The following is a 114,778-nucleotide window of genomic DNA, read 5'->3' as shown; positions in this document are numbered from 1 at the left end:
ACACCCCCGTCATGAGCAGCAGGATCGGCAGCACCGGGATCCGGGAGTCGTTCATGGACGAACTCAAACGCGGCCGCCGCGGCCACCGCCTCACCGCCCTCGAACGAGTCCGCCGTCCCGCCCTCGCCGAGATCGTGGCCATGCCACAGGCCCCCGCGCCGGCGGACGTCGTGACCATCGGGACGTAACACAGGACATGGCACGGGTCATAGCCGCTGTGCGGAATCCCTTGATCGCGCCGCACGTCCTCATGGGTTCTCGATCAGGTGAATGCGGCTGTTCCCCACTCGCCCGGGGCCGGGTTCGGCCTGATCTTTGAGGTTGAGGTGGGCCGCCGCACGGGCGGCCCCGGACAGTTGGAGGACACCTTGAGCGACGACATGATTCACATCGTCCCCGCCGAGGAACAGAGCGCCGAGGAGGTCGCCGAAATCCTCACCACGGTCGCGGCGGCCCAGGGACTGGAGGACGAGGTCCACGTCGAAGGAGGCGAGGTCGTCGTGCCGCGGTCGCTCAAGGTCATGTTTCAAGGGAACATCAGCACTTTCCCGCCCGTGAACCAGACGTACACGCTGCAAGAGCCGGTCGCGCTGTACGCACCCGGTGACAGCGCCGGACAGGGCTCGTCCGAAAGCGGCACCCTGGAGGGTTTCGCCGTGGTCGTCAACCAGTCGGCGTAAGAACCGGCGGTCGGCGGGTGCGGTCATCGTGCTGATCTCCTTCGATGACCTGGTCGTCTCGGAAGATCAGCCGGTGGCCGTTCTCCGCCGCGGGCATCAGCCGGAAGCCGGAGCGACTTCCTGGCCCTGGATCAGGGCGACTCCGTACACCCCTTCCATTTCCATGGGCGCAACCGCTCTGGGAGACGCGCACGGAGTGAGGCCTGGCCGGGCGCGGCGGCGAGCGATCGGCCGCGCCTCTCCGGCGTGGCTTCTCGCGGCAGGAGCAGGCCCATGCGCCGGGTGGTCGGTGGTGAAGACAGGCACGCCTACCGGGTCCTGAACTGCACGAAAGCACATCCGAGCCACCTCCCCGTCTCCCCGCCGCGGTCTGTCATTCGTAGAGCAGAGCCACCGAGGCAGTCGTGGCAGTGCGCAGGCCGGGTGTGGTGTAGGCAAGGTCGAGGACGACGCGCTGGACGCCGGGTTGACGAGTATCCCTTCGCGACCACCCACGAAGGCACGTTCCAGAACCCGGACTTCTCCTGGCACACGATCGACGCAGACCGGAACGTCGCGAAGGGCCGGGACTACCGCAGGCCCTGGTACAACGACAACCGCCTGCTGGAGGACGACCGAGGCATCGCCATGCCTCCAGGGCGCGACGCTGGAGCCAGTGCCGGACTATCGATGCACTCGTCGTCACGGGGCATGTGGCCTGCCCAGCACCAGCGTCTTTCGACGCGGTGCCATTGCGCCGAACCGGCGAATTTCGCAGGGGATCCAACACCCACCTGCCTAATGGGCCGTTGTGGATCAAGTCTGCCCGTCACCGCGGTGGCCGGCCACCTCTTGCCGACTTTCCACTTTAAGGAGCATGGCCGGCGTGACAGAGAACAGGGTCCTGTCCTGGATCCCGCGAGCGGTCGTCTTCGACTGCGACGGCGTCTTGATGAGCACGGAGGAGTACTGCCTGCTGAGCAAAGTGCTTGTTCTGCGTGACCACGGCGTCGAGCCGGACGCCGACGTGCTCGCCTCGCTGAAAGGACTGCACTACAGCGCGGCCGGAGCCACTCTGGCACGGTCGCTCGGCACATCGGCGAGCGCCGAGGAGTGCAGCGCGCAAGCCCTTGCCAAGCAGCGGGAGCTGTACCGGACCCAGCCGTCGCACGCGTTGCCCGGCGCGCTGGATCTGGTGAAGCGGACCAGCGCGGTGATGCCGGTGGCCTGCGCCACCAGCTCTCCGCAAGATGCCGTGGAAGCTGTGCTGGCCAGGGCGGGGATCCTCCCGTATCTGGTGTGCGTGACCTCCCCGACCATGGGCTTCGCTCCCAAGCCGGCCCCCGACGCGTATCTGGCCGCAGCCGAGGCCTGCGCGGTCGAACCGGCCGACATCCTCGCTGTGGAGGACTCCACCAGCGGGATCCGTTCCGCGGTGGCCGCCGGCATGCGGGTACTGGGCGTCGGCCCCGAGCCGTCTGCGGAGCAGCTCGCCCTCGTCGACCATTGGGTTGCCTCATTGGACGACCCGGTGCTGACCGACTGGGCACAGCGCCTGGTCCTTCCGAACAGTGATGAGGCATCGGCATGCGTGTAGCACTGGTGGCGCAGGACGGCAAGAAGGAAGCGTTGCGTGCTTGGGCTTCCAAGCACGAGGCGAAGTTGGCCGGCCACGACCTGGTCGCGACCGGCGGGACCGCCCAGGTGTTGACCGAGTGCGGGCTCACCGCTCGTGCGCTGGCCTCCGGACCGCTCGGCGGCGATCTGCACGCGGCCCACCTGGTTGCCACCGGCGAAGTCGATTTCTGCGTCTTCTTCCGCGACCCAGCCGTCCACCCCGCGCACGAGGCGGACGTGGCCGCGCTGGTCCGCCTGGCGCTGGTGCATGACGTGCCACTCGCGCAGAACGAATCCACGGCCAACGCCGTACTCGCTGCATTGCTCTAGGTGTGCTGTCCGACTGGTCCCTCGCGTCCGCCCGCGCTGCTGGTCTGGTCACCCTCGCAGTCCCCACCCTGCCCGGAACCGCCTCCCCAGCCGAGTTCCCTTCAAGCCTCCGCGCTCACCCCCTGAGCCACCGCCTGGAGCGGCTGACAGAGCGGGAACGACGGGCTTCACGCTGCTTCGGCTGCCGCGGCCCGGCACGACCTATCTGTTCGTATCAACCAGAAAGCACAGACATGGGACTGGCATACCTGCGCTCGGACGCAGACCGGGCGATGGGAGTCGGCATGGGCCGCGTCCTGGTGCGGGAGGCGGCCGGCTGCGGACGGGACATGGCCCTCGCGCTGCGCACCGCGCAGGGGACGAGCAGGATGACCGCGCCCTACTGGATGGGCCGCCGCTTCCTCGGAGCGGCGGGCCGCCCGCTCGCCGACGACACCCCGCTCTCGCTGAGCTTCCTCACCCCGCGACAGGCGGCCCGCGTTCGCATCCGCAGGAACCAGAGCGATCTGCTCATCCTGTGGCAGGTCTTCCTGAAGCGTTTCTACGAACTCGGCGTCCACTACCGGCTCGACGAAGACATCGACACCCTCGACACGATCGTCGACCTCGGCGGCAACACCGGCCTCGCCGCGTCCTACTTCACCGCCCGCTACCGGCCCCGCACCCTGCTGAGCGTGGAGCCGATCCCGCAGAACCTGGCCGTCCTGCGGCACAACGCCACCCTGTCCGGCCTCGACTGGAAGATCGAGCCGGCGGCCGTGGCCGGGGAGTCCGGGACGGCGGAGTTCACCGTCAGCGCGTTCTGGGACACCTGCACCGCCGTGCCCGCGGTGGCCGACCTGCGCCGTACCCGCCCCTACCGGCTGGAGAATGTGTTGGCCCGGCCGGGCGTGCGGGTGCCCGCGATCACTGTTGGCGAGGTGCTCGCCAAGCACGGCATCGACCACGTCGACCTGCTCAAGGTCGACGTCGAGGGCAGCGAGGCCGAGGTGTTCAGCGAGGTCCAGCCGTGGATGGAGCAGGTCGAGCGGATCGTCCTGGAAGTCCATGACAAGTACATCGACGGCGAAGCCGTCCGGGCCACGATGCGCGCGGCCGGATTCAGTCAGGTACCGCCACGCGTCTCGGAACCGGCCGGTTTCAACCCGGTCGAGCTGTATGTGAAGTCATGAGCGGCCACGGTACGAGGGCACGCACGGCCGACCTGACGGCGCTGGAGAAAGTCACCCCTCCCGCCGCCGTGGTGTTCGACTGCGACGGCACGCTCATGGACACCGAACCGTGTGCCGACGCCGCGCGCCGGGCTGTCTTCGCCCGCCGGGGGCATGTCTATGACGACGCGGCCCGCGAGGCCCTCGTCGGTCTCTCCGTGGCCCAGGGCGGGGAGGTGATGGCCGGACTGTTCGGGGGCAGCGCGTCGCGGTTGGCTGAGGAACTCGCGCAGGAGCTCCTGGCCGCAGTCTCCGACAGGGCGCAACCAATGCCCGGTGCGGCGGACTTGGTCGCACGGCTCGCCGCCAGGGTGCCGGTCGCGGTGGCCAGCAACGGACCGCGCGAGCTCCTCGACACGTCGCTGGTGCACGGTGGTCTGTCCCGATGGCTGCCCATCACCGTCTCGGGCGACGACGTCGTCTCGCCCAAGCCGCACCCCGCCTGCTACCTCGCCGCTTGCGCGGCACTCGGTGTCGAGCCCGGTAGGTCCCTGGCTGTCGAGGACTCCCCGGTCGGCGCCCGTGCGGCCCATGCCGCCGGGATGACCGTGCTCGGCGTGGGCGCCCTGACCCGCGGGCCGTACGTGCACGCTCACGTACCGGCCCTTGATGATGCTGCGCTTGGGCACTGGCTCGCCGCCGGATGGTGACCAGCGGCGACCGTCCGGCACAGCGACCTCCCACCGAGCGCCGAGTCCGGTCCAGGACCCGCTCGATGAACCGGAGCACGTCGATGCGGCGGATCTCGGTCATCAGCCGAGCCGGTAGCCCGCCCCCCAGGTGCCTCCGGCGCGCACGACGGCCCCGGTCTGATCGAGGCGGAGCAGTTGGTACAGCCCGGAGGAAGGGCTGAGCAGACCGACGGCGGCGCCGATCTCCCGCACGCCGGGAGGAAGGCGCAGTGGGTGGAGCGCAGAGGTCATCGAGTGACAAGGCGCTCGTCTGGGTGATGTGGATGGCCTACGCCTCGCTTCTGCCGGGCCCCGATCACAAGCTGGACGGATGTCGTTGATTCCGGATTTTCCATTCGACTATGCCGCCTACGTGTCGCGGGGGCGGGCCGTCGGGCGGCTGCCCGAGGACCTCGTGGGCAGGGTACGGGTCGCTGTGATCGGTGCGGGCGCCGCCGGTCTGTGCGCCGCGTACGAGTTGATGCGCATCGGCGTCGTCCCTGTGATCTATGAGGCCGAGCGTGATCCTGCCGGGCCTGGCGGGTACCGGCTGGGTGGCCGGCTGCGGTCGGTGTCATGGGGTGGCGGGCCCGCGGTCGCGGAGCTGGGTGCGATGCGGTTTTCCAGCGGGGGACGCCTGATGCGCCATTACGTACGGTCCTTCGGGCTGACCTACCGTCCGTTTCCTGATCCGTTCACCACGGGCGCCCCGCGCACGGTCCTCGACCTCGACGGGCGGCAGTACCAGGCCGGTACGCAGGCGGAACTGTTCGAGCAGAAGCCGGAGTTCGGGGACGTACAGCAGGCGTGGGAGAAACTTCTGCACAACGTCGGGGTCCACGCCGTCCGCGAGCAGCTGGCCGATGGTGATCTCGTCGGCGCCAAGGAGCACTGGAACCGTGTGCTGGACCTGTGCGAGGGGTGGAGCTTCCGCCGCCTGCTCACCGACCCGCAGACCGGCACGATGACACCGCAACAGGTGGATCTCTTCGGTGTCATGGGGTTTGGCACCGGCGGCTGGGACGCGTTCTACGCCATGGCTGCCCCGGAAATCCTCCGGATCATGATCAGCGGCATGGAGCAGGACCAGCAGCTGATCGTGGAAGGCGCGAGCGAGCTGCCACGCCGGTTCTGGACCACACCGGTACGACGGGCCGACGGCAGCGAGGTCAGCCTGGCCTCGCTGAACGATCAGCGACTGCGCGGCCCGGTCACCCGGCTGGCGGCCCATGCGTCGACCCGTTCGGTGACCGTGGACGACGGGCAGGAGGCGGTGACCTACCCGGCGGTGGTGCTCACCCCGCAACCGCACGCGGTGGAGGCCGGCATCGAACTGGGCGGGCACACCGCACTGTTCGGCCCCCGCCTGCGCCGCGCCCTGCGCAGGACCACCTCCTGGGCCTCCGCCAAGACAGTCAGCCTGGTGGATGAGCCGTTCTGGCGCGGCACCAGCCTGGACGGCGTCACCCTCAGCGACTCCCTCATCCGCGACACCTACGCACTGGACTACGCCCAATACCACCCGGGCAGCGACACGGCCGGACACCGTGCCGCCCTAGTGCTCAGTTACACCTGGGGCGAGCACGCTCTCAACCTGAGCAGCTCATCGCTCGCCGAACGGGTCGCGCTGGGCGTCAGCGAGCTCAGCCGCATCCATCCCGAGGTCGCCGACGAACTGCGCCGCCAGATCCGTGTGGACAACACCGTCACCGCGTCATGGGAACTCGAGCTCAACTTTCGCGGACTGTGCAACTTCAACACGCCCGGCGAGTACGGGCCTCAGCGGGACCGCTTCAGCCACTTCATGAAGGACTACCTGGGCGAGCCGGCCGTGCCGGGGGAACCCATGAACAACCTGTTCCTGGCCGGCGACGCCATCTGCTGGTCAGGCGCCTGGGTCGAACACGCCCTCGGCTCCGGACTCAATGCGGCCTGGGGCGTCCTACGTGCCCTCGGTGGCAGCACGGCGCCGGACAATCCCGGCCCCGGCGATGTGTGGGCGGACCCCCGCTACACACCCTGCGCCCTCGACTGAAACCCCCTCCGCAGCTGGCCCACGACGGCCCGCGCGGCTGGTGACCGCCCTGGCATCGCGGAAGCATCCCCGACCCCACTCCAGTCGAGAACCCCCTGTACGGAAGCTGGCGTAGCCACCACGGAAGGCGGCCGCGGCCGCATGGCTGACCGATCACACACGCATGCCCGAGGTACGACGATGCAGGCGATATACCCCGCCTTAATCTCCCGCCATCTGTGCGTACCGCGGCCGCCCTCACGGATGCAGCTCCGTGCTCATGAGTGACTGCGCCCTCTGCTCACGCGCGCCCCATCCACCGTGTCCGAAATCCGGCCGGTCCGACGCCAACGCGCCAGCACGGCCCGCCCGTAGTTGTTCGTACCCGCCACCCGATCCAGCTCCGCGCCACTGGCCGCACGACCGGCAGCCAGCTCCTTCCGGAAGTGCTCCCACATCACCTCCTCCGCCGTCACCCCAGCCGCAGACCGCGACGGACCATCACTCACGGACCGAGCCTCTGCTTGCCCTGGCGCATCCCCGCCTCTCGGCTCTCGGCTGCTGCGACCCGTCTCTCGTCGCACAGCCTCGGTCTCGTCTTGCTCCGCCAGGTCTCCCCCACGACCATCCACTCCCCTCATCTCTCGGTCCCACCGTGAGGCACCCTCTCGCCGAGCCTCGTCGCACAGCTCCGACGGACCTTCCGGACTCTCGCCGTGGTCACGATCGGCGGGACGGTGCACCAGCAACTCCACCGACAACAACAAGGCGACCGGAGGCCAACCCGCCACCAACACCGGCCGCCACGTCAGCGCAGGAGCGGCCGCCACATTCGCCGCCAGCGACACAGCGATCCCGAGGAGAAAGGCCAGCCACACCACAGTCCGCGCCCGACGCCCCACATTCCGGGACGAGTTCAGCAACCCCACCGTCGCCAACAGCAAGAGACCGTCCACCGACAACGGCCACAGCGTGGCGCTCACCGCATCCGCCCCGCCCTGCAGGGCGAACTCCCGCTGATGCACGTACGAGGCATACGCGGCCACCGACGCCACCACCAACGCGCAGCCACGCCGCACCCACACCTCAACGCCAACACCCCTACCCGCGCCGCCCGAAGGAGCGTCACGGACACCCGCAGACACACCGCGCGGCGTTTCGTTCGGAGCGCTCACCGGGAACCACCCCTACGACGGCGCGGCCGTACCCGCGGCACCGCGACCGTGCCGGAAAGAGCCAGCTCACGGCGGCTACGGGCCCGTACAGATGCTGTCGGCGCCCCGCCGAGGGCTCGAACCTGCGCAGTGCGGATCGAACAGAGCGGTGCGCTCACCGCGTCAGCCCACCGCGCGTTCTCGGGAGATGTGCCGACGTCGTCACGACGAACGCACTCCGCAGTTCACAGTGGGCGTGGCACGACCGGCCTTTGCCGGCGGCTCTGGCCACCAAGCCGCTGCGGCAAGTCATACGTCGCCGCCGCAAGGTTGTGCCCGCCAGGCGACAACGACGCCGGGAAACGCAGGCAGCCTCGCCTCACAAGTCGCCGCGATCGCCAGGGCTCAATCCGAATGTCGTCTCTTCTGTCCGTCCACCCGATCGCGGAGCACCTCGGCACCGTCGCTGCCACTCCGGCTCCCCCGTACGAGGGCGGTCAACTGCCTCGATCGTCTCGCGCCGACGCGCAGCTCTTTCCGCAGGGTCTCTGCCGACGCGGGACGGTGGTGCAACTCCCGATGCCGGGCATCAAGCATCCGAGCCCGCCCCAGCAACGGATCCTCCCTCCGCTGCCGTCGCTTGCCCTTCGCACGTCTGCTGCTGTCTCCCTCCTGGGCCACCGTGTCATCCAGCCGGTCAACCGGCCGGTGCACCAGAAGCTCCACCGACAGCAGCAACGCGACCGGAGGCCACCCCGCGACGAGCACCGGCTTCCACTCCAGGGCGGGGGCTGCCGCGATGTTGGCAGCCAGCGAGACCGCGATCCCCAGCAGAAACGCGGACCACACGGCACCGCGCGCCCGGCGTGTGCCGGCCCCCGACGGCTTCAGCAGACCAACCGTGGCCAGCAGCAAGAGGCCGTCCACGGACAGCGGCCACAACGAAGCACTCACCTCATCGGCTCCACCCTGCAGTGCGAACTCCCGCTGGTGAACATACGAGGCATACGCGGCGACCCCGGCCACCACCAGAGCACACAGAGATCGAACCCACGCGTCGAGGTCGACTCCCCGGCCCCCGCCAGTCCCCTCCGGCGACTCGGTGACATCGCTCATCGAACCCACCGCCCGGCACCGTGCCCCAGTGCACAACGCGTGCACACTTGCGCGGGAACTCCCGGGAACTCGCAGGTAGAAGCGGGATGCGCCCAGACACGACAAAAGGCCCCGACCAGGCCATAAGACCAGGTCAGAGCCCTAATGACAGACGAGTCGGGCTGTACGCCGGGCACTCAACCTCGAAGGCTGCCGTTACGGCTCGCCCGCACCAAGGCCACCAACTGCCTCGACCGGTCAGCACCGATCCGCAGTTCCTTACGCAACGACTCGGCCGAGACCGGGCGGCGCTGATGCAGTTCCCAATGCCGGGCATCCAACCGCCGGGCACGCTCCAGCAACGGATCAACCTGGGCCCGATCACGGCCGACATCGCCGTCGCGATCCTCCCCATCGCCGAGTTCCGCCTTCGCCCGGCCCGTCGGCCGGTGCGCCAACAGCTCCACCGACAGCAGCAGCGCGACCGGCGGCCACCCGGCCACCAGCACCGGCTTCCAGGCCAGCGACGGCGCAGCCGCAATATTCGCCGCCAAAGACACCACGATCCCCAGCACAAAAGCCAGCCACACCACGGACCGCGCCCGACGCCCACCACTCCCCGACGGCTTCAGCAGGCCAACCGTCGCCAGCAGCAGCAAACCGTCCACCGAAAGCGGCCACAACGACGCACTCACCTCATCCGCGCCACCCTGCAGAGCGAAATCCCGCTGATGAACGTACGACGCATACGCCGCCACCGCCGCGACCACCAACGCACAGCCACACCGCAGCCAGGCATCACGATCAGACGATTCGCCCCTCGCCCTCCGGCGCGGCCCTTCCCTCGGGACAGAGCCCACGTCTGAGTCGCCCATCACACCGACCCATCCCACGCCGCAGGACGGAACCGACCCTCCACCACCAGCCGCCCAACAAGAAACCGCTGGTCAGCCTTGCGACCTTCTGCATGTGGCCCCGCCGGGGTCACCGTGCCCAGAGCGGGGACTGTCCGGTCCAGCTGACTACGAGGACGATGTCGTCGAGTTCACCGGAGGCGAACAGGGCAGCGGCGTCGCTGCCGAAGGTGATCTGCCAGTCGCCGACGGGGCTGGGGCCGCACAGCGGGACCCAGGCGGCGGCGTTGCCACGCCTGGTGCCGGCGATGCCGTTGGTGGCGGTGGCCGCGCCCGCGGCCGTGCCGCGGGTGAGGGTGACCGTCGTGTCGGTCACCGGTGCGCCACTGGAGAGCCGGACGGCGACGGCGTCGGTGGACATGGCCTCGACCTTGAGCGGGAAGTCGACGTCACGCAACGGGACGGTGACCGAACGGGCCCTGGGATCGGCGGGGTTGTTCAGGTCGTACCACTGGTCGGGGAAGTCGCGCGCCAGGCTGAACACGCAGTCCGCGCCGCGGTCTCGGTTGGCGTTGAGTCGGGTGACCACCTGGCTGCGGTAGGTGTCGTCGTATGCGGCGGTGTAGTCGATGGTGAGCAGTACGTCGGCGATGCTGGAGAAGTCGAACGGGTTGGCCGCGGGTGGGAGTTGGAACTCCCAGGTGGTGTCCACGCCGCTGGACTCGAAGGGCAGCAGCAGGTCCGACTGGACATCGAACTCGAACACCCCACCGGCGCCGACCGGTGACGTCAGGGCGACAACTCCCGGATCGGAGCGCACCGTCACGTCCTGGAAGGTGCCGTCCCCTCCGGTGGTCACCCGGGAGATGCCGTTGGAGTACAGGGTGGCGCGGATGCCCCGGTCGGGCGGCACGAGTGCGACGAGACTGGTACGCACCTGGCGGATCAGCCGCAGGTAGTGGCCGGGGAAGTCGGCGTCGAACAGGGACATCGGCGTGGCGAAGGCGAGCGTTCCGGTGCGGCGGAACTCCAGGAACTCCACCGGCATCAGCCGGGCCAGCGAGAACGTCTGGGACAGGTTCAGACGCCGCCGTGCCGAGTTGAAGGAGTAGTCGTCGAGGCGGGCCAGGTCGGCGGTGAGCTGTTCCGCGCCGGTCAGGCCCTGGCGGTTGGCCTGGACGGTGTTCGCCGTCAGCTCCGCGGGTGACTGCCAGTAGTCGTGGCGGATCACGGTCTGTGCCGGTTCCGCCCGTTCGAAGGCCAGTTGGGCCTGGGCCAGCCGGGCGGTGGCGGTGGCCTGCTGAAGGAAGTACCGGTACACGCCGCCCAGGGTGTTGCTCATCCACAGGTACAGGTCGGCGTTGGTGAACTGATCGTTGAGGAACTTCAGCGTGGCCACGGCCTGGCCGTGCTGCAGCGTGGCGACGGCCTGTTCCCGGGTGGCGATCGTGAACTGGTCGTTGGCCGTGATGACCTGGGCGGCGGCGACCAGTGACTCCTGCTGCGCGGCGACCTCCTGCATGCGCCATTCGGCCTTGCGCTGCTCGATGCCGGCCCGCAGCTGGTTGGCCTGCATCTGGGCTTCGAGGGAGTTCTGCTGCAGCGAGAAGGCGCCCTTGACGAGCGTCGCCGCCTGGATACCGATGGCGAGGGCCGCCTTGGCGCCCCCGCTCTCGATGATCCCCCAGAGGCTGGCCCCGGTGGAGGCCGCCTGGGCCACTCCGATCGCGGTTTCGGCCGCCGCCATGTGGTCCCTGATGTCACGCAGATCGGAATAGTTGTCGAGCAGGTTCTCCTCGTACCGGCTGGGGGGTGCGTCGATGGCGGCGGCGTAGGACGTGACCATCGTGTCCGCCTTGGCCTGCTGCGCGGTGGCGGCGGTGACCGCGTCGTTGGCCTGCCGCAACCGGCTCGTCGCCACGCCGACCTGCGCGGTGGTGAGGTCGATGCCCTTGACCGCGTCGTAGAGGCGCAGGCTCCTGTCGTCGTACTTCTCCAGGGCGGCGAGGAATCCGGCCTCCATCTGGGCGGCCTGGGCGGCGAGTTGCCCGGCCCGTTCGAGCAGGATCCTGAACCGGTAGGGGGTGGGCTGGACGACCGTCGCGGCCGCGATCCCCTGGGTGCGGGGCATGCCCGCGATGTTCCGCCCCTGCCTGATCTTGGCGAGCTGCACCTCCGCCCGGGTGCGCAGCACGTCCAGGTCCGGGATCGCCAGGGCGGGCTCGCCGGAGGTCAACGGCTCCTGCGGTTGCAGCGCGGCCTTCTTGAGCAGTCGCCGCGCGGTGACGTAGAGGGTGCGGGCGTGGGCGACCGACTCGTCGGTCTCCCGGGTGAACTGGGCGTCGGCGTAGTCGAGATGGCACCTGATGACGGACAGCAGGGTGTACCGGGTGTAGGGGGCGGGGCGCTTGGCCACGAGTGCGAAGGGATCCAGCGCGGTCGTCCATCCGGGCGGGAAGCTGAGGTCGGGGCGGAACACCTTCTCGGTGTTGATCCCGCTGAAGATGGAGACCGGCTTCGAGACGTCGTAGCTGTCGTACGCGTACACGAGCCGGTACCAGTCGAGCGAGGCCTGGTAGTCGCCGGCCGCCTGCAGCCGCTGCGCCAGCAGGAGGGGAACGGTCCAGAAGATCTCCTTGTTGGCCGCTTCCTCCAGGGGCGGCAGGGTGCTGAGGTTCGGGTCGAAGTAGCCGAAGGTCTTTCCCAGCACGTGCAGGTAGCCGGTCGCCGCCTTCGCGGCCGCCGCGGCGTCGAAGCGGCCCGCACCGCGAACGGTCTCGAAGAGATCGCGCAGCGGCCCGCTGCCCGGGACGATCAGGGCCGGGTCGAGATGGCGCTCGGGGAACAGGAACGCCAGGGTGGCTGCCTGCCAGCTTCCCAGCTCGCCCATCCAGGTCCAGGCCCTGGTGAACGCGGGGCCGTTGAGCATCCAGGCCGCCGCGGGGTGATCCGCCGGCAGTTCGCCCGACCTCCTGGCCGACAGCAGCGACTGGACGCTCTCGATGGCCTGCCGGACACGGGTGGTACGCAGCGTGCCCCCGGCGAGGACGTCGATGAGGAATCTGGCCGACATCTCCTCGCCGATGTTGCCCGTGGTGGTCGGGGCGAGGTCGGCCAGGAGGGCGTCGCGCAGGACGGGCAGGGCGGCCTGCTCGGTCGACGCGACGGCCTGCGCGTTGGCGTCGGTCAGGTCCTGGCGCTGGGCGATCCGGTTGCGCAGCGTGGACTGCCAGTCCGCGCGGGCACGGCTGTCGACGCGATAGGAGCTGACCGTGGGGCCGGTGCCGGCGAGGACGAAGAAGTCGGGGGAGAGCACGAAGTTGGACTCCTGCGCCCGCCATGCCGGGTACAGCCTCTCCTTGCGCGCACGGATGAGCACCGCCAGGGCGTCGCCCCACTCGGCCACCGTGACGGTCCCGGTGGCCGCGAGCCTGCTCAGCTTCCTGAGGAGGAGGAACCCGCCGCGGGTGAGCCCCGCCGACGTGAGGTCGGCGCTGATGTCGCCGCCCTGTCCGTCCCTGGTCTCCAGGGCGGCGAGGTCGACGCCGGGCAGCACCAGGTTCTGCATGGCCGCCAGCCCGGCCGTCGCGTCGGCGGCCTTTGTCCTCGCGGTGTTGACCGCTGCGGCGAAGGCGGTGAGCAGCTGGGACCGGGCGGTCAGCAGCGCGCGAACGCGGTTGCCGTTCGGGCCGGGAACGACGTCGGCGGCGCCGATCACGTCGGGGTCGGCGAGTACCCGGTACGCCGGCGGCACGGTCGGGTGCTGGTCCTGTTCGGCCCACGTCAGCGCGAGGGCGGATCGTTGCCAGGTGAGCAGCCGGGGTGTCGACGGCACCCGCAGGGGATCGGCCGCGATGGTCGACGGCAGGCCGAAGACGGCCTCCAGCACCGACTCGGCCGGCCCGGTGGCGTCCAGCAGCAACAGGTCGAGCTCATCGGGTGAGGTCACCGACAGCCTGATGCCCAGCCGGGCGGCGAGTGCCTGACGGACGGCGGAATCGGCTCCCCGGGCCATCCGCAGTTCGGCGTACGAGGTCCCGACGGCGGCGAGCAGCGCCGTGTACGCCGCGCTGCGATAGGCCCGTTCCCCGTTCGCGCCCGGGGCGGTGGAGGTGCCGGTGGCGGCGATGTGGGCCCGGAGCACCTCGACGGGCACGCGAAGCTGGTTGATTTCGCGGTTTCCCTGGTCGACGGCCGCCGACAACGGCTGGCTCAGCCGGTCGACCGGCTGGCCGAGAGCGCCGACCAGTGTGCGGGTGTCCAAGGGCGGCGACGGTGTCCCCGGCAGCTTCACCTGCTCCTGGGCGAACGACAGCAGCGTGGCGAGGTACGCGCGTTCGTTGAGGCGCTCGTCCAGCGTCTTGGGGGTGTACGAGCTGATCACCGTGACCGGGACGGTTTGCGGGGCCGTCATCGCGGTGCCCGTCGAGTCGGTCGCCCACACGTGGATCGTGTGGGCGCCGAAGCCGGCCGGCAGCAGCGGCACAGCGGCGGTCCAGCTCCTGAAGTCTCCGGCGGCCACCGGGGTCGCCGTCGTTCTGGTGCCCCCTGGCGTCAGGGCCCAGGCCACCGACGCGCTGCCGCCGACCATGCCGCTCTGGGGGTCGGTCGCCGTGCCGTGCATGGGCACGGTCGCCGCCCCCGTGTCGTCGCCCATGATGTTGCCGTTCTGGGGCGGATAGCCGACCTGCACCTGTGGCGGTGAGACGTCGCGGCAGGTCACCGAGCGGGTCTGGGTCGAGCCGACCACGTCGGGATCGGTGATCGTCACCGAGATGGTCCGCGCCCCCAGCGGCATCGGGTCGAGGTGGATCGCTGTCTGGTACTGGGTGGCGCCGGCCCGTATCTCCCCGGTCGTCACCCGGCCGTCCCACGCGATGGTGACCGTGAGCGGGAAGTACTGATCGCTCGTCGTGTTCACCTGGACGGTGATGTCCTTGCCCCCTTCGTCCAGGTCGACCGTGGTGCCGTTGGCGGGCGCCGGCACCGTGAACACAGGGGGCCCGGCCGCGAAGACCCGGACGCTCGTCGGGGCCGACGAGATGACGGTCCCGGTCGTGGTCACCGCGGACGCCACGAGCGTATGCGTCCCGGCCTTCGGGAAGGTCACGGACTGGGTCCCGCCGCCCCGGTGGCCGGTGAGTACGTGGACGCCGTCGATGCTGATCCTGGTCTCCGTGTAGGTGACCTTGGGCTCGGAGTTCCAGCTGAGGTCCCCGGGGAGCCACACCCAGTGTGTTCCCTCGTCGGCGTGGACCGTGACCGTGGTCGCGACTCCGGCCACCACACGGGCGGTCACCGCCGCGATGCTCACCGACGGCTGGACTTCCGGGGGTGCCTTCGGAATCGTCTGGGACACGATGGAGCCGTTCACTTGTGGATCACTCATGAGTTCCGCTCTCCCGATATCGGCTGTTCTTCCGGAAGGAGTGGCCCCAGGGGGATACGGCGGCCCACCGTCAGAAGCCGCCGTACCCGCCGTAAATACTGGAGATTCCCGAGTAGAAATTCTTTCCGGCTTCCTCTGTTTTCTCCGCGGCTGTCGTCACGCTGGCGACACCGATGACAACGACCGCCGCGCCGATGGCACCCTTGAGGCACAACGGACCGGCGAAATAGCACATGATGGGGAGCGCTGTTTCGCCGTGGTTCTTCGCCTCGGCGATCCCGACGATCGGGAATCTCGCCTCGATTCCGACCTGGACCGCGTCCTTTGTCGAGGGCAGCTCACCCGAGACCAGGGTCTGCAGGATCAGCACGGCTCCGATCGCGGCGACACCCGCCATGAGCTTCGGGCTCACGAAGCCGCCCTCGCCGCGCCGCCCGCTTGTGCCGGTCCGGGACACCCGGCTGACACCGATCATCTCCTCCGTGAGATTCCCACCGGCTTGGAGCTTGTACAGAGGCTTGTCGATCTCACGGAAGAACTCGCGCTGGTGCGCCGCGAATCTGGCATCGCCGGTCTTGTAGTCGATCCCGGCCGCCAGCACGTCCTTGGCCTGGCGGCCGACGATCCCATCCGTGTTCGAAATGCCCTTCTTGAGAATCCCGATATCGACCGTGACCGATCCTTTCGGGGAACCGCCCGGCTTGCCCCCGAATTTGATGATCTGGCCGGACTGGTCAATGATCACTTCCGTGAGGATGCGTTTGGCGGGCGCGTCCGGGGCATTCAAAGGGGCGCTTTCCACAACCCCCTGCAGAATGTCGTGCATACGCGTCCCGAAAACGTTGGGAGCTTCGTTGGGCAGGTGCCGCACCGACGTTTCCAGGAAATCGTCCGCCACCGTCTGGAGGAAGTCGCCGATCGCCTCGACCTGCTTGTCGCCACCACCGGTCGGGTCCACGAACCGCAAGGGCGCGTTCGCGGCGAAGCGGTAGAGGTTCGGATGCGCCTCGGGACCGCAGGGGTCGCAGGAGGTCCAACGCCCGAGGGCGAGGTGCAGGTACCGGGCCGAGTGGTAGTTCAGCCCGCTCTCCTCGTCGCGTTCCTGGCCGGTGTAGCGGTAACGCTTCCGGGTGTGGCTGCCGAAGCTGGTTTCGCCGTACGGGGTGTACTCCTCGCGGTTGGTGAGGGTGCCCGCGGCATCGAGGACGCAGGTGCTGCTGCCGAGATGGTCGGGAAGGTGGTAGGCGGTGGCGGGGCCGCGATCGCCGGGGTGGGCGGGACCGAACCGGACCAGGGCGATGCGCTGTCGGTCGTCCATGAGGTGGACGTGGTTGTTCTCGCCGGTGGCCCAGCGGTGGTGTTCGAACGTCTCGTTGAGGTAGTGGGTGACCTCTACGGCGCCGCCTTGCCTGCGGACCAGTTTCTTGACCCGCCGGCCGGCCGAGTCGTAGAGGTACTGGGCATGCACGGAGGGTTCGGAGCCCGCGGTCTGGGTGGCGAACGCCGTCAACCGGTCGGCGTGGTTCCAGACGAAGTGCCGCGACGTGGTCTCGGCCACCATGTTGCCGTTGGGGTCGAAGGCGTAGTCGTACGGCGTGTTCCCCACGGTCATGCGCTGCGGCCTGTTGCTGCCCGCAGCGAGGGTGAGGGTGCGGCGGAAGCCTCCGGTGGCAGCGTGGTCCAGCGTCAACAGGTTCCCGGCCCGGTCGTAGCCGTACGTCTCGGTGTACGCCTGGGTCTTCGTCACGTCGGTTCCCCGTGGCGCGTCGAGCCACGGGGCGCCGGCCGGGGGCGTCTGGTGCTCGCGTCCGGTGGCGGACAGCAGCCGGTAGACCGGGTCGTAACCGAACCGCCGGTCGAGTGCGTCGCCGCTGCCGAGCAGCGTGCGCAGGGCCGGGCCGGTCACGCCGAGCGCGGCGGGGTTGCCGGAGATGCCGCTACCCGGTGCGCGGTCGCGGACGGCCAGGAGGTTCCCCGCGAGGTCGTAGTCGTAGCCGCGGTCCTGCACCACCGCTCCGGCCGGACGGTAGGTCGGGCCACCGGCCAGTGTGTAGGGCTCGCTGCGCATCCTGGCCAGCCGGAACGTATGCGGGTCGTACGCGTACCTGGTCATGATGCCGTTGCCGTACGCGACGAGGGCCCGTTGGCCCTTGGCGTCGTAGGCGAGCCGCTGCACGTAGGTCCCGCCGTCGAGGGTGAGGGCCTCGAGCGCCCCTGCCCGGTTGTAGGCAAGGCGCAGTTCCCCGCGGTGGCCCGTGGTGTCCACGGGGAGCAGACGGCCGGTGACACGGTTGAGCGCGTCGTAACGGGTCGTCGTCACATAACGGGCGGCCTCCAGCAGCGTGCCGTCGTGCTGGTCCCGGGTCCGGCCCGGCGCCGGGGTCCAGTCCGCCTGGAAGGGTTTCACCCGCCAGCCGTTGTCCCGCGCGGCGGCATACGTCGCGAGAATCGGCGCGTCGGCGATCAACCGCCGGGCGGACTCCAGCACGTTGCCTTTGAAGTCGACCGCGTCGACGCTCGCCAGCCCGGCCTCGTCGTGGTGACGTACCCAGCGGCCGAGCAGGTTGTGTGCGCGGGCGGTGTCACGGTCGGACGACGGCTGGTCCGGTGTGCCGCCGTCGCCGTACCGGACCACCTGACGCAGTGTCACCACTCCCGTCGCGTCGTCCCGGGCCCAGACCCGAACGGGCCGGTGCAGCGGGTCGAAGGCACCGAGCGTCAACGCCCCCTTGCCGTCCCGCGCTTCGACCGGGCTCCCGAGCACGTCGAGGACACTGTCCCGCCGCCCCGCGTCGATGCTGTCCATCCTCCAGCGCCGCTTCGCCAGGTCGTAGGAGTAGGTGAACGCCACCCGCCCGAGCGGGTCGGTGAGGGAGACGAGGTTGCCCTGGATGTCGTACGTCGACCTGGTCGTAAGCCAGTCGGCGACGGTGGCGCCGTTGCGGGCGACGGTGCGTACCACGCGCCCCAAAGCGTCGCGCTCGCTGCTGGCCGGGGTGTTCCAGTGGGCGCGGTACCCCCCGGCGCCGTCGCCCTGGGTGCGGCCCGCGTTGTCGTTCGCGTCGTAGGCGTAGGACTCCCACGGCGTCGGCACGCAACTGTCGGGCTGGGCCAGGTCGGCCGGGATTCCGAGAACGAGGCGCTGCTCGCTGCCGTCAGGACTCACCGTTCTGACGGGCTGCCCCCGGGGGTCGTAGAACGTCACCGTCCGCTGCCCGAGCCGGGACTCGGAGGGCCGCGCGTAGTCGTATCCGGTGGAGAAGAACGGTTCGTGTTTCTGGACCACCTGGCCCTTGTTGTCGTAGGTCTTCCAACCGGAGACGACGACGTTGTCCGGGGCCGACGCGGCGCGCGTACGCCCGGTCGTGTCGCCGACCGCCGCGAGGTCCTCCGCCGGGATCACCCCACCGCCGAACGCGGGGTCGCCGAACAGGGTGTCCTCGGCCTGCGAGCGGGACTGCAGTACCCGTCCGAATCCGTCGGAGAACTCGACCGACACGATCACCTCGTCGCGTCGGGCGGCCGGGACGTCGGTGTCCGTGTCGTGGTGCACCCGTTTGACACTTCGCACGGACGCGGGCTCGCCGCGAGCCGCGAACGCTAACAGGTCGTACGTCAGCCGGGTGCTCGGTGCGCCGAGGTCCCCGGCGCCGTTCTTGTCCCGCACGTAGTGGGCGATGACCAACCCGGCGGGAGAGAAGGCCACGCCGGCGATGTTGCCGTTGGCGTCGGTCGTCTCGACGGGTCGCAGCAGGCGGTAGTCGTGCACGGCGGTGGTCTCGAGACCGACCGGGTCGACCGCGCGAACGGGCAGCAAGTCGTGTACGTCGTAGTCGATGACGCTCTGTGCGCCCAGCGGGTCGAGGGAGGCGACCGGCAGACCGCGCGGCACCCGGCCCGGGACGTGGACGTCGTACCGATGCCGTGCGGTGGTCACGTAGTACCCGCCGGGCGATCCGGGCACGTCCGCGTCCGTGCGGTGCGCATAGCCGGCCAGCGGCGGCAGCAGGCCCCGGAACTCCCGCGGGTACTCGGCCGGCCAGGACGTCACCCCGCCCGGCGCGAGGTACGGGGGGCGCGGGCCGAGGGCGAGCGGGTCGCCCGCGGTGTGGAGGGAGTCGAGGAAGGTGTCGGTGAACGCGAGCGATTCCGCGCGGGTCGCCAGGCCGTGGGCGCCGAGTGTGCCCAGCGGAAGCCCCACGAAGGCGTCGCCGTCGTAGAACGTGCGGGCATGGCCGATCACCCGCAGGGACACGCCGCCCCCGGCGGCCTGTGGTCGTCCGGCGAGGACGGTGGTGCGCAGGTCGGCCACGGACAGCCGGCCGTCGTTGACGACCTCGTAGGCGGTCGTCCGCGCGACGCGGTCGAGCAGGTAGTGGTCGGTGTCGTCGCGGCGGGCGTACTCGGTGGTCGTGTACGTGCCCAGGTACGGCTCGGACGAGGCCTCCCGCGGGGCCGCGGCCAGTGGGTCCCGCCCGCGCGGCACCGCGACGGCGAGCTGCCCGGTCGCGAACCCGTACGCGTCGTAGCCCGTGGGGAAGGCGAACTGCGTCATGGGTTCGGCCCCGCGTTCCCACTGTGTGGTCCGGCTGCCGAGGGCGAACGGAAAGAAGATCCGCTCCCGGTCGGCGTCCTCGGTAGCGGCAGAGGCCGCGGCGGACTCTTCCCGTACACCGGAGACCGTCTCGGTCACCGTGTACGGGCGGGCCTTGAGGACGGTGCCGTCGAGCGCGTACAACTCCGTACGCAACACCGAGCCGCGCAGCGTCCGCAGCGCCGCCCGGCGTGCGCCGCGCGGGAGGGCGGCCAGGAACGCCGTCTGCGCGGCCGGGCGGGGCAGCATCGGCGGGTCGCCGGCCCAGTACTCGTGCCGCAGGTCGAGTTCGGTCCAGTCGCCGGCTTCGGCAGCGGCGACCGGCCCGGGATGGAACCAGCTCTTGGTCAGCGTAGGCGGCGAGTAGTGCTCGCGCGGTACCGAGCCGGGCCCGGCCGGCGCGGCGCCGAACGTCTCCGTGCCGAGGTGCTCGACCATCGCGAAGCCGCGGAACTCCCGCTCCACGCCGTCCCAGTAGCCATGGTGATACCGGTACTCGGTACTCAGCCTGCCGCCCGAGATCTGGTCGGTGACCTCGACCTTCGCGACCACCTGCACGGGGAACGGCAGCGTGGTCCGCCAGCGGGTCGCGGGATCGGCCTGGTCGCGCAGGTAGTCCCGGGTCGAGGGCGCGTACGTCACCTGAGTGAGCGCCCCAAGGCTGTTGTCCATGCCGGTCAGCAGGTACGGCTTTGTGCCGCCGGTGAAGTCGAGGAACCGCAGGTTCGCCCTGCCCCGCCCCGGGCCGCCCGCCGCGCGGCTGAACAGCAACCCGGCCGTTCCGCTGCCGTACAGGTCGGACAGCTGGACCGAGTCCGAGTCGACGATGCCCGGCGTGCCGTCGACCGTGACCGGCCGAGCCGTCCAGGCGTTGCCCGACCGGTTGCCCCACAACGACACCCGGCCGCGGTCGACGTACACCAGGTCGGCGGCGCCGTCACCGTCCACATCGCCGAGCAGCATCCGGCGGGGGTCGAACCCGTCGGGCAGCCGCGGCGAGTCGCGCATCGTGACCTTCGCGCCCCACCGGTTGTGGCCGAGGTTCGGCCAGTAGGAGATGTTCCCGTTGCGGAGCAGTACGAGGTCCTGGAGGCCGTCGCCGGTCATGTCCGCCAGCCGTACCCGTGGATCGCTCAGGTCGACCCCGGGCCCCGTGCCATCGCTCACCGCGGTGCGCTGCCAGGCCAGCCGCGGATTGCGGTCGTTGAACCAGGCTTCGAGACGGCTGCCCGAACGCAGCACGTCCGTCAGCCCGTCACCGTCGAGATCGACCAGCTTCACGCTCGGATCGGCCAGGCACACGCTCGGCGCCTGCCGGTACGGCTGGAACGCGTGCCGCGACCACCCGCCCGCGAACGTCATCGGGAAGTACCCCGTCGGCCCGCCGCCCCTGGCCGTGCGAGCGCCCGACGAGGCCGACGCTGTGGACGAGGCCGACGAGGCGGCCTGCGAGACGATCAGGTCGGGACGCCCGTCGCCGTTCGCGTCCACGAACGAGACACCTGGCGCGCCGAGCGAGACCAGTGGTGCCTCGGCCAGTGTCCTCGGCAGCTCGAACCGGCCACTCCCGGCGTTGCGCCAGACCCGTCGCACGGCGCCGAGTTCCACCACGTCGGGCAGACCGATCCCGCGCAGGTCGACGAGCGCGTGCGTCGGACTGCTCAGTGCCGCGGTCGGCAGGCCGGGTCCCGTCACGGGCTCGAACCTGCGTGTCGCGGGGGCGAAGTCCGAGTACCGGAACGTCAGCGGCGGCAGCGACTCGACGGCCGTCCCGACCGCTGCTTCCACGGCCGACCGGCCAACGGAAACGGCGGCCGGCACGATCGTCCGCTCGGCGGGTCCTTCACCTGATGCCGATCCGCCGGGACCGCTACCTGCCCCGGTGCCTGTGGCGGGAGCGGACTCGTCGATGCCGACGCAGGTCACGCCGGCCAGCAGGGACGCGCCGTTGAAGGCAGCCTGCTCGTAGCCGAGCCGGTACTCGCGGGCCACCCGCGCCGAGCCGTCGGCGGCGTGCGTGGTCACCCGGACCGTGTCGCAGCGCAGCGATGTCCTGATCTCGAAGCCGGCCCGATAGTCGGAGAACGGGTCGGGACGCGTGGAATAGCCGAAGTCCACCGTGACCAGGAACGCCGGGTCGGCCCGGTGGCCGTAGTCCGCGTAGGAGATCCGGGCGAGCAGCGGCTGGTCCCAGGTGTGGCCCGGCTCCTGGCCTCGGTCGCGCAGGTAGGAGTACCTGACCAGGTTGCCGAGGGAGTCGGCGGTCTCGGTGATCCGCCAGCCGAACACATGGCCGGGCCGCAGAGGGGCGGCGGCCACGGCCGGATCCCGCCATCCGTCCGGCGCGCCGGACGGCCGTGGGGTGCCGTATCGGGTGCGGGAGCCGTCCTTGGCGCGGACCTCCCAGAAGTCGCCGGTGGCGTCCTTCACGTGCTCAATCCGGGCGAACATGCCCTCGGTTCTCGGGCGATACCGCACCCGTCCCGGGTAGGTGCCTTCGACGGGCACCAGGTCCTCCGCCCCCGACAGCACGAACACGTCGGCACGTTCACCGGCGGCGCCCGCAGCGCGCGCGGTACCCGCGGCATCGACGTAACGGGGCAGCCCCCGCGACGTTTTCCGCGATACCCCCGGCCCGCTGAGCTGCCAGCCGAGCCCGAAGGGCCCGTTCCCGCTCCCCGTGCTGTACGCGAGCGACAACTGCGGCTGCACGCCGTGCCGACCCGCAGGCACCGCGATCGGTACGGAGAAGTTCCCGGTCCCGGTGAACAGGTTGGGCGAGAATTTCTCCCCCAGGCCGCCCACCGCGCCGCCCCCCTTGGGTAAGGAGATCACCGACCCGGCCGCGGCAGGGTCGGTTGTGCCCTCAGCGCTCATTTACCTGTCCCCCGGTTTTCAAAGATCACTGGACCGCGCCGCCCGTCCCGACCTGGCGCCGGCACTCACCCCGCTCCCCGCCCTCGCGGGGGTGGTCCGGAGATCGCTGGTGCCCCGGCGGGCGACGTTCGCCCCGTCACGACGCCCGGCACGCCGAGAGCACGCCCCGGTCGCCACTCCTCGCGGGCAAACGTTGCCTGCCGGCCACGTCGGTTACCGGCACATACTGCTGCCCCCGCACCCGCGGGGATAGGCCCCCGGTCCAACTGCTGTGCCAGGGGTCGGCTTCCGGCCCTTCGTGTACCGGACCGCCGAGGCGCTCGGCCTGTCCGGCTGGGTGGCCAACGTGAACGGGCACGTGGAGGGTGAGGTGACGGGGCCGTCCGGCGTGATCGAGGAGTTCGCGTCCCGGTTGCGAGCCGAGGCCTCGGTCCTCGCACGGGTCCGGCGGGTCGAACTGGCCCGGAGCGAGGGGCGTTCGGCACGCCACAGGGGTTTCCGCGTGTGGCGCAGCGCGCCCAGCCGTGCGTCGGCGGCGCCGCGGGAGATCCCTCCCGACGCGGCGATCTGCGACGCCTGTCTGCGAGAGCTGTCCGATCCCGCCGACCGGCGCCACCGCTACCCCTTCATCAACTGCACGGACTGCGGACCGCGCGCCACGATCATCGAGGATCTGCCGTACGACCGCGTCCGTACGACCATGCGCCGCTTCCCGCTGTGCGCGGACTGCGCGGCCGAGTACGCCGATCCCGGCGACCGCCGCTTCCACGCCGAACCCGCCGCCTGCCCCGCCTGCGGTCCGCAGCCGGCCTGGGACGAACTGCGGGGCGAGGAGGCGCTGCGGGCAGCGGTGAAGACCGTCGCCGACGGCGGGATCATCGCGCTGAAAGGGCTCGGCGGCTACCAACTGGTGTGCGACGCGGGCGATCCGATGGCGGTGGCGGAACTCCGGCGCCGTAAGCGCCGCCCGATGAAACCGTTCGCCGTCATGGTGCCCGACATCGAGGCGGCGGCCCGCCTGGCTCGTATCAGCGGCACCGAGCGGGACACGCTGACGTCTCCGGCACGTCCCGTGGTACTGCTCGCGGCACGCCCGGTGCGCGGCGAAAGCCCCATCGCGGACGAGGTCCACCCGGGCCTCCCCCGCATCGGCCTGTTCCTGCCCACCACCGGCCTGCACCGCCTCCTGCTGGACGACCTGGCGCGACCACTCATGGTCACCAGCGGCAATGTCAGCGACGCGCCCATCTCCATCGACGACGCCGAGGCCCGGCGCGCCCTGTCCGCCGTCACCGACGGCTTCCTGACCCACGACCGGCCGATCCGGGCCCGGCCCCTGCCCGGCGGTGACGCGGCGGTACGCCATCCCTCCCGTACGGTCCTCGGCCGGTTGCTGGGCAGTGAGCCGCTGGGCACACCGCGACCGTACCCGTGGCTGACACGGCCCTTCACGGACCGCCTGGATCCGGCGGAAGTGGCCGCAGTGCGCGCCATGGTGGCTCGCGACGTCAACTGCCCGCGCGCCTCCAGCGCGGGCCGGCTCTTCGACACGGTGGCCTCGCTGCTCGGCCTCGTGGACACGGTCGGGTACGAGGGCGAGGCCGCCGTCCTCCTGGAAGCGGCGGCCGGAACCGAGCACGCCGTGCCATTCGCCCACCGGATCGTGCGCGCGAACGGCCTGTGGGTGTACGACCCCGCGCCGACCCTGACCGACCTGCTGGTGCGGCAGTCGAGCGGGGAGCCCGTGCCGCGACTGGCCTCGGCCTTCCATCCCACGCTCGCGCTCGTCACCGCCGAACTGTTCGCGCGGGCCGTGGCGGACGGCGCGCCGCGCACGGTGTGCCTGGGCGGCGGCTGCTTCGTAAACCGCCGCCTGCTGACCGAGGTACGGCCCCGGCTCCGCGCCCAGGGGCTGCGGGTGCTGGTCGGCGGTCAGGTCCCGGTGGGGGACGGCGGCATCAGCTACGGCCAGGCGGCGGTCGCGGCCGCGCGGCTGGCGCAGGAGAGGTGAGCTCGCATGTGCCTGGGCATCCCCGGACGCGTTCTGGAGATCCACGACGACGCGGGACTGCGTATGGCCACCGTCGACTTCGGCGGGGTGCGGCGCGAGGTCTGCCTCAGCTGCACACCCCGGGCGGAGGTCGGAACGTATGTCATCGTGCACGTCGGCTTCGCGATCACCGAGGTCGACGAGGCGGAGGCCGAGCGGACCCTCGATGTGCTGCCCTGAAGGCCGGTCGGCCGTCGCGGCTGCCCGACCGGTCTCCCGCGAGGTCCGCACGGCCCCTGCCGAGCAACGGTCGCCCGCTCGATCCTTGGAGTGGACAGGACGGGCCCGAGGACGCACCGGCGACCGGGGCTCGACGGCCGCGTGTGAGGAGGCAGGATCATGTCGGATTCCCCGTACACGGTGAGCGACGTGATGACGCACACCGTCGTCGCCGTGGGCCGTGACGCCTCGTTCAAGGAGATCGTCGAGTTGATCGACCAGTGGAAGGTCAGCGCCCTGCCGGTTTTGGAGGGCGAGGGCCGGGTCGTGGGCGTGGTCTCGGAGGCCGATCTGCTGCCCAAGGAGGAATTCCGCGGCCGCGTTCCGGCGGACCAGGACCAGTATCAGGCCCGGGACCGGCACGGCCGGCTCTCGGACCTGGCCAAGGCGGCCGCGGTGACCGCGGGCGAGCTCATGAGCAGCCCCGCCGTCACCGTGCACGCCGACGCCTCGCTCGCCGAGGCGGCACGCATCATGGCACGTCGCCGTGTCAAGCGTCTGCCTGTCGTCGATGCCATCGGCCTGCTCCAGGGCGTGGTCAGCCGCAGCGACCTGTTGAAGGTGTTTCTCCGCTCCGCCGAGGAGATCGCCGACGAGGTCAGGCGGACCGTGATCGCCCAACTCCCGCCCGCCCAGGCTGTGACGGTGACCGTGGCCGACGGCGTGGTCACGTTGGGCGGCGCGCTTCACGACACCGCTCTGGTACCCGTCCTGGCCCGCGCCGTACGTGCCGTGGAGGGCGTCGTCGACATCCGCCTCGCCCTCGTACGTCCGTGAGGCACCCCGCCGATCACCGCGATCCCGCGCCCGACCGTGTAGGTGCACGGCGGGGGCAGGGGCCAAGGGCCATCACCAGGCCGGCGGCTCGCTGTGCCCGCAGGCAGCCGCGGGCACAGCCTCCGCAGGTTCAGCAATTTCGCATCTCCTCCGAGATCCTGAGAGCCCACTCCTCGATCCGCTCGAAGTCTCGGAAGTCCCCGCCCTTGCCGTTGCGGACGATCATCTGGGCGATGCGTCCCTTCGCTCCCTCTTCGAGGCAGCCTCCGAAGGTGATGTGCTCCTTGGCGTGGAGCCGCGTCATGGCCCGGCGGACGCCGGGCACCGGCGGGATGTCCCGCTCCGACGCCGAAGCGTCGAGCGGACCGCTGCTGAAGAACCACAGCGGACGCCCTGCCAGCGCGCGGCCGTGGCGGCGGACGAAGCGTCGCGCGCCGCGGTGCCACCGTCCCGCATAGAGTCCGCCACCGACCACGACCGCGTCGTACGCCTCCACGCTCCCGACGGACCGGGCGGGCAGCGCCTCGGCCGTCAGCCCTTCCTTGTTCAGGACGTCGGCGACGGCCTCGGCGATCCGGGCGGTTGATCCGTTCGTCGTTCCGTAGGCGACCAGTACCTTGCCGAGCATGGTGGTCCGCCTCCTCTCAGATTCGTCGCAGCCAGTCCTCTGTGACGCCGTGCAGTGCCTGCTCGTCCGGCCTGATGCGTGCGTCGTCGAGCCGGTAGGTGAGCTTGCCGACCACCGCGACGACGCCGTCGATCTGCTTCGTCATCGATACGGCGATCTCCGTCTCGCTCTTGCGCTCCATGTGGCCGTCGAGCGTGACCACGCCCTCGGTCACGGTGATCGTCACGGTCCGGGGCGCCAGCCACAGGGTGCGGACGAGTACCTCGTCGATCACCTCCTGGCGGATGTCGGAGTCCGGCCGCAGGAAGACCTGGAGCAGGTCGCGACGGGTAACGATGCCGACGAGCCGGTCCTCCTCGTCCACGACCGGCAGCCGCTCCACCCGATGCCGCGCCATGGTCCGCGCGGCCTCGGCGATGGTGTCCTCGGCGTGTGCGGTGACGGGCGGCTCGGACATCAGCCGGCCGGCGGTTCGGGCGTGTGCCTTCACCGTCCGCCGCCGGGCTCCGGGCGTCAGAGCCGCGAGCCAGGAGCGGCGCCGCGGCTCGGGGGACGGCTGTGCCTGCCGGACCATCAGGTCGGTCTCGGAGATCACCCCGACGACCTTCTCGTCGTCGACCACGGGCAGTCCGCTGATGCGGTGCTCGGCGAGCAGCCGGGCCACCTCCTTGACCGGGGTGCCGTACTCGGCGCGGACGACGTCGGCCGTCATGACGGTGCCGATCTTGCTGTGCTTCATGTCTGTTCCTCTCAGCGCAGTCGGCGCAGATACGGGTCCTGGGCGCTGCGCGGCAACAGGCGTATCCGCGCGTCGAGCACGGTGACGCGGCCGCGCGTCGCGAGGACGGGGTTGAAGTCGGCCTCGGCGAGCTGTGGCAGGTCGCTCGCCATGCGGGACAGCCGCAGCAGCACCTGCCCCAGGCCTTCGAGGTCGACGGGGCCGCTGCCGTGCGCGCCGAACAGCAGCGGCGCGCAGCGCGGCGCGGTGATCAGGTCGTGCACGTCATGGTCGGTCAGCGGGGCGAGTCGGGCGGCGTGATCGGCCAGTACCTCGGTCGCCGTGCCGCCGAGCCCGAACAGCACCAGCGGACCGAAGACCTCGTCCTGCACCACGCCTGCGAACAGTTCGGTGCCGCGCGAGGCGAGCGGCTGGACGACCACTCCGGTCATGAGTCCCGCGAAGCGCGTCTCCAAGTCCCGGAAGGCTGCCCGCACTTGGGAGTCGCCTTCAAGGTCGAGGTGGAGTGCGTACTGTTCGCTCTTGTGCAGCAGTCCTGGCCAGTGGGCCTTCATGACCACGCGTCCGTCGGGGCCGCGCAGCCTCTCGGCGGCGATGACCGCGTCGTTCTCGGTCTCGGCCCAGGCCCACGGCAGTTGCGGGATGTCGTAGCAGGCGAGGAGTTCGGCGCAGGTGCGCGGGTCGAGCCAGCCGCCGTCTGCGTGTGCGGCGAGGTAGGTCTCGGCGACCGCGTGCGCGCGGGATGTCTCGACCCGTGCGGGATCGGGGATCGTTCCGGGCGGCCGGCTCAGCCAGGCCGAGCGCCGGGCCGCGTGGGCGAGCGCCCGCGCGGCCGCTCCGGGTTCGGCGTACGAGGGGATCGCGCCGCCGTCCGCGGCGGGCAGCAGCCTGACGGGAAGGTCCTGCTCCAGGCGTACGACGACAACCGTGCGCGGGCGGCGTCCTGGGCCGTCGGTGAGGGCCCGGACGAGATCGTCGCCGGTCGCTGCGGCGACGGCCGTGGGCACGAGGGCCACCAGGACGGCATCGATGCCCGGGTGCCGCATCACCCGCTCCACACAGTCCTTGAGCTGATCCTCCGTCACGGCCGCCGTGACGTCGACGGGATTGCCGACGGACGCGCCGTCAGGCAGGACGGCGAGGAGGTCACCGACCACTTCGGGGGTGAGCCGGGGCAGGGACAGTCCGGCCTCCGCGCAGGCGTCGGCCGCCAGGACGCCCGCGCCACCCGCGTTCGTGACGACGACCACCCGACTTCCGGCCGGCAGCGGCTGGGAGTGCAACAGGGCGGCGGTTTCGAGGAGTTCACCGACGGATCCGGTGGCGGTGATGCCCGCCTGCGTGAACAGGGCCTGGCGTGTCATGGTCCGGGTCGCGGCGGCCGCGGTGTGCGAGGCGGCGGCGGCGCGCCGACCAGCGTCGGTGCGGCCCGCGTCGACCGTGAGGACGGGCATACGGCGGGTCACGCGCCTGGCCGTACGGGAGAACGCCCGCGGGTTACCGAATGACTCCAGGTGCAGCAGGGCGAGGTCGGTGCGGCCGTCGCTCTCCCACCACTGGAGCATGTCGTTGCCGCTGACGTCGTACTTGTCGCCGAGCGAGGCGAAGGACGAGACGCCGATGCCGAGCCGGGCCAGCCCGTCGAGCAGGGCGATGCCGACACCGCCGGACTGCACGGCGACGCCCGCCGTGCCCAGTCGCGGATGACCGGCGGCGAAGGTCGCGTCGACGGAGAGGTCCGGGTCGGTGTTGGAGATGCCCAGGCAGTTGGGCCCGACGAGCCGCATGCCGTACGTCCGGCACGCCGCCAGCAGCGCTTTCGCCTGGTCATTGTCGAGCCCCGCCGACACGACGAGCAGCGCCCGCACGCCGGTCTTGCCGCACTCCTCCGCGGTGTCCGGTACCGCCGCCGCGGGCACCGCGATGACCGCGAGGTCCGGGACCTTGGGCAATGCGCCGACCGACGGATACGACCGCACGCCGAGCAGGGAGGTGACGCTCGGGTTCACCGCGAACAGGCGCCTCGTGAAACCGCCCGTGCGCAGCTGGTGGAGGACGGCCCGGCCCACCGACCCCGGCCTGCGTCCGGCGCCGACCACGACGATCGAGTCCGGCCTCAGCAGCGGTTCCAGGCTGGCCACGTCGGCGGACCGGCCGCGCGCCTCCACCGCCGACAGATAGGCCTCGTCCTCTTCGAGTTCGATGGTGCAGCGCACCTCCGGACCCTCGAAGTGGCGGGCCGTGCGCAGGCCGAGGTCGGCGAAGAGCCGGAGTACCTCGTGGTTCACCGAGAGCGCGTCGGCCGTGAAGGCGGTGATGCCGTCGGCGCGGGCGGCCGAGACGAGGTGCTCGACGAGAAGCGCGCCGACGCCCCGGTGGTGCAGTCCGTCGGCCACCGCGATCGAGATCTCGGCCCGGCCCGGGGCGTCGCCGGTCTCGTACTCGGCCAAGCCGATCACCTGGTGCCGGGTCTCAGCGAGGAGGGCACGGTATCCGGGGCGCGGCGGTGCGCACGCGCGGTCGGCCGCCATCGCGGCGGACCGGCGGCCTGCGGAGAAGAACCGCAGTCGGAGGTTCTCCGGAGACATCTCCTCGTACAGCCCCTGCAGGGGTTCGTGGTCGCCGGGCCGCACGGGGCGTATGCACACCGTGGTCCCGTCCGCGAGCAGTGCGTGGACCATGCGCGGGCCGCGCTCGTCGACCGTCATCTCGGACCTCCTCCAAGCCTCTTGACGGTTCGAGCATCCACCGGGCCGGGGGTTCGCCCCATGGGCTGTCCGGGGTCGGCATCGGGGCCGGTCGGCCCCTGTGTGCCGGGCGGTCTCCTGGCGGACCGTGGACACCCGGAGCCGTATGTCTGGAGGGTGAACCGCCATGGTGGGAACGATCGTTGTCGGGGTCGACAGCTCCGCGCGCAGTCGCGTCGCGGTCGACTGGGCGGTGCGCGAGGCGCGGTTGCGGGGACTGCTGCTGCGGCTCGCGCACGTCTCGTCGCTGCCCGACGAGGACGCGCTCGCGATATGGCCGTACCGCCGTGAACCCACCGCGGACGCCTTGGTGAAGGTATTGGCAGCACAGCACCCGGAGCTTCGGATCGAAGGCGTCGGTCTCTCCGGAGCGACCGTGCCGGCCCTGCTGTCCCTGGGCACGCGGGCCGAACTCGTGGTCCTCGGCATGCGCGGCGCCGGGGGTTTCGCGGGACTCGCCGTCGGCTCCGTGGCGCACGGTGTGGCCGCGCTCGGGAACCGGCCTGTGGTGCTCGTGCCGAGCCGTCCGGCCCGTACGACCTGTTGGCGCAGGCCTGCCGCCGTGACGGTCGGAGTCGACGCGCGTGATCCCAGCGGTGCCGTCCTGGATTTCGCGTTCGACACCGCGCGGCGACGCGGGGTCGGCCTGCACGCCGTCCACGCCTGGCGGCTGCCCTCCCCCGCCGGGCAGTGGATGCCGTTCGCCGTGCCCGAAGAGGACCGGGGCGCCTGGGAGGACCAGGAGGTCCAGCTGCTGGCGGACGCACTGCGGCCGTGGCGGGAGAAGTACCCGCAGGTGAGCGTCCTGGAAGATGTGCTGCTCAAGAGTCCGTCGGCCGCCTTGGTCCAGGCGTCGGCCGCCGCCGCGCTGCTGGTCGTGGGGCGGACCGGCACGGCGCTCGGCGCCACGCTCCATGCCGTGCTGGATCACACCGAGTGCCCGGTGGCCGTGGTTCCCTCCTGAGGGAGACTGTCGTCATCGAGCGGAGGAGACGCCATGGCCGGCGAGAAGGCGGCGACCCTGCCGCGCAAGCCGTACGAGCGGGAACTGCTGCGCCTGCAGACGGAGCTGGTGAAGCTTCAGGAGTGGGTGCGGACGGAGGGCGCCCGCCTCGTCGTGGTCTTCGAGGGCCGGGACGCGGCGGGCAAGGGCGGCACCATCAAACGGGTCGCCGAACACCTCAACCCGCGCGTCGCGCGGATCGTGGCGCTGCCCAAGCCGACCGAGCGCGAGCGCACCCAGTGGTACTTCCAGCGGTACGTCGAGCATCTGCCCGCCGCCGGGGAGATCGTGCTGTTCGACCGCAGTTGGTACAACCGCGCCGGTGTCGAGCAGGTGATGGGCTTCTGCACGAAGGAGGAGCACCAGCTGTTCCTGCGCCAGTGCCCCATCTTCGAGCGGATGCTGGTGGAGGAGGGGATCCTGCTGCGCAAGTACTGGTTCTCGGTGAGCGACGCCGTGCAGCAGGAGCGGTTCCGGCGCCGGATGGAGGATCCGACTCGGCGCTGGAAGCTCTCACCGATGGACCTGGAGTCGATCACCCGCTGGGAGGCGTACTCCCGGGCCAAGGACGAGATGCTGGTGCACACGGACATCTCGGAGGCGCCGTGGTTCGTCGTGGAGAGCGACGACAAGCGCCGGGCGCGGCTGAACACGATCGCCCATCTGCTGGGGTCCGTGCCGTACCACGAGGTGCCGCCACCGGTTCTCGAACTCCCCGAGCGGCCGCCGTCGACCGGCTACCAGCGCCCGCCACGTGATCTGCAGACCTACGTCCCGGACCACGCGGCAAGCCTCCTCTGAGTGAGCGTCTGAGCGCGCCGTGAGCGGGCCGCGCGCGGCGGTCAGACCCGCTGCGGTACGACGGCGACCGGGCACGCGGCGTGGTGCAATGCCGCGTGCGCGACCCGGCCGAGCTGGAGCCCGAAGTGCCCCTGCCGCCGCTGGGCTCCGACGACGAGCAGGTCGGCCTCGGCCGAGGCGTCGAGGAGCACCGTGCGGGCGGGGCCTTCGACGACGCGCCGGCGCAGTTCGACGGACGGGTGGTCCGCCGCCGCGTCGCGCAGCGCCGCCTCCAGGATCTGCGTGGCCCGCTGCTCGTGGAGGTGGGCGGGCTCTCCGGCGAGCAGCGGGTGGTCGGTGGTCTCGTGTGCGGGGCAGCGCCAGGCCCGTACGGCCTCCAGGGGGACCCGGCGTTCCTCGGCCTCCTGGAAGGCGAAGCGCACGGCCGCCGAGTGCTCCGGCCGCTCACCGACGCCGATCACGATGCGCCGCCGCATCCCCGACGACCGCGACTGGTCTTCGGGGCTGCCACGCATCACGATCACCGCGCAGTCGGCGCGCGCGGCGACCGCGAGGCTGACCGAACCGAGCAGCAGCTCCGCGATGCCGCTGCGGCCGCGTGAGCCCATGACCAGCGCGGAGGCGTTGCGTGCCTCGCGCAGCAGCGCGGGCACGGGTTCTTCGGCCAGCACATCGGTGGAGATCTTCAGGTCCACCTCGCGGCGGTGGGCACGTTTCGCGGCAGCCTCCACGATCTTGTCGGCAAGCACCTGTTCCGAGGTCCTGCCAAGGTCCTGGGCGAGCGCGGCCCCTTCGTAGCGCTCCCACAGCGAGGCGTACACCAGCCGCAGCGGCACTCCGCGCAGGGCGGCCTCGTCCGCCGCCCAGTCCACGGCGCGCAGACTGGGTTCGGATCCGTCTACGCCCACGACCAGGGGGAGTTCCATCGTCCTCACCTTCCTTGCCTTCCTTTTCCTGCGGGGAACTCGAAGACGATGCGGGCGTCTACCTGGCCGCGCAGGACGTCCTCGAAAGACTCGTTGACCGAGGCCAGGGGCCGGGGAACGGAGATCACCCGGGTGCGGCCGGCCGCGTGCAGCCGGAACACCTCGTCCAGATCCTGCCGGGTCCCGACGATGGAGCCGATGACGCTGACGCCCTTGAGGACGGTGTCGAAGATCGGCAGCTGGACGGTGCCGCCCGCCGGGAGCGCGACCATGACGAGTTTCCCGCCGCGTCGCAGTCCGCCGTACGCGGCCGCGAATGCGGCCTCGTTGACGGCGCAGGCCAGCGCGGTGTGCGCGCCGCCGTGCCGCTGGAGCACCTCGGCCGGGTCCTCCTTGCGGGCGTCGATCAGAATGTCCGCGCCGAGTTCGCGGGCGAGCTCCAGCTTGGCGTCCGTGACGTCGATGGCGGCGACGGTCGCGCCGGCGATCTTCGCGTACTGCACGGCGAGATGCCCGAGCCCGCCGACGCCGGAGATCGCCACGAGCTGGGCGGGACGGACCTGGGCGACCTTGAGTGCCTTGTACGTGGTGACGCCGGCGCAGGTCAGCGGGGCGGCGTCGGCCGCGGTGATGCCGTCGGGCACCGGCTGGGCGAAGTCGGCCCAGGCGAGCATCTTCTCGGCGTAGCCGCCGTCACACCCGTAGCCGGTGTTGATCTGCTGCTCGCACAACGTCTCCCAGCCGGACAGGCAGTGCTCGCAGCGTCCGCAGGCCTTGCCGAGCCAGGGCACGGCGACCCGCTGCCCGACGCTCAGGTGGGTGACCCCGTCGCCCAGTGCCTCGACGCGTCCGACGCCCTCGTGGCCGGGGACGAACGGCGGGTTCGGTTTGACCGGCCAGTCGCCCTGTGCGGCGTGGATGTCGGTGTGGCAGAGCCCGGAGGCCTCGACCCGGATGCGGACCTGACCCGGGCCGGGCTGGGGGTCGGGGCGCTCCTCGATGACCAGGGGCTCGCCGAAGGCTCGTACGACTGCTGCCTTCATCTCTGTCTTCTCCTCCGGTGGTCGGTCGTTCAGTCGTGCGGGACGACGGCGACGGGGGCGGTGGCGTGGTGGAGCACGGCGTGCGCGACCGGCCCGATGTGGGCGCCGATCGGCGAGCGGCGGATCTTGCGTCCGACGACGACCAGGGAGGCGTCGGCGGAGGCGTCCACCAGATGGTTGGCGGCCCGCCCGGAGCGGGACTCCTCGACGACTTCCACGGCCGGGAACTTCTCCCGCCAGGGCCGCAGCGCCGCGGTCAGCTCGGCGGCGTCCTGCTTGGCCAGCTCGGCGTTGAACGCGGGGTCCGGGGGCAGTCCGTACGCGAAGTAGGGCGGCACACTCCAGCTGTGCAGGACCCGCAGGGCGGTGCCGCGGCGGGCGGCGGCCTCGAAGGCGAACCCGAGCACCGCCTCGTCGGGGTGCTCGATGTCGAGCCCGAGGACGACGGGCCGGTACGGGGCGGCGGACGAAGGGATGCCTGACGGGTCCGCTGCGTGTTCGTCGGCAGCCTGCTCCCCGGCCCGTACGAGGACGACGGGGAGCTCGGCGCGGGCGGCGACGGCCAGGCCGACGGAACCGACGATGAATCCGGCGATCCCGCTCAGGCCCCGGGACCCGAGGACCAGAAGTTCGGAGTCCTTCGCAGCGTTCAGCAGCACCTCTGCGGGCGGGCCGGGGAGCTGCTCCACGGTGACGTCCACTCCGGGGTGGCGCAGGCGGATGCCGTCGGCTGCCTCGTGGGGAATCCTCTCGCTCCAGTGCCGCTGCGTCTCGGCGCCGAGGAGCGGGGCCTGGGCCATCGGGTCGGGTCCCGGCTCCCAGACGTTGACGAGCTTCAGGTGCAGTCCGAGGAGCTTCGCCTCGCGGGCCGCCCACTCGGCGGCGGCGCGGCTCTCGGGGGAACCGTCGAGACCTACGGTCACGGTGCGGGACATGGTGTGTACCTCCTGGAAAGGGGATCCGGTTTCAGCGTCGTGGCCGGGAGCGGTCGCGCTGTAGGGGCCGCAAGTCCTCGACGAGGGCCGGTCGGCCCCTGCGCGAGTGGGCTGGACGGGGCCGCGCGGAGTGCCGTACAGCCCCGTCCGCGGTCAGCGCAGCCAGCCGTTGCCGCGTACGAACGGCAGCCGGGCCCAGAGCTTCCCGAAGCCCCAGGTGTCGCCGGCCGAGGCCAGGACGAGGGCGATCAGGACGACGGCGTAGATGACGTGGTATTCGACGAACGGGTTCGTCGACATGCTGGGCGTTCCGTCGGAGAGGTGCTTGGCGGGCGGCCACTCGGCGATCCACATCAGCGCCATCATCGCGGTGCCGGCGACGGCCGCCAGCCGCAGGGCGATGCCCGCGGTGAGGGCGAGGCCGACGCCGAGCAGGCCGAGCATGAACAGCCAGTCGGCCCAGGCGTCCCCGGCCCAGGAGTGGAAGGTGGACTCCATCGGCCCGGCTGCGACACCGCTCAGGAAGCCCATGGTCGGCGAGCCGCCGTCGATCCAGCCCTTGCCGGACGGGGTGGCGTAGCCGAAGCCGAAGGTCTTGTCCAGGAACGCCCACAGGAAGGCGAACCCGGTCAGCAGGCGCAGCGACGCGAAGGCGTAGGCCCGCAGGGTGGCCGTGTCGGTGCTCGCCGACACGGCGGACTCGGAAGTGGACGTGGTCCGGTGCCCGCCCAAGGAGGGCAGGTGGAACCCCGGTCGCCGGTGAGGGTGCTCGTGCACGGCCATGGTGGTGATCCCTTCGGGAATCGGAGGATGTCGGGTCGGTTCCTGACACCACTGACTCTGGTGGTGCCGGAGAGGTCTCGCCGGATGCCGAAGGTCCGGGACCATGGGGCTGAACGGCCCCTTCGACAGGGCCGGTTGGATGTCGAGGGCGCGGCAGCCGCTCAGTGGGCCGCCAGGCCGTGCGCCCTGAACTGTTCGCGGACCCGCTCGGTCGTCGCCGGTTCGGGGACGGGGTTGTCGCGCAGGGGGAACGGGATCCCGAGGGCGTCGTACTTCGAGGCGCCGAGCTTGTGGAAGGGCAGGACGTCCACGCGGTCGACGTTGCCCAGCCCGGCCAGGAAGGCGCCGAGGCCGTCAACGGCGGCTGGGTCGTCCGTCCAACCGGGGACCAGCACGTAGCGGATCCAAACAGGGATGCCGAGCCGGTCCAGGCGGGTGGCGAAGGTGAGGCTGGGAGCGAGGGCCCCGCCGGTCAGCTTCCGGTACGTGGCGATGTCGAAGGCCTTGATGTCCAGGAGCACCAGGTCGGTGTCTGCGAGGAGTTCGTCGGTGGCGCGGGCGCCGAGAAGGCCGGAGGTGTCGAGCGCGGTGTGCAGTCCGGCTTCCTTGCAGCGGCGCAGGAGCGCACCCGTGAAGGCGGATTGGAGCAGTGGCTCGCCGCCGGTGAGGGTGACCCCGCCGCCGGCCACGCTCACGAACCGCCGGTACTTCTCGATCTCCGTCATCACCTCGTCGACCGTGGCCTGCCGTCCGTCGCGCAGGTGCCAGGTGTCGGGGTTGGCGCAGTACAGGCAGCGCAGCGGGCAGCCGCTGACGAACAGCACGAACCGGGTCCCGGGACCGTCCACGCCGGTGGACAGGTCCCAGGAGTGGATCCGGCCGGTGGTCGCCGTCTCCATGGTGCTCACAGCGCTCCGTGGAAGGTACGGCTGATCACGTCGAGCTGCTGCTCGCGCGTGAGCCGGACGAAGTTGACGGCGTACCCGGACACCCGGATGGTCAACTCCGGGTACTTCTCAGGGTGTTCCATGGCGTCCTCCAGCGTCGCCCGGTCCAGGACGTTGACGTTCATGTGGAAGCCGCCTGAAGCCGTGTACGCGTCGAGGATGCCCACCAGCTGGGCCGCGCGCTCGGCGGGCACGTGCCCCAGCCCCTCCGGGGTGATCGTCGTGGTCAGCGAGATGCCGTCGCGGGCCTGCTCGTAGGGCAGTTTGGCGACCGACAGCGCGGAGGCGGCCACGCCGTGCCGGTCGCGGCCGTTCATGGGGTTGGCGCCGGGCGCGAAGGGCTGTCCGGCGCGGCGGCCGTCCGGGGTGTTGCCGGTGTGCTTGCCGTACACCACGTTGGAGGTGATGGTCAGCACGGACTGGGTGTGCTCGGCGTCCCGGTAAGCGGGGTGCTCGCGCACCTTCGCCATGAAGGACTCCACCAGGCCGACCGCGATGGCGTCGACGCGGTCGTCGTTGTTGCCGTACGCCGGGTGGTCGCCCTCGATCCGGTAGTCCACGGCCAGTCCGGTGTCGTCCCGCTCCACCTTCACCCGGGCGTACTTGACGGCGGACAGGCTGTCGGCCGCGACGGACAATCCGGCGATGCCGCAGGCCATGAAGCGGTGCACCGGGTGGTCGTGGAGGGCCATCTCGATGCGCTCGTAGGCGTACTTGTCATGCATGAAGTGGATGACGTTGAGCGTGTTCACATAGGTGGCGGCCAGCCAGTCGAGCATGCGGTCGTACGCGGCTGACAGTTCCTCGTACTCCAGGAACTCGCCGGTCAGCGCGGGCGCCTCCGGACCGATCTGCTCGCCGGTCATCTCGTCCCGGCCACCGTTGATCGCGTACAGCAGGGCCTTGGCCATATTGACCCGGGCGCCGAAGAACTGCATCTGCCGCCCGACCGCCATCGCCGAGACGCAGCAGGCGATCGCGGTGTCGTCGCCGGTGTGCGGGCGCAGCAACTCGTCGGACTCGTACTGGACCGCGCTGGTGTCGATGGAAACCTGGGCGCAGAACCGCTTGAAGCCGTCCGGTAGTCGGGGCGCCCAGAGAACGGTGAGGTTCGGCTCGGGCGCGGGGCCGAGGTTGTAGAGCGTCCGCAGGAAGCGGAAGGAGGTACGGGTGACCAGCGGGCGCCCGTCGTCGCCGATGCCGCCGATGGACTCGGTCACCCAGGTCGGGTCGCCGGAGAACAGCGCGTCGTATTCGGGTGTGCGCAGGAACCGTACGATCCGCAGCTTGATCACGAAGTCGTCGATCAGTTCCTGGGCGCGGCTCTCGTCGATCAGGCCCTCGTCGATGTCGCGCTGGAGGTAGATGTCCAGGAAGGTCGAGGCGCGGCCGAGTGACATGGCGGCGCCGTTCTGCTCCTTCACGGCGGCCAGATAGCCGAGGTAGAGCCATTGGACCGCTTCGCGGGCGGTGGTGGCGGGGCGGGAGACGTCGCAGCCGTACGAGGCGGCCATCTCGGTCAGCTCGTCCAACGCCCTTAGCTGCTCGGCCAGTTCCTCCCGGTCGCGGATCACCTCCGGGGTGGAGGGCCTGGCGTCGAGCAGGGCGCGTTCGGCCCGCTTGGCCGCCGTGAGGCGGACGGTTCCGTAGAGGGCCACCCGCCGGTAGTCGCCGATGATCCGGCCGCGGCCGTAGGCGTCCGGCAGCCCGGTGATGATTCCGGCCTTGCGGGCGGCCCGCATCTCGGCGGTGTACGCGTCGAAGACACCGTCGTTGTGGGTCTTGCGGTAGGTCCCGAAGACGCGCGTGACGAAGGGGTCGGCCTGGTAGCCGTACGCCTTCAGGCCGTTCTCCACCATCCGCAGGCCACCGTTCGGCATGATCGCCCGCTTCAGCGGTGCGTCGGTCTGGAGGCCGACGATCAACTCCCGCTCCCGGTCGATGTATCCGGGTGCGTGCGAGGTGATCGTCGACGGGGTCTTGGTGTCGACGTCGAGGACTCCCTTGCGCCGTTCCTCCGGGAACAGGGCGCTGACCGTCTCCCACACGGTGCGGGTGCGCTCGGTGGGGCCGGCCAGAAAGGCCGAATCGCCCTCGTACGGGGTGTAGTTGGCCTGGATGAAGTCGCGTACGTCGACGTGGTCGCGCCACCGCCCACCCGTGAAGCCGCGCCATGCCGGCGCGGGTGCCTGCACGCTTGTCGTGGCCACCGTCGTCATCACTGCCTCCGCATACCTGAGCGATGGCGTCCGCGGGGTCCCGTGGACGTCTCCGCTGTCGATGCTCGTCCGCGGCGACGGATGAGGACAGGGCCGTCCAGAGCCCGGTTCGGTGCCGGCCGGCCCAGGTCGGAGGGGGTCCCCGGGGCCGATGTGCCCGGGTCGGCGGGGTTGTTCGGCCCCACCGCATCCAAGGGCTGGACGACGCCGAGCCTCGGGCCGGTGGCGGTGGCACTGCGGATCAAGGCCGCCCGCCGCCCAGGCGCCGACACCGCCTACGAGAGAGCCCCGGGGATGCGGTGTCCGGCGACACACACGTCCGGGTCGCGGGTGAGCGCCTCGGGGTGTTCAGGCGTGCGGAGCGAGCGCCGCCGCGGCCGGGAACAATCCCGGATGCGAGCACGCTGCACGTGATGCGCCTGTGGGTATGCGGACGAAGCGACCCCGGGGAGCAGACCGACGGAAACGTTCCGAGGAAGGGTGTGGCGGCGATGACGACGTCAGGGCAAGGACGGCTCCGCCCGGTCGGCGAGGCGCCGTTGGTGACCTCCTGCGGCCGGCGGATCGCGGTGAAGTACCTGCGGCTGGCGCCTCAGGACCGGCCGATCAGCAGAGTCACCCTGGACGTGGGCCCCGACCGGGGCGGTGCGCACGGAGTGTGGGCCTCGCTGACCCCGGAAGAGGCACGGGAACTGGCCCGTCGGCTCCTCGATCACGCCGCGCTGGCCGAGCCCACGACCCCGGCATACGCCAGGACACCCCGGCACGGTATCCCCTCCTGATCACCAGCGTCTTCCGGGTACCACGACGTGCCCCGAAGCGCTCGCTGCCGCACCGGCACCGCCTTGGGGCGCCGGAGTGCCACAAGCCCGCTCGGGGCCCCGCCGAACAGGCCGGGTGCGCGGGGTCGGCCGGCCACCCCGCGCGGTTGCGGTCGTGGCCGCCTCTCACCTCCGCGCGAGGCCGGCGGCGACGTACTCGGTGAGGTCCAGAAGCCGGTTGGTGTAGCCCCACTCGTTGTCGTACCAGCCGAAGACCTTCACCAGGTCGCCGTGCGCCTGGGTCAGTGGGGCGTCGAACACGCACGAGGCGGGGTCGCCGATGATGTCGCGGGAGACGATCGGGGCGTCGGACACCCGCAGGATGCCCTTCAGCGGCCCGTCGGCCGCCTCGCGGAATGCGGCGTTGACCTCGTCCGCGGTCACGGGGCGTTCCAGCACCACGCTCAGGTCGGTGAGGGAGCCGTCCTCGACCGGTACGCGCACGGCGATGCCGTCGAGCGTGCCCGCCAGTTCGGGCAGGACGAGGCCGACGGCGCGGGCGGCTCCGGTGCTGGTCGGAATGATGTTCACGGCTGCGGTGCGCCCGCGGCGCGGGTCCTTGTGCGGGCCGTCCAGGACCACCTGGTCGTTGGTGTAGCCGTGGATGGTGGTCATCAGGCCCTTGACGAGGCCGAAGTGGTCGTCCAGCACCTTCACCATCGGCGCCACGCAGTTGGTGGTGCAGGAGGCGTTGGAGATCACGTGGTCCCGCTCCGGGTCGTAGGAGCCCTCGTTGACGCCCATCACGACGGTGGCGTCGACTCCCTTGCCCGGCACGGACAGCAGCACCTGCGTGCTCCTGCCTTCAGGTGCTGCCCAGCTTCCTCACGGGTGCGGAACCGGCCGGTCGACTCGACGACCACGTCCACGCCCAGCTCGCCCCACGACAGTGCGCCGGGATCGCGCTCGGCGGTCACCGCGATGCGGTGGCTGTCGACTGTCAGTGACGTGTCGTCGTGTTCGACGGTGCGGCGCAGCCGACCGTAGGTCGAGTCGTACTCCAGCAGGTGGGCCAGCGCCGCCGGCGACGTGATGTCGTTGACCGCCACCACCTCGACGGTGGTACCGGTCCCGGCCTCCGCGCGTTCCAGCGCAGAGCGCAGGTAGTTGCGTCCGATACGGCCGAAGCCGTTGATTCCCACGCGCACGGTCATGTCCTCGTCCTCCCTGGGCGGATGTCTGGTGTGCGCTGCCAGCCTGTGCCGTCCGCGTCGGACGGGGCATGGGCCGTACGGGGGCGGGACGGGGGGTCGTTCGGGCCCTGCGTCCGGGGTCGGGCGGCCGGGTTCGGGGCCTGTGCACCGCCCCGGCGTCGTCGGCCCGGAAGGTCCCGCGAAGAGGAGCGGTTCGGCCCCGGTCCCGGTGACAGTCGGCTCCTGCCCCGGCGGGCGGTAGGGCGAGAGGGTGAAGGGACACCAGGGGCCGAGTCCACGAGACGGCCCGCAGAGACGCCTACAGCGGTCCCGGCCGCACGGGCCCGCCCTTCCGGTCCGAGGAGGAAATGCCGTGAAGACCCGCACCGTCGGCGAGGTGATGACCAGTGAGGTCGTCGAAGCCCGCCGCGAGACGTCGTTCAAGGACGTGGCACGGCTGCTGGACGGCCACCGCATCAGTGGGCTGCCGGTCGTGGACCATGACGACAAGGTCCTGGGGGTGATCTCCGAGACCGACCTGCTGTACCGGCAGGCGATGCGCGCCGAGACCGGCGGAGAACGCCGCTTCCGGATGCGGCCACTGCGTCGCGGGGCCCGGGCCGCGGCGGCCAAGGCGGCCGCCCTGACCGCGGGGGAGCTGATGTCGACGCCCGCGATCACCGTGCACCCGCAACAGCGCGTCGCGGACGCCGCCCGCGTGATGGAGCGCCACCACATCGAACGGCTCCCGGTGGTGGACGAAGAGGACCGCCTCATCGGTATCGCCACCCGCCGCGACCTCCTGCGCGTCTTCCTGCGAACGGACGACGAGATCCGGCGGGAGGTGATCGACGAGGTCCTGACCCGCGCCATGTGCCTGCCGCTCCAGACCGTGTTCGTCGCGGTCAACGACGGGATGGTCACGTTGGAGGGCCGGCTGGAGCGCCGCAGCGACATTCCGCTCACGATCCGGCTGACCTGGCGGGTGGACGGAGTCGTCGGCGTGATGAACAGCCTGACCTTCCGCCTCGACGACACCCACCCGCCCGAGAAGCACCCCTCGCACCGGATCGCCCACCACTGGCTTCCGGAGCGGTGACTTCCGGTACCCACGGGCGGGACCACCCGCGCTCGGCCAGGACGCACCCGCCCACCGGTCCGCATGCGAACTCCGGGGCCAGTGGCCCCTCCTCGAATCAGGGCCGGTCAGGCCCTCGCCCAGGACCATCGGCATCTGGGTCACCTGACGGGGCCCGGGAGACCGTGGTGATGGGAGCGGTACCGACCCCCGAGGTACCGCTCCCACCCCGGCTCGCGCCACAGACCTCTACGACGCTTCTACAACGGAGGCAGATCCCATGACCCGGCATGACGACAACCGGCCCCGCACCGCCGCGCCCGCCGACGCGCCGTCGGACACCGCCATCGCCGTGGACCGGTTGGTCGCCCACGGGCTCAAGGCGCTCGCCGACTACGAGTCCCTGGACCAGGAGCAGATCGACCACATCGTCAAGAAGGCCTCGGTCGCCGCCCTGGACCAGCACACCGAACTGGCCCGCCTCGCGGTCGAGGAGACCGGCCGGGGCGTCTTCGAGGACAAGGCCGCCAAGAACATGTTCGCGTGCGAGCACGTCACGCACAGCATGGGCCGGATGAAGACCGTCGGCGTCATCGCCCGCGACGACATCGACGACATGATCGAGATGGCGGAGCCCGTCGGCGTCCTGTGCGCGGTCACCCCCGTGACCAATCCGACCTCCACCACCCTCTTCAAAGCCCTCATCGCGCTGAAGACCCGCAACCCGATCGTCTTCGCCTTCCACCCCTCCGCCCAGCGCTGCAGTGCGCAGGCGGCCCGGGTCGTCCGGGACGCGGCCGTCGCCGCGGGCGCGCCGGAGCACTGCGTGCAGTGGATCGAGAGTCCCTCCATCGAGGCGACCGGCGCACTCATGCACCACCCGGACGTCTCGCTGATCCTGGCGACCGGCGGCAACGCGATGGTGAAGGCCGCCTACTCGGCCGGGAAGCCCGCTCTCGGAGTGGGCGCCGGCAACGTTCCCGCCTACGTCCACAAGAGCGCCCGCCTGCGCCGCGCCGTCAATGACCTCGTCCTGTCCAAAGCGTTCGACAACGGCATGATCTGCGCCTCCGAACAGGCCGTCATCCTGGACACGGAGATCTACGACGCGGCCCTGGCCGAGTTCCGCGCCCTGCACGCCCACCTGGCCACCGCCGAGGAGAAGCGGAAGCTGGAGGCGTACCTCTTCCCCGGGGACGCCACGAACAGGGGCTGCGAGCCCAAGGTCAACTCCGCGGCCGTCGGACAGAGTTCGGCATGGATCGCGAAACAGGCCGGCTTCACCGTGCCCGTCGGCACGTCACTCATCCTGGCCGAGGCGGACCGGGTGGGCCCGGACGAGCCACTGACCCGCGAGAAGCTGTGCCCGGTGCTGACCGTGCTGCGCGCCGGCTCACAGCGCCACGGCTTCGACCTGGCCGCCGACATGGTCGCCTTCCACGGCCAGGGACACAGCGCCGTCATCCACACCGAGGATGCGGCACTGGCCGAGGCGTACGGAAAGCGCATGAAGACGGTCCGGGTCATCGTCAACTCCCCGTCCTCCCAGGGAGCGATCGGCGGCATCTACAACAGCCTGCTCCCCTCGCTCACCCTGGGCTGCGGCTCCTGGGGCAGCACCTCGGTGTCCAACAACGTGTCGGCCGCGAACCTGTTGAACATCAAGCGGGTCAGCACCCGCCACAACAACCTCCAGTGGTTCAAGGTCCCACCGAAGATCTACTTCGAGCCGCAGTCCATCCGCTACCTGGCTTCCATGCCCGACGTGCACCGCGTCACGATCGTCACCGACGCGACCATGACCCGCCTGGGCTTCGTGGACCGTGTCGGCCGCGTCCTGCAGCTCCGTCCCCAGCCCGTGACGGTGCAGATCATCGACAACGTCGAGCCGGAGCCGAGCATCGACTCCGTGCGACGCGGCGCCCGCCTCATGCGCGACTTCCGCCCGGACACCATCATCGCGCTGGGCGGCGGCTCCCCCATGGACGCCGCCAAGGTGATGTGGCTGCTGTACGAGCAGCAGGCCGCCGGCAAAGAGATCTACTTCGCCGACATGAGGCAGAAGTTCTCCGACATCCGCAAGCGGGCCTTCCGCTTCCCTGTCCCGGGCAAGCTCGCCCGTCTGGTGTGCATCCCCACCACCTCGGGCACCGGCGCCGAGATCACCCCGTTCGCCGTCATCTCCGACCCCGCCACCGGCAAGAAGTACCCGCTGGCCGACTACGCGCTCACGCCGAGCGTGGCCATCGTCGACCCGCTGCTCACCGCCGACCTGCCCCCGGCCCTCGCGGCCGACAGCGGCTTCGACGCCCTCACCCACGCCATCGAGGCGTACGTGTCCGTCTACGCCAACGACTTCACCGACGGCCCCGCCCTGCACGCCATCCGCCTCATCTTCGACCACCTCGAACCGGCCGTGAACGACCGGGACGCCCGGCCCGAAGCGCGGGAGAAGATGCACAACGCGGGCACCATCGCCGGCATGGCGTTCGGCAACGCCTTCCTCGGCATCGTTCACGCCATGTCCCACACCCTCGGCGCCACCTTCCACATCGCCCACGGCCGCACCAACGCCGTCCTGCTGCCGCATGTCATCCGCTACAACGGCACCGTGCCGGCCAAGCTCACCGGCTGGCCCAAGTACGAGCACTACCGCGCCCCCGAGCGCTTCCAGGACATCGCCCGCACTCTCGGTCTGCCCTCCGAGACCGCGGCCGAGGGCGTCGAGTCCCTGGCCGCCGCCGTGGAGCGGCTACGCGACGCCGTCGGCATCGAACCGTCCTTCCACGCCCTCGGCATCGACGAGCAGGCATTCCTCGCCGCCCTGCCCCAACAGGCTCTCAACGCCTACGAGGACCAGTGCGCGCCCGCGAACCCGCGCATGCCCATGCTCGACGACATGCAGCACCTCATGCGCACGGCCTACTACGGCAGGGCGGACGCCCCCGGTGAAGGTGAACAGGGAGGGGCCACCGGTTGGCGCGGCATGGACCGAACGGCCCTAGCGCGGTTCGGCCGCTCCCCGTTCCATTGAGGTCTGGACATTCAGTGAGCGACGAATCCGTACGGAAGTTCATCATGGCACCCGAGAACGGCCGGCCGCCCGCGGTCGCACCGCGGCAGAGCGTCGAGCTCGACAGCGCCGAAGCCCTGAAACTGCTGGGCAGCGTGTCGCTGGGCAGGGTCGTCTTCACCCGGCACGCGCTGCCGACCGTCCGTCCGGTCAACCACGTCCTGGACGACGGCGACATCATCATCCGCACGCACGAGGGCACGGCGCTGACCGCGCACACCCGGCACGCCGGTGGTGAGGGTGTCGTCGTCGCCTACGAGGCCGACACCATCGACCCGGACACCCACCTCGGCTGGAGCGTCGTGGCCACCGGCTACGCACAGCTGGTCACCGACGCCGACGAGGTGGCCCGCTACCGGCAGCTGCTGCGGCCCTGGATGACCCGGGCCATGGACTACGCGGTCCGCATCCGCCCCGACCTGGTCACCGGCATCCGTCTCACGTCCGTGCCCCCGCCGGAGGGCACCGATGGTCCCGTCCTCGGGCTCCCGCCGACGCCGGACAGTTGACCCGGGCACAGCAGCGGACGAGTCCACGTGGCCGACCGGGACAGCCCCACACAGCCCTCGCGAGCGTACGACCCTCAACGGAACCGGCTGAATCGGACCCACTGACGGACGGTGCGGGCAGCCGTCAGGCACAGGGACGGCAGGCGTCACAGCACCAGGGTGAACCACGTGGTCTTGCCCTCGTCGGTGGGGCGGACGCCCCAGGTGTCGGCGAGGGCGCGGACAAGGATCAGACCCCGGCCTGATTCCTCGTCCTCGGCCGCGGGCCGGGGCTGGGGCTGGGGCAGATGGGGGCTGTGGTCGCTGACCTCCACGGTGAGTTCCGTGGCGGTGCGGCATACGTGCAGGCCGAGAGGGCCCTCGGCGTGCTGGACGGCGTTGGTCAGGATCTCGGAGAGCAGCAGCCGTGCGTCGTCCGCGGTCGTCGTGCACTCCCAGGAGGTGAGGACCTTGCTGAGGAAGGCACGGCCCTCGGGTACGGAGTCGGGCACGGCGGGCAGGTCGGTGGAGACAGCGGCCAGCGGCCCGTCGGGCAGCTGCGTCAGCAGCAGGGTGACGTCGTCGTTGTGGCCCTCGGCGTCGGGCAGCAAAGTGGCCAGGACGTGATCGGCGGCGGCTTCCAGGTCGGGGGCGGTGGCGAAGAGATCACTCAAGGTGGCGACGAGCTGCGCGAGTTGGTCCTCGATGTCGCTGCCGGGAGTTTCGATCAGACCGTCGGTGTAGAGGACCAGGGTGGCCCCGAGTGGAATGACCGCGCTGGACTGCTCGTAGAGGACGTCACCGACGCCGAGGGGCGCGTTCACCGGCGTGTCGAGCGCGCGGGCTCCTTCGCCGGGGAGGGCGATGAGCGTGGGCAGATGCCCGGCCGAGCAGACCGTCACCTCTCCCGCGTCGGCGGCGATCACCAGATAGCAGCAGGTGACCAGCTGGTCGGGCACGTCCAGGTCGGCGACGACCACCTCCAGCGCCTGCATGAGCTGTCGGGGCTGCATGCCGGTCTTGGCCAGGGCGTGCGCGGCGGAGCGCAACTGGCCCATCACCGCGGCGGCTTCCAGGCCGCGGCCCATCACGTCGCCGATCAGAACGCCCACCCGGCCGGCGCCGAGCGGGATGAGATCGAACCAGTCACCGCCCACCCCGGCCCCCTGGGTGGCGGGCCGGTAGCGGCTGGCGGTGGCCAGTCCCGGAATCGCGGACGGGGTGCCCATCAGGCTGCGCTGCAGAGTGAGGGCGATGTGCCGCTGCTGCTCGTACAGGACGGTCAGCTCCGCCTCGGCCCGCTTGCGGTCGCTGATGTCACGGACGATCGCGCACGCCCCGATGACCGTACCGTCCGGCGCGCGCGTCGGCCACAGGGTGATGTCGACGTCTAGCAGTCCACCGGAACGAGTCTGCCGCAGCGTCTCGAAGTGCTCGATCCGTTCCCCGGCGCGCAGCCGCTCGAGCAGTGCGTCAATGGCGTCCCGGTGCTCGGGCGGAGCGAGCACGGACACATGCCGTCCCATGACCTCGGCCCGGGTGTAGCCGTACAGCCGCTGGGCGGCGACGTTCCAGTACGTGATACGGCCGTCGAGGGTCTTGGCGAGGATCGCGTCCTGGGAGGACTCGACGAGCGCGGCGAGCTCGTTGATGCGCTCTTCGGCGGCTTTGCGGTCGCTGACGTCACGGACAGCCGCGGAGACCAGCAGCCCGTCGGCGGTCTCCAACGGACTGAGACTGATCTCCACCGGGAACTCCGTCCCGTCCTTGCGCAACCCGTGCAACTCCAGCCCCGCACCCATCGGTCGCACCTGACGGTTGGCGACATAACCGTCCCGATGCGGAGTGTGATGACCGCGGAAACGTCCAGGAACCAACAACTCGACAGGATGACCCAGCAGTTCCTCCCGCCGATAGCCGAAGAGCGCCTCGGTCTGCGCGTTCACCAACTTGATCACCCCGGCGTCGTCCACGATGACCATCGCGTCCGGCGCCGCCTCCAACAACCCCCGAAACCGCTCTTCGGCGGCTTTGCGGTCGCTGACGTCACGGACAGCCGCGGAGACCAGCAGCCCGTCGGCGGTCTCCAACGGACTGAGACTGATCTCCACCGGGAACTCCGTCCCGTCCTTGCGCAACCCGTGCAACTCCAGCCCCGCACCCATCGGTCGCACCTGACGGTTGGCGACATAACCGTCCCGATGCGGAGTGTGATGACCGCGGAAACGTCCAGGAACCAACAACTCGACAGGATGACCCAGCAGTTCCTCCCGCCGATAGCCGAAGAGCGCCTCGGTCTGCGCGTTCACCAACTTGATCACCCCGGCGTCGTCCACGATGACCATCGCGTCCGGCGCCGCCTCCAACAACCCCCGAAACCGCTCCTCCGCGCTTCCTGTTCCGGTCTCAAGGGTTCCCGCGCAGCACTCGTGCTCTTCGCGGCACGCCGTTGGGGCTGTCGAGGCCGCCGCCGATCCGGTCCTGTTGCCCATGTCCGCCCCCAACAACCCGCCACTCGTGATCAGTCGGGCCATCTCAGCGCACTTCGGCCATGGCGACTCCGACATGTTCCTTACTGGTCACACAACGGCCAAACCTGTCCTCCGTCGGAACAGTCCGAACAGGCGGTGACCGTCTGCCGACACCCACCATCCGTGGACCACGCGCAGGTTCGCCGCACTGCGGGAGGCGGCATCGAACGCGAACTCGATCGTGGTGTCGCCGGGGGGCGCACGGGGGGTGACGGGAGGCTCACTCCGGCCGGCGGTGCGTGGTGGGGACCGTTGGTCCCGGCATCACGTAAGAGGGCGCCGCCACATCGTCGCGGCGGCGCCTCGGGACGGGCGGTCCGAGCCCGGTCAGCCGCTCCAGGTCCAGTCGGCGACCTCAGGCAGGTCGGTGCCGTGTTCACGGATCCAGTCGTGGTGGCGCAGCCGGGTGTCCTCCATCAACTGCCGTACGGGGGCGGCACGTACGGCCAGTCCCGGGACGCGGTCGATGACGTCCATGACCAGGCGGTAGCGGTCGAGATCGTTGCGGACGACCATGTCGAAGGGCGTGGTCGTGGTGCCGATCTCCTTGTAGCCGCGGACGTGGAGGTTGGCGTGACCGGTGCGCCGGTAGGCGAGGCGGTGGATCAGCCAGGGGTAGCCGTGATAGGCGAAGATCACCGGCTTGTCGCGGGTGAACAGCGCGTCGTACTCAGGACTCGGCATGCCGTGCGGGTGTTCCTCCTGGGGCAGCAGCCGGGCCAGGTCGACGACGTTCACGACCCGCACTGCCAGGTCCGGCAGATGTGCGCGGAGCAGCTGCGCGGCGGCCAGCACCTCCAGGGTCGGGACATCGCCCGCGGCGGCGAGTACCACGTCCGGCTCCCGTTCGCCGTTCTCCGTGCCGGCCCACTCCCAGATCCCGGCGCCCCGGGCGCAGTGGGCCCGTGCCTGGTCCATGGTGAGCCAGTCGAAGCACGGCTGCTTGCCGGCCACCACGACGTTGACGTAGTCGCGGCTGCGCAGTACGTGATCCGCCACGGACAGCAGGGTGTTGGCGTCCGGCGGCAGATAGACCCGTACGACCTCGGGGCTCTTGTTGAGTACGTGGTCGACGAATCCGGGGTCCTGGTGCGAGAACCCGTTGTGGTCCTGCCGCCAGACGTGCGAGGTCAACAGGTAGTTGAGGGAGGCGATGGGGGCGCGCCAGGCCAGCCGGCGGGTGGTGCGCAGCCACTTGATGTGCTGGTTGACCATGGAGTCGACGATGTGGACGAAGGCCTCGTAGCAGGAGAACAGCCCGTGCCGGCCGGTCAGCAGGTAGCCCTCCAGCCAGCCCTGGCAGGTGTGTTCGGAGAGGATTTCCATCACCCGGCCGTGCCGGTCCAGGTGCTCGTCGACGGTCAGGGTCTGGGCCTGCCAGGCCTTGCCGCTGGCGTCGTAGACCGCCTGGAGCCGGTTGGAGGCGGTCTCGTCGGGGCCGACGATCCGGAAGTCGCGGCGGCCGCTGGTGTCGTGCATGACACGTTCCAGCAGATCACCGAGGACTCGGGTGGGCTCGTGCAGGGTCGCGCCGGGCTTGTCGACCGGGACGGCGTACCGGTTCAGCTCCGGGAGGGGCAGTTCGCGCAGCAGCAGCCCGCCGTTGGCGTGCGTGGTGGCGCCCAGGCGCCGGGTGCCCTCGGGGACGCAGGCCAGTACCTGCTCGCGAGGGCGGCCGTGCTCGTCGAAGAGTTCTTCGGGCCGGTACGAGCGCAGCCACGCCTCCAGCTGTCGCAGGTGCTCGGGGTTGTCGCGGACCGCGGACAGCGGAACCTGATGGGCGCGCCACGTGCCCTCCACGGGCAGGCCGTCGACCTCGGCGGGCCCGGTCCAGCCCTTCGGGGTGCGCAGCACGATCACCGGCCAGTGGGGGCGCTCTGTCACACCTTCCTCGCGGGCGGTGCGCTGGATGAGCTCGATCCGGTCCAGGGCGTCGTCCATGGCGGCGGCCATGGCGCGGTGCACGGTCATCGGGTCGTCGCCGATGACGTGGATCGGGGCGTGGCCGTAGCCCCGCAGCAGGTCGTCGAGCTCGGACTCGGGCAGCCGGGCCAGCACCGTCGGATTGGCGATCTTGTAGCCGTTCAGGTGCAGGATCGGCAGCACCGCCCCGTCGTGCACTGGGTCGAGGAACTTGTTCGAGTGCCAGGAGGCGGCCAGTGGCCCGGTTTCGGCCTCGCCGTCGCCGATCACGCAGGCGACCAGCAGGTCCGGGTTGTCCAGGGCGGCCCCGTAGGCGTGCGAGAGGGAGTAGCCGAGTTCGCCGCCCTCGTGGATGGAGCCGGGCGTCTCGGGCGCGACATGGCTGGGCACTCCGCCGGGGAAGGAGAACTGCCGGAAGAGCCTCGCCATGCCCGTCTCGTCCCGGCTCACGTCCGGATAGGTCTCGCTGTAGCTGCCCTCCAGCCAGGAGTTGGCCAGCACGGCGGGCCCGCCGTGGCCGGGTCCCCAGATGCACAGGGCGTCCTGGCCGCGGGCCTTGATGACGCGGTTGAGGTGGGTGTGCACCAGGTTCAGTCCCGGGGACGTGCCCCAGTGGCCGAGCAGTCGCGGCTTGATGTGCTCCGGGCGCAGCGGTCCGGTCAGCAGCGGGTTGGACATGAGGTAGATCTGGCCGACGGCCAGGTAGTTCGCGGCACGCCAGTGGGCGTCCAGGGCCCGCAGTTCGTCGTCCGTGATCGGGGCGGGCGCCTGCTGTCGGACGTCACGCATGGTGGGTTCCCTTCCGGGTCGAAGTCACGTGCCGGTGCGTACTGCCTTCCACCCTCGGCCGCCCGACGGACCGTCGACAGGGCCGGTCGGCCCCTACCGACGCTCGATCCGGCCCTGTCTGCCGGTCCGGGCGGCGGCTCTCACGGACGGTCCGGAAGTCGAACCCGCTGCTTACCACGTGGGGCCGGAGGCGTGCGGCAGTCCACGACGGGGGCTGCCGCCGGCTCAGGGCCCTCGGCGCCGCGGACTGCTGCGGCGTGCAGTTGCTCAGCCCGTGCTCGCACTGTCCTGCCCCGTGGGCACGATCACCACCGGGCAGTGGGAGTGATGCAGCAGGGCATGGGCGACCGGGCTCAGTTGTGGGCCGAGCCGGTTCGGGCGGCGGTGGGCACCGACGACCACGACGGCGGCCTCACGGGTGGCCTCCAGCAAGGCGTGCGCCGGACCCGAGCGGACCGCGCGCGCCTCCACTCCGACCCCGGAGTACTTCTCCCGCAGCCCGGCAACCGCGAAGCGAGGCGCCGCGTGTTCGGTTCCGGCCTGCCATGCGGGACTGCTCTCTTCCCGGTGCGCGGGCACCGGGGCCGACTGCTCGGGCATCAGGTGCCGAGGTCTCCCGGTTCGCAGGATGCGCAGGCCGGTGCCTCGGCGTTCCGCCTCTTCGAAGGCGTACGCGGCCGCGTCCGCCCCGGCTTCGCTCTCCGCCCCGAGCAGCAGTACCTCGCCATGGGCAGACGGTCGGTGGTCGCCTCGTACGACGAGCAGCGGGCTGTGCGCGTGCGCGGCCAGGCGCAGGCTCACGGAACCGAACAGCAGGCCGGCGAAGCCGCCGAGGCCGCGGGTGCCGACCACGGTGAGCGCCGCGTCCCGCCCGTGGCGCGACAACACCTGCACCGGTCCGCCCCGGGCCGCCCGGGCCGTGACCGGCAGGCCGGGTTGGCGGCCGCGGACGCGCAGCACCGCTGAGGCCAGGATCGGTCCGGCCTCGTCGATGTCGGGCACGGCGTAGACGATCTCCAGAGCGGTGCCGCGCAGTACCGCCTCGTCGGCGGCCCGGTCCAGCGCCCGTACGGCGATGAGTGAGCCGTCCACACCGACTGTTACCTGACGGGTGGTCATGTCCGTCCCTCCTTGTCCGGTCGATGGTGCCCGGGCGGCGGCGGACGTGCCGTTCACAGCCCGGTTCGCGAGGTCGGTGCGACGCCGTTTCACGCATGCGGGACTACCGCGACCGGGCACTCGGCGTGATGCAGCACCGCGTGCGCGACGGAACCGATGTGCGTACCGAGACGCGATTCCCGGGTCCGCCGTCCCACGACGGCAAGGGCCGCTCCGGAAGCGGCGCGCACCAACTCGTCGGCCGCACGCCCTTCGACGACCGTCTCGGTGACGGCTACCCCGGGGAACTTCTCGCACCACGGGCGCAGGGTGGCGACCACGGCGTGTTCCTGCTCGGCGAGCAATCCCGGGCCGGGCTGCGGAGCGAGCCGGTCGGCGGCCACATGAGCCGGCAGGGCGGTGAAGGCGTGGAGGACCCGCAGAGACGCACCGCGGAGCCGGGCCGACTCGAAGGCGAACTCGATGAGTTCGTCACAGGGCCGGCTGGTGTCGAGCCCGAGGACGATGTCGCGGTACGGGGTATCGGGGATCTCGTCCGGAGAAACCCCGCCCGGAGCCGAGAAGTGCTCGTCCGCGGAGCTCTCGCCCGCCCGTACGAGCACCACGGGACGCGTCGACCTGGCGACGACCCGCTGAGACACGGAACCGACCAGGAAGCCCGCGACACCGCTGAGGCCACGGGAGCCGACGACCAGCAGTTCGGCACGCTCGGCGGCCGCAAGCAACGCGGTGACCGGCGAGCCCTGCACCGGCTCCTCGATGATGCTCAGCCCGGGGTGAGCGGCTCGGACGCCGCTCGACGCCCGAACCAGGTTCCTCCCCGCCCAGTCACGCTCTGACATGCCCATCGGCACGGACGCGGCGGGACGCGGATGCCACTCCCAGGCGTGCACCAGGCGCAGCGCGGCGCCACGCCGAAGAGCGTCCCGGGCCGCCCAGTGCGCAGCGGCGAGGCTCTCGGGCGAGCCGTCGATCCCCGCGGCGACGTGTCGAAGCATGATCCGCACCTCCTGAGTGTGTCCGTGTCCTCGTACCGATCCTGCTGCGGGGAGGGGTCCTTGGGCAGGGGCCGTCCAGGCCCTTCCGAAAGACCCTTCGGCCCCACCCCGGTGGCCATTGCGTGCTGAGGCCGGAGTGTCGTTCTGAGCCCGCGGAGTGCGGGCGCGACAACGTGGCGGGCTACGTGAATCACAGTAGTTCCGGGCACCGCCGGTCCGTGCCGTACGACCCGGACTCTGGGCCGGGTGGCCCCTGGTGAGAGCCGGCCCGCCGGAACACGCTGGAATCGGTAGGTCCGTACTCCGTGCGGCCCGGCGCCGTCGCACTCAGACAACCCGTACAGCCGTCCGAGTACTCCAGGTACTACCAGGAAGAAGCAGGGCCATGAACACTTCCGCCACCTCCAGCATGCTGCGCGCGCTGCCCGTCGAGCACCGTGAACGGCTGATGCGTATCGCCCGGGAGGTGTCGTTCCCCCAGGGAACCCGTCTCTTCGAAGAGGGCGCCCGCGCGGACCGGTTCTGGGTCGTCCGTACCGGCACCGTGGCCCTCGACATGCGGGTGCCCGGCCGCCGGGCGGCCGTCATCGAGACCCTCGGACACAACGAACTCGTCGGCTGGTCCTGGCTGTTCTCGCCGCACGTCTGGCATCTGGGCGCCGAGACGACCACCCCGGTACGTGCCTACGAGTTCGACGCCACGACGGTGCGGGCGCTGTGCCAGGACGATCCCGCGCTGGGACTGACGATGGCTCAGTGGGTGGGCGACGTCCTCGCCCACCGGCTGCGGTCGGCGCGGACCCGGCTACTGGATCTGTACGCCCCGTACGGCAGCGGCGATCCGCTGTGACCACCCCCTCGGACCCGACCGGCGAAGGAGTCACCATGCACGGCACCCCGCACATCGTGAGCGATGTGATGACCCACACTGTCGCCGCCGTCGGCCGCGGGGCGAACTTCAAGGAGATCGTGCGGATGATGCAGGAGTGGCGGGTCAGTGCGCTGCCCGTCCTGGAGGGCGAGAGCCGGGTGGTCGGAGTCGTCTCCGAGGCGGACCTGCTGCCCAAGGAGGAGTTCCGGGACAGCGACCCGGACCGGTACACCCAACTGCGGCGCCTCTCTGATCTGGCCAAGGCCGGCGCGGTGACCGCCGGGGAACTGATGACCGCGCCGGCCCTGACCGTGCGCCCGGACACCACTCTCGCCCAGGCCGCACGGGCGATGGCGCACGCCAGGGTCAAGCGGCTCCCCGTAGTCGACGGCCACGGCAGGCTGGAGGGCATCGTCAGCCGCGCCGACCTGCTCAAGGTGTTCCTGCGGGCCGACGAGGAGCTCGCCGAGGAGGTACGCCGGGAGGTGGTGTCGTACCTCTTCCCCGCGCCCCTGCTTCCCGTCCGGGTCGCGGTCCGCGACGGCGTGGTGACGCTCACCGGACGCATCCGGGACACCTCCCTGGTCCCCGCGGCCGCGCGCCTCATCCGTGCCGTCGAGGGCGTGGTGGACGTGGAGTTCGACCTCTCGGGTCCGGCTCGTCAGACCTGACGCGCGCCCGCGAGTCGCTCGCATGAAACTCGCACAAATCTTATGAAGTTCACACAAAAGGGGCCCGCGTGTCCGTCCTCCAACGGAACACGCGGGCCCGGCGCCGGTACTGGCTCCCACCCCCGTACCTGCACCCCTCAGGACAGCTCTTCTCGGGGTCGGGACGTCAACCGGTCCTGCGCGCCCATCGCGGCCCGACCCGGTCCCACTCCTCGCCCCATCGCTCCGTGGCCCGGCACTCCACCCGCCTCCGCGTCAGGAACCCGCCCATCAGAACGACCGAACCCCCGACGACGGCCGCTCCCGTGCCCGCCAGCACGGCCCGGGTCGTTCCCTCCGCCGGGCTGAAGGGCGCGGACACGAGGTTGTCGTGCCGGTCCGCCCACACCTGGACCGTCGCGCCGGCCGTGACGTCCGGCTTCACCTTCGTCTCGTCCGTGCGGACGGTCCCGTTTGAGTCGGTCCACCGGACATCGGCCAGCACACGGCTGTACGCCGCGCCGGTGGCCAGGTCGTGGGTGCCGCCAGGCGCATCGGCCACCACCGCGGAGACGGGCCGCAGTTGCGCCCGTTGTCGCTCATCGGTGTCCTCCATGGCGGTGGCACCGATGACACCCGCGGCGGTTCCCCCGACCACCGCCAGCGCCCACGCGCCCAGCACGATCCGCGCCTCCACGACATCGCTGTGCCGCCGGAGCGGATTGCGCCGCCGACGCCGGCCTCGGACCTTCGTGCGTTCGGTCTTCCGCATCGGTCACACCCCCTCACGGGTACCACGGGTACGAGTACTGTCGAAAAGGTGGCATCCCGTACCCGCCGTCGGGAGGGGCCGCTGGTCCGCGACAGGCGGGCCGACCGGGGTGGGGCGCCGGCCTGAGTGGGGCCGGTCGGCCCTAGTGCGGCGGGGCCCGGACGGCGATGATCGTCATCACAGCCGGCCAGTGGTCAGCAGTCCATCACGCAACGAGGGGTCGTCATGACGGAGGCACGTACCTTCACCGAGCAGGACCCGATCCGGGTCTTCCTGGTCGACGACCACGAGGTCGTACGACGCGGTATCACCGACCTCCTGGACGCCGAACCGGACATCTCCGTGATCGGCGACGCGGACAGCGTCGCACACGCGCTCGTGCGCGGTCCGGCCCTGCGCCCGCACGTGGCCGTGCTCGACGTACGGCTGCCGGACGGCGACGGGATCAGCGTCTGCCGTGAGCTGCGCAGTCAGATGCCGGAGCTGGCCTGTCTGATGCTGACGTCGTTCGACGACGAGGAGGCCCTCCTCGACGCGATCATGGCCGGAGCGGCCGGATACGTGCTCAAGCAGATCAAGGGCTCCGACCTCGTCGACGCGGTGCGCACCGTCGCCTCGGGCCAGTCGATGCTGGATCCCACGACGACCGCCCGGCTGATGCGCTCGCTGCGCGCGGACCCCGCCGAGGAACCGGCCGTGGCACCCGAGCTGGCGAGCCTGTCGCCGCGTGAGCGGGACATCCTCGCGCTGATCGGGGACGGACTCACCAACCGGGAGATCGGCAAGAAGCTCTATCTGTCGGAGAAGACGGTGAAGAACCACATCTCCCGGCTGCTGGCCAAGCTCGGTGTCCAGCGCCGCGTCCAGGCGGCGGTCCTGGCCACCCACCTCGAACCGCACGAGCCCACCGACCGGCCCGCCCGATAGGTCCTCCTGGACCGTCTCCGGGGCCGTACGGCCCCTCCTCCCCCGCCGCCGGGGCGCGCCACGCTGAACCGGTCATCGAACGCACCGCCGACCAGTCGCCGCGAGGCAGGGAGGAGGACCCCATGTCTTCCACGACTCTCGACGTCCCGACCCTGGAGACGCTGATCTCGGCTGCCGTGGCCGCGCCCTCGATCCACAACACGCAGCCCTGGCGCTTCCGGCTCGACCCGGACACCGTGACGCTGGAGATCCGGGCGGTGGCGGAACGCGGTCTGCGGCACATCGACCCCACCGGGCGTGCCCTGCACCTCTCGGCGGGGTGCGCGCTGCTGAACCTGCGGGTGGCCGTCGCGCACTTCGGCTGGGGGCCCGTGACGCGGCTGCTCCCGCGGCCGGACGAGCCCGATCTGCTCGCCACCGTGCGGCTCGCCGGCACCGCCCGCCCCGGCACACCCGGTCCACCCCTGTACGGGGCACTGTGGCGTCGGCACAGCAGCCGCCTGCCCTTCTCGGAGCGACCACTGCCCACCGCTGTGACGGCCGAACTCGCCGAGGCTGCCCATGCCGAGGGAGCCACGCTGACTCGTCCCACGCCGCACGGCACCGACCGGCTGCTCCGGACCACCTGGGAGGCGGAGCATCGCAACACGAAGGATGCGGAGCGGGCCATGGAGAGCCGTCGCTGGGTGCACGAGGTCGGCAACGGAGCCCTGGGCATGCCGCCGGAGACGCTCGGACCCCAGGATTTCCGTGACCGGATCCCCATGCGGGACTTCGGAGCCCACCGGCACCCGGACCACCTGCCCGCCCGCCCCTTCGAGCAGCGGCCGCTCATCGCCGTACTGTCCACCGCGCACGATCGCCGTGCCGACTGGCTGCGAGCCGGGCAGGCGCTCGAACGCGTCCTGCTGGTGGCCACGGCTCACGGCATACGGGCTTCCCTGCTGCACCAGGCCCTGGAGTGGCCCGACCTTCGCGAACGCCTGCTGTCACCGGAGGACCGGCGCGGCCACGCCCAGATGGTGATCCGGCTGGGATACGGCCCCGAGGGTTCCCCCTCACCGCGCCGCACCGCCTCCCAGGTGCTAGAGGCTGGCGCTCCCTCACTTCCCGGCTGATCCGGCGCCCCGCCGTACGGGCACCCGCCACACCAGCCGGGTGCCGCCACCCTCCGGACGTTCGCCGAGCGTCAGCGTTCCGCCGAGCCCGACGGCCCGCTCCTCCATGTTCTTCAGCCCGCTGCGCTCAACACCGCTCGGCAGCCCACAACCGTCGTCCGTCACGGTGAGCGTCAACTCGGCGTCGGCGCTGCGGAGTCCGACGTCCACGGACCGGGCTCCGGAGTGCCGGGCCGCGTTGCTGAGTGCCTCGCCCAGCACCGCGACCGCGTGATCCGCGACATCGCCCGGAACCTCGGTGTCGACGAGCCCCTCGATCCGCAGCGCGGGAGAGAACCCGAACGACGTAGCCGAGTCCTTCACCGCCTCGAACACCCGGCCCCGCAGACCGCTGTCCTCACGCGTGCCTCCCCCGTGGGTGCGCAGTCCGAAGATGGTGGACCGAATGATCTTGATGGTGTCGTCGAGATCGTCGACCGTCCGCGACAGCCGCTCCATGGCCTCGGGGTGCTCCACGAAGCGCTGAGTGCTCTGCAGCGTCATACCGGCCGCGAACAGCCGCTGAATCGCGAGATCGTGCAGGTCACGGGCGATGCGATCGCGGTCCTGGAGCAGCGCGATCTGTTCCGCGTCCCGCCGCCGTTCGGCGAGCTCCAGCGCCAGCGCCGCCTGCCCGGCGAAACCGAGCAGCGGCTCCGTGTCCACACCGCCGAACGCGGTACGCCCCGCCGCCCGCCCCAGGAGCAGCACGCCACGCGGCTTGCCGCTGGTACCGAGCGGCACCACCACCACGGACCCGAGCCCGGCCCACTGCGGTTCGCCCGGCCGGGTACGGGACTCCCGCTGGATGTCGACACTGACCACGGGTTCCGCCGTGCTCAACGCGGCCTCGACGAGTCCGTCCTGCCCGGACAGCACCAGCCCGTTGCGGTGTTCGGCGCCCAGACCGACCGCGAGCATCGGCCGCAGCGTGTCCTCGCCCGGCGCCCGCTCGGCGATCATTCCCACATCCGCTGACGCGATCTCGCGTGCCTTCCGGACGATCAGTTCCAATACTTCGGCGCTCGGCGCCCCCGTCAGGAGGGTGCTCGTGACCTCTCCACTCGCCAGGATCCAGCGCTCCCGGCGCATGGCCCCCTCGTACAGCCGCGCGTTCTCGATGGCGACGCCCGCGGCCACCGCCAAGGTCGACAGAACCGCCTCGTCCTCCGCGTCGAACTCCTTGGCGCTGCGCTTCTCGGTGAGGTAAAGGTTCCCGAACACCTCGTCGCGCACCCGGATGGGCACGCCGAGAAAGGAGTGCATGGGCGGGTGGTTCGCCGGAAAGCCGTACGAGGCCGCGTGCTCCGAGAGCTCGGGCAACCGCAGCGGTTCCGGGTGCCGGATCAGCTCCCCCAGGATCCCGTGCCCACTGGGCAGATCGCCGATCTCCGCCCGCTGTTCGTCGCCGATGCCGACGGTCAGGAACTCGGACAGCTTCTGATCGTCGCCGATCACGCCCAGCGCCCCGTACTCGGCGTCGACCAGCACCACGGCCGCCTCGACGATGCTCCGCAGCACCTGCGGGAGATCCAGCTCCCGCCCCACCGAGAGCACCGCCTCCAGCAGGCTGTGCAGCCTGTCCCGGGTGCCGCGCACGGCGTCGATGCGCACCTGGAGCTCACCCAGCAGCTCGTCCAGGCGCAACTTGGGCAGATGCTGCTCGGGGCCCCCGCGCCCATCCCCGCTCATGACTTCCTCCGACCGACTCACGCGCACGAGGTTCAGCCCGGACCAGCTCTCCTCACGCCTCACGGTACTGGCTGCGGCCCGGCGGCGAGACCCTCCCGACGGGCTCGACCACGAAGATCGGCTCATACCGCTCGGGTGCGGTCACGCCCGGCGATCCGGGGCCCGCGCTGCGCGTCGGAGCAGGAAGTGACGGAAGCATGTCGAAGTACCCGATGACCCGCAACTCCACCGTTTCCGCGCCTCCGCCCCTGACGCGCCCTGCCAATGGAAACGCGCTGACCAAGGCAAGTGTGACGGGCGTGGTGGCCGCATATGGCTGCACGAGACTGGAGGTGTCGGCAGCGATCTTCATGCGTACCACAGCCGACTGCGGCCGCGTCTACCGCAGGTGCGGCAGCCGATACACCGACCACCGCCGCCAGCCTGGAGCGCACTGCCCCGCGTGCTCACCGACACTCACCACGGGACATGGACCTCCGCCGTTGACGTTCCCGCCTCAGACCGCCGCCGGACCACCGTCCGGCGAGGCGGCTTCACCAGCCACGATGCTGCGGATGTCGCACTGCGGACGTTCCTGGAGGGCGAGGCCGGCGGCTTCAGCGCCGACCCGAACCAGACCGTCGCCGACTACCTGAACACCTGGCTGACGGCCAAGGCGCTGGTGCTCAAGCCGACGACCATGGCCCGCTACCGGGACTACGTGCACAACGATCTCGCCCCGCCTTCGGCAGCCTCAAGCTGAGCGAACTCAGGCACCAGCACATCAGCGCCTTCGTGACCCGCGTGAAGTTTCGCGTGATGCTGGACACTCGATGCTTACGCCGCGAGGGCGTGTCCTTGGTCGTGTCGCTGTCTGATCTCCAGCGGGGTGAGGTAGCCCCGGCCCGGATGTTTCCGCCGTCGCCGCGGGTTGTAGAAGGTTTCGATGACCCCGTTGCCGGGTGTGTCAATTTAACGGCCCTGTCTAGCTTTCGGTGGTGACGGAGCGTGCTGCTATCCGAGGAGGATGCGGTGGCGAAGCAGGGTGAAGCCTGCTCGTCCGTGCATCTGGCGTGCGATTCGCTTGGTCTTGGCGTTGACACCCTCGGTGGGGCCGTTGCTGTACGGAAGCGTGAGCCCGGCGATCACGGCGTCGACGTCCCGGTCCAGGCCTCGGGTGAAGGCATGTAGATGGGGCAGGTCGGCTGCTCGGACTTGGGCGATCCAGCGCGTAAGCGCATCGGCGTTGTCGGCGTGCGGCGTAAGGAGTGGGGCGAAGTCCCTGATACCGGCGGCCAGTTGGGTCATCTCGGGGCAGGCGGTGGTGAGCTTTGCCAGGAGCTCGTGTTGCTCGGCCTTGAGGTTGTCGGGCCTGGTCAGCAGCATCCGGGCGAGCCTGCGCGGGGAGATGTGGCTGCGGTCGGCGTCCGCGCGGCCCTGGTTGATGTACTTGTGCAGAAGGTTCAGGCAGCCCGTGAAGCCGAGGGCTTTGATCTCTTCGAAGAGGTGCTTGACGGGGATGCCGGGGTCATCGGCTCGGCGTTTGCGCAGGTGCTCGCGGTAGGGGTCGACGAGGCTGGCGCGGTACTTGGGGACGCGGAGCATGCGCTCGGGCCGATCGGCGCGGGCGTAGCGTTTGACGGTGTTCAGGGCCAGCTGGAGACGGCGGGCGCATTCGAGCAGGCCGACGCCCTGGTCGAGCAGCCCGTGGACCTGGTGCCAGCGTTCCAGGGTGGTCTGGGCGCGGGGTCCGTCGTAGATGGGCGCGTCCAGCACGGTGGCCCAACAGGCGCTGTGCGCCTTGACCTCGCTCAGCGCGGCCTCGCACAGGTTGTGCCACACATGCCACCGGTCCGCGACCTGCACCGCGTCGGGCAGGGCGCGCCGGATCGCCTCAGCATAGGTCGCCGAGCCGTCACGGCACACGATCTCGATGCCCGGTTGCTCGCGCAGCCACGCCTCCAGGGTGTCGGCCGTGCGGTCGGGCAGCACGTCGATCCGCTCGTGAGTCTCGGTATCGATGATCACGGTGGCGTAGCGGTGCCGCCGGCGCAGTGCAAAGTCGTCGACGCCGATCACACGGGGCGCCCGCCCGGTGGGCAACGGGATCCGCAGCAGGGCGCGCAGGGCCGTGTGACGCGACAGGCTCACCGCCAATATCGCCAGCAGACGTGCCCCGGCCCGGCCCGCCAACTCCTTGACCACGGCTTTGACTTGCCTGGTCAGGCGGGTCGTCCGCCGCTGGTACCGGTCCAGGACGCCGGGCACCTGTTCGCGGAAGGTGTGGCGACAGCCGCGCGTGGGACACACCAGACGCCGCACCCGCACACGTACTACCACCCGTCGTTCATCGACCGGCACGTCCGCGACTGTCCGCCAGTGATAGCCGTGCACGCGTTCCGACGGGGCCCCGCACACCGGGCAGAGCGCAGTGTCCCGCGGAGTCCGTGCCCGCACCACTATCCGCTCACCTTCGTCGACCACATCCTCGACGACCAGCGGGGACAGGCCCGAAAAGACCGTCTGCACAAGCTCGTTGACATCTTTCACGTGGATGTCAACGACCCTCACGACTCTCCGTCACCACCGAAAGCGAGACAGGGCCCGGTCAACGGTGGATCTTGAAAGTGGAGTGACACCTGACGACAGACGTGACCGTGTCGGCTGAGGCCGTGGAGGAAGTTCAGCCGGCGGGGCTGAAGCCGGATGGCTTGGACGACCAGTTGATCAGTCAGCTGGTGGACCGGGCGAAGGCCGACGGGATCAAACTGACCGGCGAGGGCGGGCTGTTGCAGCAGCTGACGAAGCGGCTCCTCGAGTCCGCCCTCGAAGGCGAGATCACCGATCACCTGAGCCACGAGAAACACGAGAAGACAACCTCGGGCAACACCCGCAACGGCACCAGGGCGAAGACCGTGGTGACCGAGGTCGGCCCGGTCCAACTCGATGTGCCGCGAGACCGGGAAAGCCCGAGCAGCTGGTCGAGGCGCTCCCATTCCGCGAGCTCCGCCCGGCCGCGTTCGTCGTCGGCCAGGTGCTCGTGCCGCGAGTCCTGCCGGGCGTCGAACCGGGCGTCCTCGAAGGCCGCCGTGACGGCGCCCGCGTCCGTGCCCTTCGCGCGGCGCCGCACCACGCGCCGGCCGATGCGGGCGTGGTCGACCGGGTCACGGGGCGAAGCCGCGCCGGGAACGGGACGGCGGGCAGTGTGCCGGGGCGGCCAGGGGCTGCTCATCAGGGCCTCGCATTCGGGGTGCGGAATAAGGTGCGGGCCGCCGCCAGAGCGCTGTCGGCGACCCGCCGATACGTTTTATAGCAGGCCCTGAATTCCGCGTGTTCAGAACTAAAAGTCTATCGACTGCACGTCCGTGAAATCGGCTCGGAGCCCGTCGACACGGGTGCCCCACTCCGTGAAATACGACTCGGTGATAGCCTCCGCGACGACCGGATGCAGATCTTCCTCCGTCGCACCAGCCTCCTATAGGCGGAGGATCTCATCAGTTCTCCCCGGCCACAGAGGCGATGACCGCCGCAAGCGCGCCGATGAAGCCCGGCAGGGGCCTCGTACACGATCTCGGCTTTGAGCGCGATCCGCGGGTCGTTCATGTCTTTGTCGGACGGCCGCGTGAAGCTGGAAGTCACCTTCTGGCCGAGTCTGGGCCGTCGGTTTGATTTGACGTCACCCAGGACGCTGCGGTGGGACCGTGGAGTTTGCTTCCGCTCCAGGGGGATGAATGGAAACGCTCATCGGCGTCGTGGCAAGCCTTGTCGGTGTCTTCGTGGGAGCCTCCCTGACTCGGCGGTCGGCCGACAGGCAGCACCGGCTGACCGTCACCTTTGACCTGCATCGGGAACTACACGGGGCGGAGATGATGCACGCGCGGCACGCCGCAGCCGAACTGGTCGAGCAGCATGCGGACAAGGACTACCGGGAACTGCGGGAGTTGCTGGGCGTCTCGGGGATGTCCGACCTCCACCAAGTCATCTACCTGTTCCAGCGGCTCTGGCTGGCGATCGAGCTCGGTGCCCTGCAGAAGAAGTACGTAGCGCGGCTGTTCGGCGACACGTTCTCCTGGTGGTACGACACGACGTTCCACTCCATGCTCGTTCCGACCCAGACCGAGATGGCTCATGACATCGAAGCCCTACACGTTTGGCTGGTGCGTCATTCAACGCAGGCACAACGGCAGCGGTGGCGAGGAGCCAACCCTGATGCGTGGCGAAGGCGGGACGCGCAAGGCTCCTGACGGGCACCGTCAGGCCTGCCGATCGGTCCGGTCACCTGACGCGGCCGCGCCACCGGTGGAAGAACGTCTCGCCCGGCCCCGCACCGAGCTGGACCGGCACGCCGGCCAGCAGGGTACCGACGTCGATCGCCTGCCCCGGCCGCAGCACGGTGAAGCCCTGCCGCGTGTAGTACGCCCCGAGACCGCGCCCGGCCTCGAACTCACCGAACAGCAGCATGTAGTCCAGCTGCCAGTACATCTGCACGCACCGCTTCAGCAGCGCGGCCCCGATCCCGCGCCCGCGGGCGTCCTCCCGCACTGCGACCGCCTTGATCTTCGCGTACTTCAGCATGGACAGCAGCGCGTACCGCTCGTGTCCCGGCAGCCGGGAGACCATGGAGATGACCGTGCCGGACGGGACGGCCAGCAGCGCCCCGACCACCTGTCCGTCCCGGTCCCGGGCGACCAGCGGCAGGGACATCAGGGCCGCCGCCGGCTGGAGGTCGCCGACCGACGCCGCCCGCACGAGCGGGTCGATCAGGTCGATGCCCGCGAGCCCGTCCAGCAGCCAGGTCCCGCACTGCCCGGCGGCGAGTGCTTCCAGGTGGCCGGTCTCGAGACCGTCGGCGGCTGTCTTGAGCAGCGCGGTGACCGCGTCGGCCTCCTCCGATACCGCATACCGGATCCGTGTACCGTCCGGCCCGGGTAAACCCTCAATCATTTTCTGCTTCGTCAGGCGGGCCAGCCCGGTGGGGGAACCCGCCCTCTTCTTCGCCTTCTTCGCCATCCCCGAGAGCTACCCACCGCCACGCCTGCCAGCACCCGAGCGGGCTGCTCCATTGGCGGCTCGGCACGTCGCGCTCCGGGCCACGGCCGTCGAACTAGTGTTGGGCCGTGACGTACGACTATCCCGACTTCTCTGGGGGAGTGAGGCTGTAGTAGAGGTGTACCCCTCGGGTATGTGCAGCTCAGCCACTCGTGGTCGAACTCTAGCTACTTGCCCCTGAAAAAGGGTTTGGCCTGGTGGCAGGCCTGTTGCTGCGGGCTCGCTCCTGTGCCGGGGCCGGGGGTAGTTGCGTCCTCACCGGACGCTGACGGTCATCCGGTGGAGGTTGTAGGCGAAGATCCCGAGCCCGGCCCAGGTCTGCGCGCCTGCCAGGCGGCGCAGCCGGATGCGGCGGAAGCCGAAGCTACGTTTGAGGTGGCTGATGCGGGCTTCGATGCCGACTCTCCAGTTCCGCATCCGGCGGAACGGGCGGGTGTGCTCGTGCTCGCGTCGTGCTTTTCCCGGTGTTCCGTTGCGTTGGAGGCCGATCCGCTGGACGCCGAGTTCAGCTAGCGCCCGGTCGTTGGCGGCGGTGCCGAAGCCGCGGTCGGCGACGACGGTGCCGGGCGGTCGGCCAGTCAGCGTGGCCACCCGCTCGACCGAGGGCACAAGTTGCGGTGCGTCGGGCGGGTTCCCGCGGTTGACCTGGTGGTCGACGACGAAGCAGCGTTCATCCTCGGCGACCAGGGCGGTGTAACCGAACTGAGTGGGATGCTGGGGCTTGCCCTTGCGGATCGGCCGGGCATCGGGGTCGGCTAACGAGACCAGCCGGTCGGGGATGGTGCGGATGCCCGTCAGCCGCAAAGCGGTCTGTTCCAGCAGCCGGCGAGTGCCGGCCGCGGTCTCGGCCAGCTCCGCCACCACTCGCGCGAGGCGTCCCGAAGGCCGTTTTCCCAGAGCGCGGCGGGCGTTGCGCTCCACCGTGGCCACGTCCCGCAGTGTCGCGCGCGCCATGGTGGCGATCTCACCGGTGAGCCGGTCGATCTCGCCCATCGCCTGGCCGGTGCGTCTTCGCAGGGTGCGCGAGATCTCCTTCAAGCGACGCCCTGCTGATCGGCTGCGATCACGGAAGCGGGTGCGCCTGGCACCGCCCGCATCCTTGATCCGGCGCACCAGCCGGCCCAGCTTGCGCACGCCGTGCTCCAATAGGTCGGCGTCCGTGGGGTGGTCGATGTCGGCCTCGATCACGGTGGTGTCGACGCGCAGCTTGCGGCACCGCATCAGCTTGTCCTCGACCAGCTTGCCCAGCAATGCGGCGTTGAGTTGTTCCACGGTCTGTGCGCTGCCGCGGCTCATCAGTTTGACCAATGTGGTCGGGTGCGGCACCGGGGAGGTCAACGGGATCCGGCAGAACCGGCGCCAGCTCAGCGAGTCCGTAACCTCACGGCACAGCGTCTCGTACCCGAGCTGGTAGCGGTGTTTGAGATACAGCAGCCGCAGCAGCGTCTCGACCGGAACCGACGGTCGCCCCAGCCGGTCGGCGAACACTTCCCGCCACGGGGCGATGAATCGCTCGTCGTCCAGGTACGCATCGATCTGGGCCAGCTCGACCGGTAGCTGCCGGGCTTGCTCCGGCAGCACCTCCCACCACGTGTCCTGTACTCCCGCGACACGCAACATCGCCACCACCCCCGGCCGCCGACGACCCAGCTCAACTGTCGCGGCCGCCGACAGCCCGGACCAGCTCTCCCCATAGGCCAACGCAACGGCACCAACGACATCTTCAGGGGCAAGGAGCTAGCCAACGCGGAGTGCCAACGGGAGCGGTGACGGACAAGCAGACTCGGGCGGCCATGCGGGCGAGGATCTTGTTGGCGAGGCCGAGCGAGTGGTCCGATTCATGGATCACGATCGGGACCCTGCACAGCCACGCGGCGATACCGACCGGGACCGAGACGTAACTACCCTTGGAGAACAGGGCATCGGGACGCTCACGCCGCATGGCCCGGCGGGAGGCGACCTCGCTTGGCCTCAGGCGCCCCCCCCTTCTTCGTCGCGGTCGAAGTCGTTGGCCCTTAATAAGTACCGAACCGCTTTTGCACGGCAAGGCCGAGGAGACATCAAGCGATAGCTACTCGGTTTGTTACGAGTTGACCGGCACGCTAGTCGGCTACAAGCCGTTAGAAAGTGGACTTTCCCGAAGATGCATCAAGGGAAGGATGGCCGGGTGTATCTTGCGGAACTATTAGGTTCATCCTCTCTGACCGAAAAAGGTGATTACCATGGTCCAGCGCACCGTCACTATCTTCACTGATGACCTGAGTGGCTCCGAGGGCGAGGACATCGCCACGCACACTTTCAGCCTGGACGGCGTCAGCTATGAGGTCGACCTGAACCCCGACAGTCATCAGCAGCTGCTGGATGCTCTGGCGCCCTTCCTGAAGGTTGGTCGCAAGTCCGGCGCCAGCTCGTCTCGCCGTCGCAGCGGTAGCAAGCCGGCCGGCGGGCCAGATCCCATCAAGGTACGCGAATGGGCCAAGAGCCAGGGCATTGAGATCAACGCCCGCGGCCGGGTGCCCCGCAATGTCATCGAGAAGTACGAGGCCGCTCGCTAATCTGCAGACACGGGTGGTCTACGGAGACAGTTGACCCGCTGAACTGCCCACTCTACCCGTGTCGGCGCTCGATTACTTTCCGCCGAACGCACGGGCAGCGAAGTGCCCCCCTTCTTCGGATTGACGCACCTGAGCGACCAGCCTCCTCGACCGCTGAGCACCAACATGCAGTTCCTTCCGCAGTGTTTCCGCGGATACCGGCCTCTGATGTTCGTCTCGATGCCGAGCATCCAGTTGCCGAGCACGTTCCAGCAACGGCTCCCTGTCGTCCTCCGCCAAATCGGCAGCATCCTCTTCATGCGCAAGGTCGGCGCCCCCGCGTCGTGTCGGCCGAAGCACCAGGAGCTCGACGGACAGCAAGAGCGCGACCGGTGGCCAGCCGGCCACGAGAACCGGCTTCCACGTCAGCTCGGCGGCTGCCGCGATATTCGCCGCCAAGGAGACCGCAATGCCCAGCAGAAAAGCCACCCACACGACGTACCGCGACCGACGACCACACCCCTCAGCGGGCTTCAACAATCCAGCAGTGGCCAGTAACAACAGCCCGTCCACGGACAGCGGCCACAATGCAGACGTCACCGCATCGGCTCCACCTTGCGACGCGAAGTCCCGCTGATGCACGTACGACACATAGGCTGCGACCCCTGCGACCACGAGGGCACACAGGGGCCGCACCCAAGCGTCGGGATCAAGCCCACGCCGACGGGCAGGACGAGGCCTGTCGGCATCCTCCGGCCGCCTCATCCCGCCCCCGCCGCCGCAGTGCCCGTTGCACATCCATTGCACACTTGGCCGGGAACTCGGGGGAAATCGAGGGAACTGGAGGGAAGCATTCCGAAGCCGCCAATCCTCCGGCCCAGGTCAGCAAGGGTGCTGCTCAGGCCCAGGCGGTGGCCGAGACCCACGAACAGTCCCGCCAGGACAGTTCGTTCGTGGCGGTGAACCCGCTCTGACCTGCACGGAAGCGGACGTCCTCCTGCTCTTTCGGCCAGTGACGGATGGACCTGGTGCACGTTTCCTTCGTGCACCAGGTCGGTGGTCACGCGCGGGGTCGGCGTGATGTCTCTTCCGCCGTGAGCGCGGCGCCAAAGCCGCCTCAGGCAAACCGGGAGGCGCTGGGAAGCCTCGTCGGGCTGACCGGGTGAACGCCTGGTGCAGCGAGAGCCGTCTGCCTGCGTGGCTCGTTCATAGGTCGGCTGTCAGCCGTCTTGTGCGGCTATCGCTTCTGTCGTGCCAGTTGTGGTTCTTGCCTGGTCAACCCCAGTGCGAGCGTGGCAATCAGCGCACAGCCGGTCATGCCGAGGAAGAGCGGCATGACGCTGTGGCCGCCCGCGACGCCCATCAGGGGAGCGACGGCCGCGCCGAGGACGCTTTGCAGTGTGCCGAGCACTGCCGAACCGGTACCAGCCGCGTGCGGCACGCGTTCGAGGGCGAGTGCGGTGGCGGTGGCGAAGACCTGCCCGAGGCCGAGGAAGCCGATGCCGACCAGACCCAGGGCCCACACCCGGTCGAGGTTTCCCGTGGCGGTGACGAGCAGGGCGACAGTGCTCGACACCAGTAGCACGGCCAGTCCGGTCTTCAGCAGAAGCCGAGAGCCGTACCGGCTCACGAGGCGGGTCGCGGCGGCACTGGAGACCGTGGCGGTGAGGGCGCCGACGGAGAAGGCCATGGATGCCTCGCCGACGCTGAATCCCAGAACGTTTTGCAGCAGGAAGGGGGAAGCGGCGATATAGCAGAACAGGGTGGCACTGGCGAAGCAGAAGGCAAGTGTGTAGCCGAGGTAGAAGCGGTCGGTCAGGACCGAGACGGCGGCCTTGAGTGTGACGCCGATGCCGCCGGCGTGTCGGTGTTCGGCAGGCAGACTCTCCGGAACAAGGAATAACGCGGCCAGGAACATGAGCGCGGTGGCGCCGGCCAATACCAAGAAGACCGTGCGCCAGCCGCCGGAGCCGTTCACTATTGCCCCGCCGGCCAGCGGCGCCACGATGGGGGCGATGCCGCCCAGGGCCATCAGCATGCCGAAGATCCTCGCGGCGGCCGTGCCGGACGCGACGTCTGAGACCACGGCCCGGCCGACGACTACACCTGCGGCCCCGCTGAACCCCATGAGGAACCGCAGGCCGATCAGGAGCTCGAGCGACGGAGCGACGGCACACAGCGCCGTGACCAATGTGCAGATGCCGGTTCCTATGAGGATCGGTTTACGGCGTCCGTACCGGTCGGAGAGGGGACCCAGTACGAGCTGGCCGGCGGCGAGCCCGAAGAGGAAGGCGGTGAGGGTGAGTTGGACGCCGGCGGCGTCCGTGGCCAGATCCCGGGCCATGGCCGGAAAGCCCGGGAGGTACATGTCCGTGGACAGTGGGATCACGAAGGACAGCAGCGCCAGGGTCGCGGTAAGGCGGCCCGGCGGAGACGGGGGCGCCGGCTTCGGCGCCGACCGGCCGACTGGGGTGGGGGCATGGGAGGTCATGGGCGCTCCGGGGAAGGAGGGGACAGCAGCGCGATAACTATAAATATATAGCTATAGGAAAGCTAGGATGGGAGGGTGACCAACGGTGATGCCGAACTCCACGACCACGACCATGCGCTGCTGCGCGAAGCCGGGCAGCTGACCCCCGCCATCTACGCCCTCGCTCGAGTCCTGCGGCTGCGAGGGGTCGACGAGGCGGGACTGCTTCCGCTACCGCCGTCGGACCTGGAGGTCCTGCGCTATGTGTTGGATTCTCCGGGCACAGGAACGGGTGCACTCGCCCGCGAACTCGGGCTACACGGAAGCAACGCCAGCACGACCGTGCGGGGCTTGGTCGCCCAGGGCTTGATCCGCCGCGAGACCGATCCGCAGGACCGTCGAGCCGTTCAGCTGTACCCGACGCTGGACGCCCAGCATGGGATGGCACGGATCGAGAATGCCTGGGCTGCCCTGTTCGCCGAGGCCCTGGCCGCACTGCCTGCCGACGACCGTGCCGCACTCACCGCCGCGACGCCTGCACTGCGTGCGCTCGGTTCCACTTTGCGAGATCTCCGCAACACCGCTCGCGATTAACAGTGGTCCGGGCACAAGTGTCTGGGATCTGGCCGTCCCGCTGCCCGACCACCTCGGTGACGAGTTGCGCGCGAGCCCCGGCGTCCCCCGGCATCACCGCCCACCGCACCGTCTTCGCGTACGGCCCGGCCAACGGCCAACTCGTCCTGGTCCACGGAGTTCCCAGCGGTGTCAGCTCCCGTGACCGTCATCCGCGACAACGGAGGAGTGGAACATGCCGGTTGAAGAGTCCTGGGAGAAGATCGAACAGTGGATGGTCCGGCATGCACCAAACGAGCCTGCTTTACCAGGGCCGTGCACTCCCTCGGACATCCAACAACTTCATGACCAGCTCGGGGTACGCCTACCGGAGGACGTGGAACGTTCCCTGCTCCGCCACGACGGCTCCGGCACCACCACGATCATCCCTCCTGGCTTCACGCTGCTCAGCACCGAAGACATTCTCAAGAAGCGCGCATCATGGCTGCGTTTCGCCATGACGGACGACTGCAACCTGAGCGAAACCGATAAACCCTTCATCGTGCCCATAGCCGCTCTGAGCGTCAGCATGCTCCTCGTTGACACCAGAACGGGAAAGCTGGGCTCGTGGGACATCGAGAGCCCCTACTCGTCCGACGCGGAACTTCCCGGGGAAACTTTGTCGTCGGTTCTCGATTTCGTCGGGAACCTACTCGCCTCGCCGCGCCCTTGGATCGCCATACTGCCGGGTGATGAGGAGTGGGAGGCCACGGACGCCCATCCGGACCTTCCCCGAACGTTGATGTGGACGGAGGACGAGCTGCCTGGCGACACCGCGCCCAAGGGACAAGATCGTGAGACAAAAGCGTCTACGGCAGATAGCCGTCGTCCGCATCGAAAGTCACCCAAACAATGAGCTCCTGCTGGTGACGCTCACGCACGCTGCCTGGGCTCCGGCCAGGACCGGAGCCCAGGTCGAGGCGGCTGTTCATGTCCTGCTCGCATCTGCCGTACGGATTCACATGGGTCCAGAACAGCCGTGACAGCGCCCGGCGATCCGCGTCCGTGAGCTGGTCCGCCCACTTCGGATCGGTCCGGATCCGTCGCGTACAGGCCGAGTGACCAACTCGGCCTGCCCGAGCGACTGGCCCGGGGGCGGGGTCGGCCCCGGGCGGTCCGGCCCTCAGTTCATTTGCACCGACCGGGTGGAGTTGCCCATGATCATGCGGTCGATCGCGCTGGTGGCGCTGCCGGGGTCGCCGGCGGCGCCGACCGCGGCCAGTAGAGGCACGTAGTGGTCGGCCGTCGGGTGGGCGACCGAGGCTCCGGGCGCCTTGCGCCGGTAGTCGGTGAGGGCATCGACATCGCCTCGCCCGAGTGCGTCGACGGCCCACTCGTCGAAGGCCCTGGTGTGTGCGGCGAGGTCCGGACGACGGAAGACCGCGAAGCTGTGGGTCATGAAGCCCGAGCCGATGACCAGGATGCCTTCCTCGCGCAGGGATCGCAGACGTGCCCCGAACGCGAGCAACGCAGCGGGATCGAGGCTGGGCATCGACAGCTGGACGACCGGAACGTCAGCCGCGGGATACATGGCCATGAGGGGGATGAACGCACCATGGTCGAGGCCTCTGTCAGGGCGCTCGTGCACCGTGGTCGCCGGACTGAGCGTGGCCACGAGCCGACGGGCGAGGGCGGTCGCGTCCGGGGTCGCGTAAGGCAGGGTCTTGTAGCGGGGGTGGAAGCCGCTGAAGTCGTAGTGGAGCGGGGTACCCGCCGCCGCGCCCGAGATCGCGGCCGGTGCGTCCTCCCAGTGCGCCGAGATGATCACGATGGCTTCCGGTTTGGGCAGGGACTGCGCCCAGCTGAACAGTTCGTCGAGCCACTGCGGATCGTCGAGGGTGAAGGGCGCTCCGTGGCTGATGAACAGGCTCGGCAGTGCCCCATCGGCAGGGACCCAGTACCGCTGTTCGCGGGCCCGGGGCAGGACCCGGGCGAGGTGATCGTCGTAGGCCCCGGCCGGGATGTCGGGGGCGTGGAAGATGGTCATGGCGTGTCGCTCCTTGCCGGACGGATGCGCGCGTGGACCTGGCGGCCCGATCGTCAGGTCGCCCGGGACTCCGGTGTCACCGACGTGGGCACAACGTCGGCGCTCAGCCGAAGATCGCGCTCTCGGTGGCGTAGAGGAAGCGGGTCTGGGAGCGGTCGAGGAAGTTCTCCTCGTCCGTGGCGACGGTCGTGGTGTAGGTGTCGGAGGTGAACCAGCGGGCAGCGTCGGCGATGTCGTCGACCCACACCTCGGCGACACCGTCGTGGACGGCGGTGCTTATGCCGGGGATCTCGTCGTCGGTGGGCAGGAGTTGGACGTAGCGCCGGACCGGGACCTCTCCGGCGGGCAGGCGCGAGAGCAGCGGGGTGTGCTTCTGGGTCCAGTACTCCACGAACTCCTCGTGGGTGAGGTCTGCCCGCCGGGTCAGGAAGATGCTGAGCTTGATCACAGAGGGCTCCTTGAGGCCACGCTTGACTTGCCTGGGCAACTCACAAGGTAGACCGCATTGACTTGCCCAGGCAACAGATGTCTCTTGCCTGGGCAAGTAGGATGGGTCACATGGATGAACCGTCACCGTGGCTCGACACCGAGCAGCAGGAACTCTGGCAGGACCTTCTCACCGTCGTGATCGCATTGCCTGCGGCCCTGGACCGGCAGTTGCAGCGCGACGCGGGCATCTCGAACTTCGAATACAGCGTGCTCGCCCGGTTGTCGATGGCGCCTGAGGCCACCATGCGGTTCAGTGAACTGGCCCGGGACTGCGACAGCACTCTCCCGCGGCTGTCGAAGCTGATGGACCGCTTCGAGGCGCGCGAGTGGATCGTTCGCCGAATGGACCCGAGCGACGGTCGCTACACCCTGGCCACGCTGACCGACAGCGGTCGAGAGAAGGTGGTCGACAGCGCGCCGGGGCACGTCGCACAGGTGCGCCGACTCGTGTTCGACCCTCTCACCGCTGCACAGCGCCGCCACCTCGGCGCTGCACTTTCCAGCGTCGCCGAGACCGTGCGGCGGGAGGCCGCCGGTGGCCTCTCCGCGTGAGCGCGCCGGGCGCATTGCGCCCTACTCGGCCGAGTGTCGGCGGTCGGCGGAAGCCGCCGGTCATCGAAGGAAGAAGTTGAGGAGAGCGTCGGTGCGCTTGTTGAAGGGGGGATAGAGGAGGCGGACGGCGTTGAAGCGGCCTTGCACGAAGATGCCTTTGGGATGGCTGAGCGTCCGGAACCCCTCGATCCCGTGGTACTGACCCATCCCGCTCGCGCCGACGCCGCCGAAGGGTAGGTCGTCCTGCCCGACGTGCATGATGGTGCCGTTGACGGTGACGTTGCCGGAGGTTGTGCGGTCGAGGACCTTACGCTGGGCGGTGTCGTTGCTGCCGAAGTAGTAGAGCGCGAGCGGTCGTGGTCGTGCGTTGACGTAGTCGATGGCCTCGTCGATGTCGCGGTAGGGGAAGATCGGCAGGATGGGACCGAAGATCTCCTCGTGGGCGATCCGCATGTCGTCGGTGACGCCGAGCACGACGGTCGGTGCGAGGGTGTGCGGGCGGTGGGCGGCCTCGCCCGGCCGGTGACCGACCTCGATGATCCGTGCCCCGTGACTGCGGGCGTCCTCGATCAGGTCGGTGAGGATCGCGTACTGCTTGTCGTTGACGATCGAGGTGTAGTCCTCGCTGGTCGGACCGTCGGGGTAGGCGGTCTTCACCAGGCGGTCGTAGCTGTCGACGAAGGTGTCGATCTCGGATTCGTGCACCAGGGCGTAGTCGGGGGCTATGCAGGTCTGCCCACCGCTGAGGAGTTTGCCGAAGACGATGTCGGACACGGTCCGGTCGGTTACGTGTCCCTTGGCGACGATGGTCGGGGACTTGCCGCCCAGTTCCAGCGTGACGGGGACGAGGTGCTCGCTCGCCGCCTTCATCACGGCTCGTCCGACCTCTGTGCTGCCGGTGAAGACGAGATGGTCGAAGGGCAGGGAGGAGAACGCGGCACCGTCGCCGCTGACCATCGTGACCTGCTCCGGTGGGAAGAGCTCGCTCAGTATCGACGCGAGCACGGTGTTCGTAGCCGGGGTGAACTTCGACGGCTTGAGCATGACGCGGTTGCCGGCGGCTATCGCCGTGACGACCGGCATCAGCGACAGGTTGACGGGATAGTTCCACGGTGAGATGACCCCGACCACTCCGAGCGGCTGGTACTCGATGCGGTTGGTGCCGAAACGCATGTGCCAGGCGGTGTGGCGGCCGGTCGGGCGCATGAAACGACGGAGATTGCGCTGAAGGTAGTCGATGCCCTGGACGACTCCCCCGAGCTCCATCATCGCGGTCTCGTGGCGCGAGCGGTTTCCGAAGTCGGCGTTGATCGCCTCCTCGATGGCGCTCCGCCGGGCGATCAGGGCCGCCTTGAACCTGCTCAGGTCGCTGCGCCGCGCCGCGAGTGAGGGCGCTCCGTCGCGGCGGTAGGCGGCGCGCTGAACGGCGAGGATGTGACCGAAGCGCTCCGCGTCCGTGGGCTGTGGGGTGACTTCTGTGATGGTCACGATGGTGGTCCTTTGCTGCCGGCGGGGACGACGGAGGAGCAGTGCCGCCTCGGGCGTGGAACGGGTCGCCGAGAGCGGCGGCCTGCGGTTAGCGGCGGGCCATGCGGCCCATGAGCCGGACGATCACGCGGCGCGGCAGGATCTTGCCGGCGAGGGCGAGTGGGCGGCCGTTGGTGATCACCGACGGGGGCGCGGAGCGGCGGTCGAGCGTGTCGAGGGCCATCTTCACGACGTGTTCGGGGGTGACGCGCTTCGCGCCGTAGTCGGCCGTGTCGCTGCCGGCGGCGTCGTAGAACTCGGTCTTCGTGGCGCCGGGGCACAGGGCGAGGACGCGCAGGCCGGTGCCACGGTTTTCCTCCCACAGCGATTCGGTGAAGCTGAGGACGAAGGCCTTGGTGGCGCCGTAGACGCTCAGGTACGGGGTCGGCTGGAAGCCCAGCAGGCTGGCGACGTTGATCAGGATGCCGGTGTCGGCGGAGGCCAGCGGGCCGACGTAGGCGCGGCTGAGGTCGACCAGGGCGCTGACGTTCAGCGCGATCATGCTCTGCAGGCGGTCCGGGTCCTCGTCGGTGAAGACGTTATGGCTGCCGAAGCCGGCGTTGTTGACCAGTCCGGTGGCGTGGATGCCGCGGGATTCGAGTTCGGCGCGCAGGGTGCGGCCGGCGTCGGGTTGGCCGAGGTCGCGGGCGACGACGTGCACCGTGACGCCGTGGGCGCGGGTGAGGTCGTCGGCCAGGTCCTTGAGCCGGTCCGCGCGGCGGGCGACGAGGACGAGATCCGCGCCGCGCCGGGCCAGCTGGCGGGCGAACTCTGCGCCGAGCCCGGAGCTGGCTCCGGTGACGATGACGGTCTGGCGGCGATAGTCGATTTTGCTCATGGCTGCACTCTACGCACATGCTTGCACTGAGTGCAAGTGATTGCATCTCGCGAAAGGATGTACCATCGGTGCATGGCCCAGAAACCGACGCCCCTCCGGGAACAGACCCGCTCGGTGGTTCGCGCGCTCCTCACCAAAACCGCCCTCGAACTGTTCGCGACCAAGGGGTACGACGACACGACACTCGACGAGATCGCCGCCGCGGCGGGCGTCTCCAAACGGACCCTGTTCAACTACTTCCGCAACAAGGAGGACCTCGCCCTCAACGGCCTGTCCGAGCAAGGGGAACTGATAGCCGCGCGGCTCGCCGAACGCCCGGCCGACGAGGACCCGTGGACGTCACTGCGTGCGGCGTTCCAGGTGCTCGAGGAGATCGACCTCACCGCCGAGCGCCGGCTCGAGATGACCACGCTGCTGTTCGGCAACGAATCCCTGCGCGCCGGCCACGCCGAGAAGCAGGCCCGCTGGCAGGACCTGTTCGCACCGCTGATCGAACCGCGCCTGCCCGACTCCGACCACCGCACCCTGCAGGCGCGCGCGATCGCGGCCGCGGCGATCATCTGCCTCCAGGCCGCAACAGAAGAGTGGATGCGCCTGGGCGGGCAGGCCGACACCTTCGACCTCTACGACACGGCCGTACAGGCCATCCGCCGCCCCGCCTCGCCGCCAGAGAAGACCACGACATGAGCAAGCGCCTGCCCCCCGCCGACCTGCCGAACATGGCCGCCGCCCTGCACGCCGAACGCACCGAGATGCTGAACTTCACCAGCAGCCTCACCGACGACGAATGGACCGCGCCCAGCGCCGCGGACGGATGGCGCATCGCCGACGTCGTCGCCCACATCGGTGCGACGGCACGCGGCGTCTACACACCCGCCGGGCTGCGCGCGAGCTTCGCCGCCAGCCTAGAACGGGCGAACGAAGACCCCGTCGACCGGCGGCGAGAGTGGAGCCGTGCCAAGGTGATGGCCGAGTACCAGCGCGCCAGCCGTCGAGCCACCACGCTCCTCGACGTCGTCAGGCGCACGCCCGCCGCCCGAGTGCGAGCACCGCTGGCCGATCTCGGCCGCCACCCCCTGGCCCTGATGATCGGCGGCGCACTCGTCTTCGACCACCACACCCACCTGCGCCACGACATGGCCCCGGCGCTCGGCCGGCCCGTGCCGTCCACCGATGCGGACAGGATGCGCGCGGTCCTGACATGGATGATCGCCGTACTGAGCAATCAGGTCGCGCAGGCACCGGTCGCCGGGCTCGACGCCCGCGTCGCCCTGACGCTCACCGGTCCCGGCGGCGGGACCTGGTGGTTCGACGAGGCGGGCGGCCTGGCTCCCTCCGACGGCGCGGTCGCGGCGCACGTCACCGCTCCCGCACTGGCCTTCCCCGACTGGGGCACGCAGCGCTCGTCCTGGCGCGACAGTGACGTGGCGGTCACCGGCGACACCGACCTCGCCGCCCGCTTCCTCGACACCGTCAACGTCATCTGAGCGGAGCACCAGCGGCCCGCCTACCAGGCAGCCCCGGACCGCTTGTCCGCCACTTCTGGTGGCGGCGAGTTCCGGCCGGGGTGCCTCGGCTTCGAGCACACTCCACTCGCTCCGGACGTGACGGTCGAGTTGGTAGGCGACATCGCGTGGGAGCACAGGCGGTTTCGTCTCGGCGCGCGGCACCTCCGACCGAGGCCGGATCTACAACCCGCGGGCCTCCGGGCTGAGCGCTGACCTGGTCGTACTCGGCCTGTGCCCGGTCGGACGGGCCCGCGCCGCACGGGCCTGGTGGCAAGCGTCGCGCAGGGCGGCGAGCGCCTGGCGGACTTCGGCGCCGGGCGCCGTGCAGCGGCTTCCGCATCCGACGTGGAGTTCGCCCCGGGCCCATCACGCCGGATCGCCGCACGGCGGTCAGACGCCTGTCCGGCAAACGCGAGATCCCTCAACCAGTCAGGCAGGCAATCTGCAGGACACGGGTGGTCTACGGAGACAGTCGATCCGCCGAAGCGCCCGCCCTACCCCTTTCGGCACTCGTTTTCTTTCCGCCGAACGCACGGGCAGCGAAGTACCCTCCTGCTTCGGCTTGACGCACCTGAGCGACCAGTCGCCTCGAAGTGCCCATCAGGTCGGGGCTCGCCCGCATGCAGGCTCGCGGCGAGCTGAGCGAGCGCGCCGACGTCACCGCACTGGCCACCGCCCTGCCGGCCGCCATCCGAGGCGGCATGCTGCTGTCCCAGGTCCGCCGATCGAGCACCGCATACCGACATGCCGTATCGACGGTGATCGACCACATCGAGAGCTACGTCCTTCGGTAACCGCTCGGACCTGCCGCTACTCCCGGCCAGACCGCCGAGCCGACGGCACCTCCGCGACCAGCAGGAGGAAACGCCTGGAACGAGGGACAACCGGTTCCAGGCCCGCATGCTGCTCTCCTCATGCTTTGTCCTCCGGATGCACCGCAAGCCTGTAAAGCTCCGCGATCCGCTCCTTGGCCGCGTCGGCCTGCGCGATGATCTCCCGCTCCCGTTCCTCCAGTCGTGCCGGCACCGCGCCGAGGGTGAGCTGATCGCCGGTCATACGGTGTGCCAGGACGGCGCGGTCGCTCCGGTCAGCCGACGCGGTATCACCGCGGTCATCGCCCAGTACACCAGTGCCCTGCAGCAGCCTGGCCCGGTCCAGGGCTCAGCCCGGATGCTGTGGCTCCTCGCTGGGGCCGCCGGGTTCGGCCGCCGTGCGGGGGTGGTCCGGGGTTCGCTCCGGGGTGGTCGTGGTGTCGGGGTGGGGGACGGGCGCGGGGGTGTCGGGAGGTGCGGGGGGCCGGAGCTTCTTGCGGAGGCTGAGGAGGGGCACGGCGACCGTGAAGACGACCACGAAGGCGAGCAGCGTGGCGGAGACGGGGCGGCCCAGGAAGCCGGTCACGTCGCCGTCGAACATCCGCATCGAGCGCCGGAAGTCTGTCTCCAGCAGGTTGCCGAGCACGAAGGCGAGGACGAGCGGGCCGGGAGGCAGACCGACCTTCTTCATCAGGTAGCCGACGACGCCGAGCACGACCACGGCGAGCATGTCGAACATGCTGGAGCGGATCGTGTAGACGCCGATCATGGTGATGAGCACGGTCAGCGGCGCCAGGATGCTGGCCCGGACGCGCAGCACGCGGACGAACAGCCCGATCAGCGGCATGCTGAGGATGATCAGGAACAGGTTCCCGATGTACATGGAGTCGATGACGCCCCAGAACACCTCGGGATGTTCGTCGATCATCTGCGGGCCCGGGGTCACGCCCGCCAGCAGCAGGGCGCCGAACATGACGGCCATGGTCGCGTTGGCCGGGATGCCGAGGGTGAGCAGCGGGATGAACGAGGAGGTGGCGGCGGTGTTGTTGGCCGCCTCCGGGCCCGCGACCCCCTCGATCGCGCCCTTGCCGAACCGCTCGGGCGTCCTGGAGGAGCGCTTCTCGACCGTGTACGCGACCATCGAGGCCATCGTGGCGCCGCCGCCGGGAAGGATGCCGAGGAAGAAGCCCACCACTGTCCCCCGGGCGATCGCCCACCTGGACTCCTGGAACTCCGCCCGACTGGGCCGGGCCCGGCCGACGCGGGGCTTCGGCGGGGCGCCCTGGCGGAGGCGTTCGAGGCTGTGCAGGATCTCGCCGATGCCGAACAGGCCCATGGCGAGGATGACGAAGTCGAGCCCGTCGGCGAGTTGGTCGCTGCCGAAGGTGTAGCGCTCGCTGCCCAGGAGCGGGTCGCGGCCCACGGTGGCGAGCAGCAGCCCGATGCTGCCCGCAAGGAGGCTGCGGCGCAGGGACCCGGTACTCAGGGTGGAGATCATCAGGATGCCGAGCAGCGCGAGCGCGGCGTACTCCGGCGGGCCGAAGGCCAGAGCCCAGCCCGCCACCAACGGGGCCGCCACGGTCAGCGCGACGATGCCTGCGGTGCCGCCGATGAAGGAGGCGATCGCGGCGATGCCGAGCGCCGACCCGGCCCGGCCCGTGCGGGCCATCTCGTGGCCGTCGATGGCGGTCACCACCGTCGACGCCTCTCCGGGCAGGCGGAGCAGCACCGAGGTGACCGTGCCGCCGTACTGGGCGCCGTAGAAGATGCCGGCGAGCAGGATGATCGCCGAGGCCGGTTCGAGGGTGTAGGTGACCGGCAGCAGGATGGCGATGGTGGCGGCCGGGCCGAGGCCCGGCAGCACGCCGACCAGCATGCCGAGGGTCACCCCGATCAGGCAGTACAGCAGGTTCTGCGGCTCGAAGACCACGCCGAAGCCGTCCAGTGCGGGAGCGAGGAAGTCCATCGGGTTCTCACAGGTGTCGAGGGATCAGAACGCGACGAGATGAGGCAGCGAGACGTCCAGCGCGACGATGAAGAGCAGATAGGACGCTGCACACCCGGCCAGCGCCACGGCCAGGCTGAGTCGCCAGCTGTCCCGGCCGAAGCCGCGCATCCACAGCACCAGCAGGAGTACGGTCATCACCTCGAAGCCCACCTGCTCGATGAGCAGGGTGTACACGACCAGCGACAGGGCCCCCAGGGCCACCACGGTGGTTTGCCGGCTGAACGGTTCCTGCTCGGTGTCCGCGCCGGGATTGAGGAGCAGCGAGGCGGACAGCGTCACCATGGCGAGGCTCACGATCAGGGGCCACAGACCGGGACCGGGGTCGGCGGGTGATCCCAGGCCCATCGATACGGCCGCAAGGGCGGCGAGGGCGCCGATGCCGAGCGGCACCAGCGCCCCCAGTCGTGCCTGGGTCCTCATGGTCAGCCCTCGCCCTTCAGGTCCAGATCGAACCTGTCGATGAGCTCGCCGTAGCGCATCTTGGCGGTCTCGACCTGCTTGACGACGGCGTCCGGCGAGGCCTCCCAGCGGCCGATGTAGTTGTTCTCCAGGAACTTGCCGTACTCCGAATCCTTGAAGGCCTTCTTCAGCGCCGCTCGCAGCTCGGAGACGACGTTGTCCGGCAGTCCAGCCGGGCCGGCGACCCAGCGGCGCTGGTCCACGACGACGTCGTGGCCGGACTCGACAGCGGTGGGCACGTCGGGCAGGAAGTCGATGCGCTCCTTGGCGAAAACCGCCAGTGGACGCAGCTTTTCGGACGTGAGATGGGGAGCGGCCTCGGCCACATGGACGGCGCCGACGTCCACCTGGCTGCCCAGCAGCGCGGTCACAGTGGGCGCGCCGCCGTCGAACGGGATGCCGCCGGCTTTGACGCCGGCGTTGCCGAAGAGGAGGGCCTGGGCCAGCTCGCTGCCGGTACCGGCGCCTGTGGTGCCGTACTTGACCGACTTCTTCGCGAGCAGGTCGTCGAGGGTCTCGATGTCCGACTTCGCCGGGACGACGAGGACGTAGTCCTCCACGGTCAGCCCGGAGATGACGTCCATGTCGGACATCTCGATGGGGTCATCGTCGACGACGGTGTGCGGGCCGATCGACATGAGCGACTGGAAGAGCATGACCAGGCTGTAGCCGTCGGACTTGCGGCCGAGGATCTCCTTGCCGCCCACGGCGCCGTTGGCGCCGGGCTTGTTCTCCACCACGACGGACTGTCCCAGGGGGTCCTCCAACGCCTTGGCGGCGGCGCGCGATATCAGGTCGGTGCTGCCGCCCGGGTCGGAAGGCGCGGTCCACTCCACGGTCTTGGTGGGATAGTTCTCGGCGTCTTCGCCGCTCCCCCCGCCGCCCTGGACCCCTCCGCACGAGGTCAGGGTGAGAAGCGCAGCGGCGCAGACAGCCGCGCCGGCAAGGTGCCGGCCCTGGCGCAGTCGGGCCTGGAACATCATTGTTCTCCTTCATGCGTGGGGTTCTGGCCGGCCGGGGTCACCACCGCGGGCGCGGTGGCTGCGTCCAGTCGGGGTGCTTGCGCCGCACGGCCACCACGTCGTCGCGGTCGTGGCACTGCGGCGTCGTCTCGACGAGGCTGCCGGGTGTGTACGGCTGATGCGCACCAAGGAAGTTGAACAGCGGCGGGTCACTGATGAGGATGGGGGTGACGGTCACCTTGACGATGCGAGGCGCGCTGCTGAGCACGACGGTCCCTCACTTCCTCACCTGTCCGTTGCGAGCGCCAGGCCGGTGTGCAGGAGGGCTTCGAGCTGCCCCAGGTGGTCAGGGGCCGGTTCCATCAGGGGCGCGCGGACCGGGCCGACCGGGGCTCCGCGGAGCCGGGCCGCCGCCTTGACCAGGGACACCGCGTAGCCCGTGCCCTGGTCGCGCAGTTCGACGAGGGGCAGGTAGAACTCCCTCAGCAGGTGTTCCATTCTTGGGTGGTCTCCGGCCCGGTGCGCCGCGTAGAAGGCGCCCGCGATCTCGGGTGCGAAGGCGTGGACCGCCGAGGAGTAGGCGGGGATGCCGATGCTCGCGTACGCCCGTACCTGCATCTCGGCGGTGGCCACGCCGTTGAAGAACAGCCAGTCGCCTGGCGCCACCAGCCTCAGCCGCTGCATCTGGTCGAGGTCGCCGTGCCCGTCCTTGAGGCCGACAACGCCGTCGACCGTGGCCAGTTCCCTTGCCGCGGCTGTGCTCAGCTTCACCTGCCCGCGCTGGTAGACGATCAGGGGAAGGGACGAGCCGCCCGCCACCGCGCGGACATGGTCCACATATCCGCGCTGCGGGGCGGAGATGAGGTAGTGCGGCATGAGCAGCCCGGCGTCCGCGCCGGCCCCCTCTGCGAGCCGGGCGAACTGCAGCCCGAGCGACCAGCCGTACCCGACGCCGGCCACCACCGGGACCTGTCCCGCCACGACCTCGACGGCGGTGCGTACGACGGCGTGGTACTCCTCGGCGGACAGTGAGAAGAACTCACCGGTTCCGCAGGCGACGAACATGGCACCCGGGCCGGCGGCGAGCTGCGCAGCCAGGTGGGTGCGGAAGCCGTCGAGGTCGAGGCCGCCTTCGGCGTCGAAGGATGTCAGCGGGAAGGACAGGACACCCTGCGCCATCCCCTTGCGCAGCCGATCCGCCGTCTCGCGGTCACGCTCGATATCCCGAGTCGTCTCCATGCGCGCCACCTGTCTTCGTATGTAGACAGTTGTCTTGTGATGGAGAGCATGGCTACATGGCTGATAACCGTCAAGCATCGGTGCAAGAATTCTTCGAGTGCGTTCGGAAGGGGTGGCGATGAGTGAGCCTGAGGCGGTCAGCGGCGTACGGGGCGTCAAGTCGGCAGCCCGTACGGTCGAGTTGCTCGAGCTCCTGGCCGCGCGGCAGAACCGGCCCGCCCGGCTGCGAGAACTCAGCGAGGCCCTCGGCGCCCCACGCAGCAGCGTCTACGCTCTGCTGCGAACACTGACGGAGCACGGCTGGGTCCGCACCGATCCCTCCGGCACGCTCTACAGCGTCGGCATCCGAGCCCTCCTCGCGGGGACGACCTACCTGGACGCGGACCCTTATCTGCGCATCGTCCAGCCGCTGATCAACGACCTGAGCGCCAGGCTCGACGAGACCATCCACTACGGGCGACTGGACCGCACGGACATCGTCTATCTGGCGACGCACGAATCCAGCCAGTACCTCCGCCCCTTCAGCCGGGTCGGCCGCCGGCTCCCGGCCTTCAGCACGGCACTGGGCAAGGCGCTGCTCGCCGAGCGGCTGGACACCGACCTGGCCGACCATGTCCCCGACACGCTGAAGCCCCTCACACCGAACACCCACACCGACCGCGACGCTCTGATCAAGGACCTGCAGGCCACCGCCGAGCGCGGATACGCCACCGACAACGAGGAGAACTTCGTCGGCGTCGTCTGCTACGGATTCTCACTCCGGTTCACCACGCCTCCGATCGACGCGATCAGCTGCTCGATCCCCATCGACCGGCTCAACCCCGCGAGGACCGAGGAACTCATCGAGGCCATGCGGCTCACCCGGCAGTCGATCGAGCGGATGGCGCCGATCGACCACACGATGCCGTAGGGCGTTCGCCCGACGGGACAGCCGCTGCCCGAACCGTTGACCAGGCAGGCCGTGACGATCGCGTCCGTGCCGTCGCCGCACTTGGCCGGTTCGGGCAGTGCTGGGACTGTGAGACTGCCGCCGTGCGGGGCATTGTCCAGGGGCAGTTGCCATTGGTGTCGTTCCCCACCTCGAGCGGGGTCCCCAGCCAGGCGAAGTGCACCAAAGTCAGCGCGATCAGTGCTGCCAGGAAGACCGCAGGTGGTATCAACAAATTCAGGTACCGGCGCTTCTGATGCCGCTTGCGGTGGGCTCGGCCCACGTCGCGGGTCCAGAGTTCGGCCAGGCGGAGGGTGAAGGTGGGGGTGGGGGTCACCTCGGACGGCTTGATGACGAGCGCGGCGAGGCCGAGAAAGGCCAGGTAGTTGCGGGAGTGGCGTTCGTAGCGGGGGCCGAGTCGGCGGTAGCCCGACAGCCGGGAGGTTGGGTCGGCCGCGCGGCGAGGTGCCTGCCGTGGCAGGTCCTGCTCCGCGCGGCCTCCCGCCTAACCGGACATGACGGTTTCCCGGTCATCCGGCCCTCCAGCGACTACTGCGTAAATGGATTGGCAGGCCGCCTTGAGTGGATTCGGTCATGGCAGGTATCGCAGGCCACAACGGTCTTGCGACGCCGGTGCGGCATTACGCGCGCCCGGTCGAAGGCCGCCACCTGGCAAGCGCGAGGTCGGCGAGAGCACGGACATGAGGCACTGGCCGGCGATTCCCGCCGACCGCTGCCGCTGGAGTGGGATCCCACCGAACCGTGCCACCAGTGGCTTCCTGTTCTTCCGATGGTTATAGCAAGCCCTCGTGGTGGAATCGGCTCAGAACATGGTGTTGTCGTTGAGGGGAGGGCTCGACGGCACGACCTGGACGGAGTCCCAGTGTTCGAGGATCTTGCCGTCCTTGCCGACGCGGAAGATGTCCACGACGGCCTGGCCGCGGTCCTCGGGGTTGAGGCGGTAGTGGGCGTGGATCGCCACGAGGTCGCCTTGGGCGATGACGCGCTTGCGTTCCACGATCAGGTTCGGGAACTGCTGGAAGAAGTTGGTGAACTGCTCGCGCAGGCCGGCCGAGCCGTTGGGGATGGTCGGGTTGTGCTGGTAGTACTCCGGCGTCAGGTACCTGACCGCGTCGGGGTTCTTGTCGACGAGGAGTGTGTCGAAGTAGGCGGTGGCCACCTTCTGGCTGAAGGGGGTCATCCAGCGAGGGCCGGGCTGGTTGGTGCGCGGCCGGCTGACCGTGCCGAACATGTCGTTGCCGTTGACGGTGGTCTCCGGTACGTCCTGGACCACGTCCCAGTGCTCGGCGATCATGCCCTTCTTGTCGAAGCGGAAGATGTCGACCACGGACGAACCGCGGGTGCCGGGCTCGTAGACCGGGTTGGAGTGGACCATGACCAGGTCGCCCTGGGCGAGGACCCGCTTGACGTTGTACACGTGGTCCGGGAACCGCGCGGTCCAGTCGCGGATGAAGTTCTTGATGGCCTCCCGGCCGTCGCGGGCCGCCGGGTTGTGCTGGATGTAGTCCGCACGGATGTACTGGTCGGCGACGCTGAGGTTGCCTTCCTCGAAGAGCTGCCTGAGCACGTGGACGGCGACGCGCTTGTTGCGCTCCTCGGCGTGGGGGTTCGCCTGCCGGGAGTCCGCGACGGTCAGGGAGGAGGCGGGAGCGGACGCCGTGGCGGCGGGCACGAATCCGGCCATGGATGCGATGGTCGCCGTGGCCAGCAGAGCGGCGCCGGTCCTCCTGGACAAGTGGGTCTTGCTCATGACGGTGTTCTCCAATACGGGTGCGATGAGCGATGCGTTACGTGGTGGCCGTGGGCGGCGGAATCACGCGGGGCTGAAGGCGAGGAGGAACTCGACGGTCCCCTCGTCCTCGACGGTGATCCCGCCGAAGTTCGGTGCGTCGATGCCGTAGTCGGCGAAGGTGACGGGGATCGAGCCGTTCACGCGGAAGCCGTCGGCGGTGCGCTGGGCGGTGAGGTCGAACGTGACGGAGTTGGTCTGGCCGTGGATGGTCAGATCCCCCGTGGCCTTACCGGTGACCTGTTCGTTCACGTCCGGCACCGAGCCGAAGTCCACGGGCTCGGTGAGCTCGAAGGTGGCGTTGGGGTACCGCTCGGTGTTCATGACCCGGCCGCGGAACTGGCCGTCGCGCTGGTCGGAGTCGCTCCGCACCGAGGCCAGGTCGACGGTGAAGCTCCCGCTGGCAGCCCGGGTGCCCTCGATCTCCAGCTCTCCGGTGACCTCTTCGGTACGGCCCACGGCCGTGACGTTCTGGCCGAAGAGCACCTCGTCGACGCGGTAGCCGGCCTGCGAGCCGCTCCCGACCCGCCAGCTGCCCTCGACGTTCTGGCCCGCCTGATCGCCGGAGCCGGAGCCGGATGTGCTCTCCGGTGCGGCCGGTGGACTGTCGAGTGACAGCGCGGCTGGTGGGTCGTCCTGGATGTAGTTGATGTAGACGTACGGGCCTCCGACGCCCACGAGGGCGGCGGCGGCAATGCCGATGATCAGCCAGCGCTTCCAGCGTCCGGGTGTGGTGCGTGCCATTGGTTCCTCCGAGAGGCAGACGATCGGATAGTTGATCTTGAAAGTTCAAGCAATAGGGCAGAAAGTCCCCTGGGTCATGAATGCCATGGGGTCAGCCGTGGGCGGCGAGGGAGACGTGCTCCCATTCGGCCCAGGTGGCCAGCTTGCGCGCGTAGTGGTCCTTGGCCAGCTGGATCGGCGGCCTGCCGAAGAACACCCGCAGCGGCGGGTTCTCGGCGTCCACGATCGTCAGCAGGGCGGGTCCGACGGCCTTCGGGTCGCCCATGTCGGACAGGTCCAGGCCCTCGGCCAGGGCCTGGCGGACTCCGTCGTAGAGCGGGTCGGGCTCGGAGTTGACCGCGGAGGCGCCGGGCCAGTCGGTGGGGTAGGGGCCGGGCTCGACCAGGGTGACCTTGATGTTCTGCCCGGCGACCTCGGCGGCCAGGGCCTCGGACAGTCCCTCCACCGCCCACTTGGAGGCGGCGTAGACACCGAGGCTGGGGAAGGAGAGCACGCCGCCGACGGAGGAGACCTGGACGATGTGGCCGCCGCCCTGGGTGCGCAGCAGCGGCAGCGCGGCCTGGGTGACCCAGAGGACGCCGAAGAAGTTCGTTTCCATCTGGTCGCGCGCCTCCGCCTCGGTCAGCTCCTCGACCATGCCGAAGTGGCCGTAGCCCGCGTTGTTGACGACGACATCCAGACGGCCGAAGTGTGCGTGGGCCTTGTGGACCGCGTCGAACGCGGCGGTCTTGTCGGTGACGTCCAGGGACAGTGCGAGCAACTGCTCGCCGTAGGTGATCGCGAGGTCCGCCAGGAACTCCGTGTTCCGCGCGGTCGCGGCGACCGAGTCTCCGCGATCCAGCGCGGCTTCGACGAACGAGCGGCCGAAGCCGCGGGACGAGCCGGTGACGAACCAGGTCTTGGACACGAGAACCTTCCAGCGGGAAAAGGGAGTTGATGGAATATGGAATGGGAGGTCAGGCCAGGAGCTGCTCGGAGACCTGCCACAGGCGCGCGGCCACCTCCGGGTCCACGGCGTGCGCGGCGACCCCGGTGTTGGTGCCGGGCCGGTGCGGAGGTGACGACGGCGCGGCGGCCGGTGAGATCCGTGCCCGCGATGACGTCGGCGGCCGTGGATCCGGCGTGGAAGGGGGTGGTGATGCGTGTGCTCGTGGTCATGTCGGCACGTGCTCCCGGTTTGCTACGATCAAAAATCGGAGGCTCCTCCGTTTTGCTTGAACTTTAAGCGGAGGGGCCTCCGATTGTCCAGGAGGAAGGAATGCTGTGACCGGCAACACACGCGGACTGCGTGCCGACGCGCGCCGCAATCGGCAACGCCTGCTCGACGTGGCTGTACGCGCCTTCTCCGAGCGGGGCACGGACGCGTCGCTGGAGGCCATCGCCAAAGAGGCCGGTGTGGGCATCGGCACGCTGTACCGGCACTTCCCCACCCGGGAGGCCCTGCTTGAGGCCGCATACCGCAACGAGGTCGCGCGGGTCTGTGACAGCGCCGAGGAACTGCTGGCTCAGTACCCGCCCGACCAGGCGATGCGGGTGTGGATGGACCGGTTCATCGACTATCTGGCCACCAAGCAGGGCATGGCGGACGCGTTGAAGGCCGTCATCGCCTCCGGTGACTCGGACCCGTTCGCCGAGAGCCTGGACCGGATCAGCACGGCCATCAGCACGCTGCTGAAAGCCGGGGCCGAGGCGGGCGTCCTGCGCTCCGACGTCGACCCTCTCGACGTCGGCTTCAGCCTCGGCGGCATCCTGCTGATCACCACCGACAAGGGGCTGCGCGACCGCGCGGGCCGCATGCTCGATCTGCTCCTCGACGGACTCCGCTACCGCGCCGGCTGAGCGGGCGCGGCCGCGGAGGAGACCGGCATCAGCCGTCTCTCCGTCATGGACCACTACTTCCAGATGGAGGCGTACGGCCTCACCGCGACGGAGCCCATGCTGGAGGGCCACACCACCCTCGGCCATCTCGCGGCCTGCACCTCGACGACCCGGCTCGGCCTGCTCGTCACCGGGGTGACGTACCGTCATCCCGGGCTGCTGGCCCAGATCGTCACCACGCTCGACGGCTTCGCCGAGTACGCCGCGTTGGGCATCGACGAAGCCATCGTCGACCCGCCGGACGGCGCCCCGGCGCGCTGGATCGAGCACCGCGCGGTGGCGAAGGCGCTGGCCGGACTGGGCTGACGGCGTGATGAAAGGGCCCCTCGTGCTCCACGAGCACGAGGGGCCCGCCGCACGACGGTCGCAGACGCAGAAGGAAGTCAGCGGCTCCCGGCGGTGATGTGGAGAATGGCGCATGAGCCACCGGACAGCCGTCAGCAACGAGCGCTCAGGTTCTCGAACAGCACCATCCCGGCCGCGGTGTTCGACGCGGGCACGTGGTACGTCTCGTGCACGCGGCGGATCCGGGGACCCAGCGCACCGCGCATGATCAGCCACATGATGAGTTCGATGCCCTCGGAGCCGGCCTCGCGGATGTACTCCTCGCGGGTCAGCGCCGCCAGCTTCTCAGGGTCGTGCTCGATCGCGTCGAGGAACATGCGGTCGAAGTCCTGGTTGATGAGTCCCGCCCGGGCGCCCGCCAGCTGGTGGGACATGCCTCCGGTGCCGAAGACGGCGACCTTGAGGTTCTCGGGGAAGGACCGGATCGCCGCGCCGAGCGCGTGGCCCAAGGCCAGGCAGCGGGCGGCGGTCGGCTGCGGGTACTGGATGACGTTCACCAAAAGGGGGACCACCGCGCACGGCCAGCTTTCACCGGGGTCGGGACAGTACACCGACAACGGCACCGTCAGACCGTGGTCCACGTCGAGTTCCTGGAACACGGTGATGTCGAAGGACGCGTCGACGAGGCTCTCGACGAGGTGGTCGGAGAACTCCGGGGCGCCGGTGACGACCGGGACGGGGCGGCTCCCCCACCCCTCGTCGGCCACTGTGTACGACGGGGCCGTGCCGACCGCGAAGGTCGGCGTGACACTCAGATCGACCGCGTTGGCGTGGTCGTTGTAGACGACGACGGCCACGTCGGGGGTGTGCCGGGCCATCCACTCACGCGCCGGCGCGTACCCGTCGAACAGTGGCTTCCAGTACGGATCGTCGGTCTTTCCGTGGTCCATGGCCGCACCGATCGACGGCACGTGCGAGGTGGCCAGTCCCCAGATCACCTCAGCCAAAGCTCCGCCCTCCCGCTTCGAGCGCCTGTGCGAACTCCTCGGTGGTCATGCCGGTGAAGACACCGCCGAGGTACTGCATGGACTTCTGGTCGACCATGGCGAGCTTGAAGACGTAGAAAATGGAGCCGCCCAGCTCCATCATCCGGTTCCAGTCCCGGTGCAGGACGGCGTCCCGCTGCTCGGCCGTGAGGCCGTACGCGTCGCAGTAGGCGGCTTCGTCGGCCTTGAACTTCGCCCGGTTCTCGGCGTGTTTGAGCGAACCGCAGAGCCGGTTCAGGGCCTGTCCGCGGCGGCTTTCCGCGGCGTCGAAGACGTAGGTGCCGGGGACCTTCGGCGTGCTGCTGGACGACATCCCGTTGCTCTCCTTCCGTGGTGTGCGGTGTCGGTCAGTGCAGGAGTCCGCCGCCGTCGCAGACGAGCGTCTGGCCGGTGACCATGACCGCGTCCGGGGAGGCGAGATACGAGACCAGCCCCGCGAAGTGCTCCGGGGTGACGAACTCCTTGATCGCCTGCCGTCGCATGGTCGCGGCGAAGAGCTCGTCGCCCGAGTGCGCCCGGGTCCCGGGGGTCGCGACCTGGGCGGGCGCCACCGCGTTGACCGTGATCCGGTGCTCGCCCAGTTCGCGCGCCATCACCCGGGTCATGCCGATGAGCGCGCCCTTGCCTGCCACGTAGGCGATCTGGCCCGGCGCGCCGGTGAAGAAGGTGCGGGACGCCACATTGACGACGCGCCCGCGGTACGGGCTCTCGCGCAGCCACGGCACGCACGCCTGCACCATGAGCAGCGGGCCGACGGCGTTGACGTCGAAGAAGCGGTGGAGTTCCTCAGGGGTGGTCTCCAGCAGACTGGCCCGGCCGGACAGCAGACCGGCGTTGTTGACCAGGACGTCCACACCGCCGTACGCCTGGACTATCCCGTCCACCGTCCGGCGGGTCGCCGCCGGGTCGCTGACATCGCAGCGCCAGTGCCGTACCCCGGGGACGACCCCGCTCGTACCGTCCGGTTCGGCGATGTCCAGTGCGGCGACGGCGAACCCGTCCGCGGCCAGCCTGTGGACGATGGCGCTCCCCAGGCCACCCGCAGCGCCCGTGACGACCGCGACCCGGGAGCCGTCGCCGTCCGAACCCGTCACGGTGCCTTCTCCTGCGGATGGGTGGCGAGCGCTTCCACGGTGATGTCCATCCACTTCCACATCGGCAGCGAGACCAGGGCGTCGTGCAGCTCCGCCGGATCGGCCGCCTCGTACAGGCCGATCGTGGCGCCCCGGCCCGGGACCCGCCACAGTCGCTTGAGGATGCCCGCCTCCCGCAGCTGCATGGCCCGTTCACGCTCGCTGTTGCGCAGGGACTCGCGGATGTCGTCGGGGGTGTCCGGAGGCAGGGTGTTCTCGGTACGGACGAGGAATTCCATACGGGCGTTCCTTCACGGGGGTCAGGCTGCGGCGATCTCCAGCAGCAGTTCGGCCAGTTCACCGGGGGCCGTGACCATGGCCTCGTGTCCGGTGGCGATCTCGTGGACCGGCCAGCCGCGGACGGCGGCACGCTCGGCGTGCGGGGTGAACACCCGCATCCAGTCGGTGCATTCGACGAAGACACCGGCGACCTGGTCCGCCTTGCCGGTCAGCCGCAGCGGCTCGGTGTACGTCAGCCACGGGTGCGGGGTCAGCCGGGGACCGAGCCAGTCGAGGTCCGCCTGGTCATCGACGCCGAGCACGCTCAGCGAGCGCACCGGGATGAGCCAGCCGAAGCCGGGCCCGGACACGGACTCCCGGTAGTGCCCGGCGACCTGAGCGGGCAGCAGGTCGATCGCCGCGTCCCCGTCGTCGCCGACGAAGGCGTCGAGATGGACCCGCTTGGCCAGGCGGTCCGGGACGCGGTCCGCGACGCCGGTGACGACCTGGCCGGCGTAACTGTGCCCGACGAGTACGACGTCCCGGGCGTCGTGGGCCTCGATCAGCGCCACCACGTCCTGGACGTGCGTGCTGAGCCCGACCTGCGGACTGAGGAGATGGGCACGGTCGCTCACCCCGGTCAGCGTGGGCGTGTGCACCTCGTGCCCGGCCGCGCGCAGCAGCGGTGCCACGCGCTGCCAGACCCAGCCGCCGTGCCAGGCTCCGTGGAGGAGTACGAAGACGTGGCGGCCGCTCATGCGGATGCCCTGGTGCGCGGGGCGCTGTCACCCTGCTGTTCGCGGGCCAGCATCTTCGCCACCGCGCGGCGTCCGCGCAGTGCGGCGAGGTCGGACCTGATGCTGGACTCGGCTTTGCCGCCCGGATCGGTGGCGTACATCACCTCCTGTGCCTCCAGGGCGTCGACGTCCTCCTGCATCACCGCGAGCTGCTGCTCGTGCTGGAATTTCGTCAACTCCTCGTCGTGGATGAGGTAGTCGCGGCCCAGGGCGTAGAAGTCGTGCGTCTCGTTGCCGCGCCCCGGCGTCATCCCGTACAGCACCTTCATGTGGAAGCCGTCCGGTTCCTCGGTCCCGGTGGCCGCAACGCGGATGTTGAGGACGAAGATGCCCGGCGGGTAGAAGTCGCCGTCCTGCCAGCGGTCCACCGGAGAGGTCAGCCCGCAGGACTTCTCGTAGAACGGCGGGGCCTCGATCCCGACCATCCGGCGGCTGAAACCGACGCGGTCGCCGTCCACGGTCACGTCGATCGGGGTGGCGGCGACGGCGGCGTTGCCGATGCTCGTCGGGTGCAGGAACGTCTCGTGGGTGAGGTCGAGCAGGTTCTCCAGGAGCAGCAGGTGCCGGGCCTTCAGCGGGACGACGCCGTGCACGTGGGTCCAGTCGGGATCGGTGAGCCACGAGGTGTCGGGCAGCAGGCTCTCGTCGGCCAGTTCGGGGGCACCGGGCCAGATCCAGATGACGCCGTCCCGCTCGACCAGCGGGAAGCGGCGCAGGGCCGCCTTGGGCCGGTCGGCCTGCTCGGCGACCCCGACGCACACGCCCTGGCCGTCGAAGCGGTAGCCGTGGTAGTCGCACTGGAGGATGCCCTCGTCGTCCAAGTGCCCCTGGGACAGCGGGTACTTGCGGTGGGGGCAGCGGTCCTCGATCGCGGTGACGGTTCCGTCGGGCAGCCGGTAGAAGCAGACCGGGAGGTCCGTGATCCAGCGCTGCGTGAGGGACCGGCCGATCTCGTCGGACCAGGCTCCCAGGTACCAGCCGTTGCGGACGTGCTGAGTGAGCATGGCGGCTCTCTCCTTTCAGAAATCCGGTCAGAAGTCCGGTCAGAGGTCCAGGACGAGGCGGCCGCCGCGGGCGCGGGAGACACAGATCAGCATGGTGTCGCCGGCGGCCCGCTCGTCATCGGTGAGCAGGGAGTCCCGGTGGTCGATCTCGCCCGCCAGGACGGCGGTCTCGCAGGAACCGCAGATGCCCTCCTCGCAGGAGGACATGACCGGTGCGCCCGCCGCTTCCACGGCCCTGAGCACCGACTGTCCCGGCTGCACGGTGAGCGTCACCCCCGACGAGCGCAGCTCCACCTCGAACGGTTCGTCGCCCTCGCCGTCACCGGAGTGCCGCCCCGGGGCCGCGGCGAACCGCTCCACGTCGAGCGATCCCGCCGGCCAGGTGGCGCAGTGGGCCTCGACCGCATCGATCAGCCCGGCCGGGCCGCAGCAGTACACCAGGGTGGAAGGAGAGTGTTCACCGAGGTGACCGGCGAGGTCGAGCAGGCCGTACTCGTCCTGCGGCCGTACGGTCACGCGCTCGCCGTAGCCCTCCAGCTCGGACAGGAACGCCATGGACGCGCGGCTCCGGCCCCCGTACAGCAGGGACCAGTCGGCCCCGGCCGCGTCGGCCTCGGCGATCATCGGCAGCAGGGGGGTGATGCCGATGCCGCCGGCGACGAACAGGTACCGCCTGGCCTGCCGCAGCGGGAAGTTGTTGCGCGGGCCGCGTATCCGCAGCTCGCTTCCCTCGCGGACGTTGTCGTGGATCCACTGGGATCCGCCGCGTCCGTCGGGCTCCCGCAGCACCGCGATGCGCCAGCAGTCGGTGACGTCCGCCGGGCCGCACAGCGAGTACTGGCGGACGGCGCCTGTGGGGAGAACCACGTCGATGTGCGCGCCCGGCTGCCAGCGCGGCGGGGGTACCCCGTCGTGCGGTGCGAGCAGCAAGGAGGTGACACCGTCCGCCGCCGTCCGCCGGGACAGGACGGTGACTGTGCCGTCGTACTCGGTCTCAAGTGGCGCCGGGCTGGTCGCGGCTGCGGCCGTCCCGAGCGGGAGCGCGTCCAGGGCGGCGGTCGACGGGCTCGTCATGTGCGTCATCTCCTCGGCACGGTCGGTGGCGCGGTGGCACGTTCGACGCTAGTCGCGGGGAATGCGCAGGTCATCGCGCTAATGACCGGACCCGGACGGAGGAAGGTCACGCCCCCCCTACGTCATTCGTCGCGCCCACCGGGCCCCCGGCCGTGCCGCGGGGTCTGGTCGAGATGGATGTGCAGCGGGTGGTCCGTGGTCCAAAGGGCCTCCACCACGGCGTGCAGATGTTCGGCGTCGACCCGCCACAGAGGTTCGCCGTAACGGTCGTCCCGCGTGACGCCGTTCGACGGGACGACGTCGGTCAGCAGCTCCTGGTGAACCGGGGAGCCGTCCGGGTCGTCGGCCCCCCGCGCGAACCCCACGAACAGGGACGTGTCGCGGAAAGGCACCCAGATGTGCGTCGCCGACGTCATGCCAGCACTCCCGTCGTCTCGGGGTAGAGCCGCACGTACGCCTCGCCCATGGTCGTGTGGGGCAGGCCGAGGTTGGGGCCGGCGTTGCGCTTCAGCTGGACGCCGCGCCGCTTGGCGAGGTCGGTGTAGTAGTCCCACATGTGCTGCTGGGCGGCCAGGCGCTCCATGGCCTTGCGCTTCTTGTCGAAGACCGGAGTGATGTCCAGCAGGACGTTGGGCTTGAAGTCGCACTGCTCCGGCTGGTGCGGTTCGAAGAAGAACACAGGGGGAGCGCCGAGCGGTTCGCCGGGCGCGTCGTAGCCGATCGCCTGGGCGAGCACGCGGGCCTGGAGTGCCATGCGGGCGGCGGCCGGGTGGTCGCCGTTGTAGGGGTCGGCGAGGGTGTGGGTGAGGACGACCGCGGGGCTCACCTCCCGGTACACGCGGACGATGCGGTCCACCAACTCCGGTGTCTCCAGCAGCGGGTAGTCCCCGGCGTCGAGGAACTCGATCTCCGCGCCCAGCGCGGCTGCGGCGTTCGTGGCCTCGGTGCGGCGCAGTTCCTTGATCTCGTCCAGGCGCAGGCCGTCGCGCCAGGCCCGGGCGGACTCGCCGCGCTCGCCGAAGCTCAGGCACAGCACCTTCACACGCTGACCGCGTTCGGCGGCCAGCGCGATGGCGCCACCGGCCCGCCAGACGAAGTCGCCGGCGTGCGCGCTGACGACCAGCAGCGCGCCCTCGGGCGGAGTGGACGTGTCGTGGGTCATGAGGAGCTCCTTGGGATCGAGTGCGAAGGGGTGCGTCGACCGGTGCCGTACGAGCTCCGGTTCCGCAGGGTTGTTTTCGCGAGAGGAGTGCGGGACGAAGGAAGTTGGTCCCGCAGATGTCACAATATCGCTGACGTTATTGTTGACAATACTGCTGACGTAGGGAATTCTCCTGGCACCGAACCTGGAGAAAGCCGGAGGAGACGTGCCGAACCGCCATCTCGTCGTCAGGAACATCACCCGGCCCACCGCCGAGGTCGTCGCGCGGCTCGCGCAGGCCGGGGTGTCCACGGTCCACGAGGCCATCGGCCGCCGCGGCTTCGCGGGGACCGGTCTGCGGCCGAACCAGCGGAACGCGCGCATAGCCGGCCCGGCGGTGACGGTGAGTTCCCACCCAGGGGACAACCTCATGATCCATGCCGCCGTCGAGGTCTGCCGACCGGGCGACATCCTCGTGGTGACGACCACCTCGCCGTCCACCGACGGCATGTTCGGCGATCTGCTGGCGACCTCCCTCGCCGCTCGGGGCGTCATCGGGCTGGTCACGGCGGCCGGGGTGCGCGACACCGCCGAGCTGCGGGAGATGGGCTTCCACGTCTGGGCCCGGTCGGTGTCCGCCCAGGGCACGGTGAAGGCATCCCCGGGCTCGGTCAACGTGCCCGTGACGCTGGGCGGGGTGTCCGTACACCCAGGTGACGTCATCGTCGCCGATGACGACGGCGTGGTCGTGGTGCCCCTCGCCGAGGCCGGAGAAGCGGCGGAACTCGCCGAGAAGCGGATCGCCAAGGAGGCAGCGACGCGCGAGGTCCTGCGCTCCGGGACGCTGGGCGTCGACTACTACGGGCTCCGTGCCAGGCTCGCCGAACTGGGCGTCACCTACCAGGACTGACCGCCGGCCTTCTCGCCCTGGACCTGCGGTGGACGGGGACCGCACACCGTGAGCACTTCTGTGGAAAACGACGTCGCCGGTGCGATCCGGGCCGCGCTGCCGCGCGGTGACTACGTGCCGCGACAGCGCCTGATCGATGCGGACCTCTGCGAACAGTTCGGCGCCGGCCGCTCCCGGGTGCGGTCGGCACTCCGGCAGCCGGCGACGGAGGGCCTGTTCGAGATCCAGCGCAACCGCGGCGCCCGCGTCCGGGAGATCTCCTTCGCCGAGGCGGTCGAGGTGACGGAGGTACGGATGGTCCTGGAGGGCCTGATCGCCGCTCGCGCGGCCGAGCGGGTCAGCCCCGCGCAGGCCGAGGAACTTCGCACGATCGGTGCGGACATGGCTCGGGCGGTCGCCGACGGCGAACTGATGGCGTACAGCGACCTCAACGCCCGTCTGCACCGCCTTGTGCGCGACATCGCCGGCCACGAGACCGCCCACCAGGTCGTCGAACGGCTGCGGGCCCAGGTGGTCCGGCACCGGTTCATGCTGTCCCTGGTCCCGGGGAGGGCCCGCGCGTCGCTGCCCCAGCACCAGCGGATCACCGCGGCGATCGCCGCCGGGGACCCGGTGGCGGCCGAGACGGCCATGCGGGACCACGTGGCGAGCGTGGTGGAGGCGCTGCGGGCGCTCGGAGCCCGCCAGGGGCGCGCGAGCTGAGGCACGGCGAGGCGGCAGGGCACGATGTGCCCGGCCGCCGTTCCCGTTCAGGGCTTCAGGCACTCGACTGTCACATTCCGTCGCCGGCACCCGCGTCGGCGTCCTGGACCGTCTTCCTGGCCCAGGCGACTTCGAGCTTGCCGGTGGGGGTGCGCGGCAGGACGTCCGTCAGGACGACGGAACGCGGCACCTTGTAGCCGGCGAGGCCGCGCCGGACCCAGTCGCGCAGCTCCTCGCCGGTGGCCGTGGTACCGGGAGGGACCGCCACGACGGCTGCCACCCGTTCTCCCCAGGTCTCGTCGGGGACGCCGACGACGACGCAGTCCTTCACCGCGGGGTGCGAGAGCAGGACGTTCTCGACTTCCTGCGGGTGCACCTTTTCCCCGCCGGTGTTGATCACGCCGGAGCCGCGTCCGAGGAACCGGATCGCGCCGTCGGCCTCGATTCGAGCCAGGTCGCCGGGGATCGCGTACCGGACCCCGTCGATGGTGCGGTACGCCTTCGCGCTCTTGTCGGTGTCCTTGTAGTAGCCGAGCGGCATGGGCCCGCAGTAGGCGAGGACGCCCGTCTCGTCGCTGCCGGGTTCGAGGAAGCGGTCATCGGAGCCGATCACCCGTGTCGCGGGCACGGGGCGGAAACGCGAGGGCAGATCCGCTACCGAGGAGGTGATCGCGAAGGCGAAGGGGCCCCCTTCGCTCGATGCGATGGCTTCGGTGATCGTGACGTCGGCACGTTCGTGCAGCGCTCTCTTGAGGGGATCGCTGAGTGCGGTGCCGGAGCTGATCATCCTGCGCAACGAGCGCAGGTCGTGCGGCGTCCCGGCCTTCTCGGCCCGCAGGAGTTCGTCGACGAGCGGGCGGCACACGGCGTTGCCCGCGATGATCGCCGTGTCCACCTGCTGCTCGGCGATCATGTGCCAGACGTGTTCCGGGTCGAGGCCGCCCGATCGTGCCGTGACCGCCCGGCCTCCCGTCATCAGGGCGCCCATGGTGTTGAACAGCCCGGTGGCGTGCATCAGGGGTACGACGGGCATGGTGGTCGGCGCGCGGCCTTCGTGGCGTGCCTTGACGGCGATGGCCACGGCCTCGTCGAGGCTCGCGGGGAGTTCGGTGACTCCGAGCGGGTGGTAGTACGGGACCACGTGGGCGCGCAGCAGGTCGCTCAGCTGCCAAATGACGCCCTTGGGCTTGCCGGTGGTCCCGCCGGTGTACATGAACAGCTGGTCCGTTCCGGACCGTCGTTGCGGCTCGCGCGGCGCGTGCGCCGTCAGTAGCTCCTCCAGTTCGGGCACGGCGGGACCGGCCGGGCCGTCGGCGGTTGGATCGCCCGCCCTCACCAGCAGCTTCAGCGTGCGTACGTGTCCGGCGGCGTGCGTGACCCGGTCGGCCAGGGCGCCGCTGAAGACGAGCGCGGCGGCGTCGGCGTCGGTGAGGAGTTCGGAGAGTTCCTCGCCGGTGTAGCGGTAGTTGGCGTTCACTGGCACGGCGCCGAGCTTGAAGGCGGCGAAGACCGTCTCCAGGTAGGCGGAACCGTTGAACAGGTAGCAGGCCACGGTGTCGCCCTCGCGCACCCCGGCCGCTTCCAGCGCGGCGGCCAGCCGTGACGCGCGCTCGTCGAACTCCCGGTAGGTGGTGTCACGGCCGGGCTCGGTGATGGCGACGGCGTCGGGAAGCGCACGGGAGACCGCCTCCCAGATCGTGCCGATGGACACGTCCATACCTCAGGACCTCCTCGTCCTCGGGGCGGGGGCAGACCGCACGGCCGGGCGCGGCCGGAGCGCCCCGTGGATGTCTCGGGGGAGCAGCGATCCACGGGGCGCTTCTTCCTCACCGTAGGCGGGGCGCACTCCTTGAGGAACGCGTGCAATGACTCGACCGGCTCGGCGTTTCGACAGGGCGGTGAACAGGACGAATGACGTAGATCCGCTCCGAATCCGCCGGGCTACGATGCTGGGGCGATCGCGAGTCGCCCCAGTCCGCTCACCGACTGACGCGTTCTCCTGACGCAGCGCATCCGCGTGGCGAACCGGCACGGCGAATCCAACGCGTCGGATCGGCATCACGACGGACTTCGACAGCAGGGTCCAACGCCCGCCGATCACGACGACGATGAGGAGGTCGGTCATGTCCGCATCACCCGTGGGGTGGGACGAGGTCGCCGCCGTCGCGCCGGACGGCCTGGCGGTACTGGACTGCGTCGGCCGGTTCGTCCGCCTCAACCCCGCGGGGGTCGCGATGTGCGGCGCACCCGAGGAGGCCGACCTACTCGGTAGGACATCGCCGTTCGCGCTGGCGGAAGGGGCCACCGGCGCGTGCCGGGCAGGGCTGCTGGAGGAGCAGTCGGACGAGCGCGTGGCTCACTGGATGCCCGCCTCCGGGACCCGCCGGGAGTTCGCCTACCGGGCCCGCGGCCTGCCGGGCGACCCGAAGTTCACGGTGGTGTCGTTCCGCGACGTGACCGACGAGTGGCACCGGCAGCGCAGGATCGCGGCGATAGCCCAGTCGTCGATCGCACTTGCTTCGGAGGGCTCGCTCGGCTCGACCCTCGACGCCGTGGCCCGGCAGATCGTCCAGACCGACGGCCTGGCCGGCGTGCAGATCCTCATCCTGGACAGCACGGGCCGCGAACTGCGGCTGATGGGCTCGGCGGGGCTACGGCACTGGGACGCGTTCCTCGACCGGCTGCTGGAGTGCCGCGACCGCGGCGCCCGGCTGCGCATGCTGGACACCCTGCGGGAACGCAAACCGATCGTCGTCCCCCACCGGTGGGCCCAGATCCGCGAGGATCCGGCCTGGGAACCGCTGCACGCCTACCTCGGGGAGCTCAACTGGGACTCCTTCGTCAGTGTTCCGCTGATGGCGCGCGGCCGACCCGAAGGCGTGCTCAACGCGTACTTCGCACCCGGTCAGGAGATCGGCGGCCGGACGCTGGAGTTCCTGGCCGCCATGGCGGAGCAGGCCGCGCTCGCCGTCGACTACGCCACGCTGCTGCAGCGCGAACGTGAAGGGGCCCGCCGCAACGAGCGCCAGCGCCTCGCCCGCGACCTGCACGACTCGATCGTCCAGCAGGTGTTCTCCATCGGCATGCAGGCCAACGCCGTCGGAGTGCTGGGGGCGCGTGACGGGCCGGTGCCGGCGGAGGCGGTCCGGCAGTTCGCGGAGGAGGTCCGGGCCCTGTCGCAGACGGTCCTCGCCGACCTTCGGGCGATGGTGCACGAACTGCGTCCCGCCTCCTCCACCCGGCTCGGCCTGGAAGAGGCGGTGAGCGCACTCGTCAAGAGCACCGAGAACCGGACGGGTCTCAGCTTCCGACTGCTGTTCGGCGCGGAGCTGAACGCGGTCGAACCCGACCTGGCGGAGGACATGTACCGGATCGTCGCCGAGGCCATCCACAACGTGGTCAAACACGCGGAGGCCACCACCGTCACCATCCGCCTCGGCGTACGCGACCACACCCTCACCGCCGGCGTCCGTGACGACGGTCGCGGACTCGCGGCATCCGGCGGGCGCGGCGGCTCGGGGCAAGGAGAGGGCGACGGGCGGACGACCGGCGCGCACTGGGACCACGGCTACGGACTGACGACCATGCGGGAAAGGGCGGAACGATGGGGCGGCGCCATGAGGATCAGATCCGGGAAGAGCGGTACGGCGGTACGGGTCGTCATACCCCTGCCCGTACGGGTGCCGGAGCCCCCGGACACGGAGCCGGACGGCTCACGGAGCACTCCGCGGGCGGTGCCGTTTCCGGAGACACCGGACCCCGCCCCATCCGGGTCCTGATCGTCGACGACCACGCCGTCGTACGCCGCGGGATCCGCGCCTACCTCGAGGTCCTGGACGACATGGAGGTCGCCGCTGAGGCCGCCGACGGACAGGAGGCGCTCACCCGGCTCGACGCGATGGCCGCCCACCAGGAACTCCCGGACGTGGTGCTGATCGACCTGCTCATGCCCAGGATGGACGGGGCGACGGCGATCGGAGTGATCAAGCAGCGCCACCCAGGTCTCCGGGTCGTGGTGCTCACCAGCTTCGGCGAGATGGAACGCGTCCACGCGGCGCTCGCCCAGGGAGCCGCAGGCTACCTGCTCAAGGACGCCGAGGCGGGTGAGGTGGTCGCCGCCATCCGCGCGGCCGCCCGGGGCGAGGTCTTCCTCGACCCCGCGGTCGCCAGGGGGCTGACCCAGGAGATCGTTTCGCCACCGACCGGGCTGGCCTCGCTCACCGGCCGGGAACGCGACGTGCTCGTACTGGTCGCCGAGGGACGGTCGAACCAGCAGATCGCCGACGAGCTGGTGATCAGCGAGCGCACCGCCCGCACCCACGTGAGCAACGTCCTGCGCAAGCTCCGGCTCACCTCCCGGACCCAGGCCGCGCTGTTCGCGGTGCGGCAGGGTCTGGTTCCGCCGCAGGGCTGACCGCGACGGATGTCCTGGGCGGTTCAGGACACAGGTCCGCCGCAGGTGCCGTCATCAGCGGGTTCCTCCCGGGCCCGGAGCGTTCCTACGCTCAGGGGTACCGACCCCCGGCTTAGGAGGACAGCATGCTCGACGGCAAAGTCGCCATTGTCACAGGTGCGGGCCGAGGCCTGGGAAGGGCCTACGCCCGCGCGCTGGCGGCGGCGGGCGCCGCCGTCGTCGTGAACGACCTGGACGCCGACGTGGCCGCGGAGACGGTCGACGTCATCACGGGCGCGGGTGGAACAGCCGTCGCCCGTGTCGGCGCGGTCGGCGGTGCCGAGTTCGCCGACGGGCTGGTCCGGCGCGCGGTGGACGAGTTCGGCCGGCTCGATGTGATGATCACCAACGCCGGTGCGCTGCGCGACAGGACCCTGCGCAACACCACCGACGACGACTTCGACGTCGTCGTCACCAGCCATCTGCGCGGTACGTTCACCTGCGGCCGCGCGGCGGCGGCCCGTTTCCGTGAACAGGGAGAGGGCGGTCGGCTCATCCTGGTGGGATCACCGGCGGGGCAGCGTGCGAGCTTCGGCCAGACCGCGTATTCGGCTTCCAAGGGCGCGATCGTGGCGATGACGCGCACCTGGGCCGTCGAACTCGCGAAGATCGACGTCACGGTCAACGCCATCGTGCCGACCGCGCTGACGCGCATGGTGGCGACCATGCCCCGGATAGGTGACCTCGTGGCAAAGGTCGACGCGGGGGAACCCGTACCCGAGGCCCTCCGGCGGCAGGGTCTCGGTTCGCCGGACGACGTGGCGCCGGTGATCGTGTATCTGGCGTCGAAGGAGTCGGCCCACGTCACCGGGCAGGCCATCGCCGCCGGGGGCGACCGGATCGCCCTGTGGACGCATCCCGGTGAGGCCGAGGAGCGGTTCCGGCAGGGCGGCTGGACCGCCGAGTCGGTCGCCGAACTCTTCTCCAGTGCCTATGCCGACCGGCTCCAGGACTTCATGCCCACGCCCCTCGACCTGGATGCCTTCGAGGAGGCGTGACGCGCATCGGCCCCCGCCATCGAGGTCCGTACGGCGGGCAGCGGCTCCTCCCAGGCCTTCCTTCCCGTGCTTCCTGGTCTTCGCCCGTCTCGTGCGCTCGCGACACCGAACGAAGGGGCGCACCTGATCCTTTGGAGAGCCGCATGTCCGAAAGAATCCGAACAGCATCGAACGAGACCAGGTCAGCGCCCGTCCGGACGGGGCTGCTCATCGACGGCAAGACCGTCGAGACCGAGGAGTGGACAGCCGTCCACGATCCCGCCGCTCCTGACCTGATCGTGGGCCACGCCGCCGCGGCGACCCCCGATCAGGCCCGCGCGGCGGTGGCGGCCGCGGACGCGGCGTTCCCCGGCTGGGCCGCGATGCCCGCCCGTCGGCGAGCGGAGATCATCGGCGAGGCACTCACCCTGCTCGAGGGAAGCGAGACCGAGCGGGCGGCCTTGATGACCCGCGAGAACGGCAAGATCTCCTTCGAGAGCCAGATAGAGATGGGCGTCTTCGTCGCGCGCACGCGGGCGGCGATCGACCTCGCCGACTCCCTCGACCAGGTACGGCGCCTCGAAGGCCCGCCGCTGACCTCGCACATCCACCGGCTCCCCATGGGCGTGGTCACCGTCATCGTGCCGTTCAACTGGCCGATCGCGATCCTCGGAGCGAGCCTGCCGTACGCTCTGCTGGCCGGGAACACGGCCGTGGTCAAGCCCCCGCCCACCGTGCCGCTGGCCATGGTGCGCACCCTGGAACTGTTCGCGGCGGGACTCCCCGCCGGCGTCCTGAACGTCGTGACCGGCAGCAACGACGCGGTCGCCCCGCTGCTCACCGATCCCCGAGTCCGCAAGATCGTGTTCACCGGAAGCACGGCCGCGGGCAAGAACATCATGGCCGCCGCCGCGCAGAACCTCGCCTCGGTGACCCTCGAACTCGGCGGCAACGACCCCGCGATCGTCCTCGACGACGCCGTACTCGACCAAGAACACATCGGACGGCTCGTCCAGGGCGCGTTCCTGACGAGCGGCCAGGTCTGCATGGCCGTCAAACGGCTGTACGTCCACCGCTCCCGCTACGACGAACTCGTCGACGCGCTCGCCACTGCCCTCGACACCCAACGCGTGGGTCCGGGCACCGACCCCGCCTCGACCATGGGCCCGCTCAACAGCGCCGCCCAGCGCGACAAGGTGACCGCCATGCTGGCCGAGGCGGCCGACGCCGGAGCCGAGATCCGCGAACTGGGCACCCTGGCCCCCGACGCCGCCTCCTCAGGAGGACACTTCCTGCGCCCCGCCCTCGTCCTCGATCCCGACCCGGGCCTGAGAATCGTCACCGAGGAGCAGTTCGGCCCCGCCCTGCCGATCCTGCCTTTCGACGACGTCGACTCCGTACTGGACCAGGTCAACAACGACTGGTCGGGGCTGTGCTCCTCGGTCTGGAGCGCCGACCCCGCCCGCGCGGCGGGCCTCGCGGAGCGGCTGCGCACCGGCACCACCTGGATCAACCACGCCAACGCCGTCGCATGCGACGACCGAGCCCCCTTCGGCGGCTTCCGCCAGAGCGGCATCGGACGCGAGATGGGCCCGGACGGCCTGCTCTCCTTCACCGAAGCGCACACCATCACGACGCACGGATAGAAACGGCGCGTACCGCTGGACCCTGCCGGCTTTGAGTGGGCGGGGTCCAGCCGTACTCCGGTCGTACGTCACACCAACGGCACGGACACCGCGTTGTAAGGGGTGTTCTCATCCCGGTCCGGGGTGGTGAAGCGGGAGTTGGGAAGGTACAGCCGACCCTTGTAGGCGGCGGCCGTAGTGGGCAGGTCGAAGCGGTCGTCCCTGATCACTCCGATCGCAGTGCCCCTTGTGCCCGACCGGTTGAGCCGGATCACGTCCACCTGGTTGGGGTTGGGCTGGACCACGTAGAGAGTGCGGCCGATGAGCACCAGCCCGTCGCCGCTGGGCAGCGCCGTGTCACCCAGGTCGACCTTGCGAGCCACGCCGGTGCGGGGGTTGACGCGCATCAGTGAGCCGCCGTCCGCGGCCGCGTTGGTGACGAGCAGGGCACTGCCGTCGGGGGTGAGCGAGATGCCGTTGGACGTGAAACCGGACTGCACCCAGTCACCGCTCAGCGTGAGACTCTCCGGGGCGCCGGTGCGGCCCTTCCTGCCCAGCGGCAGCTTGAAGAGCTGTGCGCTGAACGACTCGGTGAACCAGGCGGCGTCGCGGGTGAGCAGGACGTCGTTGACGAAACTGTTCTCTCCGGCGACGACGTGGTTGGCGAGCAGCGCACCACTGTGGGCGTCGACGACCCGCAGTTCACCACTGCTGCCGCCCGCCAGGAACAGCCGCCCCCAGGAGTCGGCCTTCAGCCCGACCGTCATGCGTCCCAGGCCGCGGTGGACCACCTTGCCCTTGCCATTCATGAGGTTCACCCGGTACACGCCGCCGGTGGCGATCGATCCGAAGTACGCGTACGGCGCGGAACCGATCGCGACTCCCTCCGGGCCCCAACCGTTGGGCAGCGAGAACTCCTTGGGCCAGGATCTGGCGGTGCCCGGGGCGGCCTGTGCCGTACCGCCGGCCAGGGCGGTCGCTCCCAGGGCGATGCCCGCGCCGAGAACCTGCCTGCGTGCGAGAGAGCTTGTCATCAATCGTCCTTCCTCGGAAACCAAGACGGGCCGCCGGTTCGGCTGGGCACCTGGGTTAATTATTTATAGTTCAAGTATTCGGGTACAGCGACGAATGTCCTGACTCTCTTCGGTCCATCGGACGGAAAGCCGCCGGGTCGGTACGAGCGCGGACCGTTGAGGCGGGCCATCCGACAGCAGGCCGACCTGGCAAGGCCGAACGTCGCGCCGGGGATACGTCATTCGTCCTTACTTCCGGCCCTCGCCTCTCGTCTCTCTGTCCAGGCGGTCACCGCTGGGCCATCATCCGAAAACCTGCCGGTCGCAGTGGCGCGACCGGCGTGAGCACGGTGACGGCCGCGCGCCGCACCGAGAAGGCGAGCGGGCCATGAGCGTGCAGCGACCGCACATCGAACCCGGCAGTCTCTTCATCGGTGGAACCTGGCGGGACGCGGAGTCCAAGGAGCGGCGCGACGTCGTCGACCCGTCCACCGGCAGAGTCGTCACCACGGTCGCGGAGGCCGACGGGGCGGATGTCGCCGCCGCGGTGGCCGCCGCCCGCAAGGCCTTCGACACGGGGCCCTGGCCCCGGACACCGGCCCGCGAGCGCGCCCGCGTGCTGCACCGGGTGGCCGACCTGGTGCGCGAACGGGCGGACGAGCTCGCCGCCGTGGAGAGCCTCGACGTCGGCAAGCCCGTCTCGTTCAGCCGGGGGGTGGACGTGGAGACCGTGGCCGAGACGTACGAGTACTACTCGGCGCTGGCGCAGAGCCTCGACGGGGCCACGCGGCAGCTCCCCATACCCGCCCACGCCTACACCCGCAGGGAGCCCATCGGCGTGGTCGGAGCGATCACCCCGTTCAACTTCCCGTTGATCCTGAGCACGTCGAAGTTCGCCCCCGCCCTGGCGGCCGGCAACACCATCGTCCACAAACCGGCCGACGAGACCCCCCTCAGCGCGCTGCTGATGGCGGAGATCCTCGCCGACGCCGGTGTTCCCGCGGGTGTGGTGAACGTCGTCACCGGCAGCGGACCCGTCCTGGGTGAGGCACTGGTGCGTCACCCAGGCGTCGACAAGATCGCCTTCACCGGGTCGACGAGGGTCGGCCGCCTGGCGGCGAGCACGGCCGGCGAACAACTCAAGCCCGTCACCATGGAGTTGGGTGGCAACGCGCCGCACATCGTCTTCGAGGACGCCGACGTCGGGAAGGCGATCGGCGCGATCATCAAGGCCTTCGTCTTCAACACCGGACAGTTCTGCATGGGCGGACCCCGGCTGCTGGTCCATCGGTCCCTGTACGACACCACGCTGGGCATCCTCGCCGACGCGGTTCCGGCCGTCCCCGTCGGCGACCCCTTCGACCCGGCCACCGTCGTCGGGCCGATGGCCGGCGAGCGGCACGTGGAGAACGTCGAGCGCTTCGTGAAAGCGGCCGTCGAGGACGGCGGCCGCATCGTCGTCGGCGGTGAGCGCATCGAACTCAACGGCGGTTACTACTACAGGCCCACCGTCATCGCCGGCCTGGACAACGACGCCCGCACCGTCCAGGAGGAGATCTTCGGCCCGGTGCTGACGGTTCAGCCCTTCGACACCGAGGAAGAGGCGATCGCGCTGGCGAACAGCACGCCGTACGGACTCGCCGCCGGTCTGCAGACCTCCGACCTGGCGCGCGCCCACCGCGTCGCCGCACGCCTCGACGCCGGCATCGTCTGGGTCAACGACTGGGCCATGCTCGACCCCGCCGTGCCCTTCGGCGGCGTCAAGCAGTCCGGCTACGGACGCGAATCCGGGCCGGAGGCGCTGCAGGCGTACACGAGGACCAAGTCGGTCGTTATTTCCCTCGTCTGACCGCTCGACAGGGCCGACCGCGTCCTCGTTGTGCATGCCGTTGACGACCCGGACGCTCAGGTGCCAGCTCGGACCGTGGTCGGTGCCCAGGTCTGAAGAGGAAATGGGCGGTGAGGTCGGCACGGGACCAAGGCAGTGGACTGCGGCGGTGGACCGCCCTCGACGGCTTCAGCACCTGCCTGAGCGGCGTCACTTTGCAGGAAGGTGAGCCCGCAGCTATCCTCATATTCAACAATGCGACTAGGTGCCTAGTTGTTTAGCGATGGCCGTGTGCCACTTCCAGCAGCGTTGACGAGAGGCGGTCGGCCCCGTGTCGAGCAGTGGGTATCTGCGCTATGTCGCCCTGGGTGACAGTCACACCGAGGGGCTCGGGGACGGCGACGACGTCCGTGGTCTTCGGGGCTGGGCGGACCGGCTCGCCGAGCAGGTCGCCCGCCACAGCCCCGGCCTGCTCTACGCCAACCTCGCGGTGCGCGGCCGTAAGGCCGGTCAGGTACGCGCCGAGCAACTGGCTCCGGCTCTCGCGATGCGGCCCGACCTCGCCACCGTGGTGGCTGGGGTCAACGATGCGTTGCGCCCGGGCTGCGACCTCGACGAGGTGGCCGGTCATGTTGAGGCGATGTTCGCCGCCCTCACGGCGCAGGGCGCCACCGTCGCGACCCTCATGTTTCCCGACGTCGGGCGCATCACGCCGTTGGCCCGCCCGATCGGTCACCGTGTTGTCGCACTCAACGCGCGCATCCGGGAGGCCGCCGACCGCCACGGCGTGGTGGTGGTGGAGACGGCCGCGCACGCGGCGGCGACCGATCCGCGGTTGTGGAGTGCTGACCGGCTGCACGCCGGCCCGCTGGGACACACGCGCATCGCGGCTGCCGTGGCCCAGGCGCTCGGTCTGCCGGGCAGCGACGACAAGTGGACCCTTCCCCTTCCGGCCGAGGGGGCAGACATGTCTGTCTGGAGGGCCGTGGGTGCCGAAGTGCGCTGGGCCGGCACCTTCCTCGGCCCCTGGGTCGGCCGCCGCCTGCGTGGCCGCTCCTCCGGCGACGGCCGCCAGGCCAAGCGGCCGGCACTGCTTCCGGTTGCCGCGTCCGCTGGGGACACCTCCTCATCGGTGTGATGCTCTGGCTTGCGACGACGCCGGCAGCTCCTCGTGCTGAACTGCTCTTCACCGGACGGGAGCTGGAAATGAGTGACATCCATCCCTTCGCGTACTGCGTGCGAAGCGTCTGCGGATCGTCAACGACGTGGTCGTAGGCGTTGAGGTGGTGGACGAGAAGGAGACGACGGAGGAGCTCGGCAAGGGCAAGCTGTTCGGCGCGCTCGTCACCCCGCGACACTTTCACCGTCGCCGCACTCACCAGCCCCGAGGCCGGCGCGCAACGCCGTCCGCCCGACACTCACCGTGCCGGCCAGTCGGCCTGCACGCAGGGAGGCAGGGAGCTGACCGCTCAGGCAGAGCCGGCCGCAGAGTCGGCCGTTGCCGTGCTCCTGCTAAGGCCGGGTTGCTCACGACCGCCAGCTACTAACTTTGTTGACTAACTGTGTGCGTGGGACCGCCGCAGTCAGCCGTCGGCCCGGAGCGCGGCCGTGCGCTGTTCGAGCCTGCGCAGCGCCATGTCCCCCCACTGGAGGTTCTCCCGCTCGAACGACATCCCGCGCAGCAGGGTGAGATACGGCCCGATGCGCTCGGCCTCGGCGAAGTACGCCTCCTCAGAGCGCCCGTCGAGCAGGCGCTGCCGGAGCCGCTCGTAGCGGGCCAGCTTGGCGGTGGCCCACTCCATGCGCTCGGTGACGGCGGTCCGGACCGCTTCCATGTCGCCCGCGTCCAGGCACTGCACCTTGACAAGCAACTCGTCCCGGATCACCGCCGGTTTACCCAAGGGCTCGGCGGTGTAGGCATGGACGGCCTTCCGCCCGGCCTCCGTCAAGGAGAACAGTCGCTTGTTGGGGCGGCGCTTCTGCTCGACGACGCGGGCCGCGACGAGTCCTTCGGCCTCCATGCGATCCAGCTCGCGGTAGAGCTGCTGAGGCGTCGACATCCAGAAGTTGGCGACCGTCGCGTCGAACGCCTTCGCGAGGTCGTACCCGGACGCCTCGCCTTCCAACAGCGCGGCCATCACTGCGTTCCGCAAAGCCATGGGTGCATGCTAACAGATTAATCAACAACATGACTAACAGTCCACTCCTCCCCTGTAGACAAGCCCTAAAGGGCTCTCTATTCTCTACCACACCTATTAACATTTTTGACTATTCGAGGTGGGCTCATGCATCCCTTCCCCAAGGCCATCGAGAACGGCGACGCGGACGCCGTGGCCGCTCTGCTGGCCGACGACGTCGTCTTCACCGGCCCCGTCACCGTCGAGTCGCACCCGGGCAAGGCCATCACCGCGGCGATCCTGCGCGGCGCGCTCCTGATCTACGAGGACGTCACCTACATCCGTGAGATCGCCAACCCCGACGGCCGCAATCATGCCTTCGTCTTCACCGCCACTGTGGCCGGCAAGCAGCTCCAGGGATGCGACTTCCTGCACTTCGACGACGACGGGAAAATCGACGAGATCACGGTGATGGTGCGCCCGCTCTCCGCCGCCCAGGCGGTCGCCGAGGCTGCAGGCGCCCTGTCCGAGCAGATTGTCCGAGAGGCCGCCGAACAGTAACCACGACGACGGACTTCGACGGACTGCGCACCCTCCTGGCGGAGCGCCACAACGTCCCCGGCGGCTGCGCCACCTCCTTTCGACGAGGCCGCTTCGAGTTCGAGAGGGCGCTGCACCAGTTGTCCGGAGTCGGCCTGGAAGTCCAGCCGTACACGCTGCGCGGGCTGTTCGAGAAGCTGGGCGTCGCTGACTCGCTGTAGTTCGTCCAGAAGCACGACCTGTATCGCGCCGTGGTACCCGGCCGGCACGATGTGACCCTGCCCGCCGACGGCGATGACCGCGGTGCCGGGCTCGACGAGCAGAGGTTCCATGGATCAGATCGAGCAGGCGGGCCACTCGTGCTCCCTTGGCCCAGGCCCTCGGTGCCGTACTCGACCGGATGGCCGCCGCCTCCGGATCCGGCCGCGTCATCGCAGGCCCGTCGAGCGGAACCTGGTCGGTCTGCTGACCGAGGAATCTTGACCGCGGCGTTCGCCGAAGGGCAGGCGCCTATGGGAGGTCATCGCCTCCGCCGCAGGATGCCTGCCGCCCTTCGACCGAGCCGACATGGTTACTTCGGCGCCCTTGCCCACCGGAGCAATGGATCGGCGGGCTCTCGCATCGCTCCCGGTCAGGCTGGAGGCACCACGGGCAGGACGATGCGGGACGGCCGGGCAGGGTCGTGGAAGACCTCCTGCCGGGCCACTCGGGCCGTGGTCGCGCTCTCCTCGGGTTCGCCCGTGTTGAGGTTGCGGTCCCAGCGGGGGAAGTTGCTGGAGGTGACCTGGATCCGTATCCGATGACCCGCCCGGAAGACGATGCTGGTCGACCACAGGTCCACGACGTGCTCGGCCGCCTCGCCCGGTGTCGCCGCACGCACCCGCACGATGCCGTCGGCCACATTGCGGGAGACACCGTTCTCGTCGACGTCGCACAGGCGTGCCACCCAGTCGGTCGAGGGTCCGTCCGTGGCGGCGAAGAGCACCGCCCGGACGCGGCCGGTCACCTCGACGTCCTCGGTGAGCGGTTCGGTGGTGAAGACCAGGACGTCCTCGCGTGCCTCCACGGCCGTCTGGTCGAGCGGCCCGGGACGGAACTCGTCGGACATCAGGAGCGCGCCGCCGGTCGTGGGCACCGGGTCCATGGGGTCGTAGGTGAACTCCTCGGCCCGCTCGGCCGTGGACGGCGGCTCCTGCGTCAGGCGTCCGTCGGCGCGCAGATGGAAGTCCGTGTCCACCGCCCGCGACAGGGGCCATTCCGTCTCCTCGCGCCACTGGTTGACGCCCATGACGAACAGCAGCACCGTGCCCGTGTCCGGCTCCAGGGCTTCGCCGTCGCCGAGCGTGCGCTGGAACCAGTCGAACTGCAGGTCGTGCACGCGTCCCCGCATGCCCATGAAGTCGGAGTGCGCGCCGAACCCGAAGTTCACGTCACCCACCACATGCCGCCAGTTGGTGTGGGACCACGGGCCCATGACCAGCGTGGCCGACCTGCCCGCGTGGCGCATGGCGGTGAAGTTGTCGAGCGTGCCCTGGGCGAAGATGTCGTACCAGCCGCCGAGTTGGAAGGTGGGCAGGCCGACCTCGTCGTGCCGGCCCGCGACACGGCAGGACCGCGCCCAGTCGGGCTCCCGACGGGACCGCTCGTAGCCCAGCTCGGGCAGGTCGTGCCGGGCGAACGCGGGAAACCGTCCAGCCGGCAGCTCCCCGTAACCGCCGCTCGCCAGGCCGTCCAGATCCTGCACGAGCGCGGTGACGCCGCTCACGAGCGCGGCGGGGTCGGTGCGGTGACGGCGCATCAGGGTGTCTGCGCCCTGCAGGAGGGACCAGGGCACGGTGATGCCGAGCTCGATCGCGCCGCCGCGCGTCCACAGGCCGTCGTCCGGATCGGACCACGTGATCATCGGGGCGATCGCCTTCAGCTCCGGCGGCTTCGACAGCGCCGCCATCCACTGGGTGTTGCCGAAATAGCTGATGCCGATCATGCCGACAGACCCGTTCGAGCCGGGCAGGGCGGCGGCCCACCGTACGGTGTCGTAACCGTCGCTCCCCTCGCACGTCCACGGCTCCCACTCCCCCTCGGAAGCGAACCGGCCCCGGGTGTCCTGGATGACGACCAGGAAGCCGCGCCTGGCCGCCGCCAGCGGATCGAGCACGACACCCATCATGGGCGTCTGCTTGCCGTACGGCAGCCGGGCCAGTAACACCGGCCACGGCCCCGTACCGCCGGGCCGGTAGACATCCGCGCGCAGCACCGTGCCGTCACGCATCTCCGCCGCGACATCGAACTCGATCTGAATCTCTGCCACGCGCTGCTCCTTTGCATGCCACGACGCTGTCAGGCACATGGTCGAACCTGGTCCCCGTCGCGCACTACACCCGAACTGGGGTGGCTACGGCGCTCTCGGGGCGGTCACGCCACCGCGTTCAGCAGGTCGGCCAGCAGGTCGGGCCGTTCCAAGGCGATGAAGTGGCCTGCTCCCGGCACCTGCGTGAAATCGGCGGCCGGCAACAGCTCCTTGTCGGCTTGCCGGTCCGATGGCCGCGACCAGTCCTTCTCTCCGTAGACGAGGTGGACGGGTGCCTTGACCTCGGGGTAGCGCGAGCGGGCGGCGATGAGACTGGGCAGGCTCTGGTACACGGCCCGGGCGACGGTCGGGTAGCCGGGGCGGCCGCCCACCTGGAGGAGTTCGTCGACGTAGTCCGCCCGCAGCGCGGTCTTGTCGACCAGCCCGCCCTGCAGGATCCTGCGGAGGGCGGCCTTGGGTTCCACCCCGGCGACCACCGGGCCCACCCCCGGAGTGAGGACACCGGTGACCACCACACGGGCGAGGAGACTGGACCGGGCGATCCCGCCGGGGAAGTCGTACGTGTTCACCGCGACGACGCGGCGTACCCGCTCCGGCAGATCGGCCGCGGTGGTCAGGGCGAGCACCGCCCCCATGGACTCCCCGACCAGGGTCACGTCGTGGAGGTCGAGTCCGGTGAGGAGCCGCTTGACGCCCGCGCGCATGGCCGGCTCGTCGTACGACGCGCCGGGCACGATCTCGGAGTAGCCCATCCCCGGCAGGTCGAGGGCGTACACGGTGTACTGGTCCGCGATCAGGGGGATGAGGGAGCGGAAGTGCTCGGCCTGGGTACGCACGGTGTGCAGCAGGACCACGGGAGCACCGGTGCCCGCCTTGAGGTAGCGCAGTGTTCCCTCGTCGCTGCGATGTCCTGCGCGCGGGGCGATGGTGTGGCTGGTGGTTCCCGGGATGTGAATCGTGGGACGTGTCTCTGGGCTGGGCATCTCGCTGGCTTCCCTTTGTGTGAACTGCTGCGGACGGGTGATTCCGATAGGGCCCGCCCGAAGGGGGCGTGACCACGGCCCAGCCCTTGGATTCATGAAGAAACCGACCGGTTTCCAACATCGTAAACCGATCGGTTTCCGCGCGCAAGGCTGAGGTTGCCAGGAAGACAGTCCACACGCGGCGTCGCCGGATCAGCGACATGGGCAGGAGCGGGTGGGAGGCGCGGGACTCGCGCACGGGGCTTTCCGGGACACAGCACCACTGGAGCAGCAGGCAGACGGCAGTGGAGATCACGAGGAACCAGAGCGCCGCGGAAGCCGTGATCGTTGCCACCCGGGTCCGGGCTGGCGGTATTCGCCGGTTACATTGTCGTGCTCCTGGCCGGCACGACCGTCCCGCTCAAGCGACGCGACGCGTGACCCCGGTTGAGGATCTGCACTAAGGAACGGTGAAGCAGTGATCGGACCGGCGTCGCTGCCACGGGTGACCGGCGCTCACCCACGCCTGCTGGACGCCGCCCTCGCCACCCTCGTGGGCGGTATCGGCCTGCTGCCCCTGCTGTTCGGACGGTGGCCCGACGGCGTACGTCCCTCGGGCGCCGACGCCGTCGCCGCGGCGGCAGCGTTCCTGCTTCTGCTGGCCCGCCGCCGCGCACCGCTGCCCGTCCTGGCGCTGACAGTGCTCGGAGAGGTGACCTTCACCATCCTCGCGTCGTATCCGTCGCGGGTGCTGAAGATCGCCGCGTTGATCGCGGTCTACACCGTGGCCCGAACGGTCCGCCGGCGGATCGCCTTGATCGCCGTCTCGGGCACGGCCCTCTCCCTGTACGCGGTCATCACGTACGCGACGGATTCGGCCACCGGCCCGGAGGCAGGCGCCGTGTTCGCCTGGACCGGGATGTTCGCCGCCGTCGGGGCCACCGTACGCACCTGGCACGACTACGTCGCCGCGATGGAGGAGCGAGCGCTGCGGGCGGAGGCGACCAAGGAGGAAGAGGCCCGCCGCCGGGTCGCCGAAGAGCGGCTGCGCATCGCGCGGGAACTCCACGACGTGATCGCCCACCACATCGCCCTGATCACCATTCAGGCAGGGGTCGCCGGTCACTTCCTGCGAGCGCGGCCGGATCAGGCCGAGGTGGCGCTCGGCCACATCCGTGACTCCGGGCGCACGGTCCTGGACGAACTGGGCCCGCTGCTGCACGTACTGCGCCAGTCCGGCGACGAGACAACGGACGAGACAACGGGCGAGACGCAGCCGACCGAACCCGTGCCCGGCCTGGCCCGCCTCGGCGGGCTCCTCGAATCGCTGACCGCCGCCGGGCTGAGCGTCCGCCACCGGCAGGCCGGCCACCCGCGCCCGCTGCCGACCGCCATCGACCTGACCGCCTACCGCGTTGTCCAGGAGGGACTGACCAACGCACACAAGCACGGCACGACCGCCGAGGCGGACCTGCTCGTCGACTTCGGGACCGACGAACTGCGCATCCGGATCACCAACCCCCTGGCCTCCGGCCCGTACCCGGAGTCGGCCGCGACGGGCACCGGACACGGTCTGACGGGCATGCGCGAGCGCGCCCACGCGGTCGGCGGCACCCTCCATGCCGGTGCGGACGCCGACGGTCGTTTTCGCCTCGCTGTGCGCCTACCGCTGCCCACGGCCGGACCACCGACCGACACTCGCACGTCGGACCGGCCGGCCACGGCCCTGCCCGCGACCGCCGCCGAGGGGAGGCAGGGATGACCATCCGCGTTCTGCTCGCCGACGACCAGGCCCTCGTCCGCACCAGCTTCCGCATGCTCATCGAGTCGGAGCCGGACCTGGAGGTCGTCGGCGAGGCGGCGACGGGCGCAGAGGCGGTCGCGCTGGCCCGCAGCACCCGTGCCGACGTCGTGCTGATGGACATCCGGATGCCCGACATGGACGGCCTCGCCGCCACGCGCGCCATCTCGGCGGACGAAGACCTCGCGGGCGTACGGGTGCTGATCCTGACCACCTTCGAAGCCGACGAGCACGTCTTCCACGCGCTGCGTGCCGGTGCCAGCGGGTTCCTCGGAAAGAGCGTGGAGCTCTCCTACCTCCTCGACGCCATCCGGCTGGTCGCCCGCGGAGAGGCGCTGCTGTCACCCAGGGCGACCAAAGCACTCATCGCCCACTATCTCGCCTCACCCGACATGACGAGCACGCCGACCCCGGAGCTGACACCCCTGACCGACCGCGAGCGCCAAGTGCTCCGTTTCGTGGCCACCGGCCTCTCCAACGACGCCATCGCCGAACAGCTCCACATCTCGCCCTCGACCGCCAAGACCCACGTGAACCGCATCATGACCAAGCTCGGCGTCCGCGACCGCGCCCAACTCGTCGTGATCGCCTACCAGAACGGTTACGCCCACCCCGGCGCATGACCGACCGCACGCTGCTCGGTGCGCCGGGTGCCCGTCGGCTGCCTGACGGGTGCGGGGGTTACGGCACCATCGCCAGGCCGGGCAGCGGCTGCTCGGGACGGTGAATGGGGCCGGTGCCGTGCGACAGGGGCCGGCCCGTGCCGCGGTTGGCGTGGGCGATGATCTCCGCGGTGATGGAGATGGCGGTCTCCTCGGGTGTACGGGCGCCGAGGTCCAGGCCGATCGGTGAGTGCAGACGGGCCCGTTGCTCCTCGGGCACGCCGGCTTCCCGGAGCAGGTCGACGCGGTGGTCGTGTGTGCGTCGCGAGCCCATCGCGCCGACGTAGCCCACGGGGAGGGTCAGCGCCAGACGCAGCAGGGGGATGTCGAACTTGGCGTCGTGGGTCAGGACGCAAACGGCGGTGCGCACGTCGGTCTCGGTGGCCGCGAGATAGCGGTGGGGCCAGTCGGTGACGACCTCGTCGGCGTACGGGAAGCGGGTAGCGGTGGTGAAGACCGGGCGGGCGTCGCAGACGGTGACGTGGTAGCCGAGGAAGCGGCCTGCCTGACTGAGGGCGGCGGCGAAGTCGACGGCGCCGAAGATCAGCATGCGGGGGCGGGGCGCGTGGGTGTGGACGAGCACGGACAGGCGCTCTGGGCATGTGTCGGCGTCGCCACCCACTTCGATGCGGGCGGTGCGGCCCACCCGCAGGAGCGCGCGGGCGTGCGCCACGACCTGCCGGTCCTCACTCCCGGAGCCGAGCGTGCCGTCGTGGGGCCCCTCGCCGGAGACGTGGAGCGTACGGCCGACGAGTTCGCCGGGGCCGTCGACGATGTGGGCAACGGCTGTGGGGCGCCCCGCGAGCACGGCTTGGAGGGCGGTGACGAGGTGGGGTTCGGCGGCGGGCTCCACGCGCTGTACCAGCACCTCGATCTCGCCGCCGCAGGTCAGGCCGACGGCGAAGGCGTCGTCGGAGTAGCCGAAGCGGGTGCGCACTGGTGGCCCGCCGTGCGCGAGGACGTGTTGGCACAGCTCGTAGACCGCCGCTTCGACACAGCCGCCGGAGATGCTGCCGACCGCGGTGCCGTCCGTGTCGACGGCGAGGGCGGTGCCGACGGGCAGGGGTGCACTGCCACTGACCTGGATGACGGTGGCGAGGGCGAAGGAGCGGCCCTCGCGGCACCACTGCCGCAACGTGTCCGCGATGTTCAGCATGGCGGGCTCTCCGTGAGGTGGGTGACTTGAGAGGACCGCCGCCGCGCCTTGGGGGAGCAGGCCGCGGCGGCGGTCCTGGTGCCCGGCGGTGTTGCGTCGCAAGCCGCCGGACGCGTGGGAGGCCGGGTCGCCGGGTGAGTTGCACCGGCCACCCAGGGCTCAGAGCAGTGCTTCGGCGGTGATGGGCAGTTCGCGGATGCGGCGGCCGGTGGCGTTGAAGACCGCGTTGGCGATGGCGGGCGCCACTCCGACGATGACGATCTCGCCGAGTCCCTTGACGCCGATCGGGTCGGCCTCGTAGTCCTCACCCTCGATGTAGACGGCTTTCATGTCGGG

General features: G+C 70.1%; 98 protein-coding genes and 7 pseudogenes (1 of these 105 cut by a window edge). 45 read left to right on the top strand and 60 right to left on the bottom strand.

What is annotated here, in order from left to right:
* The 6 genes from AB0I18_RS13295 to AB0I18_RS13270 form a co-directional block, all read left to right on the top strand.
* A protein-coding gene (locus AB0I18_RS13295) for a hypothetical protein (RefSeq protein ID WP_363105548.1) crosses the window boundary here: on the top strand, positions 1–188 show its 3' end. 1,102 nt of this gene lie to the left of the window's left edge; 188 of the gene's 1,290 nt are visible here — the last part of the coding sequence; its start codon lies beyond the left edge, outside the window; the stop codon is at positions 186–188.
* Positions 189–368: 180 nt separating this feature from the next.
* A complete protein-coding gene (locus AB0I18_RS13290; protein WP_363105547.1) occupies positions 369–680 on the top strand; it encodes a hypothetical protein in 312 nt (103 codons plus the stop codon).
* Between the two features lie 865 nt (positions 681–1,545).
* A complete protein-coding gene (locus AB0I18_RS13285; protein ID WP_363105546.1) occupies positions 1,546–2,256 on the top strand; it encodes an HAD family phosphatase in 711 nt (236 codons plus the stop codon).
* Positions 2,247–2,606, top strand: coding sequence for a methylglyoxal synthase (locus AB0I18_RS13280; RefSeq protein WP_363105545.1), 360 nt, complete (start codon positions 2,247–2,249; stop codon positions 2,604–2,606). The genes AB0I18_RS13285 and AB0I18_RS13280 overlap by 10 nt, the downstream gene beginning before the upstream one ends.
* Before the next feature lie 233 nt (positions 2,607–2,839).
* A complete protein-coding gene (locus AB0I18_RS13275) occupies positions 2,840–3,778 on the top strand; it encodes an FkbM family methyltransferase (protein WP_363105544.1) in 939 nt (312 codons plus the stop codon).
* Positions 3,775–4,467 (top strand): HAD family phosphatase, encoded by a 693-nt coding sequence (locus AB0I18_RS13270; protein ID WP_363105543.1) that lies wholly within the window; start codon positions 3,775–3,777, stop codon positions 4,465–4,467. The genes AB0I18_RS13275 and AB0I18_RS13270 overlap by 4 nt, the downstream gene beginning before the upstream one ends.
* A gap of 102 nt (positions 4,468–4,569) precedes the next feature.
* Here the strand turns inward: AB0I18_RS13270 and AB0I18_RS13265 are convergent, their stop codons facing one another.
* The gene (locus AB0I18_RS13265) at positions 4,570–4,740 is read right to left on the bottom strand and encodes a hypothetical protein (protein ID WP_363105542.1); all 171 of its coding nucleotides are present in this window, start codon (positions 4,738–4,740) and stop codon (positions 4,570–4,572) included.
* Between the two features lie 79 nt (positions 4,741–4,819).
* Between AB0I18_RS13265 and AB0I18_RS13260 the strand changes: the two genes are divergently transcribed.
* Positions 4,820–6,523 (top strand): NAD(P)/FAD-dependent oxidoreductase, encoded by a 1,704-nt coding sequence (locus tag AB0I18_RS13260; protein WP_363105541.1) that lies wholly within the window; start codon positions 4,820–4,822, stop codon positions 6,521–6,523.
* Positions 6,524–6,780: 257 nt separating this feature from the next.
* Here the strand turns inward: AB0I18_RS13260 and AB0I18_RS13255 are convergent, their stop codons facing one another.
* From AB0I18_RS13255 to AB0I18_RS13235, 5 genes are all read right to left on the bottom strand, one after another.
* Positions 6,781–7,557 (bottom strand): DUF2637 domain-containing protein, encoded by a 777-nt coding sequence (locus AB0I18_RS13255; protein ID WP_363105561.1) that lies wholly within the window; start codon positions 7,555–7,557, stop codon positions 6,781–6,783.
* A gap of 504 nt (positions 7,558–8,061) precedes the next feature.
* A complete protein-coding gene (locus tag AB0I18_RS13250; RefSeq protein ID WP_363105540.1) occupies positions 8,062–8,772 on the bottom strand; it encodes a DUF2637 domain-containing protein in 711 nt (236 codons plus the stop codon).
* A 176-nt stretch (positions 8,773–8,948) separates the two neighbouring features.
* Complete coding sequence (locus tag AB0I18_RS13245) at positions 8,949–9,524, bottom strand: DUF2637 domain-containing protein (protein ID WP_363105539.1); 576 nt, start codon at positions 9,522–9,524, stop codon at positions 8,949–8,951.
* Between the two features lie 211 nt (positions 9,525–9,735).
* Positions 9,736–14,994: a neuraminidase-like domain-containing protein gene (locus AB0I18_RS13240; RefSeq protein ID WP_363105538.1), complete on the bottom strand. Its 5,259-nt coding sequence runs from the start codon at positions 14,992–14,994 to the stop codon at positions 9,736–9,738.
* A 70-nt stretch (positions 14,995–15,064) separates the two neighbouring features.
* Positions 15,065–22,465, bottom strand: coding sequence for a SpvB/TcaC N-terminal domain-containing protein (locus AB0I18_RS13235; RefSeq protein ID WP_363105537.1), 7,401 nt, complete (start codon positions 22,463–22,465; stop codon positions 15,065–15,067).
* Positions 22,466–22,736: 271 nt separating this feature from the next.
* On the opposite strand from AB0I18_RS13235, the gene AB0I18_RS13230 reads away from it, so the two are divergent.
* The 3 genes from AB0I18_RS13230 to AB0I18_RS13220 all read left to right on the top strand — a co-directional run bounded on the left by AB0I18_RS13230 (position 22,737) and on the right by AB0I18_RS13220 (position 25,511).
* Positions 22,737–24,476 carry a Sua5/YciO/YrdC/YwlC family protein gene (locus tag AB0I18_RS13230; RefSeq protein WP_363105536.1) on the top strand — a complete coding sequence of 580 codons (1,740 nt, stop codon included), beginning with the start codon at positions 22,737–22,739 and terminating at the stop codon, positions 24,474–24,476.
* 6 nt (positions 24,477–24,482) lie between these two features.
* The gene (locus AB0I18_RS13225; protein WP_363105535.1) at positions 24,483–24,695 is read left to right on the top strand and encodes a HypC/HybG/HupF family hydrogenase formation chaperone; all 213 of its coding nucleotides are present in this window, start codon (positions 24,483–24,485) and stop codon (positions 24,693–24,695) included.
* Between the two features lie 159 nt (positions 24,696–24,854).
* Positions 24,855–25,511, top strand: a complete 657-nt coding sequence (locus AB0I18_RS13220) for a CBS domain-containing protein (protein ID WP_363105534.1) — start codon at positions 24,855–24,857, stop codon at positions 25,509–25,511.
* A gap of 130 nt (positions 25,512–25,641) precedes the next feature.
* Here AB0I18_RS13220 and AB0I18_RS13215 read toward each other — a convergent pair whose 3' ends face one another.
* The 3 genes from AB0I18_RS13215 to AB0I18_RS13205 are packed head-to-tail and all read right to left on the bottom strand — an operon-like array spanning position 25,642 to position 29,586.
* Positions 25,642–26,139 carry a flavodoxin domain-containing protein gene (locus AB0I18_RS13215; protein ID WP_363105533.1) on the bottom strand — a complete coding sequence of 166 codons (498 nt, stop codon included), beginning with the start codon at positions 26,137–26,139 and terminating at the stop codon, positions 25,642–25,644.
* 16 nt (positions 26,140–26,155) lie between these two features.
* Positions 26,156–26,878 (bottom strand): CBS domain-containing protein, encoded by a 723-nt coding sequence (locus tag AB0I18_RS13210; RefSeq protein WP_363105532.1) that lies wholly within the window; start codon positions 26,876–26,878, stop codon positions 26,156–26,158.
* Between the two features lie 11 nt (positions 26,879–26,889).
* On the bottom strand, positions 26,890–29,586 hold the full coding sequence (locus AB0I18_RS13205; protein WP_363105531.1) for a GNAT family N-acetyltransferase: 2,697 nt from the start codon (positions 29,584–29,586) through the stop codon (positions 26,890–26,892).
* Positions 29,587–29,752: 166 nt separating this feature from the next.
* Here AB0I18_RS13205 and AB0I18_RS13200 point away from each other — a divergent pair, with 166 nt between their 5' ends.
* Together AB0I18_RS13200 and ppk2 are read left to right on the top strand one after the other, a co-directional pair.
* The gene (locus AB0I18_RS13200; RefSeq protein WP_363105530.1) at positions 29,753–30,589 is read left to right on the top strand and encodes a universal stress protein; all 837 of its coding nucleotides are present in this window, start codon (positions 29,753–29,755) and stop codon (positions 30,587–30,589) included.
* Between the two features lie 33 nt (positions 30,590–30,622).
* Positions 30,623–31,429 (top strand): polyphosphate kinase 2, encoded by an 807-nt coding sequence (ppk2, locus tag AB0I18_RS13195; protein WP_363105529.1) that lies wholly within the window; start codon positions 30,623–30,625, stop codon positions 31,427–31,429.
* A gap of 41 nt (positions 31,430–31,470) precedes the next feature.
* Here ppk2 and AB0I18_RS13190 read toward each other — a convergent pair whose 3' ends face one another.
* The 6 genes from AB0I18_RS13190 to pflB all read right to left on the bottom strand — a co-directional run bounded on the left by AB0I18_RS13190 (position 31,471) and on the right by pflB (position 38,282).
* The gene (locus tag AB0I18_RS13190; RefSeq protein ID WP_363105528.1) at positions 31,471–32,355 is read right to left on the bottom strand and encodes a universal stress protein; all 885 of its coding nucleotides are present in this window, start codon (positions 32,353–32,355) and stop codon (positions 31,471–31,473) included.
* Positions 32,356–32,360: 5 nt separating this feature from the next.
* On the bottom strand, positions 32,361–33,398 hold the full coding sequence (locus tag AB0I18_RS13185) for a zinc-dependent alcohol dehydrogenase (protein WP_363105527.1): 1,038 nt from the start codon (positions 33,396–33,398) through the stop codon (positions 32,361–32,363).
* A 29-nt stretch (positions 33,399–33,427) separates the two neighbouring features.
* Entirely contained in the window at positions 33,428–34,333 is a 906-nt protein-coding gene (locus AB0I18_RS13180) for a universal stress protein (protein ID WP_363105526.1), read from the bottom strand.
* 153 nt (positions 34,334–34,486) lie between these two features.
* On the bottom strand, positions 34,487–35,116 hold the full coding sequence (locus AB0I18_RS13175; protein WP_363105525.1) for a hypothetical protein: 630 nt from the start codon (positions 35,114–35,116) through the stop codon (positions 34,487–34,489).
* A gap of 161 nt (positions 35,117–35,277) precedes the next feature.
* Positions 35,278–36,015: a pyruvate formate-lyase-activating protein gene (gene pflA, locus AB0I18_RS13170; protein WP_363105560.1), complete on the bottom strand. Its 738-nt coding sequence runs from the start codon at positions 36,013–36,015 to the stop codon at positions 35,278–35,280.
* Positions 36,016–36,020: 5 nt separating this feature from the next.
* Positions 36,021–38,282, bottom strand: coding sequence for a formate C-acetyltransferase (gene pflB, locus AB0I18_RS13165; protein WP_363105524.1), 2,262 nt, complete (start codon positions 38,280–38,282; stop codon positions 36,021–36,023).
* A gap of 491 nt (positions 38,283–38,773) precedes the next feature.
* Here pflB and AB0I18_RS13160 point away from each other — a divergent pair, with 491 nt between their 5' ends.
* Complete coding sequence (locus tag AB0I18_RS13160) at positions 38,774–39,064, top strand: hypothetical protein (protein WP_363105523.1); 291 nt, start codon at positions 38,774–38,776, stop codon at positions 39,062–39,064.
* Between the two features lie 165 nt (positions 39,065–39,229).
* Here the strand turns inward: AB0I18_RS13160 and gap are convergent.
* Positions 39,230–40,257 (bottom strand): annotated as a pseudogene (gene gap, locus AB0I18_RS13155) (type I glyceraldehyde-3-phosphate dehydrogenase).
* Between the two features lie 352 nt (positions 40,258–40,609).
* Between gap and AB0I18_RS13150 the strand changes: the two are divergent.
* From AB0I18_RS13150 to AB0I18_RS13140, 3 genes are all read left to right on the top strand, one after another.
* Positions 40,610–41,335: a CBS domain-containing protein gene (locus AB0I18_RS13150; RefSeq protein WP_363105522.1), complete on the top strand. Its 726-nt coding sequence runs from the start codon at positions 40,610–40,612 to the stop codon at positions 41,333–41,335.
* A 259-nt stretch (positions 41,336–41,594) separates the two neighbouring features.
* Entirely contained in the window at positions 41,595–44,348 is a 2,754-nt protein-coding gene (gene adhE / locus AB0I18_RS13145; RefSeq protein ID WP_363105521.1) for a bifunctional acetaldehyde-CoA/alcohol dehydrogenase, read from the top strand.
* A 44-nt stretch (positions 44,349–44,392) separates the two neighbouring features.
* Positions 44,393–44,896: a pyridoxamine 5'-phosphate oxidase family protein gene (locus tag AB0I18_RS13140; RefSeq protein ID WP_363105559.1), complete on the top strand. Its 504-nt coding sequence runs from the start codon at positions 44,393–44,395 to the stop codon at positions 44,894–44,896.
* A 146-nt stretch (positions 44,897–45,042) separates the two neighbouring features.
* Here the strand turns inward: AB0I18_RS13140 and AB0I18_RS13135 are convergent, their stop codons facing one another.
* The 4 genes from AB0I18_RS13135 to AB0I18_RS13120 form a co-directional block, all read right to left on the bottom strand.
* Positions 45,043–47,409, bottom strand: a complete 2,367-nt coding sequence (locus AB0I18_RS13135) for a PAS domain S-box protein (protein WP_363105520.1) — start codon at positions 47,407–47,409, stop codon at positions 45,043–45,045.
* Between the two features lie 324 nt (positions 47,410–47,733).
* A complete protein-coding gene (locus AB0I18_RS13130) occupies positions 47,734–50,118 on the bottom strand; it encodes a phosphoketolase family protein (protein WP_363105519.1) in 2,385 nt (794 codons plus the stop codon).
* A 267-nt stretch (positions 50,119–50,385) separates the two neighbouring features.
* Positions 50,386–51,237 (bottom strand): universal stress protein, encoded by an 852-nt coding sequence (locus tag AB0I18_RS13125; RefSeq protein ID WP_363105518.1) that lies wholly within the window; start codon positions 51,235–51,237, stop codon positions 50,386–50,388.
* 89 nt (positions 51,238–51,326) lie between these two features.
* The gene (locus AB0I18_RS13120; protein ID WP_363105517.1) at positions 51,327–52,235 is read right to left on the bottom strand and encodes a universal stress protein; all 909 of its coding nucleotides are present in this window, start codon (positions 52,233–52,235) and stop codon (positions 51,327–51,329) included.
* A gap of 385 nt (positions 52,236–52,620) precedes the next feature.
* Between AB0I18_RS13120 and AB0I18_RS13115 the strand changes: the two genes are divergently transcribed.
* Both AB0I18_RS13115 and AB0I18_RS13110 read left to right on the top strand, forming a co-directional pair.
* Positions 52,621–53,085 carry a cyclic nucleotide-binding domain-containing protein gene (locus tag AB0I18_RS13115; RefSeq protein WP_363105516.1) on the top strand — a complete coding sequence of 155 codons (465 nt, stop codon included), beginning with the start codon at positions 52,621–52,623 and terminating at the stop codon, positions 53,083–53,085.
* Between the two features lie 35 nt (positions 53,086–53,120).
* Positions 53,121–53,777, top strand: a complete 657-nt coding sequence (locus AB0I18_RS13110; RefSeq protein WP_363105515.1) for a CBS domain-containing protein — start codon at positions 53,121–53,123, stop codon at positions 53,775–53,777.
* A 166-nt stretch (positions 53,778–53,943) separates the two neighbouring features.
* Here the strand turns inward: AB0I18_RS13110 and AB0I18_RS13105 are convergent, their stop codons facing one another.
* Complete coding sequence (locus AB0I18_RS13105) at positions 53,944–54,528, bottom strand: hypothetical protein (protein ID WP_363105514.1); 585 nt, start codon at positions 54,526–54,528, stop codon at positions 53,944–53,946.
* A 225-nt stretch (positions 54,529–54,753) separates the two neighbouring features.
* On the opposite strand from AB0I18_RS13105, the gene AB0I18_RS13100 reads away from it, so the two are divergent.
* Complete coding sequence (locus AB0I18_RS13100; RefSeq protein ID WP_363105513.1) at positions 54,754–55,455, top strand: response regulator transcription factor; 702 nt, start codon at positions 54,754–54,756, stop codon at positions 55,453–55,455.
* A gap of 122 nt (positions 55,456–55,577) precedes the next feature.
* Positions 55,578–56,573: a nitroreductase family protein gene (locus AB0I18_RS13095; protein ID WP_363105512.1), complete on the top strand. Its 996-nt coding sequence runs from the start codon at positions 55,578–55,580 to the stop codon at positions 56,571–56,573.
* Here AB0I18_RS13095 and AB0I18_RS13090 read toward each other — a convergent pair.
* Both AB0I18_RS13090 and AB0I18_RS13085 read right to left on the bottom strand, forming a co-directional pair.
* On the bottom strand, positions 56,559–58,304 hold the full coding sequence (locus tag AB0I18_RS13090) for a GAF domain-containing protein (RefSeq protein WP_363105511.1): 1,746 nt from the start codon (positions 58,302–58,304) through the stop codon (positions 56,559–56,561). The genes AB0I18_RS13095 and AB0I18_RS13090 overlap by 15 nt on opposite strands.
* Positions 58,305–58,356: 52 nt before the next feature.
* Complete coding sequence (locus AB0I18_RS13085; protein WP_363105510.1) at positions 58,357–58,656, bottom strand: hypothetical protein; 300 nt, start codon at positions 58,654–58,656, stop codon at positions 58,357–58,359.
* Positions 58,657–58,746: 90 nt separating this feature from the next.
* Between AB0I18_RS13085 and AB0I18_RS13080 the strand changes: the two genes are divergently transcribed.
* Positions 58,747–59,046 (top strand): hypothetical protein, encoded by a 300-nt coding sequence (locus AB0I18_RS13080; RefSeq protein ID WP_363105509.1) that lies wholly within the window; start codon positions 58,747–58,749, stop codon positions 59,044–59,046.
* 251 nt (positions 59,047–59,297) lie between these two features.
* Here the strand turns inward: AB0I18_RS13080 and AB0I18_RS13075 are convergent, their stop codons facing one another.
* Positions 59,298–60,839, bottom strand: a complete 1,542-nt coding sequence (locus AB0I18_RS13075) for an ISL3 family transposase (protein ID WP_363105558.1) — start codon at positions 60,837–60,839, stop codon at positions 59,298–59,300.
* A gap of 140 nt (positions 60,840–60,979) precedes the next feature.
* On the opposite strand from AB0I18_RS13075, the pseudogene AB0I18_RS13070 reads away from it, so the two are divergent.
* Both AB0I18_RS13070 and AB0I18_RS13065 read left to right on the top strand, forming a co-directional pair.
* A pseudogene (locus AB0I18_RS13070) lies at positions 60,980–61,249 on the top strand (transposase); the annotation flags it as partial.
* 765 nt (positions 61,250–62,014) lie between these two features.
* Positions 62,015–62,527, top strand: a complete 513-nt coding sequence (locus tag AB0I18_RS13065) for a hypothetical protein (RefSeq protein ID WP_363105508.1) — start codon at positions 62,015–62,017, stop codon at positions 62,525–62,527.
* A gap of 31 nt (positions 62,528–62,558) precedes the next feature.
* Here the strand turns inward: AB0I18_RS13065 and AB0I18_RS13060 are convergent, their stop codons facing one another.
* The 3 genes from AB0I18_RS13060 to AB0I18_RS13050 form a co-directional block, all read right to left on the bottom strand.
* The gene (locus AB0I18_RS13060) at positions 62,559–63,227 is read right to left on the bottom strand and encodes a GNAT family N-acetyltransferase (protein ID WP_363105507.1); all 669 of its coding nucleotides are present in this window, start codon (positions 63,225–63,227) and stop codon (positions 62,559–62,561) included.
* A 360-nt stretch (positions 63,228–63,587) separates the two neighbouring features.
* Positions 63,588–64,952, bottom strand: coding sequence for an ISNCY family transposase (locus AB0I18_RS13055; protein WP_363105506.1), 1,365 nt, complete (start codon positions 64,950–64,952; stop codon positions 63,588–63,590).
* A 103-nt stretch (positions 64,953–65,055) separates the two neighbouring features.
* Positions 65,056–65,379: a glycosyltransferase gene (locus AB0I18_RS13050; protein WP_363105505.1), complete on the bottom strand. Its 324-nt coding sequence runs from the start codon at positions 65,377–65,379 to the stop codon at positions 65,056–65,058.
* Between the two features lie 175 nt (positions 65,380–65,554).
* Here AB0I18_RS13050 and AB0I18_RS13045 point away from each other — a divergent pair, with 175 nt between their 5' ends.
* On the top strand, positions 65,555–65,887 hold the full coding sequence (locus AB0I18_RS13045) for an Lsr2 family protein (RefSeq protein WP_363105504.1): 333 nt from the start codon (positions 65,555–65,557) through the stop codon (positions 65,885–65,887).
* Positions 65,888–65,959: 72 nt separating this feature from the next.
* Here the strand turns inward: AB0I18_RS13045 and AB0I18_RS13040 are convergent, their stop codons facing one another.
* Positions 65,960–66,631, bottom strand: a complete 672-nt coding sequence (locus AB0I18_RS13040; RefSeq protein WP_363105503.1) for a DUF2637 domain-containing protein — start codon at positions 66,629–66,631, stop codon at positions 65,960–65,962.
* Between the two features lie 472 nt (positions 66,632–67,103).
* On the bottom strand, positions 67,104–68,357 hold the full coding sequence (locus AB0I18_RS13035) for a multidrug effflux MFS transporter (RefSeq protein WP_363105502.1): 1,254 nt from the start codon (positions 68,355–68,357) through the stop codon (positions 67,104–67,106).
* 75 nt (positions 68,358–68,432) lie between these two features.
* Between AB0I18_RS13035 and AB0I18_RS13030 the strand changes: the two genes are divergently transcribed.
* From AB0I18_RS13030 to AB0I18_RS13020, 3 genes and pseudogenes are all read left to right on the top strand, one after another.
* Positions 68,433–68,930, top strand: a complete 498-nt coding sequence (locus AB0I18_RS13030; RefSeq protein WP_363105501.1) for a helix-turn-helix domain-containing protein — start codon at positions 68,433–68,435, stop codon at positions 68,928–68,930.
* A gap of 31 nt (positions 68,931–68,961) precedes the next feature.
* Positions 68,962–69,109: pseudogene (locus AB0I18_RS13025) on the top strand (NADPH:quinone reductase); the annotation flags it as partial.
* 35 nt (positions 69,110–69,144) lie between these two features.
* Positions 69,145–69,804, top strand: coding sequence for an SMI1/KNR4 family protein (locus tag AB0I18_RS13020; RefSeq protein WP_363105500.1), 660 nt, complete (start codon positions 69,145–69,147; stop codon positions 69,802–69,804).
* A 267-nt stretch (positions 69,805–70,071) separates the two neighbouring features.
* On the opposite strand, the gene AB0I18_RS13015 is transcribed toward AB0I18_RS13020, so the two are convergent.
* Positions 70,072–70,935 carry a class III extradiol ring-cleavage dioxygenase gene (locus AB0I18_RS13015; protein ID WP_363105499.1) on the bottom strand — a complete coding sequence of 288 codons (864 nt, stop codon included), beginning with the start codon at positions 70,933–70,935 and terminating at the stop codon, positions 70,072–70,074.
* A gap of 103 nt (positions 70,936–71,038) precedes the next feature.
* Positions 71,039–71,383: an EthD domain-containing protein gene (locus AB0I18_RS13010; RefSeq protein WP_363105498.1), complete on the bottom strand. Its 345-nt coding sequence runs from the start codon at positions 71,381–71,383 to the stop codon at positions 71,039–71,041.
* 110 nt (positions 71,384–71,493) lie between these two features.
* Here AB0I18_RS13010 and AB0I18_RS13005 point away from each other — a divergent pair, with 110 nt between their 5' ends.
* Entirely contained in the window at positions 71,494–71,976 is a 483-nt protein-coding gene (locus AB0I18_RS13005) for a MarR family winged helix-turn-helix transcriptional regulator (protein ID WP_363105497.1), read from the top strand.
* A gap of 60 nt (positions 71,977–72,036) precedes the next feature.
* Here AB0I18_RS13005 and AB0I18_RS13000 read toward each other — a convergent pair whose 3' ends face one another.
* Entirely contained in the window at positions 72,037–73,464 is a 1,428-nt protein-coding gene (locus AB0I18_RS13000; RefSeq protein ID WP_363105496.1) for a coniferyl aldehyde dehydrogenase, read from the bottom strand.
* 88 nt (positions 73,465–73,552) lie between these two features.
* A complete protein-coding gene (locus AB0I18_RS12995) occupies positions 73,553–74,341 on the bottom strand; it encodes an SDR family oxidoreductase (RefSeq protein WP_363105495.1) in 789 nt (262 codons plus the stop codon).
* A gap of 72 nt (positions 74,342–74,413) precedes the next feature.
* On the opposite strand from AB0I18_RS12995, the gene AB0I18_RS12990 reads away from it, so the two are divergent.
* From AB0I18_RS12990 to AB0I18_RS12980, 3 genes are all read left to right on the top strand, one after another.
* Positions 74,414–75,028, top strand: a complete 615-nt coding sequence (locus AB0I18_RS12990) for a helix-turn-helix domain-containing protein (protein ID WP_363105494.1) — start codon at positions 74,414–74,416, stop codon at positions 75,026–75,028.
* Positions 75,025–75,828: a maleylpyruvate isomerase N-terminal domain-containing protein gene (locus AB0I18_RS12985; RefSeq protein WP_363105493.1), complete on the top strand. Its 804-nt coding sequence runs from the start codon at positions 75,025–75,027 to the stop codon at positions 75,826–75,828. Before AB0I18_RS12990 ends, AB0I18_RS12985 begins: the two co-directional genes overlap by 4 nt.
* A gap of 614 nt (positions 75,829–76,442) precedes the next feature.
* The gene (locus tag AB0I18_RS12980; RefSeq protein ID WP_363105492.1) at positions 76,443–76,643 is read left to right on the top strand and encodes a hypothetical protein; all 201 of its coding nucleotides are present in this window, start codon (positions 76,443–76,445) and stop codon (positions 76,641–76,643) included.
* A gap of 118 nt (positions 76,644–76,761) precedes the next feature.
* On the opposite strand, the gene AB0I18_RS12975 is transcribed toward AB0I18_RS12980, so the two are convergent.
* From AB0I18_RS12975 to AB0I18_RS12950, 6 genes are all read right to left on the bottom strand, one after another.
* A complete protein-coding gene (locus tag AB0I18_RS12975; RefSeq protein ID WP_363105491.1) occupies positions 76,762–76,905 on the bottom strand; it encodes a hypothetical protein in 144 nt (47 codons plus the stop codon).
* Positions 76,906–77,010: 105 nt separating this feature from the next.
* Entirely contained in the window at positions 77,011–78,627 is a 1,617-nt protein-coding gene (locus AB0I18_RS12970) for a tripartite tricarboxylate transporter permease (protein ID WP_363105490.1), read from the bottom strand.
* Between the two features lie 24 nt (positions 78,628–78,651).
* Positions 78,652–79,089: a tripartite tricarboxylate transporter TctB family protein gene (locus tag AB0I18_RS12965; RefSeq protein WP_363105489.1), complete on the bottom strand. Its 438-nt coding sequence runs from the start codon at positions 79,087–79,089 to the stop codon at positions 78,652–78,654.
* Positions 79,090–79,091: 2 nt separating this feature from the next.
* Positions 79,092–80,111, bottom strand: coding sequence for a tripartite tricarboxylate transporter substrate binding protein (locus tag AB0I18_RS12960; protein WP_363105488.1), 1,020 nt, complete (start codon positions 80,109–80,111; stop codon positions 79,092–79,094).
* 37 nt (positions 80,112–80,148) lie between these two features.
* On the bottom strand, positions 80,149–80,358 hold the full coding sequence (locus AB0I18_RS12955) for a hypothetical protein (protein WP_363105562.1): 210 nt from the start codon (positions 80,356–80,358) through the stop codon (positions 80,149–80,151).
* Positions 80,359–80,375: 17 nt separating this feature from the next.
* Positions 80,376–81,329: a 5-dehydro-4-deoxyglucarate dehydratase gene (locus AB0I18_RS12950; protein WP_363105487.1), complete on the bottom strand. Its 954-nt coding sequence runs from the start codon at positions 81,327–81,329 to the stop codon at positions 80,376–80,378.
* A gap of 118 nt (positions 81,330–81,447) precedes the next feature.
* On the opposite strand from AB0I18_RS12950, the gene AB0I18_RS12945 reads away from it, so the two are divergent.
* Positions 81,448–82,239, top strand: a complete 792-nt coding sequence (locus AB0I18_RS12945) for an IclR family transcriptional regulator (RefSeq protein WP_363105486.1) — start codon at positions 81,448–81,450, stop codon at positions 82,237–82,239.
* A gap of 370 nt (positions 82,240–82,609) precedes the next feature.
* Here AB0I18_RS12945 and AB0I18_RS12940 read toward each other — a convergent pair.
* The 5 genes and pseudogenes from AB0I18_RS12940 to AB0I18_RS12920 form a co-directional block, all read right to left on the bottom strand.
* Positions 82,610–82,699: pseudogene (locus AB0I18_RS12940) on the bottom strand (IS5/IS1182 family transposase); the annotation flags it as partial.
* A gap of 381 nt (positions 82,700–83,080) precedes the next feature.
* Complete coding sequence (locus AB0I18_RS12935) at positions 83,081–84,028, bottom strand: nuclear transport factor 2 family protein (protein WP_363105485.1); 948 nt, start codon at positions 84,026–84,028, stop codon at positions 83,081–83,083.
* A 63-nt stretch (positions 84,029–84,091) separates the two neighbouring features.
* Entirely contained in the window at positions 84,092–84,811 is a 720-nt protein-coding gene (locus tag AB0I18_RS12930; RefSeq protein WP_363105484.1) for a YceI family protein, read from the bottom strand.
* 91 nt (positions 84,812–84,902) lie between these two features.
* Positions 84,903–85,718, bottom strand: coding sequence for an SDR family oxidoreductase (locus AB0I18_RS12925; protein ID WP_363105483.1), 816 nt, complete (start codon positions 85,716–85,718; stop codon positions 84,903–84,905).
* 137 nt (positions 85,719–85,855) lie between these two features.
* A pseudogene (locus tag AB0I18_RS12920) lies at positions 85,856–85,969 on the bottom strand (oxidoreductase); the annotation flags it as partial.
* A 105-nt stretch (positions 85,970–86,074) separates the two neighbouring features.
* Between AB0I18_RS12920 and AB0I18_RS12915 the strand changes: the two are divergent.
* Both AB0I18_RS12915 and AB0I18_RS12910 read left to right on the top strand, forming a co-directional pair.
* Positions 86,075–86,650 (top strand): TetR family transcriptional regulator, encoded by a 576-nt coding sequence (locus tag AB0I18_RS12915; protein WP_363105482.1) that lies wholly within the window; start codon positions 86,075–86,077, stop codon positions 86,648–86,650.
* A pseudogene (locus tag AB0I18_RS12910) lies at positions 86,651–86,875 on the top strand (LLM class flavin-dependent oxidoreductase); the annotation flags it as partial.
* Between the two features lie 251 nt (positions 86,876–87,126).
* Here the strand turns inward: AB0I18_RS12910 and AB0I18_RS12905 are convergent.
* The 9 genes from AB0I18_RS12905 to AB0I18_RS12865 form a co-directional block, all read right to left on the bottom strand.
* The gene (locus tag AB0I18_RS12905; protein ID WP_363105557.1) at positions 87,127–87,972 is read right to left on the bottom strand and encodes a class III extradiol dioxygenase subunit beta; all 846 of its coding nucleotides are present in this window, start codon (positions 87,970–87,972) and stop codon (positions 87,127–87,129) included.
* A 1-nt stretch (position 87,973) separates the two neighbouring features.
* Entirely contained in the window at positions 87,974–88,333 is a 360-nt protein-coding gene (ligA, locus tag AB0I18_RS12900; protein WP_363105481.1) for a protocatechuate 4,5-dioxygenase subunit alpha, read from the bottom strand.
* 34 nt (positions 88,334–88,367) lie between these two features.
* Positions 88,368–89,114 carry an SDR family oxidoreductase gene (locus tag AB0I18_RS12895; protein WP_363105480.1) on the bottom strand — a complete coding sequence of 249 codons (747 nt, stop codon included), beginning with the start codon at positions 89,112–89,114 and terminating at the stop codon, positions 88,368–88,370.
* On the bottom strand, positions 89,111–89,392 hold the full coding sequence (locus AB0I18_RS12890; RefSeq protein ID WP_363105479.1) for a muconolactone Delta-isomerase family protein: 282 nt from the start codon (positions 89,390–89,392) through the stop codon (positions 89,111–89,113). The genes AB0I18_RS12895 and AB0I18_RS12890 overlap by 4 nt, the downstream gene beginning before the upstream one ends.
* A gap of 21 nt (positions 89,393–89,413) precedes the next feature.
* Entirely contained in the window at positions 89,414–90,130 is a 717-nt protein-coding gene (locus tag AB0I18_RS12885) for an alpha/beta fold hydrolase (RefSeq protein WP_363105478.1), read from the bottom strand.
* A complete protein-coding gene (locus tag AB0I18_RS12880) occupies positions 90,127–91,173 on the bottom strand; it encodes an aromatic ring-hydroxylating dioxygenase subunit alpha (RefSeq protein WP_363105477.1) in 1,047 nt (348 codons plus the stop codon). The genes AB0I18_RS12885 and AB0I18_RS12880 overlap by 4 nt, the downstream gene beginning before the upstream one ends.
* Before the next feature lie 39 nt (positions 91,174–91,212).
* Positions 91,213–92,247 carry a PDR/VanB family oxidoreductase gene (locus AB0I18_RS12875; protein ID WP_363105476.1) on the bottom strand — a complete coding sequence of 345 codons (1,035 nt, stop codon included), beginning with the start codon at positions 92,245–92,247 and terminating at the stop codon, positions 91,213–91,215.
* Between the two features lie 122 nt (positions 92,248–92,369).
* Complete coding sequence (locus AB0I18_RS12870) at positions 92,370–92,663, bottom strand: hypothetical protein (protein WP_363105475.1); 294 nt, start codon at positions 92,661–92,663, stop codon at positions 92,370–92,372.
* Positions 92,660–93,409 carry a PIG-L deacetylase family protein gene (locus AB0I18_RS12865; protein WP_363105474.1) on the bottom strand — a complete coding sequence of 250 codons (750 nt, stop codon included), beginning with the start codon at positions 93,407–93,409 and terminating at the stop codon, positions 92,660–92,662. The genes AB0I18_RS12870 and AB0I18_RS12865 overlap by 4 nt, the downstream gene beginning before the upstream one ends.
* Positions 93,410–93,614: 205 nt before the next feature.
* On the opposite strand from AB0I18_RS12865, the gene AB0I18_RS12860 reads away from it, so the two are divergent.
* Positions 93,615–94,298, top strand: a complete 684-nt coding sequence (locus tag AB0I18_RS12860; RefSeq protein WP_363105473.1) for a 4-carboxy-4-hydroxy-2-oxoadipate aldolase/oxaloacetate decarboxylase — start codon at positions 93,615–93,617, stop codon at positions 94,296–94,298.
* A 48-nt stretch (positions 94,299–94,346) separates the two neighbouring features.
* Positions 94,347–95,000, top strand: coding sequence for a GntR family transcriptional regulator (locus tag AB0I18_RS12855; RefSeq protein WP_363105472.1), 654 nt, complete (start codon positions 94,347–94,349; stop codon positions 94,998–95,000).
* A 70-nt stretch (positions 95,001–95,070) separates the two neighbouring features.
* Here the strand turns inward: AB0I18_RS12855 and AB0I18_RS12850 are convergent, their stop codons facing one another.
* Complete coding sequence (locus tag AB0I18_RS12850) at positions 95,071–96,717, bottom strand: AMP-binding protein (protein ID WP_363105471.1); 1,647 nt, start codon at positions 96,715–96,717, stop codon at positions 95,071–95,073.
* A 406-nt stretch (positions 96,718–97,123) separates the two neighbouring features.
* Between AB0I18_RS12850 and AB0I18_RS12845 the strand changes: the two genes are divergently transcribed.
* The 4 genes from AB0I18_RS12845 to AB0I18_RS12830 all read left to right on the top strand — a co-directional run bounded on the left by AB0I18_RS12845 (position 97,124) and on the right by AB0I18_RS12830 (position 102,076).
* Complete coding sequence (locus AB0I18_RS12845; RefSeq protein WP_363105470.1) at positions 97,124–98,779, top strand: histidine kinase; 1,656 nt, start codon at positions 97,124–97,126, stop codon at positions 98,777–98,779.
* Positions 98,767–99,414 carry a response regulator transcription factor gene (locus AB0I18_RS12840; RefSeq protein ID WP_151475520.1) on the top strand — a complete coding sequence of 216 codons (648 nt, stop codon included), beginning with the start codon at positions 98,767–98,769 and terminating at the stop codon, positions 99,412–99,414. The genes AB0I18_RS12845 and AB0I18_RS12840 overlap by 13 nt, the downstream gene beginning before the upstream one ends.
* Positions 99,415–99,539: 125 nt before the next feature.
* Positions 99,540–100,451: an SDR family NAD(P)-dependent oxidoreductase gene (locus AB0I18_RS12835; RefSeq protein WP_363105469.1), complete on the top strand. Its 912-nt coding sequence runs from the start codon at positions 99,540–99,542 to the stop codon at positions 100,449–100,451.
* A gap of 143 nt (positions 100,452–100,594) precedes the next feature.
* On the top strand, positions 100,595–102,076 hold the full coding sequence (locus tag AB0I18_RS12830) for an aldehyde dehydrogenase family protein (RefSeq protein ID WP_363105468.1): 1,482 nt from the start codon (positions 100,595–100,597) through the stop codon (positions 102,074–102,076).
* Positions 102,077–102,144: 68 nt separating this feature from the next.
* On the opposite strand, the gene AB0I18_RS12825 is transcribed toward AB0I18_RS12830, so the two are convergent.
* Positions 102,145–103,089, bottom strand: coding sequence for a superoxide dismutase (locus AB0I18_RS12825; protein ID WP_363105467.1), 945 nt, complete (start codon positions 103,087–103,089; stop codon positions 102,145–102,147).
* Between the two features lie 367 nt (positions 103,090–103,456).
* Between AB0I18_RS12825 and AB0I18_RS12820 the strand changes: the two genes are divergently transcribed.
* Positions 103,457–104,917: an aldehyde dehydrogenase family protein gene (locus tag AB0I18_RS12820; protein WP_363105466.1), complete on the top strand. Its 1,461-nt coding sequence runs from the start codon at positions 103,457–103,459 to the stop codon at positions 104,915–104,917.
* A gap of 310 nt (positions 104,918–105,227) precedes the next feature.
* Entirely contained in the window at positions 105,228–106,034 is an 807-nt protein-coding gene (locus AB0I18_RS12815; protein ID WP_363105465.1) for an SGNH/GDSL hydrolase family protein, read from the top strand.
* A gap of 445 nt (positions 106,035–106,479) precedes the next feature.
* On the opposite strand, the gene AB0I18_RS12810 is transcribed toward AB0I18_RS12815, so the two are convergent.
* Positions 106,480–107,055, bottom strand: a complete 576-nt coding sequence (locus AB0I18_RS12810) for a PadR family transcriptional regulator (protein WP_363105464.1) — start codon at positions 107,053–107,055, stop codon at positions 106,480–106,482.
* A gap of 126 nt (positions 107,056–107,181) precedes the next feature.
* Here AB0I18_RS12810 and AB0I18_RS12805 point away from each other — a divergent pair, with 126 nt between their 5' ends.
* On the top strand, positions 107,182–107,574 hold the full coding sequence (locus AB0I18_RS12805; protein WP_363105463.1) for a nuclear transport factor 2 family protein: 393 nt from the start codon (positions 107,182–107,184) through the stop codon (positions 107,572–107,574).
* Positions 107,575–108,184: 610 nt separating this feature from the next.
* On the opposite strand, the gene AB0I18_RS12800 is transcribed toward AB0I18_RS12805, so the two are convergent.
* Entirely contained in the window at positions 108,185–109,861 is a 1,677-nt protein-coding gene (locus tag AB0I18_RS12800) for a CocE/NonD family hydrolase (protein WP_363105462.1), read from the bottom strand.
* 104 nt (positions 109,862–109,965) lie between these two features.
* Positions 109,966–110,844 carry an alpha/beta hydrolase gene (locus tag AB0I18_RS12795; RefSeq protein WP_363105461.1) on the bottom strand — a complete coding sequence of 293 codons (879 nt, stop codon included), beginning with the start codon at positions 110,842–110,844 and terminating at the stop codon, positions 109,966–109,968.
* Between the two features lie 457 nt (positions 110,845–111,301).
* Between AB0I18_RS12795 and AB0I18_RS12790 the strand changes: the two genes are divergently transcribed.
* Entirely contained in the window at positions 111,302–112,585 is a 1,284-nt protein-coding gene (locus tag AB0I18_RS12790) for a histidine kinase (RefSeq protein ID WP_363105460.1), read from the top strand.
* On the top strand, positions 112,582–113,247 hold the full coding sequence (locus AB0I18_RS12785) for a response regulator transcription factor (protein ID WP_363105459.1): 666 nt from the start codon (positions 112,582–112,584) through the stop codon (positions 113,245–113,247). Before AB0I18_RS12790 ends, AB0I18_RS12785 begins: the two co-directional genes overlap by 4 nt.
* A gap of 58 nt (positions 113,248–113,305) precedes the next feature.
* Here AB0I18_RS12785 and AB0I18_RS12780 read toward each other — a convergent pair whose 3' ends face one another.
* Entirely contained in the window at positions 113,306–114,442 is a 1,137-nt protein-coding gene (locus tag AB0I18_RS12780) for an XdhC/CoxI family protein (RefSeq protein ID WP_363105458.1), read from the bottom strand.
* A 159-nt stretch (positions 114,443–114,601) separates the two neighbouring features.
* A pseudogene (locus AB0I18_RS12775) lies at positions 114,602–114,778 on the bottom strand (xanthine dehydrogenase family protein molybdopterin-binding subunit); the annotation flags it as partial.

Origin of the sequence: Streptomyces sp. NPDC050704 (genome assembly GCF_040654355.1) — a bacterium.
In the GTDB taxonomy this organism is placed as follows: Bacteria; Actinomycetota; Actinomycetes; order Streptomycetales; family Streptomycetaceae; genus Streptomyces.
This window is presented reverse-complemented; position numbering and strand designations above follow the sequence as displayed.

Coding starts and splice junctions, on each gene's coding strand:
- AB0I18_RS12785 (WP_363105459.1), top strand. CDS start 112,582: ATGACCATCCGCGTTCTGCTCGCCGACGACCAGGCCCTCGTCCGCACC.
- AB0I18_RS12820 (WP_363105466.1), top strand. CDS start 103,457: ATGAGCGTGCAGCGACCGCACATCGAACCCGGCAGTCTCTTCATCGGT.
- AB0I18_RS13125 (WP_363105518.1), bottom strand. CDS start 51,237: ATGACCACCCGTCAGGTAACAGTCGGTGTGGACGGCTCACTCATCGCC.
- AB0I18_RS12845 (WP_363105470.1), top strand. CDS start 97,124: ATGTCCGCATCACCCGTGGGGTGGGACGAGGTCGCCGCCGTCGCGCCG.
- AB0I18_RS12830 (WP_363105468.1), top strand. CDS start 100,595: ATGTCCGAAAGAATCCGAACAGCATCGAACGAGACCAGGTCAGCGCCC.
- AB0I18_RS13225 (WP_363105535.1), top strand. CDS start 24,483: ATGTGCCTGGGCATCCCCGGACGCGTTCTGGAGATCCACGACGACGCG.
- AB0I18_RS13200 (WP_363105530.1), top strand. CDS start 29,753: ATGGTGGGAACGATCGTTGTCGGGGTCGACAGCTCCGCGCGCAGTCGC.
- AB0I18_RS12825 (WP_363105467.1), bottom strand. CDS start 103,089: ATGACAAGCTCTCTCGCACGCAGGCAGGTTCTCGGCGCGGGCATCGCC.
- AB0I18_RS13115 (WP_363105516.1), top strand. CDS start 52,621: ATGAACACTTCCGCCACCTCCAGCATGCTGCGCGCGCTGCCCGTCGAG.
- AB0I18_RS12990 (WP_363105494.1), top strand. CDS start 74,414: ATGGCCCAGAAACCGACGCCCCTCCGGGAACAGACCCGCTCGGTGGTT.
- AB0I18_RS13190 (WP_363105528.1), bottom strand. CDS start 32,355: ATGGAACTCCCCCTGGTCGTGGGCGTAGACGGATCCGAACCCAGTCTG.
- AB0I18_RS12780 (WP_363105458.1), bottom strand. CDS start 114,442: ATGCTGAACATCGCGGACACGTTGCGGCAGTGGTGCCGCGAGGGCCGC.
- AB0I18_RS13140 (WP_363105559.1), top strand. CDS start 44,393: ATGGCACCCGAGAACGGCCGGCCGCCCGCGGTCGCACCGCGGCAGAGC.
- AB0I18_RS13130 (WP_363105519.1), bottom strand. CDS start 50,118: ATGCGTGACGTCCGACAGCAGGCGCCCGCCCCGATCACGGACGACGAA.
- AB0I18_RS12865 (WP_363105474.1), bottom strand. CDS start 93,409: ATGACCCACGACACGTCCACTCCGCCCGAGGGCGCGCTGCTGGTCGTC.
- pflA (WP_363105560.1), bottom strand. CDS start 36,015: ATGGAGACGGCGACCACCGGCCGGATCCACTCCTGGGACCTGTCCACC.
- AB0I18_RS12985 (WP_363105493.1), top strand. CDS start 75,025: ATGAGCAAGCGCCTGCCCCCCGCCGACCTGCCGAACATGGCCGCCGCC.
- AB0I18_RS13240 (WP_363105538.1), bottom strand. CDS start 14,994: ATGAGTGATCCACAAGTGAACGGCTCCATCGTGTCCCAGACGATTCCG.
- ligA (WP_363105481.1), bottom strand. CDS start 88,333: ATGTCGTCCAGCAGCACGCCGAAGGTCCCCGGCACCTACGTCTTCGAC.
- AB0I18_RS13210 (WP_363105532.1), bottom strand. CDS start 26,878: ATGAAGCACAGCAAGATCGGCACCGTCATGACGGCCGACGTCGTCCGC.
- AB0I18_RS12835 (WP_363105469.1), top strand. CDS start 99,540: ATGCTCGACGGCAAAGTCGCCATTGTCACAGGTGCGGGCCGAGGCCTG.
- AB0I18_RS13265 (WP_363105542.1), bottom strand. CDS start 4,740: ATGACCTCTGCGCTCCACCCACTGCGCCTTCCTCCCGGCGTGCGGGAG.
- AB0I18_RS13275 (WP_363105544.1), top strand. CDS start 2,840: ATGGGACTGGCATACCTGCGCTCGGACGCAGACCGGGCGATGGGAGTC.
- AB0I18_RS13175 (WP_363105525.1), bottom strand. CDS start 35,116: ATGGCCGTGCACGAGCACCCTCACCGGCGACCGGGGTTCCACCTGCCC.
- AB0I18_RS12890 (WP_363105479.1), bottom strand. CDS start 89,392: ATGGAATTCCTCGTCCGTACCGAGAACACCCTGCCTCCGGACACCCCC.
- AB0I18_RS12805 (WP_363105463.1), top strand. CDS start 107,182: ATGCATCCCTTCCCCAAGGCCATCGAGAACGGCGACGCGGACGCCGTG.
- AB0I18_RS13105 (WP_363105514.1), bottom strand. CDS start 54,528: ATGCGGAAGACCGAACGCACGAAGGTCCGAGGCCGGCGTCGGCGGCGC.
- AB0I18_RS13055 (WP_363105506.1), bottom strand. CDS start 64,952: ATGTTGCGTGTCGCGGGAGTACAGGACACGTGGTGGGAGGTGCTGCCG.
- AB0I18_RS13120 (WP_363105517.1), bottom strand. CDS start 52,235: ATGCTTCGACACGTCGCCGCGGGGATCGACGGCTCGCCCGAGAGCCTC.
- AB0I18_RS13020 (WP_363105500.1), top strand. CDS start 69,145: ATGCCGGTTGAAGAGTCCTGGGAGAAGATCGAACAGTGGATGGTCCGG.
- AB0I18_RS13100 (WP_363105513.1), top strand. CDS start 54,754: ATGACGGAGGCACGTACCTTCACCGAGCAGGACCCGATCCGGGTCTTC.
- AB0I18_RS12965 (WP_363105489.1), bottom strand. CDS start 79,089: ATGAGGACCCAGGCACGACTGGGGGCGCTGGTGCCGCTCGGCATCGGC.
- AB0I18_RS13005 (WP_363105497.1), top strand. CDS start 71,494: ATGGATGAACCGTCACCGTGGCTCGACACCGAGCAGCAGGAACTCTGG.
- AB0I18_RS13040 (WP_363105503.1), bottom strand. CDS start 66,631: ATGAGGCGGCCGGAGGATGCCGACAGGCCTCGTCCTGCCCGTCGGCGT.
- AB0I18_RS13110 (WP_363105515.1), top strand. CDS start 53,121: ATGCACGGCACCCCGCACATCGTGAGCGATGTGATGACCCACACTGTC.
- AB0I18_RS12880 (WP_363105477.1), bottom strand. CDS start 91,173: ATGCTCACTCAGCACGTCCGCAACGGCTGGTACCTGGGAGCCTGGTCC.
- AB0I18_RS12960 (WP_363105488.1), bottom strand. CDS start 80,111: ATGATGTTCCAGGCCCGACTGCGCCAGGGCCGGCACCTTGCCGGCGCG.
- AB0I18_RS13260 (WP_363105541.1), top strand. CDS start 4,820: ATGTCGTTGATTCCGGATTTTCCATTCGACTATGCCGCCTACGTGTCG.
- AB0I18_RS13015 (WP_363105499.1), bottom strand. CDS start 70,935: ATGACCATCTTCCACGCCCCCGACATCCCGGCCGGGGCCTACGACGAT.
- AB0I18_RS13235 (WP_363105537.1), bottom strand. CDS start 22,465: ATGAGCGCTGAGGGCACAACCGACCCTGCCGCGGCCGGGTCGGTGATC.
- AB0I18_RS12935 (WP_363105485.1), bottom strand. CDS start 84,028: ATGAGCAAGACCCACTTGTCCAGGAGGACCGGCGCCGCTCTGCTGGCC.
- AB0I18_RS12975 (WP_363105491.1), bottom strand. CDS start 76,905: ATGACCGGCGATCAGCTCACCCTCGGCGCGGTGCCGGCACGACTGGAG.
- AB0I18_RS12945 (WP_363105486.1), top strand. CDS start 81,448: ATGAGTGAGCCTGAGGCGGTCAGCGGCGTACGGGGCGTCAAGTCGGCA.
- AB0I18_RS13095 (WP_363105512.1), top strand. CDS start 55,578: ATGTCTTCCACGACTCTCGACGTCCCGACCCTGGAGACGCTGATCTCG.
- AB0I18_RS13185 (WP_363105527.1), bottom strand. CDS start 33,398: ATGAAGGCAGCAGTCGTACGAGCCTTCGGCGAGCCCCTGGTCATCGAG.
- AB0I18_RS12970 (WP_363105490.1), bottom strand. CDS start 78,627: ATGGACTTCCTCGCTCCCGCACTGGACGGCTTCGGCGTGGTCTTCGAG.
- AB0I18_RS13065 (WP_363105508.1), top strand. CDS start 62,015: ATGGAAACGCTCATCGGCGTCGTGGCAAGCCTTGTCGGTGTCTTCGTG.
- AB0I18_RS13180 (WP_363105526.1), bottom strand. CDS start 34,333: ATGTCCCGCACCGTGACCGTAGGTCTCGACGGTTCCCCCGAGAGCCGC.
- AB0I18_RS13220 (WP_363105534.1), top strand. CDS start 24,855: ATGTCGGATTCCCCGTACACGGTGAGCGACGTGATGACGCACACCGTC.
- AB0I18_RS13035 (WP_363105502.1), bottom strand. CDS start 68,357: ATGACCTCCCATGCCCCCACCCCAGTCGGCCGGTCGGCGCCGAAGCCG.
- ppk2 (WP_363105529.1), top strand. CDS start 30,623: ATGGCCGGCGAGAAGGCGGCGACCCTGCCGCGCAAGCCGTACGAGCGG.
- AB0I18_RS12870 (WP_363105475.1), bottom strand. CDS start 92,663: ATGACGTCGGCGACGCACATCTGGGTGCCTTTCCGCGACACGTCCCTG.
- AB0I18_RS12850 (WP_363105471.1), bottom strand. CDS start 96,717: ATGGACGTGTCCATCGGCACGATCTGGGAGGCGGTCTCCCGTGCGCTT.
- AB0I18_RS13060 (WP_363105507.1), bottom strand. CDS start 63,227: ATGATTGAGGGTTTACCCGGGCCGGACGGTACACGGATCCGGTATGCG.
- AB0I18_RS13250 (WP_363105540.1), bottom strand. CDS start 8,772: ATGAGCGATGTCACCGAGTCGCCGGAGGGGACTGGCGGGGGCCGGGGA.
- AB0I18_RS13135 (WP_363105520.1), bottom strand. CDS start 47,409: ATGGCCCGACTGATCACGAGTGGCGGGTTGTTGGGGGCGGACATGGGC.
- AB0I18_RS12930 (WP_363105484.1), bottom strand. CDS start 84,811: ATGGCACGCACCACACCCGGACGCTGGAAGCGCTGGCTGATCATCGGC.
- AB0I18_RS13090 (WP_363105511.1), bottom strand. CDS start 58,304: ATGAGCGGGGATGGGCGCGGGGGCCCCGAGCAGCATCTGCCCAAGTTG.
- AB0I18_RS12995 (WP_363105495.1), bottom strand. CDS start 74,341: ATGAGCAAAATCGACTATCGCCGCCAGACCGTCATCGTCACCGGAGCC.
- AB0I18_RS13085 (WP_363105510.1), bottom strand. CDS start 58,656: ATGAAGATCGCTGCCGACACCTCCAGTCTCGTGCAGCCATATGCGGCC.
- AB0I18_RS13270 (WP_363105543.1), top strand. CDS start 3,775: ATGAGCGGCCACGGTACGAGGGCACGCACGGCCGACCTGACGGCGCTG.
- AB0I18_RS12810 (WP_363105464.1), bottom strand. CDS start 107,055: ATGGCTTTGCGGAACGCAGTGATGGCCGCGCTGTTGGAAGGCGAGGCG.
- AB0I18_RS13280 (WP_363105545.1), top strand. CDS start 2,247: ATGCGTGTAGCACTGGTGGCGCAGGACGGCAAGAAGGAAGCGTTGCGT.
- pflB (WP_363105524.1), bottom strand. CDS start 38,282: ATGACGACGGTGGCCACGACAAGCGTGCAGGCACCCGCGCCGGCATGG.
- AB0I18_RS13045 (WP_363105504.1), top strand. CDS start 65,555: ATGGTCCAGCGCACCGTCACTATCTTCACTGATGACCTGAGTGGCTCC.
- AB0I18_RS13205 (WP_363105531.1), bottom strand. CDS start 29,586: ATGACGGTCGACGAGCGCGGCCCGCGCATGGTCCACGCACTGCTCGCG.
- AB0I18_RS12950 (WP_363105487.1), bottom strand. CDS start 81,329: ATGGAGACGACTCGGGATATCGAGCGTGACCGCGAGACGGCGGATCGG.
- AB0I18_RS12875 (WP_363105476.1), bottom strand. CDS start 92,247: ATGACGAGCCCGTCGACCGCCGCCCTGGACGCGCTCCCGCTCGGGACG.
- AB0I18_RS13215 (WP_363105533.1), bottom strand. CDS start 26,139: ATGCTCGGCAAGGTACTGGTCGCCTACGGAACGACGAACGGATCAACC.
- AB0I18_RS12795 (WP_363105461.1), bottom strand. CDS start 110,844: ATGCCCAGCCCAGAGACACGTCCCACGATTCACATCCCGGGAACCACC.
- AB0I18_RS13160 (WP_363105523.1), top strand. CDS start 38,774: ATGACGACGTCAGGGCAAGGACGGCTCCGCCCGGTCGGCGAGGCGCCG.
- adhE (WP_363105521.1), top strand. CDS start 41,595: ATGACCCGGCATGACGACAACCGGCCCCGCACCGCCGCGCCCGCCGAC.
- AB0I18_RS12885 (WP_363105478.1), bottom strand. CDS start 90,130: ATGAGCGGCCGCCACGTCTTCGTACTCCTCCACGGAGCCTGGCACGGC.